This window comes from Legionella nigrisilvae (assembly GCF_977063395.2).
Genome location: NZ_CDRUGZ020000038.1, coordinates 461,374 through 576,716 on the forward strand (window position 1 = coordinate 461,374; position 115,343 = coordinate 576,716).

Here is a 115,343-nt window from a genome sequence, read left to right on the forward strand (position 1 = left end):
AACAGGTCTATTCCATACCAGGACTGTTTAGATTATTACGAAGCAGATAATCTAGTTGTCTTGTGGTGGTGCTGGGTTATCTTTCAGAATTTTACAGTGTAATAATTTCCAATAACCAAATAAATTAGTTTTTCGGGTGGATAGAAGCTTTAGGGCTTGGTAATCAAGAATTGAGTGCATCGAAAAATCCGACTTAAACCCTATAAGCTCATTAACTCGAGCAAATATCTTCTCAAAAAAGCGCATTATCGGGTGCTCCGATGCGAAATGATTCACGAATATAATTTCTGCCGTAGGTTTAGCAACACGGGTTAATTCTTGAAGAAAGGCCTTCACATCTGGAACCACTGAGGCCACATACATGGCAACAATAAAATCAAACCGATTATCAGGAAATTCTAAATGAGCCGCATCCATAATCTTTAACTGTACCCGTTCCTCCAAGTGATTTTTGACCACTTGTTCCTCAGCTTTTTCCAACATTTTTTCGGAAATATCAATCCCCGTAATCATCAAATCAGAACGATAAAGCGGTAGCGACAAACCGGTACCAATGCCAATTTCAAGTACTGTAGCATTTTGTTTTGCCGCTTTATTAACAATTTCAGCACACAAGGAACGGCCTGGGTTAAAAATGGAACCAAACAAAAAATCATAGAAGGAAGCATAAATGTTATAAACTTTTCTAATTGAAGCTACAGACATAAAGCACTCCAGCAAATACCAATAATTTAAAATAACGGTTGGTTTCTTTACTTATCCAATAGTTATAGAGTTTCTATTTCCAATAATTAAATAATAGTCCATGCGTACCGAATATAGGATCACTTTGAGGTACTCCGACATGTTTAATTTGCTCAATCACTCGGGGATGTTCTTCGGCCTTACCATAATTCATATCAAAATCAACATTCCCTGGGTAAGCACCGATACATTGAAAGTCGCTGGATAAGTGCAAACTTTTATGCGCAACACCGGCAGGAATAATAACCACATCACCATGACTTACTGAATAAATCGTACCGTTATCCCCTCCAAATTGAACTGTTCCTTCCCCCGCAAGCATCACTAATACCTCATGGGTCCTACTGTGATAATGATGATAGTCATAAATCGAATCTACCCATGAATTTCCCCAATGGTTTTGTTGTAAAAGCTCTTGGAGTTTCTGAGGGGATTGGTTTTTAACTACTTCCATTTGCTTGTATATTAATAAAGGGTAGCGAGGGTTATTTGGGAACAAACCATTTGCTTTGATAAGCTCATGAAATACTTCTTGGGGCGTTACTGATTTAGTCATATCATTTACTTCCTTGTTACTTCAGATGAAAACCATGCTACGAGACAGAGTTATTCCCATATCTCCATTGTAGTTTACTCAATCACGGAGGAGTAGGGACTGAAGGCTCATTTTCCGATTCTTCTTTTTTTGCAATTGAAAAAAATTGAGTTTTATTGCGCTGTTTTCTTTCTTTTAAAATTCCATCGGCATAACCTGTCCTTGGGTGTTGGCTAAGTAGCGCCTCTTGATAAGCAACCCGCTCTTGTCCTTTGTAGGAGTCAGGATCATCGGAAGTAATACGGCCATCCGGGCCTCTGTAGAATATGGATAATTGGCGTTTTATTCGGGTTGAAGGCAGTTCATTGCGCGGTTTTTGTGGATTATTTCTTAGCATTATATCTCCTTTATTCTATTCCAAATAGAAGTCCATAGTTCTTCCCAAACTTTATATCAAATCTAGAGCGATGAAACAATACAATTCAATTTGATCAATAATAAAATTACTGACAAAATAGCATTCACTTTGGTCCCTAATCTAGATTATTTTTTATTACATGTCATTAAAAGTTGACTTAAACCACCCTATATTTTTATTAAAAAGCAAAGTCTATGAAGCAAGTAAAAATTTATTAGATGGATTTGGATTTAATTACTTTCAATATTTACGTTGTTTTGCAGACGGCTCCATTAATTGCTTAACAAACAATACCGGGCTTTTTGAATACTTCCAACATATTGATAATGCTCCAGTAGTATTCTCTTCATTTGACGATGAGCATGAAAATAATCATTCATACTGGTTTTTTTGGGATCAAGAGTTGCCCCGTACCCCCGTGCAAATTGCTCGCGAAAAATTTAATTTGCACAACGGACTCACTTTAGTTCGTCGGAGTAAAAATTATTACGATATGATTGCGGTAGCCTTACCCTATGAACATGCGAATCCCGGTTCGTTTTATCTCAATAAACTCAAGGCAATTGAGCAATTTATTTTTGACTTTGACCTGCAAAATAAAGATTTAATTCAGATACTGAATAAAAATCCGATTGCATTACCCGAAACCTATCGCGATGTAAATTATAAAGAGCTTTGTTTGAAGCAAGGCAGAATTCCTGTGGTTGGAAAGAACGAGAAAACGTACATTACCGCTCAAGAATTAATGTGCCTTAGATTATTACTGCAAGGTGCAACACACAAACAAATCGCTCAGCTACTTGGGCTTTCTCCTCGTACTGTGGATACCTATTTACTGCGTATTAAACAACGCACAGGATTTTCTTCCAGACTAGAAATGGAACGAATGGTTTATTTAAGCTCGGTACTATAGAGTTCATTCATTTTTGTCCGTATTCAGCACGGACAGACAATTTTTTCTTATCTTTTATACTCCGCCAAGATTTTATTATTCAGGAGAAAAGTCTCATGAACATTTTAGAAAAAAAACCAGCCGAAAAACTATTTAAACAATTCTGTGAGGGATATGAGCAAAGAAATGCATCCTTATTGCTTAGTCTTTTTAGTCAAAATACCAATGTTTGGGGATCAGGAGTCGATGAATATCGGGTGGGTTTAAAAGAAATAGAAGAACAGTTAAGAAGAGACTGGAGCCAATCAGAGCAAGGTAAAATAGAAATAATTCACTTTGTTCCCACTCCAGATGAGGCTTTGTGGGCTGCTGCCATATGCCGTGCACGAATGATCATTGATGGAAAAGAATATTTATTTGAGCATTTACGCGGCACTTTAACTATTGAAAAGGAAGATGGAGTTTGGAAGATCGCCCACATGCATTGTTCTTTTCCTGATTATAGAAACCCTGCAAACGGTTCGTTCCCAGTTGGTAATGAATAACCCAAAGTAAACATATAACGTAAGCCTGGGATTTATCAAGCTTAAATCTCAGCTTCTACTCCCTCTAACTAATAAAAAAAGTCCATCTAAACCATCTAACCAGCAAAAAAAAAAAGAAGACCTATACTTAAAATAAAATTCATTATGAGGTGGGGTATGCCAATTTCATTTGAATCTTGTATAGATAAATTAAATTCTTTTTGTTTAGCCCAGGAGAAGAGTTTAGGCTTTTTTGGTTTTTTTGGTTTCCAAGGAAAAAAACCGGTTCTATCAATAATTAACCTATTGAGTGATACTCAGTTATCCCCTCTGCAAAGAAACCACCAAGCTATAAAAAAAATAAGCACGCTCCTTGCTGATCCCCAATATTCTTCTGCTCCCAAACTCAAAACTCTATTGAATAATGTGAAAGAAGATTTAATACGATTTCTTTATAATGAACGAATTTTTATTTACAAGGGCGATACGGAAAGTTGGGCTAATTGTAAAAATATAAATGCTCTACACATAGGTTCTACTATAAAGGCGGGGAATTATTATTGTCAAAGAACACTTCAACAATGGTTAGAGTTTGCTTCCTACCAACAAACTCCCTACCAATTGAATGAGAGCGATTGTGGATGGAAACTTCATTTTTCTTTTGATCGTGATACACCCGGAAATTTTGAAAAAGGCATAAATATTGTGATGAAGCACTTAGTAGAAAAAAATATTCCTTTATTCAAGATTATTCCAGAAGACAAACCCATATCCCCCAATACAACAGGAAAAGATGTAACCGTTTATCTTTCCGACAATCGACCGATAAGCGAATGGGAACATTTAATCCAGGAAATCGAACATTCTCTAGCATCAGAAGATGTGATACCTGGTAAACAAGCAAATCATACCCATATGATTCAAGGAGGAAAATTTACTTCCTACCGAAATGATAAAGATCCTCAGGGAAATTACACGCAACAAGGATTCAATCCAGCGAACGAACCTGATGAGTTGGAGAACATTCGTGTGCCCACTTTATCTTCTTCTGTTCCTACCATGTAGTTCAGGGCCCAATCCGTAGGGGGTGGAATAGAGTTGATTTTTCAGTTATGAATGGGAAAATTCTGATATGTTGAAAGGTGATTTTAGCTAAGAAGTTATTATATTTTGGTTAGATATAATAACTTCTTTCTCAAAATTGTTTCGATCTATATTGTTAGTAATTGCATCCATCAAGAATCTTGTCTTTTCGGTCTGCTGTACATAATCCAAAGAACTTATCAGCATCTCCATCCGTTGGTTGCTTATCAAATAAGGCAAAATAATAGGAATCGAAATCATCAGATCGAGTCTTCCACCAATTATAATAAGTCCCTTCATTGGCTAAAGATGCATCTGGATTTTGTTGTGCAGATCCCTGACTTGGCCACCCCTCTTCGGTTACAATAATTTCTTTTCCGGGAAATTTATTTTTGATGGCTTCATAGCGATTCATAAATTCAGTTGCCGCACCGGATATTGGGGTATACGGTTTACTACTCCAATAAGGGTAAATATTAGCGCCAATGAAATCGAGTTTCCCAATAATTCCATAAGGATCACTTGCAGCTAACTTCAATAAAGCCCCATCTTGTTGTGCAGTTCCAATCACTGTTTTATTCCCTATTGCACTTTTAAGACGGCTAATATCTTCAGAGATATGTTTTTGTACTAAGGTATTGGGTTGGGTAAAATTCCAGTTGGTAATATCCTCATTTCCTACTGCAATTCCAATAATGCATTTTTTATTATCTTTGTTGTATTTATTCACACTCGCAATAGCATCATCTACCTGTTTTTTTCGGGCAATATCACACCAGTTATCACAATGATCTTTTCCTGGATCAAACTCATACACTCCTAACATTAATTTTAGCCCTAAAGGACATGCTATATCAGCCATAGTTGCTGTACTTTTGCCATCTACCGTAGAAATTCCGGCATAAAATGTCTTAATGATCGTAAATCCATTTTGTTGTGCGATACGAAGATCTTTTATAATTTCGTTTTTCATGCCCTGTAAATTGTTCTTTATCTGGGCATCGGTGAACGCTTTGCTGTGGGCAGGATCATAATTAATCCCACGATCTATTGCCCAACAAGAAAACGCAACCAAGGAGAGCATGCCACCAATTAATGATTTCATTGTGAACTCCAAAAGAGCATTTAACTAATTTTAGGCACATAACCCACGCTCTTCAAGTAACACCCCTTGAAAATCTCTTCCCCAACGATCCCGCCCCCAACCATCATAAAGCAATTAATTAGTTCATTTTTTTCGTTTTTTTACCGCGTAAAACAAAAAACCTACAAATTGTCTATAATTATTTTGTCCCGATAATAAAAGTGACAGCTTTGGCTTAATCTTATTTTTAAAAAATAGTGAATTATATTTTGAACTTTAACCATGAGGACAAGTAAAATGGATCTAAGTAAACGTATAGAACCAAAAACCTGGGCTTTCATTGAAAAAATCAAGAAAGCTGGGGGTAAACCGCTTTATGATCTTCCGGTGCAAGAAGGAAGGGCTATTTTTGATAAATTGCAAGAATTGCCTTTAGAAAAAGAAAAAACTGAAGTGGACATTGAAGATCGTTTTATTCAACACGCGAATGGTAAATTAGACCTTCGCATTGTTCGTCCTAAAGGCTCAAAAGAAAAACTTCCAGTAGTTATGTTCTATCATGGAGCAGGTTGGGTTTTTGGTGACTGGCAAACTCATGGTCGTCTTGTCCGTGAACTCTCAGTGGGTGCACATGCTGCCATTGTATTTGTCAATTATTCTTTAGCACCTGAAGCACAATATCCAACGCAAATTGAAGAGGATTACACCGCATTAAAGTATGTTGCAGAGCATGGTAAGGAATTAAATCTAGATACCTCTCGTTTAGCGGTCGCCGGCGATAGTGTTGGTGGAAATATGGCAGCAGTAATGACGCTACTTGCAAAACAGCGTGGTGGGCCAAAAATTGATTACCAAGTGCTTATTTATCCTGTAACTGATGCAAATTTTGAAAATGATTCCTACAAAGAATTTGCGGATGGTCCATGGTTAACCAAAAAAGCAATGGAATGGTTCTGGGATAATTATTTACCGGATAAATCAAAAAGAAATGAAATAACAGCTTGTCCCTTACGAGCGACTACTGAGCAACTTAAAGGATTACCTCCTGCACTTGTAATCAACGGTGAATGCGATGTATTGCGGGATGAAGGTGAGGCTTATGAGCATAAGCTTAATGAAGCAGGTGTCCCCGTTACTGGGATTCGTCATCATGGCACCATTCATGATTTCCTTATGATCAATGAACTTGCTGATACTCCAGCATGTCGCAATGCCATTGAAACGATTAATAGTCATTTGCGTATGGTCTTTGCCAAAAAGCACTAATTCATACGTGTTGCGGATACTGCATTAATGCAGTATCCCTCTTTATTTTTGACTAAGACAATTCAAGATCTGAGATTGTTTTTTTTTCAGAATCTCTTTTTTTAACTCCGGTGAATAAGGGTTCTTGATATCCCCCTGGAACTCCATTTTTGGAAAAAACAATTTGCCATAACTGGTTCGTGCGTGCTCGAAATGTACCTGCGCAGGCCAATAAATAATAGCGCCACATCCGATAAAAACGCTGGTCATAGTGCTCTTTTAAGTAGTCCCAATTTCGTTCAAAATGTTCATGCCATGCCATTAGAGTGTGATCATAATAAGCACCGAAATTTGCCCAGTTTTCCATGGTAAATACCTCCTCCGAAGCAACACTAATTTGTGCCATAGAGGGAATCATACCGTTTGGAAAAATATATTTGTTAATCCAAGGGTCTGTAGTGGTGGTAGTCGAATTACCGCCAATAGTATGTAACAAAAATAAACCATTATCCTTGAGACAATCACGGGCTTTTTGCATATAGGTACGGTAATTCCGATAACCGACATGCTCAAACATTCCTAAAGAGACTACCCGATCAAATTGTTCATGAACATCGCGATAATCCTGAAAACGGATCTCAATGGGTAGCCCGGAACAGTTCTGTTTTGCATATTCAAATTGTTCTTTGGATATGGTGATACCGACGACATTGACTCCGTAATTTTCAGCAGCATATTTTGCAAGAGCCCCAAAGCCACAGCCTATATCAAGTACCCGCATCCCTGGCTCAAGTTTTAATTTTTGGCAGCTTAATTCCAATTTATTTAATTGTGCGGTTTCTAGATCATTCGCATTTTTCCAGTACCCACACGTATAATTCATGCGACTGTCTAACATGGATTTAAATAAATCATTTCCCAAATCATAATGTCTTCGACCCACTTCCAGGGCACGCTTTCTTGATTGATGGTTAATTAACTTTAACCAAATTAATTTCGGCCATAACCATTTGTCGGATTTAATTTTTTGATCCAACTGAGCCAGGAGAATGCGTGTAAAAAATTGATCGAGACTTTTACAATCCCACCATTCATCCATATAGGACTCACCAAGTGCCAATGAGCCGCCGTTAAAAATACGGGCATATAATGCTTCATTGTTAATTTGAATATCCCAGGGTTCACTCCCATTGGGAGTGATTCCTGCTGAATGCAAAAGGTCCGTTACAATTTCTTTAATTTGTTGGTTCATTAGTAGACTCATCCCTTTGTACTACACACCTTAAAAAAATCTAGTAAGTAATTTCTTAGCAAATAATAGTACTTACTTATCCTATGTCCCTAGATAGCAAAAGTCTTCATACACTACGCATCTTATGCATTCAATACAAACAATCATAAGCAAAAAATATCATCTATCAATCTATCTTAATGCAATGAGATATTTAATTAAACTCATCTTCCTCAATAAAATAATATACTGATTTCCCAATCAAGGCATTATGTATTACCTTATCATCATGAATGTAGTATAGATGCTATAAGAACTCATCAAATTTTATTAATCACTACCCGCAACGCTTGCAACTTTAAAGCAGTACTGTGAATAAATTCCTCACTATCAATAAGTTGTTTTTTGTAAAAAGCAATCTCTTCCTCTCGTATCGAGGGATTAATCTTTTTTAAAGCATCCAGTCGATTTACTTCATGAGAGATATTTTGTTTCATTTGTACTGTTGCTTTCTCCAAAAGCTCTTGTAGTTGCGCTTCTGCTACTTTTTTACTTTGTACCAATATATTCTCTAGATCCGCACGAATCTGCTGAATGATTGGGTATCCTAAATGACGTTTTACAGGCTCACACAATTGATTCAATTGCGTATAATCCAAGATCTTGGAAAGATCCTTTCCTGAGACATCCATAAGCACACGAATTGGTGTAAGTGGTAAAAAACGATCTAATTGCAAATATTTTGGCGCTGCGCAATTCGCTGTAAAAAAGGATTCTAAAAATAATGTTCCAGGTTTTATGCTTTTAATTGAGATTGTCGCTAAAGTTGCATTACCTACCTCAGAATCCAGGATCATTTCCATAGATTCACAGACCATTGGATGTTCCCAACTTAGGAATTCAACATCCTCACGCACCAAAGCTTTGGAACGCGAATAAGTTATCGTCACCCCATCCTCTTTTAGCCCTGGGAAATGACTGGATTTCATATGATCTGTGGGACGCAATATCTCTGAAGCTTCAGAATGGTATTCATGATCGATGCCATATTCCTGAAACACTTGAGCCATATAGTTTTCCAAACCCAAACAGTTTTCTTCTGCTTCAATAGCTGCAATCAATTCTTCTGCTTCTGGTGCGTTGCATGAGTTTAACTCCAACAGCCGATCACGTCCTTCATGAAGTGCTTGATTAATTTGTTCCGCTCGCTTTTTAGTCTCGACAATCAGTTGTTCCAATGCTTCATTATTTGCATCTACCGTATCCAGAATAGGCAGTAACTGATCTTCAAATTCTTCATAAAGAGTAAAACCAACAGAGCAACTTTTGGTAAATAAATTAATCCCTTCGTGATACCAGCGAAATAATTTTTCTTGTACCGTATTCAACAGATAAGGAACATAAATTTCTATAGTATGCCGCTGACCTATCCGATCAAGTCGGCCAATACGTTGTTCCAGTAAATCAGGATTTAATGGTAAATCAAACAAGACTAAATGATGAGCAAATTGAAAGTTTCGACCTTCACTTCCTATTTCAGAACAGATAAGGGCCTGCGCGCCATTTTCTTGTTCGGCAAAATAAGCTGCAGCCCGATCGCGTTCAATGATCGATAAGCCTTCATGAAAAGAAGTAGAGCGAAGCCCTACCTTTACTTTTAAATACTGATCCAATGAAATGGCGGTATTTGCTTTGGCACAAATGACCAGCACTTTTTGGGGAAAAACCGCATTGATTTTGTCTGCTAACCATCTCACTCTAGGATCATGTTCAAGCCACAATTCCTTCGCTACAAGTTGTTCGGGATAAAGCTTTCTCTGTCCTTTTTGTTCCTCAAGAGAAGTATAAATAGCAGGACACTCCAAAGGATTCGCATGCACTCGACGCTCAGGAAAACCCTGAATCGCTGCACGTGTATTACGAAATAGGACACGACCCGTGCCATGTCGGTCGAGTAAATCTTTAATGATTTGGCTCACATCCAACCCAGTTATTTCCCCTAAATAGGCTTCTAATTGAGACTTATGTTCTGGTTTTAAGGCATCCGTGGATGTGTGTTCGCCATAAGTTAGCAATTCTTGTACTAACTTATTGATGTGCTGGTACCCTTCTTCTTCTTTTTTAAATTTAGAAAAATCATAAAAGCGTGAAGGATCGAGCAGCCTTAAACGAGCAAAATGACTGGCAATTCCCGCTTGTTCTGGTGTCGCAGTCAGCAGCAACAAACCTTTACTTTGTCCCGCTAGTTCTTCAATACATTCATACTCAGGACTTTTTTCTTTCTCGGACCAATGCAAGTGATGCGCTTCATCGACAATTAACAAATCCCACTCACTGCTTAGCGCATGTTGGCGTGCTTTTTCATGTTCCATTAAAAAATCTAAACTGCATAAAACCAATTGTTCATTTTCAAAAAGATTCTCTTGCGTTGTACCGATCTGCATCCCTTCTTCTTCATCTAATTCGTATACAAGTTCATAGCGCTCCGCATCAATAATGGAGAAATACAAATTAAAACGACGAATCATCTCCACAAGCCATTGATGAATCAAAGTTTGCGGTACCACAATCAAAACTCGATTAGCACGGCCGGTACATAACTGATAATGGAGAACCATACCTGCTTCTATGGTCTTACCAAGTCCTACCTCATCGGCAAGCAAAACTCTAGGGGCATAACGTTGTGCTACTTCCCGGGCGATATAAACCTGATGCTTCAGATGGCTGGTTCGTGAACCCAATAATCCCCTCACTGGAGATTGCTGAAGTCTGCTGACATGATTGAGTGTATCAATTCTCAATTTAAATGTATTTAACTTATCAAGCAATCCACTAAAAAGTCTTTGTTCTGGAGTGTTGAGCTGGATAAAACAATCCAGAGATAGCTCACTAATGCGATGCTCCTTCCCTTCTTCATCTACTCCTGTATAAAACATCAATCCTTGACGTTCTTCAACCTGGGTTATATACATTTTTTGTTGGTCAGATGTAATTACTTCTTCACCAGCTTTATAAATAATACGACTTAGTGGCGCACTATCTGTAGAATAAATTCGTTCCTCACCAGCAGCGGGAAAACTCAAGCTCACTTGCCTGCCATTTAACTCAATAATGATCCCTAAGCCCAGTTGTGTTTCGGTGTTGCTAATCCAGCGTTGCCCAATATTAAATGTCATAAAAAATCATCTTTAGTTGTTAAGTGCGGATAAAGTAATCAAAAATTTAAATAAACTCAACTTGACTTGTATCCTTTTTTTGAATAGCATGACTCGGTTTTAAACAACTTGAGGGGCATACAATGGATGCAAAATTAGATGACAATGTGGATGGACAATTTTACTCTACACGAAGAACATCAAATACAACTTATACAAGAAAAGCTGCACCAGTTAAGATTGAGGCCGAAAGCTCAATTTTTGATCTTTGCTTAGGATCTAAAGAAGTAAGGGAACAAACCCAAGAAAATTATAAAAATAAAGCATCCGAATTCTTTTCCAATGTCAGAAGAGCAGCCCCTGGTTTCTTTGAACCTTATAGAAACAAAACCGAATTCGGTATTTTCGCAGCAGCCCCACTTGCTGCTCCCGTCATTTTATCCCTTGTGAGTGCTGCAACTGCAATCACTGCCGCAGGAGCCGCACTAACTGCTTTAGGAAGTTTAGTTTTTGCCGCAGGTTCAGGATTACATGGTTTACGCAAACCTGAAGCCAAAGAAACGGCACATGGAGCGCTAATTGTTGCAGCTCAGGCTGGTATTGTTGCGGCTGCTTGTGCTGCAATTTCAATTGCTGCTGCTATAGTGGCTGCTCTTATAGCTCCAGTAGCCTTGGCTTATTTTGTTACTCGTTCGGGTGCGACTATTGTTGATGCGATGTCTCATTGCCTTCCTTGTTGTTCTTCGGAAGAAAATGAAAGATCCTATACAATTAGTATGAGTAATTAAGCAAGATGATTTAAAGTTGGGCTGCAAAGCCCAACTCCTCATGCAATATATTTTTAACTCGTTAAATAATTCCTATTTAGTGAGTAAACCTCTTATTCATTCTAAAAAACAAATTTTCCTTGTTTTTTTAAGTTATCCTGGTTAAAAATAGTAGGCACAGGAAGATTATTCAACAGAAAGGAAATCGTATGGCTACCAACGTAGAAGAGCTTCAACATCTTATCGAAATTGATACCCCCCAAACTAAACCAATAGACTCAGAACAAGTCCCGATAGAAGAAAGAGTAAAAGCTCAATTAAAAATTCTCAATGAAGATACAGGACAAGATAAGCTCCAAAAAATTACCATTACCAAAGAGCTATTTGATGAAATTAAGAAAAGCCTCCAAAATACAATCAAAAGCATGGAAAAGAATCCGAGTATTTTCTCACGTGCTGCAGAATACTGGGGTGAGTTGCCACTTTGGCAAAAAATTGTTGGCGGTGTCGTATTAACTGTTCCTACTTTAATCATTGGAATCATGGCACATGTGGGTTTCCTTTTGGCACTTTGTGGCGTCACCGCGGTTACTTATACCGCAGGAGGAGTCATTCTGGATGATCATCATAAATGTAGTACTAGTGCTGTAGAAAGTTTACAAAAAGGAATTTTAGGGCTGGCGGATCTTTTAGAACTTACTATTAGTGCATTAGAGATTATTCGTAAACAATTAGTAGTGGAAATTCAAAAATTTGCCAAAGAAAATGCAACCCTAGTAGAAAATATCGAACATTTAAGCAAACAGATTGATGAGATAGACAAACAAATTTTAGCTACCTCCGGAATCAATAAGGCCTTAGGTGAAACCAAAGATGGATTAGAAGCAGTCTCTAGTCAGCTCAAAGACGACGTCAGTCTAAATGCTGAATTTTTACAACAAAACCAAGTGAAGTTAGATCGCATAACTGAGGCATACAGTAATAGTAAAAAAGAATTAGCAGAAAAAATCGAGGAAATTAAAAAAGTTAAGTTAGAGCTTGAAGCAGAACTTAGTAGAGCGAGAATGATGGTAGAGACTCTGAGTAGCACCGTAAAAGAATTATCCAACACGGTCATTGGAGAGGATCAACGGAATGCGTTTAAAGAAAAAATAGATGCCTTTATACAACAGAAAGAAGGAACTTTTTTAGGAATAGCGACTGATTTCGAACGATCTGGACAGAAGTTTAAACAGGTGCAACAAGAGCTTGAGACTACAAATGGCAAATATGAAGAACTCCTGAAAAAGCAAGAGGAACATATTACTGTACTCGCAACGCTTAGAAATCAGGCTCCTACAGAACAAATGCCCAGAACTTCGTTTGGTGAGTTACTGGGCAAGAATGGAATTTATGCCACAAAGCAAGAAACACCCACCCAGGATGGAACACCCTCTTCCTCACTTGAACTAAACTAGAATTACCCAGGGTTAAAATAAACAGGGTAGTCTAGTGGAGTGAAATGAAAGCCGGTTTTCTGGTAGAAAGTTCTGGGGTTAGGGCTGACGCCCTTCCCAGACTAAACCTTTAAGTTGACGACAGTACCCTCACTTATTCTTTCCTACCCTCTAAATTCAAACCATATGCTTCTAAGGCTGCTATAACGGAGGGGCGTTGGCTAATTCGATGATACCATTTGATTAAATGAGGAAATTGTTTCTCATCGATGTTTTGTTGGTAAAAAATTTGAAAACAATAAATCCAGGGCCAAATAGCCATATCCGCAATAGTATAGTCAGAGCCGCCTACGTAGATGGCATACGTTAACTGTTTTTCCATAATACCAAGCAAACGCTCACTTTCATCCGCATAACGTTTGATTGCATAGGGAATCTTTTCCTCTGCACGGTGAAAATGACCTAATTGACCAAACATAGGTCCTATATGTGCGGCTTGAAAAAAACACCATTGTAAAATTCTATATTTGTCTTGGGGTGATTCCGGTAGAAATTGGTGGTGCTTTTCGGCAAGATATTGCAAAATCGCTACACTTTCAGACAAATAAAAGTCTTTTTCCGAATCATACAACACGGGAATTTTATTATTCGGTGAAATTTTTAAAAATTCCGGATTAAATTGTTCTCCTTTGGAAATATCTATTAATTCAATCGTATACGATTGACCCAACTCATGGAGCATAATGGTTGGTTTAATCCCATTAGGTGTACCAAATGAATATAAGGTGTACATAAGACCTCCCTGTTTTAATCCTAAACTGAAGCGAGTGTAATTTTATTCAATTATGCAGTCTGGCTCTGCTGCAAAAAGATAGAAGCTTAAAAAATCTTAAATTTTGGGCAGATATTACTGTAAATCCCAAATTGTTGATTAATAAAGGATCCTTCTGTACGCGCTCCATACATCCAAATATTAACTGTCCTTTATTAAACATCCGCATGATTTCAAACTCTTAATCGTAGCATAGGACTGATAACCTCGCACTAGATTAACAAGCCCCTTTAGCATGCCATACCTGCTTCCAATCGATTAAGACGATATTTGCTTAACGTGTGCGGCAAGCGTATTAGAACCCTGACCACATTAAGGTCTATGAGCTTCCTGTTCTGTAGATTTGTCATAAATCTTGTTTTCTTTAGTAAGAACTTGTAATCTGTGACGCTCACGAACTGCATCATACTCGGTTAAACACATTTTTCCTGGGCTTGTAAACACAGTTTTAAATAAACCGTTTAATCTTAAACAGTTACCGAGTTTAGGTAATACAGCAATCTTTCTGAAAACAACATAACTTTCACGATCACTTGGAATTTGCTCTGCCTCGAGCTCTTGAAACCGAGAATCTTTCTTTATTTTTCTGTTAAGCATGGAGCTGTCAGAGTATTGTTGAATAATTGAACCTTGAAATTCCAAAGGATAAGCCAAAGTATCTTTGGTGTCGGAAGCATCAGGAAAAATATTTATCATGTTATATAGTCTTATCTTCTCCTCTCTTGCAACTAATTCCAAGGGAAGCCTATCTTCTAACTTTGTGAGAGCTTCATTTACTACATCACCAGTTAAAAAATAACATTTTCTGAGATGTATCATATTGGCAAGATTCAAAGCAATTAAACCTCCATCAACAACATACAATGATAACACCCACATACAATGAGCCATAAAGTTTTGCCATTTAGCATCATCAATATATTCTTGTTCTTCGTAGCCTCCATTTGATTTTTTATTATATTGCTCAAGATTTCTATATGGAGGAGAAGTAATTGCTAAGTTAAATTTCCCAATATTATCAGGGTCAATTGTAACTTCCTCAATTTTTTTAGGAATATGTTGTGATATAAATCGATCTTTACCCGATAATGGTTTTAATAGATGAGTCATTTGCTCATAAGGTTCAATTAAAGCCGGGTTAGGATCAATACTTAGGTAGGAATCTATTGAGGGATGTGCTAATGCAGCTATTCTACGAGCTCCCCATCCTCCACACAGATCAAGAAAATGAATTCGTTCCGCTTTGAATTGATAATGCTTTTTTAATACTTCAATCACCTTCAGCAATATAATTGGAGAATACTGGGAGACTGCTAACTGCCGAGTAAGTACTTGGTTAATCTCTTTAATTCCAATTGATTTTGGCGAATTACCAATTGAAGAAACCTTTTTAGCATGTTGACGAAACAATTCCCGCAATTTATATGTTATAGCTGAATTATTTTCCTGCCACATGTCATAGACAGAAACTTTTCTTGAATCAGCAGTTGCTTTAAACCGTTCAATTTGGGTAAAGAATTCAACGGCGGTTTTACCTGCTTTATCACCTTTTTGCGATACAACGGTATGATAAAGGGGATAGGAGCCGTTTTGAGTATACCCATTACTTAGTAAATATTCACTTTGTTTAACCAGCTCTTTAAAATCCAGAATCGCTTCTTCCTCACTTATTGGACGTTGAGGAAAAGGCATTGGCTTAAGGGGATTAGCATAAATTTCTTTAATACATCGAAGGGCCATTATTTGAGAATACAAATTATGAATAATTTCTGTAACATTTTTATTTATTTCAACATCATCGGCCTTTTCCTCATCTAAACTTTTATCCTCTTGCATTATAAATAAAGGAATTAATTCCTCAGATATATTGTGTAAACCTACCAGAAAAAAGTCATAATTGATATTAAGCATCTCATCAACAACGAATCGCTCTCGATCTGCAGCAAAAATATAAAATTGAGCACACTTCGAAATTATATCTTTCAATTTAGTTCTATTTTTTTCCGAATCGACAAGTAATTTCCAAGTGTTTTGAAGGGCTTTTATTTTTGAATTATAACTCTCGAGTGCAGGTATCCCATCGAGTAAGTTAAGAATGTTCTCATTTAGAAAAGAGCTTAATGCTAGTCCTGGCCGCCCATCTTGTTTTTGTCTTTTTTTGGCTGGTAATAAAGATGTAGAATCAATTGGGCTATTTCTTTGTTGTTTTGAATTTATTATTTGAGTGATGGACTCTTGTCTTTTTCTCTTCCTGGTTAATAAGGGATAAACTTCTTGAGAAATCCTAGTAGTAGTTTGACTCTCGCTGGGGATACTCGTTGCTGCTTTCTCTTTTCCTTTTTCTAGTGGGGGAACATAGGGTTCTATAATTGGCAAATAGGGTGCTGGTGTTTGTAATGAGCGACTGGCTAAATTTGTTGGCGCCGCAGGTATACTATTAAAGGGCTGAGCAGTCCTGTCTTGTTCTTCACCTCTTTTAATAAAAGTTGGTTCATATTTACGTTTCATAATTTAATTTTCTCAAGCAAAAGCAATAAAGGAAGACACTCAAAACAATGTGACATTAATTTATTCTATATGAGCATTTATATGAATGTGTGATTTTGGAAATAATCAATTTATAAAATGGAAATTATTGGTAAGCTAGTAAGACATCGTCAAGTTAACTTTTGAATACACAAGAAAAAAGGAGTAAATTATAAACTATATTCAGTTTTTGCAATGGAGCCTGCAGTCTTACTAGTGAACAAGATAATCTGCAATCTTGTCCTATTGATCATTTAAAATCTTAATCAACCTCTAACATGTACGCACGTTTAGATGCAAGGTGCTTAGTTATTTTTTTTAGGCTATTCTTAGAAATCATAAGCAGTGAAAAGGATTAACATGAGCTTTAAAGATAAAGTGGCCATTCTTGGCAGTTCTCGCACGCCCTTTGTGAAATCGCAAACCTACTATTTAGGGAAATCCAATCAGGATTTGTTAGGTGCTGCATTGGCAGATCTGATCAATAAAACTAAAATTCAGGGTGAAATATTGGGTGATTTTATTGCCGGAGCCATTATGAATCATCCTTTTGATTGGAATCTGGCGCGCGAAACGGTTTTAGGGAGCTCCCTATCACCAGAAACCCCAGGATTAACCATCCAACGTGCCTGCGGTACTGGTTTAGAATCTATCAATTTGATTGCACTCAAAATTGCCAGTGGACAAATTACTGCGGGAATAGGTGGCGGGACGGATACCAATTCAGATACCCCATTAATTGGTCAAAGAAAATTAACCCATTTTTTAATTAAATTTCAACAAGCAAAAAGCTTTAAAGAAAAACTTGGTATGCTCAAAGAGTTCCGCTTAGGCATGTTAAAACCTCAATTACCCGAGGTTCGCGAACCCCGAACAGGTCTATCCATGGGAGATCATTGTGAATTGATGGTTAAAGAATGGCAAATTTCCCGCTTAGCTCAAGATCAATTGGCTTTTCACTCACATCAACATGCAGCACAAGCCTATGATGAAGGATTTTATGATGATCTGATTACACCGGTTGATTCCTTAAAACGTGATACGATTACTCGCAAAGATACTTCTTTGGAAAAATTAGCCGCCTTAAAACCCGCTTTTGATAAATCTGATAAAGGCAGCCTAACCGCAGGAAATTCAACCCCACTCACCGATGGAGCTTCTGTGGTACTATTAGGCTCTCCTCAATGGGCTGATAGTCATCAGCTAAAACCGCTCGCTTATTTTGTTGATTGTGAATTGGCCGCGGTAGATTTTGTACATGGTGCGGGCTTATTAATGGCACCGACGATTGCAGTTTCTCGTTTATTGGCCAGAAATCGACTCACCTTACACGATTTTGATTATTATGAAATTCATGAAGCCTTTGCCGGTCAAGTACTGTGTACTTTAAAAGCCTGGGAATCCCCTGAATATTGTCAAAAGGTTTTGAACCTCAAAAAACCTTTAGGGAGTATTGATCCGCAAAAAATGAATATTAAAGGCGGGAGCCTTGCTTTAGGTCATCCATTTGCAGCTACAGGTGGACGATTAGTCGGTGCTGCAGCCAAAATACTTGCCGATAGAGGGCAAGGGCGTATTCTTTTAAGCGTTTGTACAGCCGGAGGGATGGGTGTTGCAGCTATTATTGAACGTTAGCTCAGCGTACCAATCCTTACGATCCAGAGACCCAAAACCTGGGTTTGATTTTAAAACCCAGGTGCCTTGGTAATTCAAACAATTGTAAAAGATCTTACCTCTGGATGAACTCTTTCGCTATGAAGCTCTTTGGTTTTACGGGCAAAAAAATTACTTGCCAGATAGGCACTAACACCCACCGTTGAAGAAACTGCCTCCGTAACAGCCAAAGGTGGTTTTTGTTCTTCATTATTTCGTTTGAAGAAAAAACCGCCCCCATAAGTCGCGTTTGCTGCTACATTAATGGTTTTTGTAAGCAACACATTTAAATCACCAAAATACAGTGGGACTGTGAAATTACTGTTCCCTAAATTAATTCCTATTTTAAAAGGTTCTGCGATTACCGGTCCATTATAATGTGCACCCCTCACATGCTCTTCGCTATGAGGTGGGTAAGTAATACTAGGGATGCTTTTTTCTGAAAAATGGAGAAATGCTGCGGTAACGGTATGGCTTAACATGGCATTGGCTATAGCTCCCGTAAACGCTTCCGCACCTACAAATGCATATTCTTTGTAACTAGGCTTAGCAATTTGTATGCCTTTCGTGCATGCATAGGAACGCCGCTCTTCCCTATTTTGTTGCCAATGATTAATACTGGCACCTAAAGTTTTTAAAGCGACACCTGAGGCGACACAAATAGTACTGGCAGTTTGCAACGTTCCGGCATTAATATAATCAGTAAGATTGTACGTGGTGCCATTATTTATATCTTTACCGTAAGACAAAGGAAACGATTCAGTAAAGCGATAGTTGTCCAAATTTATAAGGTCTACGCCTAGGGTAAAGTTACCCTTGGCTTCTACAGAGCCATAATAGGATGCGCTCACATCGTGTAAAGAAAGCGCATTAGAAACTGCAAATGCGGCACCGCCAAGAGTACATGCTAATGTAGCGCAGAGATTCACAGTATCTGCTACTGAATGAACTGCGGTATCCAACACCCAATTTGTTGCCGTCCAAAATTTATCCATCCACCGCATAAACATACCTTTTATTGATCGAAAAAAAACTCGCTCTGTTACTTAGCGAGTCGAATATGACGAATTTTTGTCTGAATAATCAGAACATAACTATTTCAACTGGTCAATATTATTTACAAGCTGAGCTATGATATTGCTTGGAGAATGTAAAAAAATTGCTCGTCGTATGTTCGGCTAGAAGTGACGCAAATAGGAATTTACCTCATTGGCACGATTTGTAAACAACCAATTGATCCCTCGATTGAGTTCTCTGTATAAACTATATTTAGAATCAACCATCCCCACCCCAATGATTTGTTGAGCGGCCTTTAACCTGTTAAGGGTTTTGTTATTAATCATAAAATAATGACCTAATACCCCGCCATAATTCTCTTTTAAACTCACATTACAAAATTGATGTACATTGTCATGAACTGCAACCAACAACAGGGCATTTTTTGGAAATTGCGACAAAGAAGAAAAAATCTGCGAATCCAAGGTAAGCAGATGATAATCCTCAACGGCAGATAGTCCCTGTAACGATTGGCTTAAGGCTTCCCCGTCCTCAAACGGCTCTTTTAATTCGATAAGTAAATGCATACTGCCCCCATAAGCAGCGATAACTTCATCCAGGGTAGGTACCTCGGGAACGAGAGCACGTAGTTCATTGAACTTTAGATGGGAAATCATTTGATCATGCCCCCATAGTCGCTTTAATGTGGCATCATGATTTACCACCAACACTTTATCTGCTGTAGCGCGTACATCAAATTCAATACCCCAACATCCCAATTCTTTTGCCAAATTAAATGCCGCAAGCGTATTTTCCATGATGCCTTGAGCATGATTGTGCGCTCCTCGGTGAGCAATCAACCGCGCGCTCTTTATGGTTTCTAAAGAGGGCTTGTTTCTGGGCATAAGAGCAAAATAACTATCCACTGTTTTTTGCAAAAAATTAAGTAACACGATGATATCCTAATGTTTTTATCCTTTTATTCTAAACAGGGAACATTGAAAACGCAAAAATAGCTGATTTCTCTTGCAACTTGTGTAAAAATAATAGACTTTTTAAGTTGATGAACAGTCTATGCCATTAATCACCACCGATATTAATCGGGCGATTTACGATTTAAAAGCAGGGAAACCTGTAGCCATCCCTACCGAAACGGTCTATGGATTAGCTGCACCTATTAATAATGAACAGGCAATTAGAGCAGTTTTTGCAATGAAGGAGCGCCCATTAAATCATCCTTTGATTGTTCATGTGGCTCCCAACTGGGATCTCAACAAGCTAGTTCAAGATATACCTCCTTATGCCCAGCAGCTCATTAAAGCATTTTGGCCAGGCCCTCTAACCCTGGTATTGCATTACAAGCCGGATCAAATTAATCCATTAATTACGGGTGGCCAAAATACCGTAGCCATTAGATGCCCGGCCCACCCCGTAGCCCAGGAATTATTAACCAAATTAGACATCCCTTTAGTTGCTCCCTCTGCCAACCCTTTTGGGAAAGTCAGCCCCACAACGGCACAGCATGTCAGTGAATCATTCCCTGACAAAGAATTAACCATTTTAGATGGAGGCCGCTGTACCGTAGGTATTGAATCGACTATTATTGATGCGACGCATGTGGAAAATTATCAAATTTTACGGCATGGACTACTCGATGAAAAAGCCATCGCAAAAGTGATTGCAACTCCGTCATTTCACCATGAAAATACACTCCGAGTTCCAGGTAAATTAGAAAGTCATTACCAACCCCATAAAACCCTATATTATTTTTCTTGCTACGATACACTTGCAGCTTTTTGCACAAAAAATTCTGAGAAAGTCTATGTCATGGCTAGTAATCGGCCCATAGGGATCCGCGAAGATCATTTTCATCTCTTAGAAAGCCATCCTAAAAAGGTAGCCTTTGATTTGTATTATCAATTAAGAAAAGCCGACGCATCCGATGCGGAGATTATTGCAATCGAACTCCCGCCTCCTACAGGAGAATGGCAAGGAGTAAGAGAGCGTATTTTAAAAGCAGGAACTTCTTATTCCAATTAATCTGAATATGATGACTTCAATAATTAGAAAAAGCATTGACAGATCAGCAAAATATGAGTAACTTAGCGCCACAATGCCGAGGTGGTGGAATTGGTAGACACGCTAGCTTCAGGTGCTAGTGGGGGCAACTCCGTGGAGGTTCGAGTCCTCTTCTCGGTACCATTGTTCACTTAGAACACTCCAAATTATACTTACTTTTGTTCCAGATTACGCACTCATTCTCCTTAAATACTACTCCTATCTCCTGGTTTTGCTGTTGTAGGCGATGTGGTTGATGGTGTGGGTGTTGGTTTAGTGGGTTTATTAGGAGGGTCTAAAAGATTATTCGTGTAAAAATCAAGGCCAATGCAATTCCCCATTTTTTTGCTCCATAAGGATACATTTTTTTCGTTTATATTTTGGGGGAGCTCTGAATAAAACTCAGTTTGACATTTATCAAAACTTGCAGGAATTAATGTCACACATTTATCATAGTTTATATTTGCATTTTGCAACAAGGTATTGGTCTTTGGATCATCAACTAAGCGACGACACATCTTTGATGGGGCGAGTTCTTTAAAAGCAGTAAGCCATTCATCCTTAGACAAGCTCTTATTCGGTGTTGCCAGCGCAATGGCCGAAAAAAATATACTGCTCATACCCATTATGCTGACTAAACCTTTTTGAGACATGATAGTTATTCCCTTAATAGTATTCATTAAAGGATAGACTTAAATAATTTGTTTTTCATAAATTTGGTACAGGATATTTTTATTACTTTATAAATTGCTATGGAATTCCACTGGGAAACATACCTCGCGAAAGCGTATAATAGATCGACCCTAAAAGGAGGAGCTCATGGACATCATTATTGGCGGCGGAACGGGATTAGTAGGTCAAATATTAGTACCAGCATTACTGCAGTCCGAACATAATATTTATGTGATTGGACGAGATAAAGAAAAAATTAAACATATCTTCCCAAATACCATCCATGCTGTCACTTGGGATGAGCTTCATACATTAGATCCGAATGAATTTGATGTGATTATTAATTTGACTGGCGAAAACATTGCAGAGCATCGATGGAGTATGAAAACCAAAGAAAAATTACTTTCCAGTCGTATTGAAACAACCAACCAATTGGTACTTTGGGGTAGCAAAGCTACAACCAAGAAACCGCATTTGTATAATGCCAGTGCGGTGAGCATTTATGGTTTACAGAAAAAACTAGCTCAAGACAATATTACATTTTCTGAAACAACGCCCGCACTTAGCACGGCTAAAACCAGCTTTGCAACGCAACTGGTTACTCAGTGGGAAGATGCGGCGAGAAGAGGCTTTGATGCGGGTATGCCTGTTACGTTAATGCGTTTTGGCGTCGTATTAAAACGTGGGGAAGGTATGTTAAAAAAATTGGAATTACCTGCTCAATATGGGATGGGAGCAGTGATTGGTTCTGGTGAACAACCCCTCGCATGGATTGATAGCACTGACCTGGTTGAGGCGATACAGTTTTTGTTATCAAATCCAAAAATAACAGGGCCAATTAACCTGGTCGCACCACAGCAGGTGTCACAAAAAACGTTTACCAAGACGCTCGCACAGGTACTTGGAAAACCGGCGTTCCTATGGATGCCTGCATGGGCAACAAAGCTTTTATTTGGTCAAATGAGTGAGGAATTATTACTATCAGGACAGACTGTAAACCCGCAGCGACTGGCAGAATATCAATTTAATTTCAAATATCCCACTTTATTATCCGCTTTAACTAAAGAATTTAGAGGTGAAGAATTACCATGAGTCTACGCATATTATCCTTAGATGAAGTCAAGCAAAGCATCACCATGAGCCAAGCAATAAAGGCGATGGAAAATGCATTTATTCAATTGGCTAAGCAGCAAGTTAAATTACCATTAAGAACAGGTATCCCAATTGAGGAAGAAGAGGCGCTCACTTTAACTATGCCTGCATATCTAGCCCAAGATAAAACATTAGGTTTAAAAGTGGTTTCTATTTTTCCCAAAAATAGCACGCGCAACAAACCCGCTATTACCGGTTTTATTATGTTACTGGATTCAACTACTGGCGAACCGCAGGCGCTCATGGATGCCAGTTATCTCACTGCGTTAAGAACAGGAGCAGTTTCTGGATTAGCAACCCAATATTTTGCCACAGATGATGCAAGCCATGTTGCACTCATCGGTTCAGGAGTTCAAGCGGAGACTCAACTGCAAGCTGTCGCCACTGTGCGTGATATAAAGCAAGTATCTGTCTGGTCAAGGAATATTAAGAATGCAGAACAATTTGCAGCTCAATTCGCCAACCAATATCACATCAATGTATATGATCATATTTCTTCAGCGGTTAAAGATGCAGACATTATCTGTACGGCCACTGCCAGCACCGAGCCATTAATTCACTTGCGCGACCTGAAGCCCCATGTCCATATTAATGCCATAGGCTCACATACCGCTATGATGAAAGAAATCAGTAGTGAAGTATTAAACCATGCTGTTGTGGTTGTTGATCAATTAAGTGCGGTTATGGCTGAAGCAGGGGAAATCATTAGTGCAATACAGCAAAATCAATTAAAACAAGAGGATATTATTGAGATAGGTAATTGGCTACTCAGTAAGGATGTAGAATATAAAAAACAAATCAGCGTGTTCAAATCAGTAGGGCTCTCAATACAAGACCTAGGTGTTGCTTCGGTTGTGTATCAGAATGCTATAAACAACCATCTAGGAACGTTGTTTAACTTAAACTAACGAAAGTAAAGGAACCGTATCAATTTTAGCTTCGTCTCACCAGGCTACAGTTTAATCGCTCTAAACAGGTCATCATAAGTGTTTAAGACGAGGCGCCCCCTATTTTTAGCGGGCTATTTTAGTTCTCCTAACGCTTCACCTAAGCGTATAGGACTTCCTGCTTGCAAAGCGTCACTCCAATGCACTTGCGCACCGTTTGCAAACATCAAGACTACCGTGGAGCCTAATTTAAAGTAGCCCATTTCATCACCTTGAACCATTTTCTTTTGTTTCTTATCCTTGTTGTATTCGAAATCAACACGATTTTTACTCCGTTTGATGTCCCCATGCCAACTGGTTCCTATCGCTCCAACTATAGTGGCTCCCACCATCACCATCACCATAGGACCTACCTTGGTAGAAAAAAAGATTGCCAGCCGTGCATTTCGCGCAAATAATTTTGGCACAACCCGAACGGTTGAAGGTTGTACTGAAAATAAAGCTCCGGGGATATAGGTCATCGATACGATTTCAGCATCCATTGGCATATGCACCCGATGATAATCTTTCGGTGATAAATAAATTGTTGCAAAACGTCCATTTACAAATTCGGCTGCCCTATCTGTATCACATGCTAAAAGATCTGCGACTGAATAATAACGACCTTTTGCCTGAATTAATTGACCTTGCTCTATAGTTCCTAGTTCGCTTATGCAACCATCTACCGGTGAGATAATGTCTGCCTTAGCCAATGGCCTACATTCTGGTTTTAAATGGCGGATAAAAAAATCATTAAAACATGTGTATGCAGTGGGATCTTCAATTAAAGCCTCACTCATGTTAACCTGATATTTTCGTATAAATCTCTGAATAATATAGTTTTTTACTTTGACATTTTTTACTTCAGCCAAACAACCTGCGAGAGTTGTAAGGCCATGTTGAGGGATCAGATATTGAGGTAATGTTTTTATTAAGTCAAAAGACATGTGAAACTCGCACCGCGTTTTTAGAAAAGGGGATAATAACCTATACTTCCCGTGGTCACAAATACAGCGGTGTTGTATCCTTACTATGATTCGATTCGCCAGAGGTAATTTGTAACTGACGATGCGAAGCAGAAATCGTTTCACGATGATATTTCAGATTGGCAAGATAAAACGCTTTATGCGTATCAGTCATTTGAAATCGATCAACTACTTGATATTTTTGCTCCTGCAACATCATCGGATATTTAGAAACTTCTCTTTTAATTGTTTCTACTATTTTGACAAATAAACACTCATTTAATGTTGAGCTCTCACCTCCATTCATAAAAATCATGGCAAGTGCTTTCGAATTACAATTTCCTTCTATATACCCTTCTACTTCCGATCTCCTGGATACCCCTATAAGGTTGCCCCATGTTTTTGATTCATATTTTGTTAAAGTAGAATTGATTAAGCTCTTAAATGATTTAGAAGTTAGGGTATCTACCCAATCATAAATCGCCTTATACATCATGTTCATGCCTCCATCGCTATAAGGGTGAGTAAATCGCTTGTTTTCCTTCGCAAATGAAACCACATCTCTCGTAAAATCGGCGATTCCCTTTTCAAAACTCTTATCTTTATCCCTAATTGCCAAGTCTATACTGGGTATAGGATGTTTTTGCAACATAAGAGGAGTAAGCCCCAGGATTAGTTGAGTATTCAATGCGCCGTTATCTAGAGGTCCTGAGCTTAAAACATAAGCCAAGCGATTATCACCACTTTCATTTCCGCTTGTCTTTAAATATTGCCTAACCGGTTCGGCTCGTTGCCGAAATGATATTAAAGGTAATAAAGGTGCATATTTTTTATCGATAATTTCGTTAATATAACGTTCTAATTCCTCAGGCTTAAGGCTTTTTGCCCAAACAAATAACGAATCATGATATTGTTTTTTCACATCTTCATGGGTAAAAGGCAATACATCCCTTTTTACGGAAAGCAAAGCTTTTTCCATAAGCTCATCGGTAGTAGTCAAATGCAATTGGAAACTAACCTGTTCCGCTAGCAACTTAAGACTTGAAGCAATACCATTAAATTCAGCAGCATGAGTTGTCGTATTGGCTAAAGCTTGGCGAATTTTTAAGTTATACGTTTGATAAAGTAAGCTGAGCTTATTGGAAAATTCAAGATTGTCTTCTTCGGTAAGATCTTTACGTTCTTTTTCATAATACGCTTTGGTGACCGCACGAAATTCATTAACAAATGCGACCATTGATAATACTGCATCTCGTAATTTACTGTCTTTATCCACACTAATTTTTGATTCAATGGTTTCAGCAGACAGTAAAGGGAGGTTGCCAAATAACTCCCATGCATTGGTTAAGGTTTCATCGGTGGCGTTTTTACTTACCAACTCGGAAATTTGTACATAAGGGGGATTAGTAGCTTCTTTAAGTAAAGCGTTTGTTAGTCGGTAGGAGCTGTAGATCAACTCTTTCATTATAGGGGCAAATGCATCACGCCAAACTTGATGATAACGGTTTTGCAATTCACCAAGATCATACTTAAGCGTCTCTTCTTTTGCAAAGTTGGTTGCATTTTCTTTTTTGGTCCATTCTTCTACCTTGCGGTAAAAAGAGGGTTTTTGATAGAGCGCCAAATACGTAGGCGGTAACGGTAAACCATAGCCGTTATCCATACATCCCATATAAAAAACTACAACTCGGTACAAATTATCATAATGTTCCTGATATAAACTCATCATAAAATCAACAAATGATTCTGTATTTGTTTTTTCATTACAAAAACGAGGATACATCTCTTCATATTTTGCCCTTAAACTGGGATCAGTTTCATCTAATGAAGTGTAGTTTAAAGGTAAATCCCCGAAGAGTTCCGTTAAGCGCTTGCGTTGTACCTCGGGCTGAAAGGTTAATAGAGCCTTCAAAGCTGCAGCCAGCTTTTGTTCTTGGGCAACCGAATTTTGCGCCAAACGTGCGAACTCAACTGGGTCTGCATAAGCTTTAGGCAATCGTTTAAGCGCGAGTTCTTGTACCCCAGGTATAATCACCGGAATAGTCTCTTGCCCCGGATGGGTATAATGTGGCCAATGATAAGGCATAGAGTCTTGAACATTAGGAAAAGTCTCATAATCACGAACAGTTAGGGTAATGTGCTTTTTGGGAACACCGATTACTGATCTTGGTTCTTTCATATAGATAGTGAACCAATAGAAAAACATGTCAAAATCGATATCACCGTTTAAACTCAGGTTATGCGGATGCGCATCATCATCATCAAGAAACCATCTGCCGAGCAAAAGTTCCATGATGTTTTTCTCAATAAGTGTTTTTACACTAGGAGCAACTTGTTCCTTTAAAGTACTATTTATAGGAATCCCTTCTTTAGCAAAATGAAAGGGCTTGAAGTCTTCAACACCAATGGAGAGCGTTCCGATTAATTTATCTTGGGTGTGGCCTCTTTTTGCGGTAATTTCTAGAATATGACTCTTTACCGTTTGAAGCTGCTCTAGAGTGAACGGTTGTTCCGGCTTAAAATCGGGAATATCTTTGATTAAAATGGTATCTTCTTTTACCAATCCCTCTGGAGTTTTAACCACGTATTTCAGAGAATCATCGTGATCTAATTTAATATAAAGGGTGTTTTCTTTTTGGGGGCTATTCGATTCAAGGTTATCAGATAATAATTCTATATCATATTGCTCAAATACTAAGCGTTCTTCGGCAGATCTTTTTCCTTGAAACAACCTCTTGAATGAGGAAGTCGCTACACTTATTTTGGCTAATAATTCGGGGTAGTGATTTTTTGGTTCTAATCTTTTAAAAAAAGCTTTCTTGGTAACGCCATCTTCTTCAAAAGTAACGTGAAATGTTTGATGCGAGCTATCGGAGATAGGGTTTTTTTCAGAATAAGTGAGTTGACTATGTCTTAGCGCCTTTTTTGGAATTCCCATATGTTTAATCCATTAAATCACAGTAGTCCTTTAGAATAGTTCATATTAAGCAGAAATATTCAATAAGTTCAAGAATAATTTTCAAACAGATAACTAGGAAACTAAACAATACGCTTCAAGCTCTAGCCACATCACCAAAAAATGATCTTTAATATGATAGGCAGCTTTTTTTATTATAACTCAGCAAGTTACAGTAGAGGTCTGGAATTATAAGAATGCCCTAGCCCGGAGGGAGATAAGTTCTCGGGGCTAAGGCTGTAGCCTATAACGGCTACACTTGTTTAACTCATTTCACAACATGGATTGAATGACCACCATTCATTCTCATCCTTTGTTTCCGGCTCTATAAGCGACAGGACTTCTTTATCAAGAGCTCGGATCTCTTCTCCTGAGCTGGTTTGATTAAAAAACCAAAAATTTCCAGTCTTGTGGTATTTATATCCATTGGCCCCTAATAAGGAACAAGCGGCGATCACTATATTAGCAAGGACAATGATCGCTTTGTAGATATACGAGTCACTTTCAGGATCAACAATATCAAGTATTTTCTTTTCAGCTTTCTTTAATTCGGTACGCATGTCTTTGGCAATACTCGGATTCAAAAGCATTTTATAAGCAATAGTATATAATGAAATTCTATAGTCTGCTTCTGCTTGTTGCCATTTTTCATACGTTGCTCTATTTGAGGAATCCCCCGACAACCGCCCATGAATTATTTTACATTGTGCTTCCACACGTAAAATTACTTGGCGAAACCGTTGGGCTTTTTCATTCTCTTCCTCTGCCGCGAATTCCACCATTTCAGTTTTGAGCTTTAAATCTTGCATTTGGCTAACGCAAATAAATCGCTCCCTTAAATGTGTAGCTAAAGCCAATTGCACAGGATCGGTTATTGCAAGTACTGCATTTCCTTGGGTCTGGATCCCATTTTGTACGCCAGCATAAAGAACCTTTATTAATACCTTTCGAGTATTTTCCTCAATATGTTTCAACTGGGGTAAAAAAAGACGTAAAGCTTGCCCCTGAGAGTTTTTACCCAACACCAAGTGATATGCTTTGGGCACGATTGCGGGTCCTATCCCTCGGTCTTTTACTTCTACTTTCCCCACTCCTGATTCCCTTAATAGAAGTAGTGCTTTACTGGCTGCTTCAAGTTCTTGAGGCTTTAACTCACGTAGACGTGCGGGAACATCATGCAGACCTGAAAGCTCATTACTAAAATGCTTGAGAATTGATTCTTGCAAATGGCGGCGAGGAACTAAGGCCACTCGTTCCAGTTCTTCAATATTGTGCGTTTTTCTTTGATCCAAAGCAACCAAGGTCGAAGCCATTAAGGGATAATCCTTGGTGGCATCAATTATTCGTTGATAGCCATCCGCAGATAAAGATCCTTTGACCCAAAAAATCAAGCAAAGTCTCTTACAGTCTTCATCGGGTAGCGAATGGATAAATCTTAATTCCTCCAGTTTTTTAGGATCTTTAAAAAATTGGGGAACATCTTCCGTGAGAGCCGGTTCTAATGTTACTAAAGTATCTATTGCCTGGTAATAGGCATCATCAGATAAGATAAGACGGATTAAATCTTCAGGATAATTTTGTTGTATTAAAAAAGGAAGTAATTTAATTTGCGTCTCATTCCACATAAAACCACTGAATTTTTTTATGAACTCAAAATTCTTCAGCAGCTCCCGATTTTGTTCGAGGAGCCCTTTTTCATAAAATATGATTGTGATTTTTAACAAACTCTTATTTATCCGCTCATCATCAGTGAATTTAATTTTTAAAATTTCCTTACACAATGGGCTGGAGGGCTTCAAAAGTTGTTGAATTAAGGGAACAGGCAAAGAAAATTCATTTAGTATTTTGTAGTGAAAAAGCAAATCTATAGCTGGATTTTCTGCAAATAAATCGCGTAAATTGAAATCGCGAAAAGGAATAGACGTGCGAACTGTCGCAGCATCCTGTTCTACATGTAACTTTTTCATCAATAATGCAATACGTTGAAAACGTAAATTGATTCCATTATCTTTATTGAATGCTTTTTGTATTAAATATTTGGGCAGAGCAGAGCCAATTTGATTTAATAGTGGATCCAAAGAGGAGCCAGAAGAAATGCTGATCCCAGAGCCAGGTACTGTAATAAACGGCTGTAAATCAAAACTCGCTGCACAGATAATTTCTCGATCCTGTGGTACTGCATGTCCTTTTTTCATTAAGCCGATTATCCATTGTTTTGGATCATCCTTTCGATACAAAACCACAAGACCACAGTCTTCTTCTGCATCGTTAATGTAGGCGAAATCCTGACGAATCAACTGAGCATGATAGACTTCCAAAGTTTCATCTTTTTTCTTTAGAGGCTGGGGACCAAATAAATAGGCTAAATTACCTGCAGTCATATTACCCTGCAGAAAATGACTTCCTGATGCCTTCTTTTGCCAAATATTTAAATGTTTTATTGCTTGCGGTACAGAGCCAAGGAAATTAATGACTTCCCTATAAATTATTTTGATGCCATTTTTTTGTTCTGCAATTGCCCAGTCCTGTCCAAATGCTTGGAACATTTGTTGTGCATTTCCCTGTACGATAAAAGGCATAATTCATTTCTCAATATGACAAATTGAGAGTATTATAACCAATAATTGGCGTAAATGGTGATGATTTTTTGCTAAAATTGCATTTTTAATACCTCGTTATCCGTTTGTGAAGGCAAAGAAAACCCCCTCGTTCTCCGGCTTGTCCGCAAATCCGTCATTTCGCTCCATTTTAGAGCCTAAGGAAAGCCGCAGAAGAGTACACTTGGCAGGTCTATTTAGAAGTTACTTTATTAAATGGAACATTTACTTGGAAAAGAAAAGAACATGAAATGTAATATTATAGGTGCTGGCCGGTTGGGTAAAAATATAGCCTTATCCTTGTTTAAAGCGCAGCTCTTTTCATCCATTTCAATTTGTAACCGAAGTTTGGATAATGCCCAAAAAGCATGTCGTGAGATAGGTTTCGGCCAAGCTTTCGACAAAATAGAACGCTTACCTGCAGCAGAGGTAACCTTTATCTGTTGTAATGATGATGTTATTGAAGACGTTGTAAGAACTTTAGCTCATAGCGACACTTTAAAGCCCGGAAATTTCGTGATTCACTGTAGCGGCGTACTCAGTTCCGCTTCACTTGCCCCATTAAGAAAAAAAGACTGCTTTGTGGCGAGTTTTCATCCTTTAAAAGCATTTAAGACAAACTATCTCGAGCCCTCCGCGTTTAATCGTGTCGACTGTGTTGTGGAGGGAGACAATGAAGTATGTGAATGGTTAAAAATCCTATGTAAGCAATTGAACGCGCAACTAATTACTATTAAACCTGAAGCAAAAGCCGCATATCATGCCGCAGCCTGTATGGCTTCGAATTATTTAATTACCTTAGCAGCTTGCAGTGAAGAATTATTTCTAAAAGCGGGAATTAATAACCAACAAAGTCGGCAGATGATGGTTAATTTAATGCAAGGAAATCTAAATAATTTACTGCAAACAGAACAGATTGCAGAATCCCTAACCGGGCCCTTGGCCCGAGGCGATGCCCAAACCATCGCCTTACATTTGGACGCCATTGATAATGCAGAAATAAAGCGTTTATATCAAAGCGCCGCTTTAGCTACATTGCCGATGACGCAATTGTCTATGGAAATAAAGCAGAATATTAGCGACCTTTGTAATCTAGAGTAGCCAGAATTTTAGCCAGAGTGCTGAGGGAAACTTGGGGAATTTCGCACCAACCCTCTGGTTTAGGTCTTCGTTTCCACCAGGCTAAAATTTCACTACCACTCAGTCCTAAAATTAAATGTTATTTTAATACCATACTCCCATTGCCTACTGATGGGATTTCCTCTGGGGAAGCGTAGGGTAACTCACCAGAACGTTTTTTGGGCTCAAGAATCTTTTCTTCAACTTCCTCTTTATCTGCTTGTGCTAAACCTAACCCTGAAAGAGCTTTTATACCAGCATTGTAATCAGTGCTAACTGAGGAAGGGACAGAACTCTGTATTTCTTGTTTCTTTTCTTCATTTTCTTCATTTTCTAGCTTTTCCATACTTCCTTTCTTGAATAAATCCTTTTCCTCACTGGTTAATGTTTTTCCTTTGCCAGTAAATAAATTGTCTTCACTTAAAACCTCAAGCACCACATCTCGTGTTCGCTTATCCTGACCTTTATGTGCTTGAGTTTTGCTCGCACCGGTTGCGTCAAGCTTCATTTCCCTATCCGCCGCATTGTTGGTGTCGAATAAACCTGAATAGAATTTTCTCACACCCGAAAATGCGAATAACACTAAAGGCACTACAAGAAGCATGGGTGATATCAAAGCAATACGAGCAGTCCATTGCAAAAAGGGACTTCTAATATCTTGCACCGCTGAAAAACTGCTTACCTTTGCAGCACCACCTTGGTCCTCGCGGGAAATCGCAGCAGCACCACCATGCATGTTACATTTGCTCACTGATTTAGCTATTGCAACCCGTAATTTCTCGGGATCGGCTGTATTACCTTGTGTATAAGCTATCATTTGCTTATACACTGCGCGTTCATGATCTCTCAACCCATTTTGATTTCCTGCATGCTCCACACGCTCATGAATACTTTTTAATAACGCAAAACGTAACATAACATCCTGATTTCGTTCATTACCGCTTTTACAACCGCCAGTGGAGGCCCATTCGATATACATACTGAGAGCTTGACTGAGTTGGCCAAAGCGACTGTCCCAATGCTGATTGGTTGCAATCATGCGAGCTAGAGAATTGGAAGCTAGGGTAGGTAAGTGATTAGGTCCGATTTCATTTTTATTAGCTTCTAATTGAGTTTCGTTGTCCAACTGCGCTTTGAACCCTTCTTTAAAAGCTCTAATTTCCTTAATTAATTTTTCACCTTGCTGGGATTCAGCAAAATATAGGGGTCTGGACTTATCGTTTAGAAATTCACGATACCCCTTAAGTACTTTCGTATTTATTCCAGATAATTGTTCTTTTATTTTGTCACTAAGAAAAGCACTATTTTCTTGTAGGGTATGCAGCATTGCCATTTCGGCACTTAAGGTAATATCATCCAATTCCAAAGACCCGGTGAAATCTAAAAATCCCCGGTCCTCTCGATAACCTAAATCTCGAGTTTGACGATTGGTACCTATATTTTGTATGTATATGAAATTATTCTTTGGGGGTTGTTCTTGTTGTTGAATTTCGGCCAATTTTTCCATCTTTACTAGCTCATCTTTTAATCCCTTCAAATGACGGTCCTTGGCCAATATTGGTTCGTGTTTTGCTCTTAACCTTGAAAGCGCTGACTTCTTCTGTGCTATTTCTGAATCTTGTTGGTTTGAAATGCCCTCCTTTAAACCCCTTAACTCCTCCTCTGCTTCTCTTATAATTCCATTCGCTATCCCCACTTCAACCGTTAAATTGGGATTTTCCTTCTCAAATCTAGCGATTTGATCTCGGAGCTTTTCCACGCGTACAATCCATGGGGTATTAAAATCATGCATGGCTTGCATGATATATAGGGCACTTGCTCTTTGTCGGTTACTCTTATCTAAATATTGATCAAAAAACTCGGAGTGAAACGAAGTGAATAAGCTCTCCACAGCAGGTCCATCTTTTTCACCACGCATAGCGCGCATTTCATCATGGAGAAAACCAAATTTCTGTACTAAGTCTTTTTTTATTAACTCATCCGACATACCATGAAAAATCAGTGCTGGGGAGGGAATACGAGAGCTAACAGCAGAAGTCGGTTGCAAAACACCATCTTGATCACGATAAGTATATGTAACCCGTCTAAAGGCGGCTTGATCTTGTCGGCCTTCCTTGAAGTGAGGCTTATCATGGGCGGTATTTTCAGTACCTGTTATCAACATACCCTGTTGTAAATAGTTCGAGGTGTGAAAATAATCGAATCCTGTCGCAGTTTGATGCGTAAATGAATCTTTATTTAAGCGGCTGCTTAGATTTTGCATGTACTTTAAAATTTCATCTCGACCCAAATCTTGGGTTTTCAAATGTGTCACGACACCTTCTATGAGGATTTTTTTTGAAAAGTCAGCTAACTTAACTCGTTCTTTAGCCAAATTTTTATTAAGTTTATAAAGATCCACAATACCTTCGTTATTGGTAGCTTTGGAAACCGCATTCTTATAAGATTCAGCCACTTTATCCTGAAGAGTTAAAGCTGCTTGATGACGTATATTTTGCCAATCCTCTTTACCAATCTTAGATGGCTCTTTATCAAAATGTTCGGAGACACCCTCATAAGTTTTAACCATTAAGCACATATGAGCATAGCTTTCTTCAAAAGAGGCGACCATGCTCCCTCTTTGATGGGCCACTAGGTTTTGCCAACCATACTTCGCCACAAACATAGCACGGAGCTTTTTGAATAACTCTTCATTATTCTTAGGAGCCTTATCAATACAGCCTAAATCAATGGAACATAAGGTAGTTGATGTGGGGGTACGGCCGCCAAGTAATTTTGTGAGATCAGAGTCGATCTTGCCTTCTAGTACTTCCCTCCTGACCTTTGATTCTTGCTTATAGCGAATGCTTTCTAGTGCTTGCTTATTGAGGAGGGGTAACGCCTCTGTTATTTTATCAAGAACTTCATTTCGCTCTTCTAGGGTAAGCGTTAACTCGTAAACTAAACGTCCTTGAGGATCAAACAATAAATCTGTTTCATCCTTAACACGCTCGAAAGTTTTTTGATATAGATAATCTTGATATATGGCATTGGCTTTGGCTACCGCATATCGTTTGTTCTCAATATCTATTCCTAATTTGAGTGCATTAAAATCTTCAAGTGCGGCCTTATATTTTTTATGTCCGTCAATAACTTCTTTAATTGTTATAAATTCTTTGAGTTCGGGAGACAAATTTTGGAAGTCTGCATTTATTGCATATATCGCTTGTTGGGCAGCGCTGTTCTCACCTTTTTGTGCCGCCAGAGCGAGTAATTTCTGATATACAGCGATTTGGATTTTCGGGTCGTCTTTTGCTAGGTTTTCGAACGCTTTTAAATAATCTTCTTTACGTGCCCTAGTAATTTTGCCTACATCCTTGGCGGGGGGGGTATTGTCGACAATCGCATTGATGCTATCTAACGCCTTTTGGGCATTACTTTCCTTGCCATCTTGAGCAGCTTTATTGAGTAATTTTTCATAAATTGCGACTTGGGTAGCCGAGTCTAATTTTTTAAATACATCTAGATATTTATCATTAGCAGCACTAATAACATTATTGAAATCATGCGTTACATCCACTTCTTGAAACCAATTTGGGAGAGCATCGTTTATGCTTTTTAAGGCTTCTTTGGCAGCAGCTTGGTCGTTATTACCTTCTTCACCGGCTTTATAGAGTAATTTTTGGTAAATTGCGATTTGTACATCTACACGCCGTATTTCTTTGAACTGCTCCAGATATTGTCCATTACCCGCATTAAGAACCTTATTGAAATGTTCTAAGAATGACATCCCGACTCCTAAAATAGTCTTTATGATCATATTTTAGCATAGGAAACATTATCTAAACCTTATGTAAAGCAAAAGTGGTCAACAGAGCAGAGTGTGCCTCATGATGCATTAGTGTAGTTTTGTGAATATAGTAAATTCTAGAGTTATTTAAAAATGCCGATCAATATCCAAAAAATATACATTGTGCTCATATTTTATCATACAAATATTATGCGATCCTTAAGTTATTTAATGAAAGGATTTTGAGAAAATCAGCCGACTTCCCTTCCTCCGTCACGCGACTTGTTCGCGGATCCAGAGAATAAATTCGTACGAGGAGTAGAATTGAATGGCCAATACTCCTAATACTTAGGATGGCTAAAGTTCAACTTCTTTTTCCAAACCTTGCGGGTGAACATTTTTCTTCGCTTTTCTTTTCTCGTGCCAGGTTTGCAGCATCACAAAAAAGGCAGGGACAAAAACTACAGCGAGGCAAGTCGATGCCAACATCCCACTGCATACCGCAATGCCAATGGACTTCCGTGCATTAGCCCCAGCACCTGTTGCAAATACTAAAGGCATCACTCCCAGAATAAAGGCAAAAGAAGTCATTAAAATAGGGCGAAAACGGGTTTTAGCACCAATTACAGCAGCTTCCATAATCGATTTATTATGAAGCTCATGCTGTTCTCTTGCTACTTCAACAATTAAAATGGCGTTCTTTGCAGCCAAAGCGATCAGCAGCAATATCCCAATTTGGGTATACATATTATTAGAAAGACCCAAAGCGGACAAAGCGAGAACCGTTCCAATTAGGGCTAAGGGAACGCTTAATAGAATTGCAGCAGGAGCGATCCAGTCTTCGTATTGACCGGCAAGAATCAGATAGACTAAAACCAGTGACAAAATAAAGATATAATAACTCATATTTCCGGCAATTTTTTCCTGATAGGCAGTACTCGTCCACTCATAAGAAACACCTGCTGGCAAAACTTGCTTCGCTAAGCGCTCCATCACTTGCATGGCTTGGCCCGAACTATATCCTTGTGCCGCAGCCCCATAAATATTACTGGAAGGGTATAAATTATAAAGAGAAATGATGGACGGTCCCACGGTAGGTGACATATCAGTCAGGGTTCCCAATGGCACCATTTCACCGGATTTATTTCTAACGTAATAATTACGAACATCGCCAACCGTCATGCGAGAATCTGCATCTGCCTGAACATAAACCTGAAACACCTGTCCGAATTTTGAGAATAAATTCACATAAGAGGAGCCAAGATAGGTTTGTAAGGTATCCGATGCATCGCCCACAGAAACGCCCAAAGCTTCTGCTTTGATACGATTGATTGGCGCAGCAAGCTGAGGGACTGAAGCACGGAAAGAGGTCATCATCCTTTGTAACTCAGGTTGCTGACTTGCGTAGCGAATCAACTGATCGGTAGCCGTTTGCAATTTTTGATAATCGAATGATCCATCTTGCAACTCCACTTGCATCTGAAAACCACCCGAAGTTCCTAAACCTTGAATGGGTGGAGGAATCATAACTAAAATTTTAGCGCCAAGGGTCTTTTCCGCGATGGCATTAAGCGCTTTATACATCGACAGCAAATCCTCTTTTTTACCTCGAACACTCCAATCCTTGAACATCACATACAAAACTCCACCATTGGCAAGGCTCGAGCTGCTATCTAATAGCGAGATCCCATCAATGGTGATCACATTGGCAATTCCATCGATTTTAGATACTTGGTCGCTCAAATCACGCAATAAGGCTTCCGTGCGACCTAAACTGGCACCATCTGGAAGCTGCACGTTCATCATGGCATAACCCTGGTCTTCAAGGGGAATAAACCCAGTGGGTATACGGCTAAGGCCTAGAATTGCCAATAGCACCAAAGCAAGGCCAATGAGACAAACTGATTTATTATTATGGACCAGTCTGTCAATGAATCTGAGATAGGTATTTTCAATAGGGTAGTAATACTTATCAAATAAACGAAAAACAATATTTTTCTTTCTTTGCGGATCAATGGGCCTGAGCCATAAAGCACACTGTGTGGGCTTTAAGGTCATAGCGTTAATCGCACTAATGAACGCGGTTGCGGCGATAACCAAAGCGAACTGGGCGTACATCGCTCCAGTCAAGCCAGGCATAAAACCTGCCGGAACGAATACCGCCATTAATACCAGCGTAATACCAATAATGGGACCCATTAATTCGGCCATCGCATTAATTGCTGATTGTTTGGGTGGCGTCCCTCTTTCAATATGTTGGGTTACGCCTTCAACAATTACAATCGCATCGTCAACCACAATCCCAATTGCTAAGACCAACGCAAATAATGTCAATAAGTTAACGGAATAACCTAAGGCCAACATCGCGAAAAACGCGCCAATGATGGTTACCGGTACCGTAGTTGTAGGAACTAAAGTGGCACGTGCATTTTGTAAGAAAAGCAGAATAACAACCAGAACCAAAATGCCCGCTTCGAACAAGGTTTTATATACTTCGTCTACGGAAGCCTTCACGAAAACGGTTGTATCAAACGGGATTGAATATTCCATCCCTGGTGGAAATTTTTTTGCCATTTTCTCAACGGCTTTACGTACTTCTGTTGCCACTTGCAGTGCATTGGCTCCAGGAAGCTGGTAAATACCAATTGCCGCCGCCGGCTTGTTGTTCAGTTTCGCGATCTGATTGTAGCTGTTAGACCCAAGCTCTACACGACCCACATCGCGAATACGTACAATTTGAGCGCTACTACTTTGATTAGCCGTTTGATTGGACTGTTGTGCGATTGTTTTCACAATAATATTGGCAAATTGATCGACATCAGCAAGTTGTCCCGGAACATTCACTGTAAATTGATATGAGGCTTTACTGCTGGTAGGTGGCGCACCAATTTGCCCGGAAGAAACTTCCTGGTTTTGATGACTAATGGCTTGCAGAACATCACTTGGATTTAGGGAGTAAGCCAACATTTTTTTGGGATCAAGCCAAACACGCATCGCATATGTCCCGGTTCCAAAAATAAGCACATTTCCTACCCCAGGCAAACGCGACAACTCATCTTGCATATTAATTGCAGCATAATTATCCAGAAATAGTCCATCGTATTCATTATTTTTGGAGGTTAGGGTAATAAATTGCAGAATTGCCGTTGATTTTTGTTGGACCAAAACCCCTTGTTTTTGCACTGATTCAGGCAGCTGAGCCATGGCAGATTGGACCCGGTTTTGCACCAATACTTGGGCAAAATTAAGGTCCGTGCCGATTGCAAAAGTAACAATCAAAGTATAGGTACCATTATTCGTGCTGTTGGATTGCATATACAACATGTTTTCCACACCATTCACTTGTTGTTCAATAGGCAGAGCTACTGTTTTGATGAGTGTTTTCGCATCCGCTCCAGGGTAGGTGGTGGTTACCTGTATGGTGGGTGGGACTATGGCAGGATATTGAGATACGGGTAATATAAATACAGCTACCGCGCCCAATAGCACTATGAGTAGTGCGATAACGTTTGCCAATATAGGCCGCTCAATAAAAAATTTAGAAATCATTCTGCCGTTTTCTCACTTGTTGTAACAATTCCTTCGAACAACGCATGCCTGACACAATTAATGCTTGGCTTCCCCATTATTTTTTGGTGGTGTTGTCTTCTCACGTGGCTCAACCTTATTACCAGGAGTCGCATTTTGCAGGCCTTCAATAATTACTCTGTCTTGAGCGGTAAGTCCCGTTGCAACCGCCCGCATTCCCTCTTCTACACTACCTAATTTGACCCTTTTCGTGACCACAACATTGTTCTCATCCACAGTCAATATATAAGAGCCGATTTGGTCATAAAGGATTGCAGTGTCCGGCACAGTTAATTGTTTTTTAGGTCTGGAGATTGCAACTCGCACTTGCACAAAAAGGCCAGGAACAAAAATGTACTCTTTATTTTGTAAAACAGCGCGAAGCTCCATAGTTCCTGTAGACGCGTTAAGACCGGTATTAACAAAATCGAGCGTTGCCTTATACTTCGTTTTAGGATCATTTTGTAAGCTTACTTCTACTGGAATTTTATTAATATCTTCCGGTTTAAACCCACGTGCGCGAGCCGCCGCGCGTAAGTTGATTAAATCAATCTCATTCAGATTAAAGTAAACATAGATGGGATTTATCTGCTCAATGGTGGCTAAATTAGTGGCTTCTCCATGTCCCACAAGGTTACCTATATCCACCAAATGCCGACCAATACGTCCATCAAATGGAGCCGAAATATGAGTATAACTATAATTAATGGCCGCATTTACTTCATCAGCTTCTGATTTATCCAATTCTGCAGCAATCTCGAGAGTTTTGGCGTACCATTTTTCAACTTCATTTAGCGAAGTGGCATGCTCTTTGTACATACGCTGTTGGCGTGCATATTCGGATTTGTTGTATATAAGTGATGCTTTTGCTGCAGCAACAGTCGCTTTCGCAGCCCTAAGTTTTTCAAAATAAGGCTCGGGCTGAATGACAAAGAGCTCTTTGCCTTTTTTTACAAACGTACCATCTACAAACTCGATTGAATCAAGATAACCTTCGACACGTGCAACCAAATTGACCGAGTTATAAGCTACGGTACTCCCTGTTTGGGTCACATATTCTGCCATTTCAGCAATGATGGGTTTTTGCACGACAACGGCAGGTACCGGGATGGTCGGCGCATTGGTTTTGCCAAAAAAATGTGAAATCAAATAAATAAGAAGTAAAATAGCAACAACTATCCCGGCAATTTTGACTGACTTTGAATCTCTGTTAAAGTTCATACCCGATACCATTTTATTTAATTTCCTAATGTTCCCTTAAAATACCCTCACCCCAACATCCCTCTGCCGATATGAGGAGAGAGACTTTTTGTTTGCTGCGTTTCGGTACATCGTTTAATCCTTTACCATTTAGGTAAATAAAGTTGTTTTATTTCATCTTTCTTCGACCGCGGCGGCTCATGATTTTGCTGTTTAAGCAAAGTACCCCAGTTCGTGCGTGCTGCCATTTCAGCTTTTATTTGTTGGGGCACCACATCATTCGCACCGCGAATTTGCCAACCCCCACCCAGCGCACGATAAAGAGAAACCAACGCCAGTGGAATATTTGCCTGGGCATTAACAAGCGAGGTCTGTACGCTTAATTGTTGTTGCTCAGCATTTAAAACCGGGGTGAAGTCTACTTCACCATCAACATAGCGTATTATTGCCAGTCGTAATGTTTTAATCGCAGCATTATTTGCTTTGATTAACGCATGTTCTGCTTTTTTAGCTTCAATATAGGAAATAATACTATTTTGAACTTCTTGCTGTGCTTTCAGCACCAAATTGACGTAGCTTAATAAAGACTGCTGGAACACAGCATCTTGGGCGCGAACTGCGTTAGTAATTTGTCCGTAATTGAGTATTGGCCAGCTAAAAGTCGGGCCCGCTGTAACGGAATGATTCGCCCATTGAAATATATCTGACAATGAATTTTGACCAATATTATTAGAAGAAAAAACAAATGTTCCATTTAAGGCAAAGGATGGAAAAAGATTTGCTTTTGTAGCGCCTATTTTAGCCGATTGTGCAATGGCATCCATACGCGCTTGATAAATGTCTGGGCGTCGTGCCAAGGTTTCGATAGGAATTCCAACAGCTACAGTTGAAGGCGCTTTGGGAATTCCTTTACTTTTTCTCAGTGCCCCATCAACACCGTTAGGCACCGTACCTAATAAAAGGGCCAAGGCATTTTTTTGTTGTTCTAAATTATTTACCAGAGACGGCAGAGAGGCTTCAGTTTGTGAAAGCTCGGTCTGTGCTTGTTCCACATCAATGAGGTTGGTTTGGCCTGCATTATATCGAGCACGAGCTATCTTTAATCCTTCTCTTTGGACCCTGATGTTCGCTTTCGTTACCTGGATTTGTTTCTCATAAGTACGAATTTGGATGTAGGTACTGGCAATATCTGCAGTAAGCGTGACCAAGGCGTTATCATAGGCAGCAACCGAAGATAAAAATGTAGCATCATTGGCTTGAATTGCTCTTCGATATTTACCCCAAAAATCAATTTCCCAATTCGCAGAAAAACCTAATGATAGGGTTTCAAAAGATGAGGGCAAAACCGTTTGCAGCTCACCCCCACCAATTTCATAATAGGTGAAGTTACCAATAGCTGCCTGTTGCTGCGGATATAGCTGACCTACCGATTGGGCTAATAGTGCTCGGGTTTGTAAAACTCTTACTCCAGCGCTTTGGAGGGTCAAATTGTTATGATACCCTTGACAAATTAAGGAGGTCAGCACGGGATCATTAAAAACTTGCCACCATTTCGTGGTGGTAAAAGGGGCCTCTCTTACCGTTGCATCCTTTTTTGGCCAATGAGCAGCAACTGGTTTTATCGGCTCCTTATAATTAGGGCCAACCATAAAACAAGAGCTTAGTAACAGGCATGCAACAAAGGTAAAAATTTTTAACATGGGTACTCAGATTTCCCTATCTAAACTATTTTCCATTATTGGAAATGACTTGAGCTTATTACTTCAAGCACTTTATCACTCCTATGAATTATTTAATAGATCATTGGAGTAAATCCTGGGTTAAACGATGGGGTCCCTGTCATTAGGAATTCATAGCTTGGTGCAGCCCGCTGAATTCGGGATATTTTTTGGCGCTTATAACCTGGGTTTTGGCCCAGGTTATAATTCAATTCAGAATTATTCTGAAGTATTGACTTGCAGGTGAGTCACATTTTGCAAACCACGTGGCAAGCGATTACCTCGTCGTCCGCGCTCTCCTTTATAATGTTCCAGATCGGCACCTTTCAATGTAAAATGACGCTTACCCGCATGCACGGTGAGTGAGTCCGCTGCAGAGAGCACTTGCAAATCAATAACATACTCTTCCCGTGATAATGCTTTAGCAGTAGGAATACTAATTAATTTATTTCCTTTTCCTCGAGATAACTCAGGTACCTCTTTTGCAGAAAAAATTAGTAAGCGGCCAACACTTGTGGCACAGGCAACAAACAACTCATCATGTTTAGGTAAGACGCGCGGTGGCAAAATATGGCTGGATGCCGGTAATTTAATACAGGCTTTGCCGTTGCGATTTTTCACATAGAGATCGCCTATCTTAGCAATAAACCCGTATCCCGCATCACAAGCTAATAACACCAACTGTTCCGCTTCGCCACCAACTACCGCTTCAAACAGGGCACCTTCAGCAGGATTAAGCTTCCCGGTCAAAGGCTCACCCTGCCCTCGAGCCGAGGGCAAAACATGACCCGGCAAAGAATAAACTTTGCCCTCGCTATCGAAAAAGAGGATTTGTTGATTTGAGCGCCCCATGGCTTGAGCCTTAAACTCATCCCCCGCTTTATAACTCAGCTCACTTCCGATTACATCATAACCTTTAGCTGCTCTTATCCAACCTTTTTTAGAGAGCACTACTGTAATGGGCTCATTAGGTAAGATGTCCTCTTCTTTTAATGCTTGTGATTCTTGGCGTACTATAATTGGTGAACGCCGCGCATCACCAAACTCATCTCTGTCTCTAATAATCTCTTCTTTAATCAAGGTTTTTAATCGTTGCTCTGAGGCTAGGATGTTTTGCAGATAATCGCGTTCAGCACAAAGTTCATTCAGCTCACCGCGTATTTTTATCTCTTCCAGCTTTGCTAAATGACGCAACTTCATCTCTAAAATCGCTTCAGCCTGACGATCACTAAGATTAAAACGAGCCATTAATCCTTGTTTAGGCTGCTCATGTTCACGAATGATGGCAATAACTTCATCGATATTTAGATAAGCAATTAGTAAGCCTTCAAGCACATGTATGCGATCGAGCACTTTTGCCAAACGATACTCCAAACGTCGTCTCACTACGGTTAATCGATATGCCAACCATTCGCTCAGGATATCTAGTAAATTTTTTACCCTGGGTCTGCCATCGAGTCCTATCATATTAAAATTAACTCGATAACTGCGTTCCAAATCTGTGGTTGCAAATAAATGAGACATCAATCCTTCGGCATCGACTCGATTTGAACGCGGGATAATAACTAGTCGCGTAGGATGTTCATGATCGGACTCATCACGTAAATCCTCAACCATAGGAAGTTTTTTCTGTTGCATCTGTAACGCAATTTGCTCGATTACTTTCGCACCCGATACCTGATAGGGTAACGCAGTGATGACAATATTTTGCTTTTCCTGACTATAAACAGCCCGCATTTTAATTGAACCATTACCTGTCTCATACATGTTCGCTATGGCTTCGGGCGGAGTTATTATTTCAGCTTCTGTTGGAAAATCTGGACCCTTGATATATTGACTGATTGCGTTTAAATCGGCTTGAGGATTATCCAAAAGATGGATGCAGGCATTAGCCACTTCGGTCAAGTTATGGGGCAGAATATCTGAAGCCATCCCCACAGCAATTCCGGTTGCACCATTCAATAATATATTAGGTAAGCGTGCTGGTAATAATGAGGGTTCTTGTAAAGTTCCATCAAAATTATCAGTCCAATCCACAGTACCTTGTAATAACTCTGAAAGTAAAATTTCCGCATAAGGCGATAAGCGAGCTTCCGTATAACGCATGGCGGCAAATGATTTTGGATCATCAGGGGATCCCCAGTTGCCTTGACCATCCACAAAGGGGTAACGGTACGAAAAGGGTTGGGCCATGAGTACCATGGCTTCATAACAGGCACTATCACCATGAGGATGAAACTTACCTAGCACATCCCCGACCGTACGCGCTGATTTTTTATATTTGGCAGTTGCCTTCAAACCCAGTTCAGACATCGCATAAATAATACGTCGTTGAACAGGCTTTAATCCGTCTGCAATATGGGGTAAGGCCCTATCCAATATGACATACATTGAATAGTCTAGGTAAGCCTTTTCTGTAAATTCAGTTAATGCTTTGCGTTCTGTTACTTCATTCATTGTTTTTTTATTCATGGGATTAATAATTACTATTTAACCATCGTGATGCTCTATTGGAAAGTAATTTTATCAAACTCTGGTTAGTGCATATATAGAAAGAGCTTATAAATTGTGAATAACTTTGTGTGTACGTTCATAATTATGGGGAGCAAATTTATAAGTCATTGAAATTTAATGCATTTTAAAATATGCTTTTTTTCATATCATTTTTATCCTGTGGATAACTTTGTGTATTACAAATAAATATAAGATCAAGTGGTTGTAAATTAAAAGAAATCATAATCTTTTTTTATTCACAATTTTCTCTGCCCGGTCAATTTAATTGATAATGATATATAATTGAATAAAGGGGAAAATGGAATTGACCTATATGAATAACAGCAAAAAGCAAAGTCAGAACTCGCTATTTGCCAATACGGATTCTCAATTTAGCAAAGTCTTGCTTTATTTTATTTTTATACCGGCCCTTATACTCGTAATAATGGATGGCATTTTTGCCTATCGTCAATCCAACAAACTGGTCGAAGCGAACCGTTGGGTAACCCATACTTATGAAGTGATTCATACTACAGATGAAATACTCTATGCCATAGTCAGCATTAATTCGCAGCAAAGAGGCTATCTTATCTCAGGTGATAATCAGTTTATAATGAATATGGATAAGATAAAAACCAGCTTCAAATCAAATTTCGATAACTTGCTTGAATTAACCAAGGATAACCCCTCCCAAGCAGAACGCGTCACGCGTTTTAGAGATTTAACCAACCAACGACTTAGTCAATTAAATCAAACCATTCAATTAAAGATGAATAATCAGTTAAATACACAAGAGGGTATCGATTTTTTCCGACAAGAAGTTGATCTTTCCAATCAAATTAAGGGCTTAGGTCAAGAAATTAAATCGGTTGAATTAGTCCTGCTCAAGGGAAGAAATGATATGGTGTTGACCGATACCCAACTGGCAAACCTAATCAATATAGTTGGTGGTATTGTTAGCATATTCGGGTTAATTTTAGTATTCATCCTGGCCAACAAAGAGCTTGACCGAAGCCTCAAGGCAGAACGCGACCGAAAAAATGTGGAAACGCGCTTAAGGAGTATTCTAGAAAGCGCCACAGACATGATAGCAGCCGTGGATAACAATTGCCGCTACATTATTTTTAATGAAGCTTATCAGCGCGAATTCAAACGTTTATTTGGTAAGTCTATTTCTGTAGGGATGAGTTTGGAGGAGGCATTTGCCGAGAGTCCGAGCTCAAAAAATAAATTAATCGAGGCATGGAAGGAGTCACTAAAAGGAGAAGAAGTTGTTAAAAATATTGAGGTGGAACTTCAAAAAAAGCGGGTGATCTATGAAATTACATCCAGTTTAATTAGCGATGAAAAAAACGTAATTAGTGGCACAATGCATATTATCCGCAACATTACCAAGCAACTTGAAGAACAACTTGCTCTTAAAGACTCTTATGAAAAACTCAACGCCGGAATGCAAGCTCTACAAGATAAAAACGAACAAATTACGCTGCTTGTCGAGATGAGCGATATCATGCTCGCGTGCAACTCTCAAAATGAATTAAGTAATGTTATGACCAAATATTGCCAGCGAATGTTGCATTTTGCCAGTGGTTATTTGTATGTGATGCATCCCTCAAAAAACTATCTTGAACTAGCAACAACTTGGGGCGAGCCAAATACTCAAGAAGCTACTTTCACTCCCGAACAATGTTGGGCACTTCGTTTGGGGAGAATTCATCATGTTCGGTCAAACCACCATGAATTAATTTGCAATCACGTAAACATTACCAAAGAACAAAACTCAACATACATCTGTGTGCCATTAATGGCGCAAAATGATATTTATGGTTTGTTATACTTAGAAATTGTAGAAGAAACCCCAATTGCATTTTCTGAAAGTCAGCGTCTTTTAATTACTGCGTTTGCCGAGTTAACTGCACTAGCCTTTGCTAATGTTCGTTTAAGGGAGAATCTCCGATATCAATCCATGCGTGATCCTTTGACCGGTTTATATAACCGACGTTATTTAGAGGATTTTCTTTTAAAACAAATTCACCAATCAGAGCGCACTAAAGTGCCACTCGCTGTATTGATGTTAGATTTAGATCACTTCAAAAAAATTAATGACACTTATGGGCATGATGCGGGTGATGCCGCCCTAAAAGAACTAGGAAAAGTGTTACAAGATGATATTCGTATAGGGGATATTGCTGCACGTTATGGTGGGGAAGAGTTTATAATTGTCTTTTATGACACCAATGCCGATATGATTAAAACCCGTGCTGAGAGCATAAGGCATTCCGTTTCGCGAATACAAATAAAATATGGAGCGCAACACGTAGGTCCAATAACAATTTCTATCGGTATATCTGTATTTCCTAATAATGGGCGTACCCCAGAGGAATTAATCGAGTCAGCTGACAAAGCTTTATATTTTGCAAAAGCAAACGGCAGAAATCAGGTTATTTTATATTCAGAAATTGGCAATAAAAAATTTCCAACGCCTGAAAAAAAGAATGGGGAGAACAAAACAGATAATCGAAGATTAATGTAATTTGGTTAAATTCCCAATTTATGAATATGAAGAAGAAAAACCATGGTGAATTGGAGCCTCTTTAATAAAAAGTATAAAACAAAAGAGGCTACAAAATTGGAACTACATAACTATTTAACTATTTTTCTAACTTTTTGAATAGCTCGAATTTGTGCAACAGCACGAGCTAATTCTGCAGCAGCTACGGAATAATCCATTTCACCGCCTTTGCTTGACATTGCAGCTTCGGCTTGCGCTTTAGCAGCAAGAACAGCAGCTTCATCAAGATGATCAGCACGCTCAACCACATCGGCAAGAACAGTCACACAGTTGGGTTGTATTTCCAGCATTCCACCTTGAACATAGTAAATTTCTTGGTGACCACCAGGCAAGGTAACTCGTACCTCACCTGGCTTTAGAACTGTAAGCAAAGGTGCATGACCGGCTGTAATACCTATTTCGCCTAATTCTCCGGTGGCAACTACCATTTCTACTACACCAGAGAATATTTCATGTTCAGCACTAACAATGTCTAAGTGCGTTGTTCTAGTCATATTTGCCTACCTCACAAGGTCTTAGCTTTAGCAACCGCTTCCTCAATGCTACCAACCATATAAAAGGCTTGCTCAGGTAAATCATCATATTCACCCGCGAGAATACCTTGGAAGCCTTTGATCGTATCTTTCAAAGAAACGTACTTTCCTGGAGAACCAGTAAATACTTCAGCAACGAAGAATGGTTGTGACAAGAATCTTTGGATTTTACGCGCACGAGTAACAACACGTTTATCTTCTTCAGATAATTCGTCCATACCCAGAATAGCAATAATATCTTTTAATTCTTTATAGCGTTGTAATGTTTGTTGTACACGACGAGCTGTATCGTAATGTTCTTGTCCTACAATTAATGGATCTAATTGTCGAGAAGTAGAGTCCAAAGGATCTACTGCAGGATAAATACCTAACTCAGCAATTTGACGTGACAATACAACTGTAGCATCCAAGTGAGCAAACGTAGTTGCTGGGGATGGGTCAGTTAAATCGTCCGCAGGTACATATACCGCTTGAATTGAGGTGATAGAACCAGTCTTGGTAGAAGTGATACGCTCTTGCAGCATACCCATTTCTTCAGCAAGTGTTGGTTGGTAACCCACTGCGGAAGGCATACGGCCTAAAAGTGCTGATACTTCAACACCTGCCAAAGTATAACGATAAATGTTGTCAATAAATAACAACACGTCACGGCCTTCGTCACGGAATTTTTCAGCCATAGTCAAGCCAGTTAGTGCCACGCGTAAACGGTTACCTGGGGGCTCATTCATCTGGCCGTAAACCAAGGATACTTTGTCTAATACATTAGAGTCTTTCATTTCATGATAGAAGTCATTTCCTTCACGAGTACGCTCACCTACACCCGCAAATACTGAGTATCCACTGTGCTCAATCGCGATGTTTCGGATTAATTCCATCATGTTAACGGTTTTACCCACACCGGCACCACCGAATAGACCCACTTTACCTCCTTTCGCAAAAGGACAAAGCAAGTCAATAACTTTAATACCTGTTTCAAGCAATTCCTGACTTCCAGCTTGCTCTTCATAACTTGGCGGTTTGCGGTGAATTGACCAATGCTCTTCAGCACCAATTGGACCTGCGTCATCAACTGGACGACCCAAAACGTCCATGATGCGGCCCAGAGTTTTTTTGCCAACAGGCACTTGAATAGGATTCGCTGTATTTTCAGCTTTTAAACCGCGCTTAAGTCCTTCGGTTGTTCCCATTGCAATAGTACGAACTACACCATCACCCAGCTGTTGCTGTACTTCAAAAACCAAATCACCATCAACAAGTTTCAATGCATCATTGATTTTAGGGACATTCTCACGGGGGAATTCCACATCCACAACCGCGCCAATAATTTCTACTACAGTTCCTAAGCTCATTTTATACCCTCTTATAAAGCGGCTGCGCCACCGACAATCTCTGCTAACTCTTGAGTAATAGCAGCTTGTCGAGCTTTGTTATAAGCCAATTGAAATTCTTTAATCAAATCACCGGCATTATCCGTTGCGTTTTTCATTGCAATCATTTTAGCCGCTTGTTCACAAGCAATATTTTCAACTACTGCCTGATAAATCTGTAATTCGATATAACGTTCTAAAAGATTATCGAGCAATTCCTTAGCATCAGGTTCATAAATATAGTCCCAATGATGCCCCATTACATTGCTGTCTTCTTCTGATTTTGGCAATGGTAGTAATTGTTTCACCACTGGCTTTTGAGTCATGGTGTTAACAAACTCGTTGTATACAACATGCAATGCGTCAATGGTGCCATTACTAAACGCATCAAGCATCACTTTAACGACACCAATTAGGTCGTTAATGCCCGGTGTATCACCTAGATGATCTTTTGAGCCTAGAACATTGCTTCCTACTCGTTTAAAGAATGCTTGTCCCTTACGGCCAATTACAGCAATGTCAACCTCTTTGCCTTGCTCTTTCCAGCTACGCATCGTACGTACGGTTTCACGCAATAAGTTTACGTTGAGACCACCGCACAGACCGCGGTCTGTGGTAACCACAATTAGCCCAACACGATTAATCTCGCGGTGGGTCATAAAAGGATGTCTGTACTCTGAATGTGCACGAGCAATATGCTTAACTACACTGTAGATTTTACTGGCATAGGGTTTGGATGCGCGCATTCGTTCCTGAGTTTTACGCATTTTGCTTGCCGCCACCATTTCCATCGCACGAGTAATTTTTCGAGTCTTATTAATACTCGAAATTTTCGAACGGATTTCTTTTGCTCCAGCCATAATATCACTTCGCCTTAAATTGACTTACCAACTTGCTGTACGTTTAAAGTCCTCTACAGCTTTTTTCAATTTTGCTTCAATGTCATTATCGTAAGCACCCGCTTCACTGATCAGCTGTAGTAGATCGGGATGCGAGGAACGCATATAGTCATGTAATGACGCTTCAAACGCAGCAACTTCACTTACAGGTACATCATCCAAGTAACCTTTTTCAACAACAAACAATGCAGTTCCCATTTCTGCAACAGATAATGGCGAATATTGTTTTTGTTTCATCAACTCAGTAATTCGCTGACCGCGCTCTAACTGCTTACGCGTTGCATCGTCTAGATCTGAAGCAAATTGAGAGAACGCTTCCAATTCACGGAATTGAGCTAGTGCTAAACGTGTTCCACCGCCCAGCTTTTTCATAATTTTGGTTTGAGCAGCACCACCAACACGTGATACAGAAAGACCGGAGTTAATTGCGGGTCTTACGCCTGAGTTAAATAAATCAACATCAAGGAAGATCTGACCGTCGGTAATTGAAATAACGTTTGTAGGAACGAATGCAGATACGTCACCGGCTTGCGTCTCAATAATTGGCAATGCAGTCAATGATCCTGTTTTTCCTTTAACTTCACCATTTGTTAATTTTTCTACTTCATCAGCATTAATTCGTGCAGCTCGCTCTAACAAACGTGAGTGCAAATAGAAAATATCACCAGGATATGCTTCACGACCAGGTGGTCTTCTTAACAACAAGGAAATTTGTCGATAAGCCCATGCCTGTTTGGTTAAGTCATCGTATACAATTAATGCATCTTCACCGCGCTCCATGAAGTACTCGCCCATGGTGCATCCAGCATAAGGTGCGATGAATTGTAATGCAGCTGAATCAGACGCACCCGCAACGACTACAATGGTGTGCTCTAATGCGCCGTGCTCTTCAAGTTTACGTACTATTGCTGCCACAGATGAAGCTTTTTGGCCTACTGCTACATAAACACACTTAACGCCAGTGCCTTTCTGATTAATGATTGCATCAATTGCGATTGCAGTTTTCCCTGTTTGGCGGTCACCAATAATGAGCTCTCGTTGTCCACGACCAACGGGGATCATAGCGTCAATCGCTTTTAATCCGGTTTGTACGGGTTGGTCTACAGATTTACGTGCAATAACGCCAGGAGCAACTTTTTCAATAGGAGCCATTCCTGATGCATCGATAGGACCTTTACCATCAATTGGATTTCCTAATGCATCAACAACACGACCTAAAAGCCCTTTACCCACTGGAACTTCAAGAATACGTCCAGTACATTTGCCTTTCTGGCCTTCAGCTAAAGTAGAATAATCACCAAGAACAACCGCGCCTACCGAGTCTCTTTCAAGGTTGAGAGCCAGACCAAAAATTCCGCCTTGGAATTCAATCATTTCCCCAGCCATTGCATCCTCAAGGCCATGCAAGCTCACAACACCGTCTTTCAAACTGACAATAGTACCTTCATTACGTGACTCAGATACTACACTAAAGTGTTCTATTTTCTTTCTGATTAATTCACTGATTTCAGAAGGATTTAACGCTACTTGTTCTGACATGGAAACTATCCTCTAAATTATGCGGCCAATTCTGTACTGAGCTTATTAAGCTTGCCACGAACTGAACCATCTATAACTAAATCGCCCGCTCGAATTATTGCTCCACCAAGCAAGGAAGGATCAATACTGATTTTTAACGAGACCTTGCGCTGTAAGCGCTGACTTAATGATTCGATTAAGCGCTGTTGTTGCGCATTTGATAAATCAGAATAACTGCTAACATCAACACACAGAGTTTTTTCTTGCTCTGCACGATGTGCTTCATAGAGTGCACAGATATCTGGAAGCAATAACAATCTTTTATTTGTAGCCAATAAAGTAATTAAATTGTTTAATGGCGTATTTTCATTTGATTTTACATTGATTGCTGAACACAACAACTCGATATGCTGCGCTACCGTTGTTCCTGGATTAGCAATAAACTTCTCCGCTTCAGGCATCAGCACAGCTTGTGCAAGATTTCCCAAATGTGCTGACCACTCAGCTAATTTTTTTTCCCCTAAAGCATATTCAAATATGGCTTTAGCATAGGGTCTGGCTATGGTGGTACTATCAGACATTTTAAATCTCTTCTATCAAGTTATCTAACAAAGCAGTATTTGCTTTAGCATCAATTTCGCGCTTCAAAATTTTCTCAGCACCACTTATTGCTAAGTTTGCAACCTGTTTACGGAGTTCATCTTTAGCATGATTGACTTGTTGCAGTAATTGCTCTTGTGCCAATTTCACTTGCATTTGCGCTTCATGTTTTGCAGCTTCTTTTGCTTCTTCGATGATTTGCGCAGCACGTTTATTAGCTTTTTCAATGATGTCTGCTGATTGAACTTTAGCTTGTTTCAATTCATCTTTTACACGATGTTGTGCCAGTTCCAATTCTTTTCGACCACGCTCAGCAGCTGCTAAACCATCGGCAATTTTGTCTTGTCGCTCTTCCATTGCTTTTGCTAATGGAGGCCATACTAACTTCATGGTAAACAAAACAAACGCTGCAAAAACGAGCATTTGTACTATTAATGTTAAATTAATTTCCACCGTTTAATCTCCTGTAACAATTAGGGCGCCTGGCGCCCTGATCATGTGTTATCAAGAACCCAGGTTGCTTAGGAAAGGGTTTGCGAAAGTAAAGAACAATGCGATACCCACTCCAATCATGGTTACGGCGTCTAACAGACCTGCAACGATGAACATTTTTACTTGTAACATTGGAACCATTTCTGGTTGACGAGCTGAGCCTTCAAGGAATTTGCCACCAAGCAAACCAAATCCTATCGCTGTGCCCAATGCACCTAAACCAATTAACAAGGCAACCGCAACAACGGTCATACTCTGAATTTGTGCTATTAAACTAGCGGCTTGCATATTTATCCCCTTTACAATGGATGAAAATTAAATCGGTTAATGATCTTCGTGTGCCAAACTAAGGTAAACAATCGTTAGCACCATGAAAATAAATGCTTGCAATGTTATCACCAATATGTGGAATATTGACCATGCCAGCGCCAAAATAAATTGTGCTGAGCCTAAAGTCGCAGTACCCAGTGTTGATGAAGTTGCAGCATTTAAGGTTAACAGCGCGATCAATATGAATATTAATTCGCCTGCATATAAGTTACCAAATAAACGAAGTGCTAGTGAAATTGGCTTAGCAACCAGACCAACCACTTCGAGCAGCAGGTTAAAAGGTATGAATCCAGGGTGATTAAAAGGTTGTAAGGTTAATTCTTTGAGGAACTTTTTGGGACCTTTTATTTTAATACTGTAAAAAATAATTAGAATAAATACTGAAAGGGATAATCCAAAAGTTAAGTTTAAATCGTTGGTTGGCACTACTTTAAGATAATGGATTCCACCAGTTTGAGCCAGTGCCGGTAATATATCTACAGGCAAAATGTCCATGAAATTCATCAGGAAAACCCAGAGGAATATGGTTAATGCCAAGGGACCTATTAAGTTATTCTTGCCATGGAAGCAATCTTTAACCTGATTATCTGCAAATTGCAGCATAATTTCCGCAAAGTTCTGTAATTTACCGGGTATGCCCGTAGTCACTTTGCGTGCACCAAAATACATTAGCCCACAAGCCAAAATTCCTAAAACAATAGAGAAAAATAATGTGTCAAGATTCAATGTCCAGAAACCACCCGAACCCAATTTCATATCACTAACGTTATAAGTAAGATACGTTAAATGATGCTTAATGTAGTTTGTGCTAGATACCATTTCAGTCACTTTCAGGCCTATTCTGTTTATTTACAATAATCAACGGGGCAAACCAATGCGTCATCTGTATCATAATGTATGCCGCAAAAAACGCTAACGGTGTGATTTTAAAAAGCAAAAACACCGCAGTGAATAGGAATATGGATATAACTATCTTTAATGCTTCGCCTTTATAAAAACTATTTACAATCTGTCTGGCTGAACGTGCACCTTGATACTTAAATAGTTTGCTTGCAAAATACGCATTAGGAACAATACACACCATACCACCAAGCAATGCTGAACTCGCTGCATTAGTACTATATACTAGTGCACATAAAGCTGCAAAGACCAATGTAACGCCTAACTGTATAAGCCATAATCGTACAATTCCGCGTTTACTTAGTTGTTTGTTCACATATTCACCTAAGTTTCACCGCGCGAATTATAAAGCAACCCACAGGAATAATCAATGCCATATTTTATACATATGCGATTGTTTATTGATTATTGGCCCAATATTATCAAGCGATACGATTGACCTCTGGGATGGGTAGAGGCTGTTCTTATGTGCTAACTCGTCTTTGATGGGGTCTCAAGAGTAAAAAACCCATATTGCAGAACAAATCAAAAGACGTTCATTTCTCCATATACTTATTGGGTTTTCTTCTGTCGAAGTCCCCTTAAACTCGATTTTAGCGTCTATAATTAAAGTGTGGAACTTATTATCGCAACTTGGGTAATAAGTAGTGTTTATTAACCTCGCAAAAGGAAAGAACATGCCTGATAAGATCCAACGTACTGCAGCCAGTCTGCAACAAAAAATGCTCGCTCGTTATAGCGATGGGTTACATCATAAACATAACAAACATCATCTAGAATATCGACAACACTATAGATCCCACCCTTGTAATCAAACCAATGGCTTTAATGAGGAAGAAGAAGAGTTAAATGGCTCTACGGGATTAGTACGTCAATCTAATTTAAGGAAAATGCGTAAACGACCTGATAAGGGAAATTTCCATTAATATACATTCATCCTAAAAAAAGCGGTTGGATGTATGTGCTGCTTGAATCAATCGTTTTTTTTAGGATTATCCTACAGAATTATCTTGATAAGTAAAATATTTTAGCATTTTTACCACGCGTACAACGTCGCTGGTCTCTCGTGCCATATTAACTACTTTTTCAGCTTGTTCTTTATGAACATCTCCCATCAAATAGACCACTTGATCGGAAGTAACAATTTTAAATGCATTAGGATCAATCGAATCATCTGCAAACATTTGGCCGCGAATTTTCGCGGTTATCCAACTATCTAGCATCAAATTAGATTCTTCAGTACGAACTTGTACTTGATTAAATAAACGTCTATAACCTTTTACCTTAGCTAACCGGCGACTCAATTTGTTTTTCATTTCTACTGATGGTACGTGGCCAGACACTAAAATATCACCATTGAACACGGCAATATCAATCACGCATTCATTATTTTTGAAGGCGTTATCCACGGTTATCGCATTATTCACCTTAATATTTAAACTGTAATCATCCAGTTTTTTATATACATTATGTCTGTCGTAAACCATAGTAGCGCCAGTCCATAAGCCGCCTACACAGCTAGATAAACCAAATAGAAGACCTGCAAGTAATACGGCAAAACATCCTTGTTTTAACATTTTATTTAATGAATATATTGGAAAATTTTAACGACTTTATCCACACCATTAACGCGTCGCGCTGCATCAACTGCAAGAGCAGCTTGCTGCTGGTTAACGATACCCATGAGATAAACTACTTTATTTTCGGTCACAATACGAATCGATCCAGACTCAAGTCCCTTTTTGGCTAACATTCGGCTACGGACTTGACTGGTGATCAAACTGTCTTTGGATCGTTCTGTAAGCGGTAAAGGATATCCAACTGAGATTTCATTATAAACTCTATGGGTACCAGGAGCACCTCGGGCTATTTTTTCTGCTAAATCGCGTAAAGATGGAGTAGGCGTTTGTCCTACAAGTAAAACCGAACGATTAAAACTCGTCACAACAACTCGTGAATCACTAAACTGTCGATTTGTAACTATTGCCTTATGAATAACATGAAATAAGCGCGCATCAGCCTCCATAGTGATGACACCACGGCGATCATAAACCATTCCAGCCACTGCTCCAGTTACTACAGCCGCAACACAACCTGTGAGTAAGGTTGTTGCTAAAAGAAAAGCGATTGATTTTAATTTGAAACTCATTTTTTTTTACCCCAACACCTGACCAAATAAGGACTGGTCAATTAAATCACAAAAGCAGTGCAAGATGAACAAGTGCATTTCTCTAATTCGTGCTGAATTATCTGAAGCAACGCGAAGCTCAATATCTTCTGGGCCTAAATGATTTGCAAGTACACCTCCATCCCTTCCACTTAAAGCTACGGTGTCCATTCCTCGTTCATTCGCAGCATGCAGTGCATGCAACATACTGTCCGAGTTACCCGAGGTAGTTAGTAAAAGTAATACATCATTTTCTTGCCCTAACGCCTGAATTTGTCGCGCAAAAACCTGGTTATAATGATTATCATTTGCAGAATAGCTTAAACTGCTCGCATCTGTACTTAAATTAATTACCGGAAGAGAGGGTCTTTCCACTTCAAATTGGTTCAACATAGCGCTTGCAAAATGCATGCAATTGGCACTCGAGCCCCCATTTCCACACAATAATATTTTTCCATCCGCAAGCAAGCAATTTACTAAACGTTGTCCCGCTCTGGCGATTGAATCAGATAACGAGTCAGCAAGTGCTATTTTGGTTTCTATATTGACCCCAAACAGATGTCTTACTCGATCTTCCATTTGTCCCATCATGTTAAACCTCTACTTCATAATTTTTTGTAGCCTGAGTGGACACTTCCATCACCCTGAACTCTTCGCTTACCCAAGCTATGTTTAATTAATAATCTGCACCAAACGCATCCTTTATCCAATTAATGGAAGCTGTTGCTCCATCAATACTTACCACATCAAAACGAAGAGCGAATTGATCATACATTCGATGCTTCAGTAGATAATGGGTCGCTGCTTTAAGTATCTTTTGTTTTTTTGTATAAGTAACACTTGCGATCCCACCACCAAATTGGGTAGAAACCCGCGAACGTACTTCTATAAAAACTAATTGTTCTTTATCACGCATAATTAAATCAACTTCACCCAAGCGGCAGGTGTAATTTTGCATAATTAAAGTAAGACCTTGTTTTTTCAAATAAGCTAATGCTTTTTCTTCCGCAATACGGCCTTTTTCATAAGTCATCACTTACACGGTCTCACCTAAGGAATGGACAAGGCCTTGTTTGAACTGCCCCCATTCCAACACACGTGCAACGTGTTGAGACGGCTGCATGTATAAAATTCCTTCCCCATTACGTGACTTATCCGCAGGGAATAGCATTAATTGATTTAATTGGGTGGCCAAAGTATAACTGTCTATTCCTAAAGCATACAATCGGTTATAACTGTTAAATTGTTCAGGCCAATTGCGTGTACCTGCCTGATGCGCAAACACCCAAGGAATGTCACAAAAAATAATCCCATCCAAATCTTTATCTTTCAGTGGATTAGCACTCCCGCTATAAACACTTGCCGTAGCATACACAGGAACGTCTCCTGCATAATAATAATTCAGTAAAGGCATAATTTGACGCGCTTTTGAGGGATAGGCCAACAGAAATACCATATCAAAATCTTGCCTGCGACTAATAATTGGCTGAATCCTTTGTCCTAATAATTCCCTTAATTTTTGTTCACGTTGCTGACTATCACTGATTTGTAAAAAATCTTTCATTTTTTTATTCAAATCATCGCTAGCACCATAGCGTAACGTACCAACAATTCGACCACCACCTTTTTGCCATTGTTGCTCAAACGCTTTGGTGATCTCTTTTCCCCAATCATTTCCTGGGGCAATAATTAACGCCCGATTATATCCTTTATTTTTTGCTCTAATGGCTACCTGGGTTGCTTCATTTGCGGGTGAAAGCCCAAATGAATAGGAATTTTCCTGAATATTAGTATCCGCATCATTTAATAAGAGGGTAGGAACAGGGTGTGGTAAGGCCGCAACGGTAGCTACTTGAGATTTTGTTAAAGGCCCTACAATGTAATCGGCACCCTCATCAATTGCATTTTGATACAAAGAGGCAATATCACCTTTATTGGTATCATAAGATTTCACTTGCATGGAGGATTCACTGTTATTATTTTTATATGCAGCCATAAACCCATCACGTACAGCGGTTCCTGGTCCTTGCAATGCACCACTCATAGGTAACAAAAGTGCTACTTTTTTGGGTTGAGGACGCATTTTATTTGCCATCGAGTCCAGAGGATTAGGTAAAATAGTACCTGCTGGGTGATTATTGTACTGAGATTGCCATTGATTTAAAGCAACCAGCAGAGACTTTGGATTATCACGATACTTGCGTGAAATCAAAGCAAGTTGAATCCAACCTTGAAACACAGGTTGGGTTGATGCTTGAGTAGCCAAATTGCTTAATTCGGTTTGTGGCATCCGGGTCAGGGTTAACCAAAGGGTGCGACGATTATTATCCAGGCTTTCTTGATCTGCCAACAAAGTTTCAAGTTTTATCCGCTCATTAATTGCCTCTAATTGTTTTCCTTCTCTGGAGTAGGCTTGAGCCAAGAGTTCATGAAGCTGAATTTTTTGATATGCAGAAAATGAATTCATTTCGCTAATATTGGCTAATTTATTTAAAGCCGTTTTAGGTCGATCACGGATTAGGTCAATTTGGGCCAATAAAAGATTTTTTTCATCTCGAAGTTCCGGTGTTAACTCAGAAGTCTGTGCTAAAATAGCAGCACCTTGCCGCCATTGGCCCTCTGAGATCAAACGCCCTGCAGCCAAGAGTAACGATTCTTGCTTTTCAATTCCTTCTTGATTTTTAGCCTGAGTCAGATAATTTGCAGTAGGTTTAGAATAAGGATTCGCTATTTTTTTCTCTACCTTTGGTGCAGGCACTGGCGCTGCCATTTCGGGAGGATTCACGGCGGTAGTACACTGACAAAGAAAAAAAGTAGATGTCAGTAAAAAAAAAGCGCGAATTTTTATTAACATGTTTTTCAAGAATTGAATGAGCAATAATGCAAGAGGATAAACTATGACTAACTCACTAGCAACAGGGACAGGAACGCTTTATATCGTTGCAACTCCCATAGGAAATCGTGAGGACATTACCTTTAGAGCCATAGAGGTACTTAAGTCTGTTGATTTTATTTTAGCTGAAGATACCCGTCATTCCATACAATTACTTAGCTCTTTAGGAATAAAAAATAATCTGGAATCACTCCATGCGCATAATGAAAATGATAAAAGCAAACACATTATTGAACAACTTTTATCAGGAAAGTCCATAGCCTTAATCAGTGATGCGGGGACTCCATTAATTAGCGACCCCGGTTATCTATTAGTAAAATTAGCTCGTCAACATCAAGTTCCGGTTATTCCTATCCCAGGAGCGTGCGCCTTAGTCACTGCTCTTTGTGCGGCGGGCATTCCTACAGATTCTTTTTTGTTTCTAGGTTTTCTTCCCGCGAAACAGCAAGCAAGGAAGAGCAAATTAGAATCCTTAAGATCAGAGCCTCATACTTTAATTTTTTATGAGTCAACCCATCGCATATTAAACTGTATTGAAGATATAGGTACCATTTTTGGGATTGAGTGCGAGTTAGTTTTAGCCAAGGAACTTACGAAAACATTTGAGCGTTTTATTTCAGGAACTACCGAGGAGGTTAAGAATTGGCTTTTATCCGCTTCAGCCCACGTTAAAGGTGAGTTTGTCTTACTTATCCCTCCTCGTCCTATTACTCCACTGGAAAACGACAATGAAAAACTGCTGCAGGTATTACTAAGTGAATTACCTCTAAAACAAGCAGTAAGCCTTGCGTGTAAAATAACTGATGGCAATAAAAATGAGTTGTATGAACAAGCTTTGACAATAAAAAACAAAGAATAAGGAAGCGCTTTTTTGGCGTCGCTTCCTTTCAAACATCACTACATACAGTAACAGCTCTCTTCTGAATCATCGACGGTAAGCAAAGGAAGTTTGTCGTATTCTTGTTCCCATACCGAATTGGGTTTCTCTAAGGCATCTGGATCTTCTTTTTTACTGCAGTGTTGATTATACGCATGAGACAACTCGCACCCTAAGTATAAAACAGTGAAAGCCAGTCCTACAGGCCAACAAGTTGCCCAGGCGGTAATTAGAAAAATAGGCACAACCGTATTTTTTATCAATGTGAAATAAAAGTCCATACGTGCCGCTTCAAATTCTCTTTCTGCTAAAGCACGTTCAGTTCCTACCGCATGGTCCAGTCTCAAGCTCTTTTCCTGATATTTATTAAAAGCGCCACTGGATCGATACATAGCTACCGCGATAGTGCATATGAAGAAACAGACAACAGGTGCTGCAGGTCCAGACAAGGCCAATGATGCTGTAAAGCCAATCATCAATAATGCAGCAGCTGAAGCATTAAAATAAAAAGTGCGCTCCTTTATTTGCCATTTGATCTCTTCCTCTATAATTTGCTTTTTGAGAACATTAACTCGGGCTTGCTGCTGAATGGTTAATTGGGATTCGCTCTTTACTCCGCAAATAGTCCTAATTTCCGTTTCATATTGTGATGTTTTAAGTACATATTCTTGTCTTGCCAAATAACATTTATACAACGTCATACAGACATCAAAGCCTAAAAAGATACCTGTAATAATACCTGCTGTAGGATCGGGTATGTGGGTGATGTGGTTGAGATTGGTCATAAAGTTAACTACGGACCAAACCAAATCATTTGCATTACTTCCGTGCCGTTTAAAAATCTCATATTTAAAACGGGCCCAAATTTCTTCAGGAGTATTCTTACCTTCTCCCTTTGCGGGGAAAAAGGTATGTTTAATCAACGTTGCGGTATCGATTAAAAGGGTTCCTATAAACAAACCAACACTAAAATAACTTAGTATCCCATTCGCGGCGTTAAGTGTTCCAATGACTTGATCTACATTTGTGTTTGGACCCAATATTGAATAATCGAGGTTATCAAGCCAATGGAGCTCTTTTGCAAGTGAAAAACCAGATACTAGGGTAAGGCGGGTAAACACCCATTGCAAACGGCACAAATTAATAAATGCCAAATACTCACGCATTCTAGAGCTGTGAGCTGGAGCACTCAATAAATTATAAAGACTATTTTTAAAACCGTTTATTAATGATTCCAAAAATGTTTCTTCTTCTTCAGCAGAATCTTTAATTCCCAATAAATAATTTCTTATTTGTTCTTTAAATTTCTTATATTCTTCTTCTTTATTTTGTTGTGAATAGGCTTTATGGAATTGTTCTAACAGAGTAGCGCAATAGTAACAATATAACCAAAAAACTTTATTTTTTTCATCACTCTCATTTCTTTGCTTCTGCAATACTGCAAATAAATCCAGAAATTCAGCTTCAATGATTTTTTGATTTTCCAAAATAAATTTATAGTTTAGCTCAGCTGCGCGGTTTTGGGTTTCTTCAATGGCAGCTTCAATATTTATACTAAGAGGGGTTTTAAAGAATTTAGCTTTGTCATTGCGCCATCTCTTATGCAATTTTGGGTCTGCCATAATAATCCCCCTAACTTTACAAAAAATTTACAGAGTGTTTTTTTTAGTACATTATCATCTGCTTGAGATTTTGACAAGATTTTTTTGTTTGTTTTTTTAACATAATGTTTCAAAACAGTAAAGAAAGAATTTTCGATGCAAAGAAAAACTTAAAGGATTTATTTACCAATGCAAAAACTAGAAAAGATTCGCCCTAATAAATCATCGGAACTGAACTGACCTGTTATTTCGCACAGGCTTTGATGGGCAAGACGCAAATCTTCGGCCAATAACTCTCCAGCGCGATGATCGGTCAATTGTTGCTGTCCAATAGAAAGTAAATTCTTGGCCTCATCCAATGCCTGCAAATGTCGTCTTCTGGCAAGAAAGTGACCTTCATTAGGTTGGTAACCTACAACCTGTTTTATTACTTGTTTTAAGCCATCAATTCCTTCACCTGATTTTGCGGAAAGGTAAATATCATGATGGTTAATTTGAGCACTGTGGCCTAAGGTATCAATTTTATTGAATACCGTAATAATTGGCACTTCCGCAGGTAAGGCAGCCTTAATTTCCTTAGTTAGATATTGATGGTGTTCCAGGTCATTTACATCTACAACATGTAAAACACAATCTGCTTTTTTTAATTCTTGCCAGGCTCGTTTGATCCCTTCTTTCTCGACAATATCATTAGAATCTCGTAAGCCGGCGGTATCAATAATGTGTAAAGGGATGTCATCCAATAAAATATGCTCACGCATAATGTCACGTGTAGTGCCTGCAATTTCGGTCACTATGGCCACATCACGTCCCGCTAAACAATTAATTAAGGTGGATTTACCCGCATTGGGTCTTCCGGCAATCACCACAGATAACCCTTCTCGCAACATCACTCCCTGATTGGCCTGGGAACGTATGAGATCTAATTCAGTTAAGATATCGTGGAGCAAATTAGCGACCTTACCATCATTAAGAAAATCAATTTCTTCTTCTGGAAAATCTATTGCAGCCTCCACATACAAACGTAAGTAAATGAGCTTCTCATTTAATTTATTGATTTTATTTGAAAACTCCCCCTGTAGAGACTTTAATGCCATTCGCGCTGCAGTCTGTGAGCTGGCTTGAATTAAATCTGCGATTGCCTCTGCTTGGGTTAAATCAATTTTGTCATTTAAAAATGCACGTTCAGAAAACTCTCCGGGCCGAGCCAGTCGAGCTCCTAGATGGATACATGTTTTGGTCAGCATATCAAGAACTACAGGAGATCCGTGTGCTTGAATCTCAACCACATCCTCACCCGTAAATGAGTGAGGAGCTTTAAAATAAAGCATAATTCCTTGATCTATTAACTCATTAAGTTGTTGCGCTGCCTCATTCTCAGCAAATGAATAAAACGAACAAAAAGTTGCTTTGCGGGGTAGTAATGATTTGTTGCCATTAAGGGAAACGGCAATGGAGTATGAATTTGGACCGGATAAGCGGATGATTCCTACCCCACCTCGACCTGGTGGGGTAGCTACAGCTACGATAGTTTCTCTAGACATTTATTTAGCTGGGACCAGTTTTTTTGCTGGCTTTTCATCGGAATATTTACGTGTAATGTACCATTGTTGCAATATAGACAAGGTATTATTCACAATCCAATACAGAACCAAACCTGCTGGAAAATTCCAAAATAAACCAGTAAACAACACCGGCAAAAACATCATAATTTTTGCTTGCATAGGATCGGGTGGTGCTGGATTCAATTTTTGTTGAATCAGCATGGTAGCTCCCATGATTAACGGCAATACATGATAAGGATCAGGTGAAGCCAAATCTTTAATCCACAAGATAAATGGAGCTTGTCTAAGCTCAACACTTTCTAAAAGAACCCAATACAGTGCAATAAATACAGGAATTTGAATAACTATTGGCAAACAACCACCCAAAGGATTTACCTTTTCTTGTCGATACAATTCCATGGTTGCTTGGCTGATTTTCGCTTTATCATCACCATAACGTTCGCGTAAGGCTTGCAGTTTGGGTTGTAATTTACGCATACCTGCCATTGATTTATAGCTGGCAGCCGATAAACGGTAAAAAGCAAGTTTAATCAACACGGTTACCAAGACAATTGACCAACCCCAGTTGCCAATGAAATTATATATTGCTTTCATCACCGAAAATAATAACGAAGATAAAAACCATAAAATTCCATAATCAACGGTTAGGTCGAGTGATGGGGCAATCCCTTTTAACACGCTTGTGATTTCTGGTCCTATATACAATCTGGAGCCAATTGTGGCTTGCTCTTCGGGTTTAAGAGTAATCGGTTTGCTTACAGCGCCAATAGTGTAATCATTATTCACCGCGCGTGTATAAAACTTGTTCTCCGCATTAGACGCAGGAACCCACGCACTTAAAAAGTAATGTTGTTGCATAGCAACCCAACCACCTTTACTATCCACATCAAGATTTGCTTTGTTCATATCGCTAAAGCTTACTTTTTGATAGCGGTGTTTTCCTGGTTCTGAATAAGAAGCCCCAGTATATGAACCCACATGAAATACACTTGACTTATCTTCTTTAGGTGAGCTTCTTAACAGCTGGGTATTCAAGTATCCAGTCCATACCTCGTTGCCCCGATTAACAATTTTATAATTTACCTCAATAAGATAGCTGCCTTTAGTAAAAATAAATTCTTTTTTTACCTCGAGTCCTTCGCTATTTTTTCCATTAAGCGTCACCGTTAATTGCTGCTGATCAGGTGACATTTCGTAATGTTGTTGCGGTGATGTAAAGTTAAAATCTTGCGCTTGGACGTTTTGTCCTGAAGCTACAAAAAGATTGCTGTTTGCAACATAACGCTCATTGCCTTGATTTTGTAAGAGAAGAAATGGTTTATTTTTATCATCCACGCTTTGGGGATAATCAAGGAGTTGTCCTGAGACAACATCACCGTGTTCGGGATCAATAGCCACATCTAAAACATCAGTTTTAACCTGGATAAGCGGGGTATTACTACTTTTAGGTTGTTCCGCAATTGGATTGATAGGGTTAGATGTAGACGTATCGGATGGGGTGACTTGCGGTAGCAAAGGTTGCCCACTTTTTTGTTGCGTACTCACATTTTCTGTTGGTAGAGACTGAGGTGGATAGTCTATTTGCCAGGCATTCCAAAGTGATAAACTAACTAGCGCAAGCGCCATATATAAAACAATACGTCGTATATCCATCAATGATTCTCGTTGTTGGGGAGTACAGGATCATAGCCGCCACGTGACCAAGGGTGACAACGCAATACTCTTTTTAAAGCCATCCATAAACCTTTGGTTATGCCACAGTGTTGGATAGCGCTTTCAGCATATTGTGAACAACTTGGGTAGTATCGGCAACTAGGCTTTAACAAGGGGCTAATCAAATATTTATATAATTTGATTGGGAAACAAACTATTTTTCGTAACATGAGATTAATTTTTTCCATGTTTTGCTCATTCTAGCATTTATGATTGCATTTGTTTGTTTTGCTACGCCTTGTCTTGCTAAAAAAACCACATCGAATGCAGGCAATTCTTTTTGTCGAAAGCTTTCTCTTAACAGCCGTTTAACACGATTTCGATCATGAGCTTTTGCTATCACTTTCTTTGATAACGCCAGCCCAAGTCGAGCATAACCTAAATTATTCTCTCTAAAGAGAACGATAAATTCGGATGTTACAATTTTTTCTGCTTGCTCAAACACATGATTATAATCATATTTTGTTAATAATCGTTGTGTTTTTTTAAAAGCAAACACTTAGGCAGTCAAACGTTTACGGCCTTTAGCACGACGACGCTTAATTACTAATCTTCCTGCACGAGTAGCCATACGCTCACGAAAACCATGGTCACGTTTACGTTTTAAATTACTAGGTTGAAAGGTACGTTTCATGATGAACCTGTTAATAAAATTATGAGGCTGGCAATAATAGAGAACTTTTTTTCTACTGTCAATTTGGATAATTGATTATTTTTTGTATCTTTCCTTTTTTTCACTTTTGTCTGTTAATAACTACATTATTTTATTTTTTTAAAATATTTTATTGTTATTATGTTTCTATCTCTTGTTAGTAACTTTGTAATTGTCATTTAAAACAATAAGTTAAGTTGCAACAAACTCTGTTTGTAAGCTCTTTTTAAGCCTGTGATCTATTTGTATGTATTTTTAAATTCGGATTTATTCAATACTTTATTAGCATCTTATACCCGTCATTCGATCCCATCTATTCATAGCTAACTTGATTCAATCTGCTTTATATTTAATCTTATTTTTAACATCACCTTGGCAAATCTCATTAAAATTAAAAATGGTACATCCCTCACATAGTTCTTTGTAACCTTTGAATTTGAATTGCCTGCGCCCCTTTTTTCCTCTTACTTCTGAAATACGTGCACTTTTTTTGTGGATAACTTTTCTTTATCCCCAAGGCTGAGTATAATTTGCTTGCAGCGGCATCTTAGTAAACCGAAGAAATTCTATTTCTCGATTTTATACGTAATAATTTCATACTTAATTATCTTGCTGTCCAGGTACTTTCAGTGGCATATTTAAATGCTGTGGATAATTAGTTTTATATTCTTTTTACCACCCTTATTTAATGAGGAGTTATGTTGTGTCAGCATCTGTTTGGCAAAAATGTTTAGGTCTCTTGCAAGATGAGTATTCTGCTCAACAATTTAATACCTGGTTGCGTCCTTTACAGGCTCACACAGATGAGCAACGTTTCGTTTTATTTGCACCTAATCGATTTGTTGTAGATTGGGTAAAAAAGCATTTTTTTGCACGAATTGAAGAGCTAATAAAACAATTTTGTGGTGATGAGATTAAATCGATTTCTATTGAAATTGGCACCAAAACTTCGAGTACTGAGTCAGATTCAGGATCCTCTAGTTCTGTTGGATCTTTTTCATCCGATGCCAATGTATCTACTTCAGTCAGTTCCCCCTCACTTAAGACGGTACCTAAGAAAGCTGTCGATTATAAGAGTAGTCATTTAAACAAAAAATTTGTCTTTGAAAGTTTTGTTGAGGGTAATTCCAACCAACTTGCTCGTGCAGCATCAATGCAGGTCGCTGAACGACCCGGCGATGCCTATAATCCACTATTTATTTATGGCGGTGTGGGTTTAGGGAAAACCCATCTGATGCATGCTATTGGTAATGCCATATTAAAAAATAATCCGGATGCAAAAATCCTTTATTTACATTCTGAACGTTTTGTTGCGGATATGGTTAAGGCTATCCAGACCAATTCTATCAATGAATTTAAACGTTTTTATCGCTCTCTTAATGCTTTACTTATTGATGATATACAGTTTTTTGCCGGTAAAGATCGATCTCAAGAAGAATTTTTTCATACCTTCAATGCGTTATTGGAAGGACAACAACAAATTATTTTAACCAGTGACCGATATCCTAAAGAAATTGAAGGAATGGAAGAACGTTTGAAGTCACGTTTTGGCTGGGGGTTAACGGTTGCGGTTGAGCCACCTGAGCTCGAAACACGTGTTGCTATTTTAATTAGCAAAGCGGAACAGTCGAACATCGAATTACCCTATGAAGTTGCTTTTTTTATTGCAAAGCGTATTCGTTCCAATGTTAGGGAGCTCGAGGGAGCATTACGTAGAGTTATTGCCAATGCTCACTTTACTGGGAAGCCTATTACTATTGAGTTTGTTCATGAAGCGTTGCGTGATCTTTTGGCTCTACAGGATAAGCTCGTTACCATCGAAAATATCCAAAAAACGGTCGCTGAGTATTATAAGGTCAAAGTGGCTGATATTTTATCAAAACGCCGCAGTCGTTCCATTGCTCGCCCTAGACAAATGGCGATGGCTTTAAGTAAAGAATTAACCAATCATAGCCTGCCTGAAATTGGCGATCATTTTGGTGGCCGTGATCATACAACAGTTATCCATGCGTGCAGGAAAGTTAAGGAATTGGTTCAGGATGACAGTGATTTTGCAGAAGATTATAAAAATTTAATGCGTATTTTGTCTTCTTAGTCAATTAGGAAAACTGCTCAAACATCACGGTGTTTTGCGAAAATCTAGTAGAACGCTTGATTAAAAAATTCATCCAGGTCTTTTAAAATACCTGGTTCCGCTTCTCCTGAGAATCTTTATTCAGATTTTTATTAGGAGCGATGAAGCAATTATTTTATTATTATTAAGTGTTAAATGGAGTTCTATCTTGTTTGAATTCGCTATTAAAAAAGAGGATTTACTTTCTCCGTTACTTACCGTTGCTGGCGCTGTTGATAAAAAGCAGTCTTTAGCTATTTTATCGAATTTTTATCTTAAATTATCCGAAGATACGTTACATATAACTGCTACGGATCTTGAAATTGAAATTGCTGCCCAAGTACCTTGTGAATCGGGTCAACAGGTAGGGACTATCACGGTACCTGCGAAAAAATTTATCGACATCATTCGCTCTTTAGATGATGAGCCCAGCCCTAAGGTAATTGTTGATAATGCTCTTTTAACCATCAAACAAGGTCGGAGTTCATTTAAATTAACTACGTTACCGGCTGATGGTTATCCTTTAAGCGAAGATGAATGTAACGAGGTTGAATTAACTATTCCCCGTTTGGTTTTATTAAAGTTATTGCAATCCACGCATTTTGCTATGGCCCAACAAGATGTTCGTGTCTTTCTTAATGGCTTATTTCTTGATTTTGAACCGAATCTAATTTCTGCTGTTGCTACAGATGGGCATCGGATGGCGATTTGTCGTCATCAATGTTCTAATACCAATGAAAAGAAACTTTTATTACCTAAAAAGGGAATCCAGGAGTTGCTCCGTCTTCTCAATAGTATTGACGATGATGAGATATTACTGGCTGCCGGAAAATCACATTTTAAATTAGTATCACGTCAATTTATATTCTTATCTAAACTGATTGAAGCGCGTTTCCCTCCGTATACAAAAGCGATTCCTAAAAATCAGGATAAGCAGATTATTATCGACTGTTCTATTTTTAAACGTTCTTTGTCACGTATTGTTATTTTGGCTCATGAAAAATCAAAAGCAGTTATGCTTCATTTGCAACCTGGCATGTTAACTTTAATTGCTAATAATAATGAACAAGAGGAAGCGGTTGAATCTTTAATCGCGGAAACACAGGGTGATGAATTAAAAATTGGTTTGAATGCTACTTATTTGCTCGATGTGCTCTCACATTTTGGGGATGGACAAATCCGTCTGTCTTTATCAAATACTGACAGCAGCATTTTAATTGAGTCATTAGATGATGATGATTACCAATATATTATAATGCCCATGAAAATATGATCCTTTCTGAATTAAAAATTCACCATTTACGAAATCTTTTATCAATAAATCTGGGCTTAAGTCCCAGATTTAATTTTATATATGGGCCAAATGGAAGTGGAAAATCTTCTATCCTGGAAGGACTTTACCTCCTAAGCTGTGGCCATTCATTTCGCTCACGGGAAATCTCACCCATTATTTCATATGAACAATCCTCTTTAACTGTTTTCGCTCGAGGACAAGAGCAACAAACTATTAGTATTCAAAAATCCTATTCTGAACCCACTCAAATTAAGTTAAATAACCAATTTTGCTCTACTACCAGCCAATTGGCCTACGCTTTACCTTGTCAGATTTTTTATTCTGATCTTTTTCAAATTATCGATGCTGGTCCTTCAATACGACGAAGTTTGTTGGATTGGGGTTTGTTTCACGTGAAACATAACTATCTATCTTTATGGAAAGAATACAAAAGAGTATTAAAGCAACGCAATGCCCTGTTGAAACAACATGCCCCTGTAGCGCATTTTATCCCCTGGGATAAACAACTTAGTCAAATAGCCACACAATTACATGCTCTACGTGAGGAGTATTTTACGCAATGGAAACAGGAGTTTGTCACGGTGCTAAATAGGCTATGTCAATTTGACTGCACGATAAGCTACTATAAAGGTTGGGACAAGAAAAACTCTGGCAAAGAATTGGAACAAATATTATTAGAGAGTTTTGCTGCTGATAAGCTAAAGACCTACACCCAATTTGGTGCACATCAAGCGGATATATTTATTGAAGTTAATCAAAATAAGGCTAAGCAAGTTTTATCTCGCGGACAACAAAAAATTATTCTTATTGCTTTACGATTAGCGCAAGCCAATCTTTTGCACCAAAATTGCTTGTATTTAATTGATGACCTCCCCGCTGAATTGGATGAAACCCATCAAAAGAAACTTATGGAATATCTAGCTCAACGCGCGGGTCAATATGTAATAACTTCTACTATATTTCCAGCAGAACTTATTTCTGAAGTTTCGGATCAAGAACATTTAACCTATCAAATCAATGAAGGCGTATTAAAAAATCCAAAATAAATGTTTCACGTGAAACAAAGCAAAAGTCTTAATGCATTAGTGAAATAATCTAATCAAAAATCGAATTTTATCGATTATTGCCTACTAATTCACCTCATCTAGATTATATGTAAAGTTCCTGAATGACATATAAACGAAGCGTAAAATATGCTATGATAAGGGATTCAGAACACCACCAAATAGGGTAAGAGGACCACCTAATGAGCGTTGATGCCAGTTACGATTCAAATAATATTAAAGTCCTAAAGGGTTTAGATGCAGTTCGAAAACGCCCCGGGATGTATATCGGTGACACGGATGATGGTACCGGTCTGCACCACATGGTTTTTGAAGTTGTTGATAATTCAATAGATGAAGCACTGGCAGGATACTGCAAGGAAATCTTCGTTACGATTCATTCGGATGAATCAATTAGTGTCAAAGATGATGGGCGAGGAATCCCCGTTGACATTCATAAAGAAGAAGGCCGCTCTGCTGCGGAAGTCATCATGACTGTACTTCACGCCGGAGGGAAGTTTGATGATAACTCCTATAAAGTATCAGGGGGGTTGCATGGTGTTGGGGTTTCAGTAGTTAATGCCTTATCGGAAGAGTTGCATTTGACAGTGCGTCGTCATGGTAAAATTCATGAACAACATTACCGCCATGGGGTTCCAGAAGCGGCAATGGCAGAAACAGGTGATGCAACCAGTACCGGAACGCAAATTTGGTTTAAACCAAGCGCAGAAACGTTCTCCAATATTGAATTCCACTATGATATTTTAGCCAAACGATTAAGAGAATTATCCTATTTAAACTCCGGTGTGTGCATTCATTTGTTTGATGAACGATCTCAACGACAAGATACCTTCCATTATGAAGGGGGAATAAAGGCATTCGTAGAGCATCTAAATAAAAATAAAAATGTCATTATACCCACCGTGTTTTCCATGTGCGCTGAAAAAGATAATATTGTCGTTGAACTCTCTATGCAGTGGAATGACTCATATCAAGAAACTCTTTATTGTTTTACAAACAATATTCCCCAGCGTGATGGTGGAACTCATATGGCTGGATTCAGGGCTGCATTAACAAGAACCCTAAACAATTATATTGAAACTGAGGGATATGCCAAAAAAGCTAAGGTTTCCCCAACAGGAGATGATGCTCGTGAAGGATTAACTGCAGTACTTTCGGTTAAAGTACCTGATCCTAAATTTTCTTCACAAACAAAAGATAAATTAGTCTCTTCCGAAGTAAAATCTGTGGTTGAGTCCAGTGTCGCTGAGAAGTTCAATGATTTTCTCTTGGAAAATCCCGCATGTGCAAAAGCAATTGTCGCAAAAATAATAGATGCGGCGCGAGCAAGAGAGGCCGCGCGACGTGCTCGGGAAATGACACGCCGTAAAGGTGCGTTGGATATTGCCGGATTGCCTGGAAAACTCGCGGATTGCCAAGAAAAAGATCCAGCATTATCCGAGCTTTATCTAGTAGAGGGAGACTCTGCAGGGGGTTCTGCAAAACAAGGACGAGATAGAAAGTTCCAAGCGATTTTACCGCTCAAAGGTAAAATCTTGAATGTTGAAAAAGCCCGCTTTGATAAAATGCTAGCATCACAAGAGGTTGCTACGCTTATCACTGCCTTAGGGTGTGGTATTGGACCCGATGAATATGATCCCGACAAAGTTCGTTACCATCGTATTATTATCATGACCGACGCCGATGTTGACGGTTCACACATCAGAACCTTATTACTTACCTTTTTCTATAGGCAAACACCGGAATTACTTGAGCGTGGTTACATCTACATTGCTCAACCACCGCTTTATAAAGTTAAGCGTGGAAAACAAGAACAATATGTTAAAGATGATGAAGCTTTGTATGAATATTTAACACAAAGCGCTTTAGATGGAGCAGCATTCTATCCAGGAAAAGACGCTCCGGCAATTGCAGCTATGGCATTGGAAGATTTGGTGCAACAATATCGCCGGACTGAAAAAATTATCAAGCGCTATAAAAGAAGATATCCTACCGATATCTTGAAACGAGTAGCGTATTTGCCCATGCTGCATAGCGAAGATTTCACTCAACAAGAAAAAATAGCCAACTGGTGCAAACAATTGCATTTAAGTTTGCAACAACTTGGAAGTAAAACAGAGCAGTACCAAGTTGAGGTACACCCTATAGCGGATACGAGCCAATTTATACCTCGCATTATTGTTACTCAGCATGGAATGGATAATTATATTCCGATGAATGTCGAGTTTTTCTACTCTAAAGACTATAAAGAATTAGTTAATTTAGGCTCTAAATTGGCAAGTTTGGTAGAGGAAGGAGCGTATGTTAAACGAGGTGAGAAAGAACTGCTCGTAGAAAACTTTGAACACGCCTTAAATTGGCTTATGGAAGAAGCCAAAAAGGGTCAGGCTATTCAACGTTATAAAGGTCTTGGAGAGATGAACCCCAGTCAACTTTGGGAGACTACTATGGATCCTTCCGTACGTAGGATGCTGCAAGTCAGTATTGAAGATGCCGTGGCTGCAGATGCTATTTTCACGACATTAATGGGAGACAATGTTGAGCCAAGACGCGAGTTTATAGAAAATAATGCTTTAGAAGCTGAAAATATAGACGTATAAAATGTCAATGTGCTTATTCTATAGACTGAATGATTACCATTCCCCGGATTAAGGTACAAGCCTTAACCCGGGAAATGAAAACTCAGAGCCGGCTTCGTTCTATCCAAAGGCACCTAAAGTAACGCCAGTAAATCATCATTAGACCGCATCGCCACTAGTATTAACAGCCTACGAAAAACATTCTGGACAAATGATATCTCCTATGACAGGATAACTGCGCATTAATCGCCCGATGTGTAGAGGATACATTGCAAGCGCTCCCAAGTGTATCCTGCCATTAAGTCAATTATTCCCAGTGTTCCTAATGCAAAGTAAGAACATTGCTAGGCTCGCAAGCAATGAAGGATTTAATTATGTTGATATAAGGAGATATTATGAAATTGAAGTTAAACGGTTTGCCGTTTAAATTATTAGTTACATCCACTGTACTCGGTGTATTGAGCCTTCCAGCCTATGCGTTACCCAACGCGACAGGGGTAGTCCATAATCCTATTCATTATAAACCTAATACCCCTCATTTTGTACCCAGTGGATTAACACCGAGTCAGGTACGTGTTGCTTATGGATTTAATTCTGTGAGCTCACAAGGTAAGGGGCAAATTATTGCAATTGTAGATGCTTATGACGATCCAAAAATTGAAGCAGATTTAGGAGTTTTTTCAAAACATTTTGGTTTACCTGCCTGTACAACAGCAAATGGGTGTTTTAAGAAGATCTATGCAGAGGGTAAAAAACCAAAAACAGATGCTGGATGGGCTGGAGAAATTGCTTTAGATGTGGAGTGGGCACATGCTGTGGCACCTGCAGCTAAAATCATTTTAGTGGAGGCAACAGATGATACCATCGGTAATTTATTTAAAGCCGTGCAAGTTGCGGTTAAAAATGGAGCAACTGTGGTATCGATGAGTTGGGGCGGAGATGAATTTCGCGAAGAAACTACCTATGATCCCATATTTAATAATCCCAAGGTGACCTTTGTCGCTTCTTCAGGAGATAGTGGAAAAGGAACCCTTTATCCCGCATCCTCACCTTATGTTCTGGCAGTTGGCGGAACTACATTACTTGTGGATAACTACGGAAACTATCAAGGAGAAGAGGCATGGTCAGGAAGTGGTGGAGGAGTGAGTATTGTAGAACCCTGGCCTGCACATCAAAAAAAATTGCCAATTCCAAAATCCCCTAATAAACGTGGGGTTCCTGATGTAGCTTATAATGCGGATCCAGAAACAGGCTTTTCGGTGTATAACTCGGTTCCAAGTAGCGATGGGGTAGGTTGGGCCGTTGTCGGTGGCACAAGTGCTGGCGCCCCTCAATGGGCAGGTATCGTAGCGATTACTAACTCATTCTATTCTAAAGTATACGGCACCCATTTTATTAGCGTGCTTTATGCTGCAGCAAATCCTGGTAAATATCATTATAACTTTAATGATATTACCACTGGAAGTAATGGAAAATGTGGTTATTATTGTACCGCCCAAAAAGGGTATGACTATGTGACAGGATTAGGAACTCCAGAGTTGGAAAACCTAATTCATGACTTGGTAAATTATAAATAACAAAAACATTTTCTAATTATGTGGAAGCTGGTTCTTCTGACGTTAATTAGCATCACTTGGGTGAGTTTACGGACTAAGGAGAAAAGGTCTCAGGACACAATATAAGTTATGAAGAGATAGAAAATGTGAGCTGACGGTATGATAAAAACAGTCTCTCTTCGAATCATTAATAGATAGAAGAGAGACTTTTTTTCTTACGGAGAAATAAGATATATTAAGCATTAGAGTGTGCTGCGTCCTTGCAGCTGAGTACATCCCATGTACTGGTCCCTGTAGTTTGACTTCCTGTCAGACAATTCCGTGTCGTCCTTTATAGTTACAGTATAGTCTTTTGGTTGTTGTTGTCATTGCGTGGATAGAGCAACAGAACGTAAGAGATATCTCAAAGAGGAGCACGTGTTCTCTTGGGTTCCTGTTGGGTAATGCAATGTATTCCCCCACCACCGGCAAATACATCCAGTGCATCAATTTGGGTAATATGATAACCGGGATACAATCGTGTAAATAATTGATAAGCTGCCTTATCTTGTGACTCATGACCAAAAGCTGGCATGACAATCCCTTTGTTCGCTAAATAAAAATTGATATAGGATAAAGTTAATCGCTCGCCATCCAGATAAGTTGCTGGGGGTTGCTCTACAGTATAAACTTCTAACTTTCGGCCCTTTGCATCAGTTGTGGATTTAAGAATTTCAAGATTTTCGTGTAAAGCAGCATAGTTTGGATCTTCTTTGTCATTAGTAATAAGGCATAAAACTTTTCCCGGAGCAATGAAACAGGCAATTTCATCAACATGTCCATCGGTTTCATCACCTAATAACCCTTTGTTTAACCAAACAATTTTTTGATAACCCAGAAAATCATACAGGTAATTTTCAATCTCTTTTTGGTTAAGCTGGGGATTGCGATTTTCATTCAGCAGGCATTCACGAGTGGTTAAAATCGTTCCTTCGCCATCGACATGGAATGAACCACCTTCCATAACCAGGGGTGCTGAAAAGGATAAAGCATGCGTTTGTTTTAGGATTGCAGCGGCAATTTGATTATCCAGAGCGCAATCTTCATAGTTACCCCCCCAAGCATTGTGTATCCAATTAACCCCCGCTAATTGTTGTTTTTCGTTTAACAAAAAAGTAGGTCCGGTATCCCTTGTCCATGAATCATTGATGGGAAGGGTAAATAATGTGATTCCATCCCCACATAAGCTTTGGGCTGACTCTTCATCTCCAGGGTTAACTAACATAGTCACTGGTTCATATTGAGCAATAGCTTGAGCAACACGAGCATAAGCGGTTCGTGCTTTTTGTAGACCTATCTTAGACCAAGTTTCAAGATGACAAGGCCAGGCCATCCAGCAGCGTTCATGTGGATGCCACTCAGCGGGCATAAAAAATCCACTTTGTTTTGGTGTCATCTTATCTTCTCCGAATGTTTTCATCTAAATAAGTTAATTGAGAAAAAATGCTTCTTAATTCATTTAAATATAATAGCGTTGTTTCTTTAGGTAATTCGGCTTGGATTAACTGTTTCTCATAGGATTGGACCAATTTTTTCGTATCAAAATGAGCCAGATTTAAAACATTGGTTACAGTATCCCCACTAACCAAATCATTTAACTCAAACTGTCCATCATCAAAAAGTTTGACATCCAGTGAGTTAGTATCACCGAATAGATTATGTAAATTACCTAATATTTCCTGGTAAGCTCCCACTAAGAAAAATCCTAGAGAGTAGGGATTGTTACTGTCATAAGGAGGCAACATTAGTGTTGAGTTCACACAAGAGCTGCCAAGATATTCTTTAATAGTGCCATCTGAATCACAGGTTAAATCTTGTAACACACTATGCATGACTGGTGTTTTAGTAAGTTGTGAAATAGGAGCAATTGGAAAAATTTGTCCTATAGCCCAGGCATCTGGAATCGATTGGAAAAACGAAATATTGCAAAAAACCTTAACGGCCATGTCTTCATTGATTTTCGCCAATAAAGCTTCTTCAGTTGGATTTTCCACATTGAGGCGTGTTTTAAGTTCCAAGCATATATTGGTATAAAATGCCTCTACTTTAGCCTTTTCCTGTAAGCTGATAACCCCATGCTTAAACAAAGAATGGGCTTCATTCAATGAGTGCTCGGCATAGTTATAGATTTCAATAGGTGAGCTCGCGGTTATGGAATGATAGGTATCATAAATATCCCGAATCACATGAGAATCATCATTGGTAATTTCGGGTAGCGAGGGAGACTTATTAATTATTTCTATATCACTAATATCAGAAATTAAAACGGCGTGATGGGCTGTTAATGCTCTTCCAGATTCTGAAATAATATTAGGTTCAGGAACATTTGCTTCCTGACATAAATATTGAAGGGCGAGGAGAATATGAGTGGCATATTCCCGCAAGCTGTAGTTCATGGAGCAACCCTGATTTGAATGCGTTCCTTCATAATCCACGCTAAGTCCACCACCCACATCAATAGTATCTATTGGAGCATCCAGCTGTCGTAACTCGACATAGTAGCGGGACACTTCTTGCATGCAGTGACGAATATCATGAATATTGGCAATCTGTGAACCTAAATGACAATGCATCAGTTGCAAACAATCGAGCATGTCGTTGGCTTTTAATTGATTCACTAATTCGAGTACTTGTTTTGCGGTAAGGCCAAATTTGGATTTGACACCGCCCGTGTGTTCCCATTTTCCTGCACTTTTAGTAATTAAGCGGATGCGAACGCCAAGAGAAGGTTTTATTTTCAAGCGGGCGGATTCTTTTAAAATAATATCCAACTCAGAAATCTTTTCAATAACAATAAAAACCTTATGACCCATTTGTTGGGCTATTAACGCGGTACGAATATAATAACTGTCTTTATAACCGTTACAGACTATAGTACTGTTTTGCTGATTGCCCAGCATGCCAATAACCGCCATGAGCTCAGGTTTTGAGCCTGCTTCCAGTCCTATTGAATGATTCGGTGCCTTCAATAATTCGCGAACAACACTTTGCTCTTGGTTTACTTTAATGGGATAAACCAGTTTATAGTGACCCGTATATTCATTTTCTTCTATGGCTTGCGAAAAGGCTTCATAAATACGGTGCACTCGGTCATGTAAGATATCAGAGCAACGAATTAGAAGCGGTAAATGCAATCCTGTTCTACTCGCCGCATTAACAATAGCTTGTAATTCGACACCAGGCTTTCCGGGTGCCTTACTCATTTCAATATTCCCTTTGGCATTAATACTGAAGTATCCCTCACCCCAGTTATTGATGTTATATAAATTTTCTTCAGATGGTGCACTGATGTTCATAATATAGATATTCCAAAGGGATTAACGTGATTTTACCAGCTCATGGTAGGTGGAAGGTTCTCGTTGTTGTGCAAAAGGAAATAGCCTTCCCCACAATGCACGTTGACTAAAGTCTAATTCTGCAACGAGTACTGCTGGTTTGTCGCGAGGGGCTTGCGCCAAGATTTCACCCATAGGGGTGCTAATAAAACTGCTACCATAAAATTCCAATCCATCTTCACAACCAATTCTATTGGCCGCAATGATAAATGTATTACTCATGATCCCTTGCGCAACCATAACTTTTTGCCACATGGGTTGCGTATCAACCTCAGGAGCCGTAGGCTCACCACCTATAGCGGTTGGGTAAACTAAGATTTCGGTGCCTTTTAAACCATAAATCCGAGACAACTCGGGAAACCATTGATCATAACAGGTGGGTAATCCCCAGCTATGCCCTGCGATCTGATGAACAGGGTAATTGGAATCCCCGGGTTTAAAATAGAAGTTTTCATGGTATTTTTCACCGCTGGGGATATGTTGCTTCCGGGTTATTGCACAAAGCTCTCCCTTATTATTGTATGCCACAGCAGTGTTATAACCTGCTTTTTCAAAGAGAGAAGCGGTTATGTAAAGATTATAAGTCTTTGCCATTTTACTGACGAATTGGGCGGTAGGACCTGTATGGATATCTTCCATGAAAGGGGCAGGATCTACATCTGAGCGCGTACAAAAATAAGGACTTAGAGTAAGTTCTTGCAAACAAACGACAACAGCTCCTTGTTGTGCTGCATCATGGATCCCAGATGCCAGTTTGTCTTGATGTTCTTTAGGGTTTTCGTGCCATTTTTCTTGTACTAATGCGACAGTCAGTTTTTCTTGCGTCATTAACTTACCTCTCTTGAAATTAAGGATCAAAAAAAAGCGCCCTTACTTTGTAAGGGCAGATGTAATTAAAGCCAGTTAGGAGAACTATCTTGTGTGCTTTCATATTCTTCCTCTTCATCAAAGAGTTCTTTTTCATCAGCATCACTACTGGATTCAAGTTCTTCCTTAGTTTGTTTTTTTCTATTCTGCGGCGGAGTTAGTGAGTTTCTAAATAAACTATTTGGATGTCCGCCTTGAGATTCATTTTTCTTTTGCTCTATGCTTTCTTTTGTTTTTATAGAATCAGCAATCTGTTTGAATGGATTGGTTTCATCATATACTTCAGTGTGCAACAATTCTAAGTGGCGTTTAATGGATACTTGCGCCTCAGCTTCAAGAGAGCCTAATTTACTTCCAATAGTTGCTGCATGGTCTTTCAATAAAGTGCGACACATATTAATAAACATCTTGCAAGTCTCTTTATTGAAATCGCGACTGGTAAAAAATTTCTCTGGATTGTCTCCTAATAACAATCGTTCAATATTTCGACGCAGCATGAATGCAGTTTGAATTTTTTCGACCAGAATATGCTTGGGAAAGGCAGTGCTTATGTTATGAGCGATATGACTGCGTTCGTTTTCAGGGGTGCATAAAGCCAATCGTTCTGCAATTGCTAATTCATTACCTTCAAGTACGTGCTCGGCGAGGGAGCTAAAACGATGAAAGGAAGCGGGATAAAATTCTTGTCTTGAAAATAACGACTGAGGTGCCTTATTTCGTGGATCAAGTAAGGAAGTGATACGCTGCCTGACTTGATATGCTTCTGAAATTACCGAGTGAAATGATTCTTCGCTTTTAGTTAGGTCACTCAATGATTTTATATGATGCCCATATTGTTTGAATTCTGACTCAGGACACTCAGCAATGATCTTCGTAGCAAGAGCAATTTGTTCCTTAGTGCTTAATGCGTTGAGTTCCTTAGCATTTGTTGCCAATGCGTCACCATTGCTGAGGTGCTCATAGGGATTTTTTAGCGTAGTTAAATCTATACGAGTAAATGCCATTTAATCCTCCTTAATGAAGATGAGAAAGTGTAATGAACAATATACAAAGGAGTTACTCCAGCAAAATAAAAGTTATCTCCTTTGTTCTCTTCCGGCCTAAGTCACCGAAATTCCTTTTTAATCGAATTCAGAGTTAAATTTGCAAACTATAGTAACGGATTAAAATCGAACTGTCATGAAATTAATCTAAAGTTTTGTCAAAAAATGTCGAATAACTGATCAGATGCATGTTTTGCCTTTAAAAAATACAATAACAACAAGGAGTGGGCAATGTCTAAAACTCATTTACTACAAGACCCCTTTTTAAATGAATTACGCAAAGAAAAGGTGCCTGTATCTATTTTTTTGGTCAACGGAATTAAACTACACGGGATTGTGGACTCTTTTGATCAATATGTCGTCATGTTGAAGAATTCAATCACCCAAATGGTTTACAAACACGCAATTTCTACAGTCGTTCCTTCACGTGCAATAAAAATGCCGGCTGAGGATGAAAATTCTGGAAATGAAGGGCCGGAGGAAGGCTAGGGAATTGAATAGGCCATAGTTAAGAATATTCCCCAGGGCCTACGTTCCGCGACCTGTTCGCGGAAACCAAGGAATGTAGGCTTCGTAGCTGGATCCCGCGAACAAGTCGCGGGACGTATGTAGGGAGAATATATTCTTAACTTAGTCCCATTAGAGTATACCAATCTTCATTACCATTATTTGTATCTATATTGTTATTCCCACGAAGGCGGTAATCCATTTCGAGAAAAGACACAGTGCTCTTTTAAGAATAGATTCCCGCCTTCGCGGGAATGACAACGGTTTTACCCCGTAAGCCTCGGGGGTCGATTCGCTGAACTAAGCCTTCTGTATTTCTCTCTCATTGGGCTTGTTTATCTACGCTCCTAAGAGAGAGAAATACACTTTTGAAGTGTACCTACGTGCCTTACATAAATTTTCTTCAGGGCACACTTAATGAAGTGTTAATAAAATATATTCTATAATATGTTATAAATCGATCATATTTGATTACTTTTGATCAGGGAATCCATCTATGTCCATGTCTAAAACTGAGCCTAAATATTATTATCTCGAAGATACAGTTGCGAAAATATTCATTGCCCGCGGCGAGGCGAGTTTTCTGAAAAGAAACAATAGAGAAGATAATCAAGAAATAAAGAGAGATTTATATCAGCGAGCGCCAGTATTTCGCGTACCACAAATTAGGGAAACAATGGAGGCTTGTTACTTACCCACCTGTGAGCTTCATTTATTGGAACAAGTGCTACCTGAGAATCTTGACGAATATAAAGGAAGCTATGTCTATTGTAACAACAATGAAGATAAAAAATTGTATTACATTGACTCAGATGGAAAGTCTAAAGAAGTACCAATTACAGATTTTATAAAATTTGATGATAGGCTCAAAGAGATTAATCAACAGGAAACGAACTTATTACATCTTAGTACAGAGCAAGTTATTGAGTTGATAACATCAAACGGAGGGTTTACTCACGATAAGGATCCGATTAGGAATCGTTATTTTCAAGGTGATATATTTGCAGGAAATTTAAAATTCCTATTGGGAAACATGCCCTTCTATGATTTGAATGATCCCGAAGCGGATGAAAATTCTCCTAAGGTTGTGGACGAAGGTGGTGGTTATCTTGATGCAAAAGGTAGTCCTTCAGGTGTATCAATCTTTGCTCAAATAGGTAAACCTGAAAATTGGATGATTATAGTAACAAAAGATACCCATTTACCCCCAGAGCAGCGTAAAGCATACGTCTTGTCTTCAGTAGATTTAAGAATATTTTTAACAAAGGAATTAAAAACAATTGAAGAGAGTAACCTACCCAAGATGGATGCTTTGCAGCAAGCAGCGGATTCCCCGGCTATAAGTGCGATATTAGGTAACATCTTGGATGAAAATGGAAAGATTAAGGAGCATGCTAATATCCTCTTCAACTTATTTACAGGTGTATTTTATAAAGACCAAAAGTTTGATGATGATCCACAATGGATGGATTTAGTTGAAAAAAGAGCTGCAGATATAATAAAGAATCAGATTTTAATTGCTTTACATGAAATGGGCATGCAATTGAGCCTGAAGCAAGTAAAAGCATGTATCGACGATAGTGATTTATCAAAACTATTAAATTTTATTCTAGAAAATGATAAATCATCGGATAAGATTCAACATATCCAACTTGCACTTAATCTAGAATCATTAAACCAAATAGAGCGATATTCTGACTTTGAACAAGACTCAGGAGAATTTATTGCTTTTTTTAATAATTTAGCAAGTCAAACTGAAAATCATAATTTGTTAAGCTCAATTTTACAAAAACAAAAACTAGATTACTTACGGTCTCTGTATAAATGCAAAAATGCAGATAAATTGATGAAATCTATTCTGCAGGACGACGAGCCTTTCTTAAGACTACAAAAAATACATGAAATTGTTGACGCGGCAAAGAAAGAGGGAGCTAAGAATAAAAATGTTTATTTATTAACTGTTCAGTTTTTACTAGCACATCCAGAACTTGAAGATAAGATTAAGAAATTGGTTGATTTTTTAAATAACGCTCCAGGGATTGAACATATTCAACTAGATAAATGGATTCAATTTTTATCTCAAAATTTGGATGATGCTAAGCTATTAGATTCTGTGACACGTACTCTAACGAAACTCGATGCGTTAAGAATAACAGATTCTAAATCATATGAATTGGTTCTAAACGCAGAATTCCGACAGATAGTTTTGGATTTAGAACCTAAAGAAAGTAAAGAGCCTAAAGACGGTAAAGTTGTTGTTCAAGATGTTAAAGAAGCTAAAAAAGTTAAAGATACAGAAGACATTCAACGCATTCAATTAGCAACAAATCTGGCTGAATTAGGGCATTTGTCAGCTTTTTCTCAATTGTCTCCTAACATTCACTGGGTAAGCTCATTTAATCAACTGGTAAAAAACAAGGCTTCAAGTGATATTTTAAGCAAAAGACTAAAAAGCGAAGATGTTGCTAAAGCATGTAAGCCTCTATTAGAAAACTCCTTATTGAATGGATTAGTTACTGAACAAATTGGACTTAATGAAACGCAGATATATACAATTCTAGAGCCAAAAAAAGCGCTCACCAAGAAACTGCAGACAATTGCTAAAGAAACTAATGAAGAATTGGCAAAGAAACTGCAGACGATTACCAAAGAACCTGGAGATCAGAAGGCCAAAGAAAAGAAAGTTAAAGAAGTTAAAGAGGAAGTAGCTAAGAGAAAAAAAGCTCTCGATCAATTGGCTCTAGATCTTGATAAAATAGGTGTTCTCGGGTGGTTTGATAAGCTTAAAAAGGAGGACAATAAATTTTTGGAATTGTTTCATAATTTTGTTAACGTTTCTAATAGTGAGTCATTGTTACAGATGCTTTTCCAGGATCCTCTGGGGTTAGATAAATTAAGGTTAATAGCTCTTAGTAACACAGCTACTCCTTTTTTTACTAAATTTGTAGCTCTACAGCAGACTGACAATGTAAACTTTAAAAATATCAATGCTAATCTACGATGGCTTGTTGGTGAAAATTTACCGCCCACAACTATGTTGGTGGCAATGGAGCTTTTATTTAAACAACCCAAGATTACGCATGACGAATTCAAAGACGTTGTTTTTGGATTTTTGAAAGATACATATATACCCAATTTTACCTCGTTGAATACCCAAGCACTTTCAGATTTCCTATCTAAACATTATAAAAAAGGTGATGAAGTACGTTTAGAAGTAAGAAATAGCTTTCATAAGCTTGCCGAAAATAATATAAGAAGTGAAGAGCACTATCTTAAGGTTTTAAAGTCTCCTGATTTTAGAAGGAATGTGCTAAGCCTGCCGCAAATAAGTGAGGGGAAGCAGCCCTGCGGCCTTTTTGAAATGCACACTGTTCCCAGCCTGGACCAATTAAGAACTGGTAGCTCACGTTATATCCTTACCGGAAAAGGACTATTCTATTTTAACGCCGAAGCACCAGAAAGCAAGAGCCTTCTGACTATATCGGAAGATCCGGCAACAATAGCTTCATTAAGGAAACAATTTACTAAACTACCTATTGTTAACTTAACCAAGGAAGGGTTTAGACAACTTTCAGAAATTGTTCCTATTAAAGAATATAATGCCCAACGCATTAAACTGATGAGTTCTCTTTATGAGATGGGGCATTTAGAAAAATATAATAGGCTTGCCGCTAATAATGAGTTAGTCTCTTATTTTAATAAATTCCATGTGTTCCTACATCTAAAGTATGCAATGCAAGACAAATTAGATAAACCTTTCACTTCAGACATTATATCTTTATTAGAAAACAAGCGATTAAGAGCATTGATGGATGCAAATATTGAACCTAATACTTTTGCTTCTACTGCTCAGATTCAGCAATTATTAAACTCTAAGCACCCAAAGTCGATGGCTATGGATATATTATTGGCACTTAATTTAAAAAATAAGATTGCCTATAAATTGGCATTTATCGATTCGCCTAAGGCAAAAAACTTCAGGGTAATATTATCTGACTTGAATGACTCTGAAGAAATGGAAACTGCTACAAAATCCAAAATAATTGAAACTCTTTGTTCGATTGAGTTTGGTGATAGATATGGTCGTGGCGGCAAAGATGTTTTTAGTTTGTATTTACGTGACGAGCAAGGTACACAATTTAAAGAAATAGTACGTAACTTACTTCCTGTAAGTGATCAGGAAGAACCTTGTGATTTCTTTAAGAGGGATATCGCTCCTGGGGCCGATGAGTTAGCCACATACCAACGGTCACGTTTTATTCTTACTGACAACGCGCTTTTATATTTTAACAAGGCTGACCAAAGGCTTCTGACATTATCGCAAGATCCGTCAACAATAGCCTCCTTAAAAGCACGTTTTTTTAATCTACCTATTGAAGCATTAACAGATGAACGGTTTAAACAACTCACACAGAGTGTGTCTATTCATAAAATCAACGCACAGCTAACAACGCTTGCTTTCAATCTCTGCGAGTTTGGGCACTTAGACAAATATAATCAATTTACTGACCTGCAGCAGATTTCTAACTTTAATAAATTCTATGATATTCCAGATCTAAAAAAAGTGCTGGAAGAAAAATTAAATATCAGTGTAGAAGAGGCTAAAAAATTATTAGAGAACAAATACTTACTTTCTCTGCTTGATTTAGGTGTTGAACCTACGAAAGAATTGGTTGAGCAGTTACTAAATCCAGAGGAGGCAACCCCCCAATTCCAAGCTACATCATCAAAAAACCAATTTTTAGATATACTTTGGCAACTTGATATAAAAAATAAAAAGGCCTATACATGGGCGATGGACGATTCCTCTGATGATGCAAAAAATTTTAAAAAGGTAGTAATTAAAATTAGTAAAGAGAGCCAACCAGAAGCAACGAAAACTAAATTGATTGAAACTCTTTGTGCGCTTCAAACTACAGGTAAAGATGTTTTTAGCATGTATTTAAATGAGCAGGAACAAGGCAAAAAATTTAGAAGCTCCCTGTTTAAAATTGAGGCAACGTGCGCGAAGATAGCCGATCGATGGAACGAAGAGAGGTCAGAAGCTACTCAGGCAAAAGCTAAATCATTTGCAGCGGCAGGGCAAGAATATCGAGAGGGTTTATATGGGGCAGTCTTCGATAATTTGAGTAAATTGTCTACCGGATGTGAGCTTTATATTGGGTCTGAATTACCCGAAAAAGCTGATCAACTCGCCAAAAACAGTTATATATTTATTAACACGAATGATACTAAGAAACTATATTACATTAAGCCTGATGGAAAATATGAGCAAGTAAAAATTGATAATTTCGGTACATTTGAACAAGAAATAAGCGTCCTTAAAAAAGACAATAAGGATGCGTCCCAAATACACCTGGATGCTGAGCACATTGAGAAGCTTGTAACAGCAAATGGAGGTCACATACCGTTTAAAGAAGAGTTCGGGACGAACATTGCGAAGGCCTCTCAGAATATGCTGTCTGTTGTTGATGTACGTAGGCGAAATTGGCTAATGGCAATTGTGGAAACTTTGGCTGACGCTCTAAATGTTATTTCTTTTACAGGATTTAAGCGTGTTACGGATTACGTTGTTACTAACTCAAAAAAAACAACCTTTTTCTCGCAAACCACATCGGGTCACGAAGTTCGTAATTTAAACGAGTCTCTTAAGGATCCTCAAAAGATCATGAAAGAGTATAAGAGCCAGTTAAAAGGTGGAAATGAAGAAGCGGAACACTCGGATGGTTTTGATGTGAAAGTATAATTACGTTTTCTCTATTCTATGTTGGAAAGAATAGCCCAATGCCACTGGAATCTAGATTCCAGTGGCATTGGGCTAATTAAGGAAGATTTTAACTTAAGATAGAGGCAAATTTAGAAAATAGTGTGAAATATGGATGTTGATCAATTTAATATGAAAAGTTTCGTTACCCACGGCAACCTTCTTAAGTATTTTATTTTTATACAGTAGTTATTCTTTACGCTTTTGAAATTTTTTATCAGTTTTCTTTTTTAAAAATTAGTTCTACCTCAATTGTATTTCTTGGCTTGTTAATCGGTATGTGCAGTTTATTCGGTAGCGATTTTAGTAAACAAAAGTTACACCTTACCACGGTCAAATCTATTTGTATCTCTATTAATGGTTCTTTTTAATTGCTCTAGGTGCTTCTTTTATCCATCCTTGGCTCCATTAGTTGCACAAATTTCACGCATCATTTTAAACTGGAAAATCTCTTTCAGAACAAACCAAGGCCCTTATTTGATTTTAAAAATACATTAACTTCATTTATGAAAATAATGGGCTCACTAAAAACGATTCAGTACTTTTTATAGTGATTTGGGCCAGAGGGCCTTAATCTATGCAGTGACAGTAGTACCTTTAGTTCCTGGGGTTCATTCCATTTCTCGATATTATGGATTTAAGGATTATAGTAAAAAAGCATTATGGACAAATGAATTAGATAACTTAGATGTTATTTGTAAGGATTTCATTGCCAAAAATGTTATATTAGTTAAAAATTTTAAGCAGCCAACTTTTAGTGTCTACCATAGTATGAAGTCTAAGCGCGCACGGTATAAAAGAAATGATGTGCACTTATTTTCGTTACAGTTTAGAAATATTATATGGTTCAGATTCCTCTAGTCATGGTAATAAAAAAATATATTTTCGGAGAACAGCTTAGTGTTTGAACGTCCTCAAGGTGGTGAGCGAGCGATACTGGTGCAACTGGCACTACCGGGAGTTGATGCAGATAAGGCATTGCAGGAATTTGAAGAATTAGCTCTTTCGGCAAAAGCGGAATTATTAGATTGTGTTTTAGGTACTCGCGCAACTCCTGACGCCAAGTATTATATTGGTAAAGGAAAGGCGGAAGAGATTGCTCAGATGGTGAAAGAGCTTGATGCAGAATTGGTTTTAGTAAACCATGAATTATCCCCATCACAAGAGCGAAATCTGGAACGTTTATTTGAATGCCGAGTAGTCGATAGAAGTGGTTTGATCCTTGATATTTTTGCCCAGCGCGCCCGAACCTTTGAAGGAAAGCTGCAAGTTGAGCTGGCTCAATTACAACATTTATCAACTCGACTTATCCGAGGCTGGACCCATTTGGAGCGCCAAAAAGGGGGTATTGGCTTGCGAGGCCCGGGGGAAACCCAATTAGAAACAGACCGCCGATTATTGCGAGAGCGCATTAAATACATTAACAAACGTTTGGAAAAAGTACGTAGCAGCCGCGACCAGAACCGCCAAGCCAGACGTAAAGCCTCTTTGCAGACCGTGTCTTTAGTGGGTTATACCAATGCGGGGAAATCCACTTTATTCAATGCACTGACCGGCGAAAGCATTTATGTGGCTAACCAGTTGTTTGCTACATTAGATCCCACCATGCGTCAGCTCAATTTACCTGGCTCTTCTTCGGTGATTTTAACCGATACAGTGGGTTTTATTCGAGATTTACCGCATCAATTAGTAGAAGCATTTCGTGCTACTTTAGAGGAGACACAACAGGCCGACTTATTATTGCATGTGATTGATATTTCGGATCCGCACTGGCGGGACAATGTGTTTTCGGTGCAACAAGTTCTAGATGAATTGGGAGTTCATGATGTCCCCATAATTCAAGTATTCAATAAAATTGATTTGCAAGAAGGTTGGGAACCTAAAATTGATTATCAAGAAGACAAATGCAAAGTATGGATTTCTGCGGCATCCAATTTGGGCTTAGATTTACTTAAAGAGGCTATAAGCAATCAGTTGCATGGAGCGGTGCTTGTGGAAGATGTGGTACTAAAAGCGACCCAGGCAAAATTGCGGGCGCAATTGTATGAGTTGGGTGCTGTTTTAAGTGAGTCACATAATGAAGACGGGGATTGGTTATTGAAGATTCGTCTTACCAAACCACAAAAACAACGTTTGTTTGCAATGGATAGTCCACCATCTTTGTAACTGCTTGGACCTTACGATGTCATCGTTTATGCTCGATAAATAATTAGCTCAAAATGCTCTGATTTATCTTCTTTTGGGGAGTTTATTAGGAGGAATTGTTGTTTATCCTTAGTACATTCCCACACAGGCGAGTCTCGCACTTAATTAATTCCTTACGGTGTTTGCGAAATGGATTCCCGCCTATGCGGGAATGACCACTGAGCTTTCGACGCAACACTAATCTAGATTTATGTTTTTTTTATCACGGTGTCTAGGGTTTTAAGATCTTGACCACCATAAAGAGTATTAACAAGTTCTCCTTGTGGATTGATAACGAAGGTAACAGGCACGCCAATTATATCCCCTAATCCTAATGCTAGGGCAGGGTCAGTAGCTAATGATGGGTATAAAATATTAAATTTTCGAATCAGTTTTTTTTGCTTATCTACTGGAAGTCCATCATAGTTTACAGCGAACAAGAGGATGGGATCATTTTCGTGTTTTCGATAAAAATGATTCAATTCGGGAATTTCGTCAATACAAGTTTTACACCAGCCTGCCCAATAATTAATAAGAACCCATTTCCCTTTCAAAGAGGAAAAAGAAATTGTATTTCCTTGGGTATCTTTAAGGAGAACATCCGCCTGACCCATGGCTGTTGTGCTTATCAATATCAATGCTGCAAATAAGGTTTTTATTTTTGAGTTCATAGTTATCTCATGCACTATTTAGAAGCTGCTTTGTACTATACCAAAAAACACTCCTAAAATCGCATAATTCGAATGAGTTTGCTTGCCTATAGACCCTTGTCCAATGATTTAGGTATGATGTTTGAATTTTAAAAATAATCGAGATCTCCAATGGCTAAACTTTATTTCTATTTTGCAGCAATGAATGCAGGAAAGAGTACGGTGCTCCTGCAATCAAGTTATAACTATCGTGAACGCGGCATGAATACTTTATTATTTACCCCGGCCATAGATAATCGGTATCAGCAGGGTATGGTTTATTCCCGTATTGGCTTATCCGAACCAGCTTTGATATTTAATTCAAAAGATGATCTATATCAACACGTCGTAGCGCAAGAAAAAAAATACGCATGTATTTTAGTGGACGAAGCCCAATTTTTAACGCGAGCACAAGTACATCAATTAACCGAAATCACGGATCAATTGAGTATTCCGGTGCTTGCCTATGGATTGCGTACGGATTTTCGCGGTGAATTATTTGAAGGGAGTCAATATCTTTTAGCGTGGGCAGATGAATTGATTGAACTCAAAACCATTTGTCACTGCGGACGCAAAGCGACCATGATTTTACGCTTAAATGCTCAAGGAAAGGTCATCACTGAAGGGGAACAAGTTGTTATTGGTGGTAATGATATGTATTCCTCTACGTGTCGTAAGCACTTTAAACAACGAGAACCAGGAATCATTAGCGTTATAAAAGAACAATTGACAGAATCCTAAAATTTTATCAGGGCCCTCCATTGCTGAATCTCAAGGACCCCACGTGCCGGAAAAATCTTCCTCAACACTTAAAGTTTATGATGCAAACTGTCGGTAATTGTAGGAATTTGTTCTTTCACAGGGTTAGCTTCGATTATCTGCTGTGCATATTCAACTAGTTCTTCGGAGGCAATAGGAATTTCTTTGGGAACATCCTGCAAAACCATGGTTTCTCCAGATGTTGTATATTTTTCTAGAATTTCTTGATACCTCGGTGAACCCATCATGCACGCTGCGTCAGCCATAGTTAAAATTCTAAAGCCTTCTTTGGCAATTCCCAATTCTTGTGCTCTTTGATTCATTTTATCGAAATACTTAAAAAATAGGGGACCTTCAGCGGTGGTAGTTGAAGCAATCTCGATGGACATTATTCTTTTACGAAAGAGTGGGTTAACGAAGGTTGTAGTATCTAGGGTATCTGCTTTAATAAAACCGCTTAAAATACGACCAGCTCCTTGCACAAGTACTAAACTATGCAAATCAAAATCAAATTGAGGGCGCCAATCATCTTCTTTAGTGGCGCCCAAAACTACGGTGGTTTCATTATTTCCCTGAGCAAGATCAAATATATTCTCACCTCGTGTATATTCGCCAGGTGCCTGTTGTGCGTTGAGAATACTTTGATAATATTCGAACTGTTCTACATCGATATGTCTTGCAGTTTGTGGACGAATATATACTGCAGGTAGACACATGGATGCAATGGCCCCTTTTGCAGCAATGAGCTGAAATCCTATCATATATTCTTTAACCGTATGTGGATCCGGTGAGGTCGACAGTAACACACAACTTTTAGGGTTATGGATAAATTCAGCAATGTTTAAAGAAAAAGGTCTTCTAGTGTATTTTCCAGCACCGAATCTTCCATCGATTGCAATACTTTCTACTTCATCAAAACCTGCCATCCCTCGGTGAATAATATCTAATCCATGGGGTAAGTTACTGAGCATTTGATGATATTCGACTTTGGCCCTTTTAATAGGCACATGGTGATGCTTACCTTCAGAGGGTAGATCGCGTGCGGGGCTAAAAAGCCTTCCAAGGCTACCGGATTTTGCCAAATGGTTTAAAATTAGACGACGGGATGGACTAACAGGTGCATTTCGCGTGACTCGGCCTAACATAACTTGGCCCTCCGGGCTAGGTGATTAAATTTAAATTCAACTGCTTATTATATAATCATAGCATAGGGTGGGTTTTGTTCAAAAATCAGGCATAAAGAGTGACGGTATATTATTGAACAAAGGTTTTTAAAGAAAGTAAGGAGAAAATTTTAAAATGTGGGTGGACGTGTGGTAGTAAAACTCGCTTAAATTCCAATTTATTGGAATCTAAGCATTTTTGTTGGGAATTAAAACTTATGTTCCATTTGTTGTTGTGATAATGTCTCTGTTTCATATTTTTCGGGATTGGCCTCGATCATCTGGCGCGCATATTCCACGAGATCCTCTGAAGCAATAGAGACTTCTTCGGGAACCGCTTGTAATATCATGGTTTTACCCGAGGTAGAATATTTTTCCAGAACTTCTTGATATTTATGTGAGGCCATTAAAAAAGAGGCATCAGCCAACGTTAAAACTCTAAAGCCCTCTTCAGTAATTCCTACTTCTTGTGAGCGCTTGTTCATTCTATCAAATTGTTTTTTAAAAGCGTCTCCTTCGGAGGTATTTGTTGAAGCGATTTCTATAGACATTATTCTTTTACGAAAGAATGGGTTGAGAATGGTGGTAGTATCTACAGAGTCAGCTTTTGTAAAACTACTCTTAATGCGTCCAGCTCCCTCTACAAGTACTAAACTATAGAGATCGGTATGAAATTGAGGGCGCCAGTCATCCTTTTTAGAAGCGCCCAAGACTACCGTAGTTTCATTATTTCCCTGAGCAAGATCAAAAATATTTTCCGACCGTACACGATTCCCTAACTCCACTGCCCCATCAAGAATTTTTTGATAGTATTGGAACGATTCAACATCGACATGTCTTGCTGTTTGCGGACGTATATATACTGCAGGTAAACACATTGACGCTATGGCCCCTTTTGCATTAATGAGTTGAAATCCTACCATGTACTCTCTAACGGTATAGGGATCCGGTGAGGTAGAAAGCAACAAACAACTCTTAGGATCATGTATAAATTGAGCAATATCTAGACAAACAGGTCTTTTAGTATATTTACCTGCTCCGAATTTTCCTTCTGTCGCAATACTTTCTACTTCAGCAAATCCTGCCATGCCACGATGAACGAAATCTTCTTGTTTTGGCAAACTGTCAAGCATCTGATGATAATTTACTTGGGCTTTTTGAGTCGATATAGGATGTTTTTCATGGCTGTGTTTTCCGAGATGCTCAAGTTCCTGGTAGCGAAGGTTATGGCTAAAAATGGTTCCTAACTTACCACTAAAGGATGAAGACTTTATCTGTTTTAGAACCACAAAACTCAATGGGCTTAACTCGCGTACTTTGCTCCACATAATATCTCCGCATTGTATTTGGCCAATAATGATTATTTTTAGGCACTTTAGCTAAGCATAGCACAGTGAGATTTTTACACACAAAATGGTTTGAGATGTGGTTTCATAAAATCAAGCCTGAGACCCAGCAGCAAGATCGAATTATGTATTTTGAGCTATGCTATATTAGCAAAAGGAAATCAAAGTTGTTGTTAGTAATATGGAGCGTATTTCATGAGCGAAATTAAAGTAGAGCGATTAATCAAAGGTATCCTCGTCCGCGAAGGAGCGGGTGTGAAATTACATCGCTATATTGGGATAGAGAGAAGCAATGATTTTGAACCTCTGCTTTTACTTGATTATTTCAATAGTGCGGAGCCCCTAGATTATATGGCTGGGTTTCCTTCCCATCCTCATCGAGGCTTTGAAACTATTACATATTTACTGGATGGCAGTATTACTCATGAAGATAATAAAGGACATAAAGGAGTTATCGCTGCAGGCGATGTTCAATGGATGACTGCAGGAAAAGGGATTATTCACTCAGAAATGCCCTCCGCTAATGGCAAACTACATGGCTTGCAACTGTGGTTGAATTTGCCTGCTGCAGAAAAAATGCGTGCGCCCTTTTATCAAGAAATGCAAAGCGAACAGCTACCTGTGGAAACGCATGATTCAGGCGCTCGGGTAAAAGTCATTGCAGGTACGACTGATAAAGGAACTCATTCGCCAATTACAGGTATTGCTACTCAACCTTTGTTATTTGATATTATTTTACCTCCTGGTGCCAGCATGCAACAGCATATTCCCCATGATTATCAGACAATCTTGTTGGTAATTTCTGGAGCGGTTCGTATCGGTGAGCAATTAGTCCAACACGATACTTTGGCAAAACTTGGTGCCGGAGATAATTTGCTTTTGAACGCTGAGACTGCAAGCCAATGTATTCTAATTGCCGCGGCAAGACTCCATGAACCTATAACGCGACATGGGCCATTTGTAATGAATACTCAGGAAGAAATTATACAAGCGCTGGACGATTATCGTAATGGTAGATTCTAAGCGTTTGTGATGTACGGGCTTATGTTCACTAAATTTGGTCTAAAATAAAATTAATGGAATTGAAACTAAACAAGTGAATAGGAGTAAAACCTGTGCATCCACGAAAGGAGCAATCTGCCAAAGAAATCTATAGGATAGTCGATCAATACTGTGCAGAAAATCGTCACGGTAAATACAGGACAAGCTCGGCTATTCCTCTAGTTTTGGGCATTTCAGATACGGATGCTCAAAAATTGATTAATAAAATTATGATTGCATTACCTGATTGTTTTTTTTATTTGGCAAAGCCCGAACGTATCAGGGAAATGATTCATTTTATTGCGCAACAGTATTTGCTTTTCCAAGCACAAGAAAACATTCATGATGAATTTTTTCCGAATTTACTTATTAATTTTGTTAACCATTTAGTCGAAGAGATTATGCTTCGTTATTACTCATATGCATGAGCAGGTGATTTTATGACTAGAGAAGAGATAATTCAGGGCACGGGTTTGAGAAGCCAAGATCTGAATGTACTCCTTTTGTTGGAGAAAATAATCCAAGCAGATACCCAAAAGCTTCACGTTGCCTTAACCGTTGCAGAAGAAAACCAGATTATTACTTTTTTAGAGAACGCTATTGGTAATCTGGAGTTAAATAATCAACTCCTGGAGTTAGGAAAGTTGTCGAAACATGATACAGGAGTCAGTTTTGCTGTGGTAAATATGATGAGAAATGTAACCTTTAAATCAAGGCATTGGCCTGAATTTAATTTGGATGGATCACATCAGTTAACTTTACCTCATTTAGGTGCCTTATCTGATTTAGCCTCTCTCACTCGTGATTTAGCCGTCTTCGATTGTTTGGGTTTAATAGTTGAAAACTCCCCATTGGCTGAGCTTTATCATGATGCTCAAAAGGCGATAAAAGAAGGTTTTTCCAAAGATCTCGATGTTTCTTCCAAAGCTATGGATTTTGAAATTAAAGCAACCAAAGGTGCGCCCATGTTTCTCCACCCAAATCGTCAAAAAGATGAATTTGTCTTGTCTGAATTTCTCTATAATGAGGAATATAAAATTAAATTGGATAAGTTAATTGAACATGATGAAACAAAAGAATTATTAAAGAAGCACTTAGGTGATGATTGGTTAATGCAGTTAGAACATAAATTCGGAATAATTCAACGTGAAACTCATGATAGACAATTAATAGGTCCTCTTCATCAGGGACTTATTTCTCAAGATTCTACGGCGCTGGAACAATACCTAGCGGAAGATAAAAGCCCGGCAACACTTATTTGTTCTCCATTTGTAGGTATTTGTACGATAGCGGTTATTAAAGAATTAAACCTACAGATAATACAAGAGTTGCAAAATAAGGGGGTAGAGAATATTCCATCTCCTGTACTGCAATTACCCCTGAGTGAAAAGCTTGAAGCATTATCCCCTGCTTCTTTTATCGATTCCTTGGATAAGTGTAGGGCTTTAGAGCGTTTACCTGGCCAAGCAACACTTATGATGAAAGAACGTTTGAGTGGGGCTAAAAACGAAGAGGAAGATAAGCCGACCAATCGACCTAAATAAGGTGGGGACAATAAATTCTCGCCTCTACTCCTTCTCCCGCAACCAAAGGAGTAGTTTATCTATCGAGATAAAAAGGATTTTTAAAAAATAGACTCCCTTCTCCCATTTGGTAGAAGAAGGGCTAGGAATAAGCTTAATTTAGCCACGTAGCCAACAACGATTCCATTGTTTTCCTTGCCTCTTTTAATGCATCAGAATCAAATGTAGAGGGGCTATGTAAGTCATCGCAATGAGCGGCTCCTTGGATCAATTGGTAGGTCAATTTAGGATTAATTGCATTTCCATTTTTTTCTGCTAAGGATAAAGTGGACCAAGGATCGTTTTCTCCATTGGTAAAATAAATATTTGAGCTTAAGATGTCCATTAAAGGAACGTATAAAGTGTTATTAAGTTCTATGGTGTTAGCAGGTTGAGTTAAACCAAACAAACGTTGGCATACCTGATGATGGTAATCCATATTAATTAACGAAGATCGAGTGGAAAGCGAAGCGTTAGGATGAGCATTTTGCCAATAACCGTATTCTTTGCAGGATTGATAGTACCACTGGCGCATGCCTAAGCCATCCTTATAATCACTAGGATTTTCGCTCATGGCGCCCTGCGCTGTCATTTCTACGGCACTAACATGCATGTCCTTGTATAATTTTTTGGCAAACTCAGCATAGCCTTGAAGTGGGGTTGGACTTGCAGATAAGCTGGTGCAAAATTCATCGCGCATTCCGTATTGTACTGCGGCAGCTCCGGTGTCAGCGATCAAGTATAAAAAATCAACAGGATCTTCAACCGCAGATGCATCAAATAACGCTTTCATTTGGTTCCATTTCGTGGCATCACTTAAACTGGCTTCCACGGTACTGACTGCCGCTCGCATTTGATTGGCACACTGAGAACCTGCCACTTGAGTCACATGGGCATCATATTCTACAAAGTCTTCTTTAGCCATTACTGGCGCGGATGATGCTAAAGCCCCGACAACTAAATAAGGAAATTTTAAACGATAATAAGCGGATAACGAACCAGGGTAAGAGCCTCCAAAAGCGACCCACTTCCCAGTCCAGTTTTTTTCATTGGTTATGCGGCGTTGAAAGTAAGCCAAATCATCCAATGCAGCTTCTGTAGTTAAAAAACGTAAGTTTTGGGTTGATAATGAATTGAAGGGCAAACTTTCCCCATAGTACCGATGTTCCAGAGCAATCAGTTTGGCATGGAACTTTTGTGCATAATTTCTGATTGCGCCATTTAGGGCACGTTTAGTACAAGCCGCTTCCCCGCAAATATAAAAAAATACCGGAGAGTCATTTGTTGGACCATAAGTTTCATCAATGTAGTAGCGTTGAGAAAAAGTCCCTACTGAAGCTTCATTATGATCGATTAATTGTTTAAAGAAGTGGAGTTGAATGGTTTTTTCAGCAACTAAAGGAATTTTTTCTGTTTGTTTTATCTGCAGATATCGCTCCACCACTCCTGCTTGAGCTGCAGAAAAAATAGTGCAGAGACTAAGGGATAGTACGGTCCATTTTTTGGTTAACATCATATGCATTATCCTTAATGTGATATAAAGCCTGTTCCTAGTACTGATGGTTTTTTTACGGTCCTATAATACCAATGCCCCACCATATACAGAGCTTATATTTTTTGCAAGAGCAATAGAAATGTTTTGTGCTTTGAAAAAAGAGTTATTTTTCTGAGGTAAATAGAATAAAAATAATATTTGTACAATTTACTTGGATATTGGCTATTTTCATGCCATGATGATGTCATTGTGAATTTTTTGAGTGATTTTTATGTTAAAAAAAATTCTAAGCTTTGCTCTTGTTTTTATCACTTATGATGCCTTTGCAGTCACGGAACTTGATTTATATAGGGCTCCCCTAAGCAGTTTGCATCAATTTTCCCTGAAACCACCCGCAAAAGTAAGTGCACGCACAGCAGCCCCAATTTTAGAAAAAAATACCCTACAACCTGTAAGTCAAACTCAGGAGCACTCAAAAACGATATTGCGGTATCAACAAATATATCGCGGGATCCCTGTTGTGGGTGCACAAGTCATGATTACTAAAGAGGATGCACAAGTAAATGGTCATTTACTTAACGACATTCAGCTGAATATTCAACCTACTCTAACTTCGAAACAAGCTATTGAATTGGCCAAAAAATCTTGGTTTAGTTTTAATTCTGAAGCGCCTATTAATGATGAGTTGAGTGAGTTACAAATTAGGGCGAACCAAGATAATGAATTGAAGCTGGTTTATCAGGTTTCATTTAAAACAACGCAAACGGATAACAAACCTGCCTGGCCATTTTTCATTATAGATGCACAAAATGGGGCAATCACCAAACAGTGGAATAACATAAAAAATTACATGGATACCGGTCCCGGGGGCAATGAAAAAGTTCATGAGTATTGGTATGGACGAGATGGACTGCCTTTCTTGGAGGTAACCCAAAGTGGCAGCCAATGTGTGATGAATACTGCAAAAGTAAAATTAGTTAATCTAGCATCTGCTTGGGACTGGAATGATCTTGTGATTACTCCATTTCAATATCCGTGTAGCAAGAATACAGAAGAAAATATCAATGGTGCATTTTCGCCAACCAACGATGCGTATTATTTTGGCCAGACTATAGTAGATATGTATAAAGAATGGTATGGAATTAATGCACTACAAGATTCTAATGGGGCCCCCATGCAACTTGTTATGCGCGTCCATTTTGGACAACATTATGACAATGCATTTTGGGATGGACAATTTATGTCTTTTGGAGATGGTGAGGATTTTTACCCCCTAGTTTCTCTTGATGTCGCAGGCCATGAGGTCACACATGGTTTTACCGAGCAACATTCAGGTCTTGAATACCATGATCAATCCGGTGCTCTTAATGAATCCTTGTCTGATATGGCAGGACAAGCATCACGTGCTTATCTTTTAGAAAAATTCCCGCAACTTTATAATAAATTGTACCTGGAACCCAATACGGTAACCTGGGGTATTGGTGAGACTATAGTTCGAGATTCATTTGGAAAAGCTTTACGCTTTATGGATTTTCCTTCTTCTGATGGCAGTTCAGCAGATTGTTTGGATAAAAATTTAGCGCAAAGTCAGGGAGCCTATTGCGCCATTAGTTATCCTGACTTAGTGGCATATGCAAAGTCACATATATCCAATCCTCAAGAAAGACAAAGTTTTATTGTGCATACAGCAAGCGGAGTGTTTAATAAGGCCTTTTATTTATTGGCTAAGAATGTGGGAATTAAAAAAGCATACCAGGCGATGATTATTGCCAACAGTAAATACTGGACTCCTACGACGAACTTTACTCAAGGTGCTTGTGGGGTTCTTTATGCTGCTAAAGATTTGCAAATTGAATCACAAATTGTTAAATCGGTGTTTAGCCAAGTAGGTGTGAGTACCACCAGTTGTAAGGCCAATTAAAGCACTATCTTTTTCCTGCCTCGGACGAGAACTCTCTTGTTGGGGTGGGAGAAGTTTGTTCATTTTGCTGCATGCATTTAAGAATCGATCATTTTTTAGGATAATCGAGCAAATTCTTTTCATTTGTGTGCTGGGGTAATTCATAAAGCTTTTTTTTTGCTCTACATGTTATTTCCCGATCAACATAATTAGTATATAATTATTAAGTTTTTAATTTTAAGTTTAAAATTTTAATGGTCATCTTTTTTATTACTTTAAGCATCCTGATATTAAGCTTGCTTTGCGTTGTCGTGATGGTGTACAAACTTTCTCGCCAACCTGCTGAGCCTATATCATTGATGCAATATTTAAAATTAAGTATAAGCGGAGTCATCGCTTTTATCGCAGACACTTTAGGCGTGGGCAGCTTTGCTGTGAATGTGGCCTTGGCAAAATTGACGGGCACGTTTCGTGATGATGAAATGCCTGCTGTAAATAATGGCGCCCAAGTTATTCCCGGGACAATCGAATCATTGTTTTTTATGGGTTTGATTGATGTTGACTTAACTACCCTTCTAACTTTAGTTATGGGTACCTGTGTGGGTGGCTTACTTGGTGGTTTTGTAGTCAGTCACTTAAGCAAGCAAGCGATTCGTTTGGCGATGGTTTGTTGTTTTGCTTTAATTATCCTACTGTTAATCTCTCATCAATTCCGTTTATTACCTGTGGGTGGTGAATTAACTGAATTGCATTCATGGAAATTGGTTATAGGCTTTCTGGCAATGGTGGTTTGTGGTGCATTAACTTCGGTGGGAATTGGTTTGTTTGTAATGGTACAAGGTGTACTGTTTTTAATGAATATTTCGCCTGTAGTTGCATTCCCAATTATGACTACAGCGGGAGCCATGCAGCAACCATTAACTACTTTAGTGTTCTTAAAACACGATAAAATTCCTTTAAAGAAAACCCTGATTTTAAGTCTTTCAGGTTGTCTAGGCGTCTTTATTACGATCCCTATTTTTATGCAGTTAACTATTACCTGGTTGCATCTCCTTTTATTGTTCATTTTGATTTATAATTTCTTTGCTGTAGGACGTTCGTTTTTACGTTCCAGACCCAGCAAAAATTACGTACAAACCTCAACACCAGCTTCCCTTGTAACAGCAGAATAATAGTTATACTTCACACGCTCATTTTGTGGGCGTGTGAAGTATAGTATGATTAGCTAATTTTTAAAAAGAAAAGAATGCCCTATGGATGAACCAGTCAGTAAATCACAGAAAAAACGAGACGCCGATTTTTTGCAGAAAATGGGTGTACAACTAATCGACTTGAGTTTATCCAAACTTGAGTTGCTTCCCCTTCCTGAAAATTTGTACAAAGCAATTATCGACGCCAAAGCAATTAAAAGTCATGGGGCCAAACGAAGACAAGCCCAACTAATCGGAAAATTAATGAGAGCTGCCGATCATGAAGAAATTTTAGCCGCTTATGAGCGTTTACTTGAAGAAGAAAGTGCGGTAACTGCCTCCTTTCATGAAGTTGAGCATTGGCGTGAGCGTTTGATCAATGAAGGTAAAGAAGCATTAACCGCGTTCATTGAAGCCTACCATCCAGAAGATGTTCAACATTTAAGGCAATTAATTAAGAAAGCAGTTGATGATCAGCAAAAAGAAAAAAATACAGGCGCTGCCAAAGCACTTTTCCGCTATTTGAGGTCTATCATAGAATGAAATATTCTTTATTCGTAAGCTGTCCGCGGGGACTTGAATATCTATTAGAAGAAGAATTAAAGTCATTAGGTCTAGCGGTTACGCGAGTCAGCCCACAGGGCGTTTACGGAGAGGCCAATTTATTGACGGTATATAAGTTATGTCTCTGGTCAAGAATAGCTAATCGTGTGCAATTAATTCTTTTTAGTGGGTACGCAAGTAATGAGCAGGCAATACATCAACTGTGTACCGAGTTTCATTGGCAGACCGTTTTTTCGCATGATAAAACAATTGCGATAGAATTCCACGGAGCATCCGAACGCATTCGCAATACTATGTTTGGGGCCCAAGTAGTTAAAGATGGGATCGTAGATCATTTCCGTAGATTAGACCATTCACGACCTACAGTAGACAAAGAAAAGCCACAAATTCTTATTCATGCCTATTTGAAAAACGATGTGGTCACTGTGAGCTTTGATCTCACAGGATATAGTTTACATCAGAGAGGATATCGTCATAAGGCAGGCGCAGCCCCTATAAAGGAAAATGTCGCCGCCGCATTGCTAATGCGGGCTAAATGGCCAGAATTAGCGGCTAAAGGTTATGCTTTGCATGATCCTTTTTGTGGTGCAGGAACCCTAGTGATTGAGGCGGCGATGATGGCCGCGCACATTGCTCCAGGTTTATTACGTCAGGATCAGTCGTTACAATATTGGGCGCAACATCAATCCTCACTATGGGAAAAATTGCGGGTAGAGGCCTTACAACAAGTTAAACCGCTGCCTGTAACTTTATTAGGAACGGATGCAGATCACAAAATAATTGCTGTAGCTCGTGCAAATGCGGAACACGCAGGTGTTGCTCCCTTGGTTAATTTTAAACACCAAGCATTGAAAGAAATGGATGCTCCCACAACAAAAGGATTGGTCATATGCAATCCTCCCTATGGTGAAAGGCTTAGTGATGCGACCCATTTAGTTCCTCTCTACCAGCAGCTTGGTAAGATTTTGCATGCGCATTATCAAGGTTGGAAGGCAGCAGTTTTGACCTCTAACCCTGTTTTAGGTAAAGCATTAGGATTACGGGCGAGCAAACAATACACCATATATAACGGCGCTTTGGAGTGTAAGCTTTATTGCTTGGATATTCATGTGACTAATGAGCTTAAAGGCATGATGAGTAATAACCTATCTGAAAGCGCACAGATGTTATTTAATCGCCTGGAAAAGAATTATCGTCATTTACAAAAATGGGCCAAGAAACACCAAATTTCGTGTTATCGAGTATATGATGCGGATTTACCTGAATATGCCTATGCCATCGATATTTATAACGATTATGCAGTTCTTCAGGAATATGCTGCTCCGGCAAGTGTTCCGCCCCATAAAGCAGAAAAGCGAAGTTTAGAAGTATTGCAGGTTACTCCAAAAGTATTAGAAATTGAACCCGATAAAATCGTTGTAAAACAACGTAAACCACAAAAAGGCAGCGAACAATATCAAAAACTGGGACAAAGTAGAACCACCATGGTGGTCACAGAAGGTCCGGCAAAATTTAAAGTTAATTTGTATGATTACCTGGACACGGGTTTATTTTTGGACCATCGCTTAATGCGCTTGAGTTTTGGGAAATTAAAACCAGGAACACGCTTTCTTAACTGTTTTTGTTATACGGCCACTGCCAGTGTTCATGCGGCCTTAGCTGGAGCCCAGACTATTAATGTTGATCTGTCCAATACTTATTTGCGTTGGGCTGAAGAAAATTTCAAATTAAATCATCTTGATTTATCGAGACATCAGTTTGTGCAAGATGATTGTCGAGAATGGTTGAGAGGTACTCGCGATCGATTTGATGTGATTTTTTTAGATCCGCCAAGTTTTTCTAACTCCAAGCGGATGACGGACACCTTGGATATTCAACGGGATCATGTTTCTTTAATAAATTCTGCTATGCGTTTACTCAATCCCGATGGTATTTTATATTTTTCTACCAATTTGCGGCAATTTAAATTGGACGCCCAACTTAAAGAAAAATATTCAGTACAGGATATTAGTGCGCAGACTATTGATCAAGATTTTAAGCGAAACCAAAAAATTCATCATTGTTATAAGCTAATGATGCCGCAATTTGCGAGTATTTGACACCGATTCATTTACAGAGAGTAAAAATGGAAAAGCAAAAGGGAAGAAGGAGAAGATTATTAGCCCCTGCTAATGTCTACCAACATATGGTTCGTAATGCTTTTTTTGGGCTTTTAATCACTTTACTGGCGCTTTTTATAGGAATGTGGGGATATCATTATTTGGAGAATATGTCTTGGATTGATGCATTCATGAACGCGTCCATGATTCTTTCCGGGATGGGACCAGCATCCAATTTGGTAACGGACCCTGGAAAAATCTTCGCAGGGTGTTATGCATTATTTAGCGGACTGGCATTTATTGCAATTATGGTAATCATCCTTTCACCTTTGATTCATCAGTTTTTTCGTAAAATTCATTTGGAAAGCAAAACAATCTATGCTGATGAGTAGGAGTAATAGCGAACGAATTACAGGGTATTCCTTTCCATACCATATATTTGCTCCCTCAAAGACTGCATGAATCCAGCCATGAAAAAGAGCTCTGCAACCAGAAATAAGGGCGCGATGAGTGATTGACTCAAATTATCCATGAATGCTGGTCTTTTGCCTTCGAGATAATGACCATAGAATTGTAATCCCCAGCCTACGATAAAAAAGATGACAAAGGACCAAAGACCTAATGGGGTCGGACCATCTTGACTGAACCAATTTGCAATCAATAATAAGATAAGCATAATTGGAGTAAGTGCTAACGCGAGTTGCCAATTTAAACGATAGTAATAAATTAAGCTGATTAAGGTCATTAAACAGGCAAAATTAGTTGCAAAGATCCCGGGGACGATAATTTTTACGAAACCAAACAGAATCATCACCGATAAAATAATGAGCGGTACACCCGCCATATGCGTATAACGTGTTTGAATATTTTGATGATAGCCGGCATAAAATTGTGCTTGTTCAATAAAAGATTTCATTTTAAAAACATAGACTAATAGAGTTTTATAAAACATAACACATTCTCTTAAGAAAAACAGTTATTCCCGCTAATCTGTGTTTCTCAAGATGTTTGACTAGGGACTATGAAGACTTCAACCAATTTAGCTACCTACTTATCAAAGGTGTATGCTCCTACAAGATAGAGCACATTTCCATTAGTTGAGGAACCCGGTATATAAGCGGCTTTTAAAGAGAGTTTTTTATAAAATAAACCCGCCCATGGGACTGCTCCAGGGAAAGGAATGCTGTGTAAAATATCAGGACGTGAGGTAACTAATACGGAAACTCCCAATCCGGCTTTAAAATTTTGGGTCAATTGAGCAACTTTCAAATAGGCATACCCTACAGTAGGTTCAATCTTACGATGAGACTCAAGGAAAGCAATTGCATAAAGACCGTGCCAATTTCCTTTTTCATCAAAAAAACCTTTACCCAATCCCCCGCCCCAAGCTAATTCGTTGTATTTTTTTTCTTGCAATAGTTCAGCAGGATAGGTAAAGCGGTTATGCCACGCATAACCTGAGAAATAAAGTTCTGTGTTGCCTTCAGTCCATGTTTGGTGAAGCCGATAACAAAGAGGCTTAAATATAGGAAGCCAATATTTACAACCCTTGGGTTCTTCGGTGCTAAACGTTAAGAGGTCTTTTTTCTTTCCATTATTCTGCACGGTTCCATTACTGCTTGATACTTGCGTTTGGTTAGCTTTTGGGGTAGATGAAATTACAGAGGATCTGTTACTGTAAGTATTTAAAGAAAATAATATCAATAGACCAGTAGCGATCTTTCGTAAGGTTGTTTTTTTCATTTAATTTAAAACCTATGCGGGATCTAAACAACAAACATAATTTATATGCTAACTTTTCCCATTTTGGCAGCGTTCTTGCTTATAAATAAATAGAACTATGACGTTTCAAAATCGTGAGCATACCATGGACTTGTTTCGTAAAAAAGAAATTAATGAATCCTTTGATGGTGAATCCCATCTTGTTAAATGTCTTACTGCTTTTGATCTGACTTTCTTAGGTATTGGGGCCATTATAGGTGCAGGTATTTTTATTTTGACAGGGGTGGTAGCGGCATCCGACGCGGGTCCTGCAGTGATATTTTCTTATATATTGGCTGGATTTGCTTGTGTCTTTGCTGCTTTATCTTATGCGGAATTGGCGGCCTCAATTGGCGGATGTGGCAGTGCTTATGGCTATGCTTATGCGGGTTTTGGAGAGTTAATTGCATGGATTGTAGGTTGGGACTTGCTATTGGAGTATGCCATTTCTGTTTCGGCAGTGTCGGTAGGATGGAGCGGTTATGCCAATGATTTTCTCATGGTACTAAAAATAAATCTTCCTAAAATGCTTTTGCATGGGCCCATAGAGGGGGGGAGCTTTAATTTATTGGCGTTTGTCATTATTGCATTTTTAACCGGATTATTAATTTGGGGGGTCAAATCAAGTTCCCGAGTTAATAATATTATGGTGATGATCAAACTTGTCGTGATTTTACTTTTTATTGTGATTGCTTCAAGGGAGGTTTATCCGCCTAATTGGTCCCCCTTTTTGCCTTTTGGATGGGGAGGAGTAATTAAAGGGGCTTCATTAATATTTTTTGCTTATATTGGATTTGATGCCGTATCTACAGCGGCAGAAGAGGCGATAAATCCACAACGCGATTTACCTATCGGTATCATAGGGTCACTATTTATTTGTACGATTTTATATATTATTGTTGCAGGGTTATTGACGGGTATAGCTCACTACAGCACCCTCAATGTTGCATCGCCCATTAGCCATGCTTTATTGGTTTTAGGTTATAAAACAGTAGCTAGCTTTATCAGTGTGGGTGCAATAGCGGGATTGACTACCGTAATGTTAGTATTATTTTATGGTCTAACCCGGGTTATGCTAGCCATGACTCGCGATGGTCTATTACCCAAGATTTTTTCACAAACAAACAAATACACTCATACACCCATACGCGTTATTTTTCTCTGCGGAGTGTTAATGTCTTTACTTGCCGCCTTTTCCCCAATACATGTTTTGGCCGAGTTGGTTAATGTCGGCACCCTGTTTGCTTTTTTTATTGTTTGCGCCGGTGTTCTCTATTTACATTATAAACAACCCAGCATGCCTAGACCGTTTAAAACTCCTGGGATGCCCTACGTTCCTATTTTGGGGATGCTTAGTTGTTTTTATTTAATTATTCATTTACCTCTGATGACGATAATCCGTTTTATTATTTGGATGGCTATTGGGCTAGTGGTTTATTTTGTCTTTAGTTATTCAAATAGTGCTTTAGCAAAAAAATAATTTAAAAGCATGTTTTGCGAGTTGGGGTCTGCTTTTTGCTCAATTTCTAATAGGAGCAACAATATTTTTCTTCTATGTTATAAATAAATTTAATTCCTTACCGTAAGAGACTAAAAAATAATACAAATTACTTTATAATGGCCCCGCAGATCATTAAATAAACAGAAATGGGGGTGTTATGGAATCATCTATAGAAATAAAAGACCGAATAAAGACAAATAAAAACACAAATGGATCAATTATAAGATTAGAACCTGAATATGCATCTTATTTGCACGGTTATCCGGGTGCTTATGGTTTCAATGTAAATGCATTACAAGAACTTGCTCGTGGTGACTCGCTCCCTATTAATAACCTGGAACATGCCTTATACAACACAAAAGCAATTGTTACAGAACTTGTTAATGATGGGGTTGAAATTGCTTTTGTTGCAGAAGAAGATTGCAGAGAGTTAAAAAAAATATTAGAAGAAGTTCCTCAGAGTTTGTGGAGTTTGACTTTTGAACCCCAATTAATCATGCAACAAATAGAGAATTCATTAAGCCAAGGTCCTAACTTTTTTGAAGAGCAAAGGAAAAAATATGATGTCCAACAAGAGCGTCATGATGAGGTAGAAGAAGTTCAATCGAAGCCGAATTAATTGATTAGAAATGGATCTTGCAAGATAGTTAACGGTGATTACTATGATGAGATGTTTATGACTCCTCTTAGATATGACTTAATACCAATGCAGCTGAAATTATTGCAGCTGCTGGTAGGGTAATGAGCCAAGAAAAGAAAATTCTTTTAATAACACGCCAATGTGCTCCACCAACTCCGTTAATTAACCCAACACCAGTAATTGCCCCTGTTACGGTATAGGTAGTGGATACTGGAATGCCACATTGAGTCGCAATAAAAAGTGAAACAGCTGCTCCGGTTTCAGCAGCACAACCCTTCATGGGATCCAACTTTGTGATTTGAGTTCCCATTGTCCGCACAATCCGCCACCCTCCAGCCAAAGTTCCAAGACTAATTGCAGCCTGACATGAAATAACTACCCAAAATGGGACATAAAAAGGACCTTCAATCCATGCCGAGGAAAACAGTATTATGGAAATAATGCCCATCGTCTTCTGTCCATCATTGCTCCCATGGGTAAGACTTAGTAATGCGGAGGAGCACAATTGGAACCCTTTAAATAATTTAAATTTAGTATCTTTTTTATTGTGCAGAAATTTAGCAAAAAAATAAGTAATAACCAATGCAATAATTAAACCAAGCGCGGGTGATATAAAAATCCCTCCAATCACTTTAGCAAACCCTGACATTTTAAGTGAGGAAAATCCTCCCTTAGCAATAGCGGCGCCCGCCAGCCCCCCAATAAGCGCATGGGATGAGCTGGATGGAAGTCCATAAAACCAAGTAACCAAATTCCAGAAGATGGCGCCAATCAATGCGGCTAAAATAAAATGAGTATCAACAAAATCAGACTCAATCAAGCCACTGCCTATAGTTTTTGCTACCGTGAGATTAAAAACTAAAAATGAGATGAAATTAAAAAAAGCGGCCCATATGACTGCTTGCTTGGGGGAGAGAACCTTCGTGGTCACAATAGTAGCTATAGAGTTTGCGGCATCATGAAACCCGTTGATAAAGTCAAAGATATAAGCAACTAAAATAACAAAAAGTGTAAATAAAATAGCTGTGTCCATAGCAATAGCTCCTTGTGCCATAGCTTGATAACCTAACGAAAACACAGCCTACCTAGAATAGTTTATCTTGGGTGAGCAATGCGAAATCTCTACGCTCTGCTTTGGATGAAACTCAGGTTTTGCAATCTTATTCTACTCCATTCAATCCTTAGGTTCGTATTTGCTCTGTTTCCTCAGGCTGCTAAACATAGTAACTACTTTTAGTCATTAATTTAGATACTACACGCATTAATTGTTTAACCATGTAAGGGAGTTCAATTGCTCCAGCGTTCAACGCTGTAGCTGCATGTTGTTCTTCGTCTTCTTTCATTTTAACGAGAATCGCATGTGATTTTTTATCTTTTGGGGGTAATTTTTGTAAATGACATCTTAAATGATCTGAAACTTGGCGCTCCGTTTCGGCAACAAAACCTAAACTTACTTTATCTCCAGCAAAACCAGCAAATGCTCCTAATAAAATTGAGCCAGCATACCAGAAAGGATTTAATAAACTTGGTTTTGAACCGAGCTCAGCCAATCGTTCTTCACACCAAGCTAGATGATCTATTTCTTCAGCGGCTGCATCACTCATTTGTTTTTTAATATGGGTTAAATGTGCTGTTAAGGCTTGGCCTTGATACAGGGCCTGGGCACAGACCTCCCCTGCATGATTGACACGCATAAGACCAGCTACATGTTTCTTTTCTTTAATAGAAAGATCGATGTCAGTAAATGATTCTGCTGGGGATGGACGAGTATTTATCCGCTGCGCTGGGGGAAATAAAGTACGTAGCGCATTGTCTACTTCGGCGATTAGGGTTTCCAGTATACTCATAAGTAAATGGTTTCTTATTGACAATTGACCACTATAGTAGCTTGAATATCATCAGGATTGAAGTCATTGTTAGTTTTTGCCGATCCTGTCGTTATAGACCCCTCTATTTATTAGAAAGTGTTTGACCTACATCAACCCATTCATTCTCCACGGAAGGGTTATTTTTTTGTACCGCTCTTGTTGTATTTCTCGGGTTAAAAGAATTGTTTGGATCTACATCAACCCATTCATCCTTCACAGAAGGGGTTCCTGTGCGTTTTAGGTGCGTGCTTACATTGCTACCAACGGGGGGAACCACGCTAATCGTGATTTCATTGTGTTTCGCAGGTTGACTTTCTTCAGGGTAAATAGTTTGCCTTCCTAACCGATGCAAAATACCTACAGAAGAGATGAGGGTCATTAATGAAAGCATCGCCCCTGATGCAGTGGGAAGGGAGACACTGATTAAAGAAAAAAGTTGAACAAAAGGATAAGCTAGATTACTCAATAGGGTAAGTGCTCCTGGCCCCATAGAGGGCATTAGTGCTGCCGAAATAGGTGGAGCAAAAAACGAGAGAGCAACTACCGCAGCACCGATAAAACATACCGAAGCTAATGCGCTGAGAAATCCTAAAACGGGATGGACTCTTTGAGCTTCCTTAAAACTCGTTATGGGCGAGGTTATGGTGCGCGTTAGATAATAAGCCCCTTTAAATAAACCTTCCAGCCCCATCGTAACAAGCAATAAAGCACTACGGATGCTCTGTGTGAACCAATTAGTAGGAGCCCAAGAAAGTGTTATGTTTTTTAAGAATGAAAATGTTTCACTCAGAAAATTAAGTGGGAACTCCGTAAAAAACGAGAGTAAATTGGTTAACGGAGCAGTAATGAATTTTAAGGTGATAAAATAAGCGAGTTTGGATCCTTTAGGATCAGATGGCCAGCCTAAAAAGTAGTGACCAAAATGATAATTATCCCTTACTTGTGTATCAATAAGAGGCAAGAAGGTATCTTGCCAGGCCTTTTTCCAAAAGGAAAAAATTGACATATCTAAAGTTTTGGGGGCGTTTTGAGTCTGGAGTTTTGCTGCTGCATCGGTTACTGGATTTTTTAGAGCGTCTAATAGGTTTTGGGGAGAAGGATCAAAATTGCTGTTTAACCTATCTGCTAAAATCTCGATGAGACTGCCTGTATGGTAACCGCAAGTAATCCCATCAAAAAAAGATTGGGTCCCCAAAGAGTAATAAGTTGCAGAAGGGATTCGTTTAGAACTTATATGGTTTAAATCGACATTAAGCTCTTTGCTTGCCCATGGGTTTAAAGAATGAAATGCAGCTCCGAGGATCCCGATGACAGTATTTTTTGAGCGATTACTCGCAAAAAAACGTTTGGGATTGCTGTACTTGGAATCATAGATTTTAGGTACTCCATTGGGTGGAAGATGCATGGTAACAATATGCTGTTCAGTGGCTCCCTGACCTTCAACTCCAAAGAGAACATGCTTGTTGGTTAAATTGTTTTCTTCAAGATAATTCAAGAAATGGTTAAGTGATTTCACTGGTATCGAGTTATGCACAATAACCACGTCACCGCGCTTTTCAAAGCTGTATCCTAAGCGAGAGGGTTTATTAGTGAATAAATACGGATAGATCAAGTTACCAAGTGGGAAATAGCCTGTCATCAATATTCTTTGGATTATTTCTGATTCATTTAAGTATACATTGATCAGTATTAAGGCATCCTTAAGTTAGGTTAATTCACTTCGAATGGATGCTTTATCCGAATACCCTCTTCGTTATTGGTTAAGCCAATTTTGTAAAGCGTTCACCGTTTCTTGGTGAACTTTAAGAAGTTGCTCATAGAGTGTCGGAGGGTAGAGTTTCGGATTCTTTTGAAAGTGTTCTTCTAATATCTCACAGGTATGGCGCATGCGGAGGGTACCACAATAAAGTGCACTACTTTTCATTTTATGCGTTAACTTGTTGATTTCAACAAGATCTTGATTGTTCCAAGCTTGAGCAGTTTTAATTAAATCTTTGGTATTTTCTTCGATAAGAAGGTGCAGTATTTTTTTGAGTGCTTCTTCTGAACCTAGATTGTTAATACCCTCAGTACGATCAAATAAAGGATACTCATCAAATTGCAAACTAGATTCTGGCGGTGTGATCGTCCCATTAGCTGGTGAAAATTTGGAATTGCTATATCGAACTAATAGCTCCTGTAGCAAATGAGTGCGAAGTGGTTTCGTGATTACTTGGTTCATCCCAACATTTAGGCATTCACTTTCAATATCAGCTATTGCATGGGCCGTCAAACCAATGATGGGGGTGGGAGGATGGTTATGGCTTTGTTCATACTGACGCAGCTTTTTAGTTAATTCTATTCCGTTAGTGTCAGGTAAACCAATATCACTTAATACCCAATCAAAAGTATGAGATTGAAATAGCTCTAATGCTTGGGTACCTGTTGAGGCCGAGAAAAATCGGATGCCAGCTTGTTGTAAAAGATTTTCTATCAAAGTTAAAGCAATAGCATTATCTTCAATAATTAGCACTAGAGGAGAATGATTTATTTCTTTAGAAGCTGTCCGATTTACAAAGGAGGTGAACGAAGTGGGCTCCTGAGCATCGACCGGTTTATTCGCGCTTTGAGCAGGAACCGTTAATGTGAAGGTGGTTCCAACGTGAAGCGTAGAGTCGACCCTTATCTTGCCTTTTAGAAGTTGGGTATAACGTTTCACGATATGTAAGCCTACTCCATGCCCTGAATAAATGCCCTGCGATGAAGGGGTTGCGCGATAAAAGCGTTTGAAAATTTTGTCCTTATCTTTAGGTCTAATTCCCGGACCCGTATCTTTGACAAAAAATTCAAGAAATGCTTTTCCATGATGTAATTTCGGCCTCACTCCAATTTCAATAAAACCCTTTTCCGTGAATTTAACGGCATTTCCTAAAAGATTTAATAAAATTCGATGCAGTTTTACCGTATCGGTAGTTATCCATTCGGGCGTATTGCAGTCAATACTAATTAATAAATCCAATTTTTTCAAAGCGATGGTTGGACGTTCAAGATCTGCAATACTGTGGATTAAATCCTGCACATTACAAACGGATTCCTTAATGATATTTTCTTGCTGGCTACCTGCAGCAATTATATCCAGTACCCCATTAAGTAACGCTAAGAGCTGTTCTCCGCTAATGTTGATCATACGCGCATGTTCTTTTTCGCGGGTATTTTGAGCTTCTTGTTCCAGAATGCTCGAGATCCCAATAATTCCACTTAAAGGTGTACGAATATCATGACTCATATTGCGAATGAATTCGTCTTTGGCATAATTCGCGGCTTCTGCTTTTTCTTTCGCTCTTTTGAGCTCTGATTCAATTTTTTTTAGGTGAGTAATGTCAATGGTATTGCCAAGAATGCCGATAATGTTCCCTGATTTATTCAACAAAGGTCTTTTAGTCGAAAGTAAAATCACCTCTTCGCCTGATGGCAAAAGAGTTTTCTCTTCTCGTGACAACTCAACATTTTTTTCAATCACTTCCAGATCATTTGCTCGATAGATGTTGGCGGTTTGTTTACCAAAAATTTCATAATCGGTTTTGCCGAGAATTTCATTTTCATCGCATTTATGGATAAATTTCATATGATAAAGACTTTGGACACAGCGTTGATTCATACCCGACCAGACACCGTTTAAGTCTTTCCAGTAGACATCTCCAGGTACCGCATCAAGCAGATTTTTCAATTGGGTATATTGTACTTCCAGATGTTCAATTTTATTTTGTAAGGTATGAACTGTTTTTTTTAAATCAGCGATTAAGTGAGCAGTGTTGGAAGTTTCTTTTTTTGCCATTTTGTTCCGTGATAAATATAAATTTAATTCAGCGTAATTTTGAGTGCCCAAACCTAACAAACATGAATTATCCTGTATTTTAAGGCTTGGTCAATCGCCTCTATTGACACAAAAATTAAATAAGTGTCCACTTATTTTTAAGCATAGCATAGATAAAGATCTCTAACTTTTTATTAATATAGGTTTTTTATTGAATTGATTGTTCTTAAAATCGATATCATGTTTTATTTGCATTCTGTTATAATGTGCAAAACTGAATATCCGGTAATCTCATGCTCACTCCTGATGGACATTGTGCAAATAAGATCGAAAAAGTAATGCTGTTGGCATTGTGGGCTAATACTTTAAGAGACGAAATTCAGACACAAGGCTTATCCGAAACAAAAAAATTAATCTTTGCAGGTCTTGGAAAACCTACCTATCCTATTAATACACATACGATTGCATCGTATCTTTCATATTGGCAAAAACTAGACCATTTAACCAATAAATGGAAAATAGACCCTCACCAGGTTGAAGAAGATATTGCTATCGATTATGGGGATCCTCGTGGTGATTACGGACCACGAGAATTAATGGCAGACATTATGTCCCGCTGGTATGAGACTGAAATTAAACCGCACAACGTATTATTTACTGTAGGAGGTATTGGTGCCTTACGAGTATTATTTGAAACCTTTAATACTCATTATGAAGACGTTCCGGGATATCGAATTATCACCCCTTTCCCTTATTACAGTGCCTATTCCAACAATCCATTGCATTGCTTGCATCCTATTCATGTAATGGATGCGCCGGGATATAAACTTACCGCACGAGCAACAGAAGAAAGCATTAAGGAAGCTTATTCCCTTGCTGAAATGGATCACGGCTGGCCCAAAGCCATCCTAATTTGTAATCCATCCAATCCTCTCGGAAACATTATTGATGCAATTGAGTTAAAAAAAATTGCGGAGGTTTTACGAAAGTATCCTGATTTGTACATCATTTTCGATGAAGCTTATACTGAAATGAGTTTTTCAGAGATGCCTTCCTTCTTAAAAATTGCCCCCGATCTTAAAGAACGAGTGATAATCTTACGTTCGGCAACAAAGGCCTTGTCTGCAGCTGGGGAACGCATGGCGGTTCTTTTAGTATTCGAATCCAGTTTGATGAATGAAATGCTCAATAAAAACATAAGCTACTTTATCCATGCGCCGCGTTCAGCCCAAGCAGCTTACGCACAAACTATGGCTAATTTTGGGGCTGAGGAAAAAAATAATATTGCTGCATTTTATAAGAAAAAGGTCGATTATGTGGTTGAACGGTTAAAAGCCATGGGAGCGGCAATGCCCGATCCTTTATATCAGATAGAAGCTACTTTTTATGTTCTTGCTGACTTTAGCGATATGTTCGGTCTGCCTTTGCCAAAAGATGTTGCTCGCGTTTTACAAAGATCGGGTGTAGTAAAGACGGATGAAGAGCTAGCCTATTATCTATTATTTGAAGACAATCTTATGATTACCCCTTTATCCTATTTTGGGTTGTCAAAACATGATGGCTTCATGCGCATTACATGTAGCGGTCGTGAAAATGAACTCCATGATTTGATGGATCGATTGGAGAACAGGTTATTTGGATCACGAAAAAATAAGAAGGATGTTCTATTAGAACGCATCAATCACATGCTTCCTGAATTAGAGAAAATGGATGCCCATATGTTTGACTTGATTTGTCAAAAACTGCAGGCAACGAATATGGAAGAAGATACGTGTCTGAATTTAAAATCAAAGAATCAAATTATAAGAAAAATTTATGATACGGTAGTTGATTTTTTTGAACTTATGAAACAAGAGGCCTAATCAATCTGGAATAACCCCGCCTGCATTGTTCTGCAATCCTATTACTAATTATACCGAAGCTCAGCCCGTATACCTGAAACAATCATTTCGTAGGATACAGGCTAAACAAAAATGAAGAGTAGTTAATTCTGAATAAATTGTTTGATTGTTAGAGTTAATCGATTCACTAACTCATCTATCTCATCTTCATTAATGATCAGTGGGGGTAGAAGTCGTACTACAGTATCCGCAGTAATGTTAAAAAGTATGCCATTTTCTAGACCGAGTAAACGCATGTCAGCGGCCGGACGGTCCAGTTCAATTCCTATCATATATCCCTTACCACGAATTCCTTTAACGCCGGGATGTTCACCAAGATTTTTAATTAATTTTTCCATTAACAGCGGACTGTTTTTGGTAACTTTCTCACAAATTTTGTCACGTTCTATAACTTCTAACACCGTTAAAGCAGTAGCACATGCAAGAGGATTGCCTCCAAAAGTTGAGCCATGATTTCCTGGTTTAAATAGATCTTTTGCTTTTTTACTCATCAGACAAGCACTTATAGGAAGGCCATTACCTAAACCTTTTGCTGTAGTCAGAATATCAGGTTGAATGTCATAGTGCATGCAGGTAAAAAGTTTGCCGGTGCGACCATTCCCGGTTTGAATTTCATCCAATATAAGCATCCAATCATGTTGTTCGCAAAGTTTGGCCAAAGAGCGAAGATAACTTTCCTCTGCTGCATGAATCCCTCCTTCTCCCTGAATGGGTTCAAGCATAACCGCAACCACATCCTCTCTATTGGCTGCAATAGTATGGACGGCATCCAAATCATTAAAAGGAGCGCGAATGAAACCGGGGACCAAGGGTTCAAAACCTGCTTGTACTTTTCGGCTTCCTGATGCGGTTAAAGTTGCCATTGTACGGCCATGGAACGCGCGTTCCATCACAATTATGGAGGGTGTTTCTATTCCTTTTTTATGGCCAAAAAGACGGGTTAACTTAATGGCCGCCTCATTGGCTTCAGCACCGGAATTAGCAAAAAAAACCTGATCCATGCCTGCCATAGTTGTTAGTTTTTCGGCAAGTAATTCTTGTTGTTTGATGTGAAAGGTGTTCGATGTATGGAGTAGTTTAGCTGCTTGCTGCTGTATGGTTTTTGTGACATCAGGATGAGCATGGCCTAATCCACAAACCGCGATACCACTTAAAGCGTCAAGGTAGGCCTTGCCTTGCTCATCATACAACCAAATCCCTTCTCCATGGGTGAAAGTTATTGGCATAGGATTGTAACTCGTAATTAAAGCCATAATGTTTTCCTTAAAAACTGAAGGATCTCCACTCAAAATTATCTCCCCCAGAAGGGAGAGATAGGTTGCGGTCACATTATAGACATAACTTTCTTCCCTATGCTATATGAGGGAAGGGATCCATGGTAAAAAGAATGATTTTTATTTAAAATTACTGGCTACAAAATCCCAATTAACTAAAGACCAGAATGCAGTGACATAGTCAGGGCGTGCATTTCGGTAATCAATATAATAGGCGTGTTCCCATACATCACAGGTCAATAGAGCGGTTAAACCTTCAGTCATTGGGGTTCCTGCATTGCTTGTACTAATTATTTTTAAAGCACCGGCATTATCTTGAACAAGCCACGCCCAGCCTGAACCAAAAGTAGCTATGGCGGTTTTTGTAAATTCTTCTTTAAATGCGCTGAAGGAGCCAAAATGTTTGTTAATTGCTTCGGCTATTTTGCCTTTAGGCTCACCGCCACCATTAGGGCTTAGGCAATGCCAGTAAAAGGTATGATTCCAAACTTGGGCAGCATTATTGAATACTCCCCCTTTTGCTTTTTTGATGATCTCTTCCAGATCCATGGATTCAAATTCGGTACCTGGGATTAATTTATTTAAATTGGTCACGTAAGTTTGGTGATGTTTGCCGTAATGATACTCTAAGGTTTCACTGGAAATGTGAGGTTCTAACGCATTCTTGGCGTATGGTAACTCAGGCAATGTAAATGTCATCCTAATCTCCTATTATTTTTATTCAGTGCGAGTAAGTGTAGCAGGAAGGGTATGATATTCAATGAAGATTATCCACAATATATAAAAAAAGTAGTTCAGTTTTGAACAGTAGAAGTGCTTATAAGCAGAGTATACTGTGGGCTTGTTGCTTACTATTAGAGCAAATGGAGCATTAGTTGGCATTTAAATTAAGATCTGTTAATCTATTAAGCTAAAAATTTATTGGTTGCGGGTTTTATAGGTTTTCGCGATAATGAGCAATAATTAACTTATTATAAGGTGTGTGCGTGGATACTTTAGAAAAAATTAAAAAGCAAATAGCGGAAAATGCCATTCTGCTTTATATGAAAGGCACGCCGAAGATGCCACAATGTGGATTTTCTGCTCGTGCAGTACAATGTATCGAATCTTGCGGTGTAGATTTTGCCTATGTAGATGTTCTTGCTAATCCTGATATTCGCCAAACATTGCCACAATATGCTGATTGGCCTACTTTCCCCCAACTTTATGTGAAGGGTGAGTTAATCGGTGGTTCTGATATCATTGCTGAATTATTTCAACAAGGTGAATTAGAGCCCATGCTGCGTGATGCAATTGCTGCATAATATAATTAGTTAATACCATAATAATAACGACAATGATGGAGATCATAGAATGAGTGTATTAGTGGGACGAAAAGCTCCTGATTTTACCGTAGCGGCTGTTATGCCTAACGGTGAGATTATGGATAAATTTAATTTGCACGAGCATTTAAAAGGTAA

Annotated in this window: 91 protein-coding genes and 1 tRNA gene (1 of these 92 running past the window's edge); 37 read left to right on the plus strand and 55 right to left on the minus strand. The window is 38.8% G+C overall.

Annotated elements, in window-relative coordinates; translation table 11 throughout:
* Positions 1 to 51 precede the first annotated feature (51 nt).
* The 3 genes from pmtA to ACWTE2_RS24425 form a co-directional block, all read right to left on the minus strand.
* Entirely contained in the window at positions 52 to 705 is a 654-nt protein-coding gene (pmtA, locus tag ACWTE2_RS24415) for a phospholipid N-methyltransferase PmtA (RefSeq protein ID WP_454784795.1), read from the minus strand.
* 73 nt (positions 706 to 778) lie between these two features.
* Entirely contained in the window at positions 779 to 1,300 is a 522-nt protein-coding gene (locus tag ACWTE2_RS24420; RefSeq protein WP_454784796.1) for a cupin domain-containing protein, read from the minus strand.
* Between the two features lie 82 nt (positions 1,301 to 1,382).
* A complete protein-coding gene (locus tag ACWTE2_RS24425) occupies positions 1,383 to 1,676 on the minus strand; it encodes a hypothetical protein (protein ID WP_454784797.1) in 294 nt (97 codons plus the stop codon).
* A 160-nt stretch (positions 1,677 to 1,836) separates the two neighbouring features.
* Between ACWTE2_RS24425 and ACWTE2_RS24430 the strand changes: the two genes are divergently transcribed.
* The 3 genes from ACWTE2_RS24430 to ACWTE2_RS24440 all read left to right on the plus strand — a co-directional run bounded on the left by ACWTE2_RS24430 (position 1,837) and on the right by ACWTE2_RS24440 (position 4,178).
* Positions 1,837 to 2,610, plus strand: a complete 774-nt coding sequence (locus tag ACWTE2_RS24430) for a helix-turn-helix transcriptional regulator (protein ID WP_454784798.1) — start codon at positions 1,837 to 1,839, stop codon at positions 2,608 to 2,610.
* A 95-nt stretch (positions 2,611 to 2,705) separates the two neighbouring features.
* The gene (locus ACWTE2_RS24435; protein WP_454784799.1) at positions 2,706 to 3,134 is read left to right on the plus strand and encodes a nuclear transport factor 2 family protein; all 429 of its coding nucleotides are present in this window, start codon (positions 2,706 to 2,708) and stop codon (positions 3,132 to 3,134) included.
* A 156-nt stretch (positions 3,135 to 3,290) separates the two neighbouring features.
* On the plus strand, positions 3,291 to 4,178 hold the full coding sequence (locus ACWTE2_RS24440; protein ID WP_454784800.1) for a hypothetical protein: 888 nt from the start codon (positions 3,291 to 3,293) through the stop codon (positions 4,176 to 4,178).
* A gap of 154 nt (positions 4,179 to 4,332) precedes the next feature.
* On the opposite strand, the gene ACWTE2_RS24445 is transcribed toward ACWTE2_RS24440, so the two are convergent.
* The gene (locus tag ACWTE2_RS24445; RefSeq protein ID WP_454784801.1) at positions 4,333 to 5,301 is read right to left on the minus strand and encodes a glycoside hydrolase family 17 protein; all 969 of its coding nucleotides are present in this window, start codon (positions 5,299 to 5,301) and stop codon (positions 4,333 to 4,335) included.
* A 276-nt stretch (positions 5,302 to 5,577) separates the two neighbouring features.
* Here ACWTE2_RS24445 and ACWTE2_RS24450 point away from each other — a divergent pair, with 276 nt between their 5' ends.
* Positions 5,578 to 6,546, plus strand: coding sequence for an alpha/beta hydrolase (locus ACWTE2_RS24450; protein ID WP_182392080.1), 969 nt, complete (start codon positions 5,578 to 5,580; stop codon positions 6,544 to 6,546).
* Positions 6,547 to 6,598: 52 nt separating this feature from the next.
* On the opposite strand, the gene cfa is transcribed toward ACWTE2_RS24450, so the two are convergent.
* Together cfa and rapA are read right to left on the minus strand one after the other, a co-directional pair.
* A complete protein-coding gene (gene cfa / locus ACWTE2_RS24455) occupies positions 6,599 to 7,777 on the minus strand; it encodes a cyclopropane fatty acyl phospholipid synthase (protein WP_454784802.1) in 1,179 nt (392 codons plus the stop codon).
* 299 nt (positions 7,778 to 8,076) lie between these two features.
* Positions 8,077 to 10,932, minus strand: coding sequence for an RNA polymerase-associated protein RapA (rapA, locus tag ACWTE2_RS24460; protein ID WP_454784803.1), 2,856 nt, complete (start codon positions 10,930 to 10,932; stop codon positions 8,077 to 8,079).
* A 122-nt stretch (positions 10,933 to 11,054) separates the two neighbouring features.
* Between rapA and ACWTE2_RS24465 the strand changes: the two genes are divergently transcribed.
* Complete coding sequence (locus ACWTE2_RS24465; protein WP_454784804.1) at positions 11,055 to 11,699, plus strand: hypothetical protein; 645 nt, start codon at positions 11,055 to 11,057, stop codon at positions 11,697 to 11,699.
* A gap of 188 nt (positions 11,700 to 11,887) precedes the next feature.
* Positions 11,888 to 13,135 carry a LegC2/C7 family Dot/Icm T4SS effector gene (locus ACWTE2_RS24470; protein ID WP_454784805.1) on the plus strand — a complete coding sequence of 416 codons (1,248 nt, stop codon included), beginning with the start codon at positions 11,888 to 11,890 and terminating at the stop codon, positions 13,133 to 13,135.
* Between the two features lie 133 nt (positions 13,136 to 13,268).
* Here ACWTE2_RS24470 and ACWTE2_RS24475 read toward each other — a convergent pair whose 3' ends face one another.
* Together ACWTE2_RS24475 and ACWTE2_RS24480 are read right to left on the minus strand one after the other, a co-directional pair.
* A complete protein-coding gene (locus ACWTE2_RS24475) occupies positions 13,269 to 13,907 on the minus strand; it encodes a glutathione S-transferase family protein (RefSeq protein WP_454784806.1) in 639 nt (212 codons plus the stop codon).
* Positions 13,908 to 14,258: 351 nt separating this feature from the next.
* On the minus strand, positions 14,259 to 16,454 hold the full coding sequence (locus tag ACWTE2_RS24480; protein WP_454784807.1) for a hypothetical protein: 2,196 nt from the start codon (positions 16,452 to 16,454) through the stop codon (positions 14,259 to 14,261).
* A 378-nt stretch (positions 16,455 to 16,832) separates the two neighbouring features.
* On the opposite strand from ACWTE2_RS24480, the gene ACWTE2_RS24485 reads away from it, so the two are divergent.
* Positions 16,833 to 18,107 carry an acetyl-CoA C-acetyltransferase gene (locus ACWTE2_RS24485; protein ID WP_454784808.1) on the plus strand — a complete coding sequence of 425 codons (1,275 nt, stop codon included), beginning with the start codon at positions 16,833 to 16,835 and terminating at the stop codon, positions 18,105 to 18,107.
* Positions 18,108 to 18,181: 74 nt separating this feature from the next.
* Here ACWTE2_RS24485 and ACWTE2_RS24490 read toward each other — a convergent pair whose 3' ends face one another.
* Both ACWTE2_RS24490 and ACWTE2_RS24495 read right to left on the minus strand, forming a co-directional pair.
* Positions 18,182 to 19,129, minus strand: coding sequence for a hypothetical protein (locus tag ACWTE2_RS24490; RefSeq protein ID WP_454784809.1), 948 nt, complete (start codon positions 19,127 to 19,129; stop codon positions 18,182 to 18,184).
* Positions 19,130 to 19,303: 174 nt separating this feature from the next.
* Positions 19,304 to 20,074 (minus strand): glycerophosphodiester phosphodiesterase, encoded by a 771-nt coding sequence (locus ACWTE2_RS24495; protein ID WP_454784810.1) that lies wholly within the window; start codon positions 20,072 to 20,074, stop codon positions 19,304 to 19,306.
* 121 nt (positions 20,075 to 20,195) lie between these two features.
* On the opposite strand from ACWTE2_RS24495, the gene ACWTE2_RS24500 reads away from it, so the two are divergent.
* Both ACWTE2_RS24500 and ACWTE2_RS24505 read left to right on the plus strand, forming a co-directional pair.
* Positions 20,196 to 21,161, plus strand: coding sequence for an L-threonylcarbamoyladenylate synthase (locus ACWTE2_RS24500; protein ID WP_454784811.1), 966 nt, complete (start codon positions 20,196 to 20,198; stop codon positions 21,159 to 21,161).
* A gap of 75 nt (positions 21,162 to 21,236) precedes the next feature.
* A tRNA-Leu gene (locus ACWTE2_RS24505) sits at positions 21,237 to 21,323 on the plus strand.
* Between the two features lie 62 nt (positions 21,324 to 21,385).
* On the opposite strand, the gene ACWTE2_RS24510 is transcribed toward ACWTE2_RS24505, so the two are convergent.
* Positions 21,386 to 21,832, minus strand: coding sequence for a hypothetical protein (locus ACWTE2_RS24510; RefSeq protein ID WP_454784812.1), 447 nt, complete (start codon positions 21,830 to 21,832; stop codon positions 21,386 to 21,388).
* A gap of 166 nt (positions 21,833 to 21,998) precedes the next feature.
* On the opposite strand from ACWTE2_RS24510, the gene ACWTE2_RS24515 reads away from it, so the two are divergent.
* Entirely contained in the window at positions 21,999 to 22,943 is a 945-nt protein-coding gene (locus tag ACWTE2_RS24515; RefSeq protein WP_454784813.1) for a TIGR01777 family oxidoreductase, read from the plus strand.
* Entirely contained in the window at positions 22,940 to 23,911 is a 972-nt protein-coding gene (locus ACWTE2_RS24520) for an ornithine cyclodeaminase family protein (RefSeq protein WP_454784814.1), read from the plus strand. Before ACWTE2_RS24515 ends, ACWTE2_RS24520 begins: the two co-directional genes overlap by 4 nt.
* A 113-nt stretch (positions 23,912 to 24,024) precedes the next feature.
* Here the strand turns inward: ACWTE2_RS24520 and asd are convergent, their stop codons facing one another.
* From asd to ACWTE2_RS24535, 3 genes are all read right to left on the minus strand, one after another.
* Positions 24,025 to 24,876 carry an archaetidylserine decarboxylase gene (gene asd, locus ACWTE2_RS24525; RefSeq protein ID WP_454784815.1) on the minus strand — a complete coding sequence of 284 codons (852 nt, stop codon included), beginning with the start codon at positions 24,874 to 24,876 and terminating at the stop codon, positions 24,025 to 24,027.
* A gap of 55 nt (positions 24,877 to 24,931) precedes the next feature.
* Positions 24,932 to 27,832: a hypothetical protein gene (locus tag ACWTE2_RS24530; protein ID WP_454784816.1), complete on the minus strand. Its 2,901-nt coding sequence runs from the start codon at positions 27,830 to 27,832 to the stop codon at positions 24,932 to 24,934.
* Between the two features lie 281 nt (positions 27,833 to 28,113).
* Entirely contained in the window at positions 28,114 to 30,429 is a 2,316-nt protein-coding gene (locus ACWTE2_RS24535) for a hypothetical protein (RefSeq protein WP_454784817.1), read from the minus strand.
* Positions 30,430 to 30,663: 234 nt separating this feature from the next.
* Between ACWTE2_RS24535 and ACWTE2_RS24540 the strand changes: the two genes are divergently transcribed.
* On the plus strand, positions 30,664 to 31,548 hold the full coding sequence (locus tag ACWTE2_RS24540) for a Rossmann-like and DUF2520 domain-containing protein (RefSeq protein ID WP_454784818.1): 885 nt from the start codon (positions 30,664 to 30,666) through the stop codon (positions 31,546 to 31,548).
* A 118-nt stretch (positions 31,549 to 31,666) separates the two neighbouring features.
* On the opposite strand, the gene ACWTE2_RS24545 is transcribed toward ACWTE2_RS24540, so the two are convergent.
* From ACWTE2_RS24545 to parC, 5 genes are all read right to left on the minus strand, one after another.
* The gene (locus ACWTE2_RS24545; protein ID WP_454784819.1) at positions 31,667 to 35,335 is read right to left on the minus strand and encodes a hypothetical protein; all 3,669 of its coding nucleotides are present in this window, start codon (positions 35,333 to 35,335) and stop codon (positions 31,667 to 31,669) included.
* Between the two features lie 357 nt (positions 35,336 to 35,692).
* On the minus strand, positions 35,693 to 38,884 hold the full coding sequence (locus ACWTE2_RS24550) for an efflux RND transporter permease subunit (RefSeq protein WP_454784820.1): 3,192 nt from the start codon (positions 38,882 to 38,884) through the stop codon (positions 35,693 to 35,695).
* A gap of 57 nt (positions 38,885 to 38,941) precedes the next feature.
* Positions 38,942 to 40,123, minus strand: a complete 1,182-nt coding sequence (locus ACWTE2_RS24555; protein WP_255464274.1) for an efflux RND transporter periplasmic adaptor subunit — start codon at positions 40,121 to 40,123, stop codon at positions 38,942 to 38,944.
* Between the two features lie 122 nt (positions 40,124 to 40,245).
* Positions 40,246 to 41,802 carry an efflux transporter outer membrane subunit gene (locus ACWTE2_RS24560; protein WP_454784821.1) on the minus strand — a complete coding sequence of 519 codons (1,557 nt, stop codon included), beginning with the start codon at positions 41,800 to 41,802 and terminating at the stop codon, positions 40,246 to 40,248.
* A 237-nt stretch (positions 41,803 to 42,039) separates the two neighbouring features.
* Positions 42,040 to 44,292, minus strand: coding sequence for a DNA topoisomerase IV subunit A (gene parC / locus ACWTE2_RS24565; RefSeq protein ID WP_454784822.1), 2,253 nt, complete (start codon positions 44,290 to 44,292; stop codon positions 42,040 to 42,042).
* A gap of 355 nt (positions 44,293 to 44,647) precedes the next feature.
* Here parC and ACWTE2_RS24570 point away from each other — a divergent pair, with 355 nt between their 5' ends.
* Positions 44,648 to 46,846 (plus strand): sensor domain-containing diguanylate cyclase, encoded by a 2,199-nt coding sequence (locus ACWTE2_RS24570; protein WP_454784823.1) that lies wholly within the window; start codon positions 44,648 to 44,650, stop codon positions 46,844 to 46,846.
* A gap of 110 nt (positions 46,847 to 46,956) precedes the next feature.
* On the opposite strand, the gene ACWTE2_RS24575 is transcribed toward ACWTE2_RS24570, so the two are convergent.
* From ACWTE2_RS24575 to ACWTE2_RS24615, 9 genes are read right to left on the minus strand one after another with little or no spacing between them, the layout of a single operon-like run.
* Entirely contained in the window at positions 46,957 to 47,379 is a 423-nt protein-coding gene (locus tag ACWTE2_RS24575; RefSeq protein WP_182392105.1) for a F0F1 ATP synthase subunit epsilon, read from the minus strand.
* An 11-nt stretch (positions 47,380 to 47,390) separates the two neighbouring features.
* A complete protein-coding gene (gene atpD, locus ACWTE2_RS24580) occupies positions 47,391 to 48,767 on the minus strand; it encodes a F0F1 ATP synthase subunit beta (RefSeq protein WP_182392106.1) in 1,377 nt (458 codons plus the stop codon).
* Between the two features lie 11 nt (positions 48,768 to 48,778).
* Positions 48,779 to 49,645, minus strand: coding sequence for a F0F1 ATP synthase subunit gamma (gene atpG / locus ACWTE2_RS24585; RefSeq protein WP_182392107.1), 867 nt, complete (start codon positions 49,643 to 49,645; stop codon positions 48,779 to 48,781).
* Positions 49,646 to 49,669: 24 nt separating this feature from the next.
* Positions 49,670 to 51,223 (minus strand): F0F1 ATP synthase subunit alpha, encoded by a 1,554-nt coding sequence (atpA, locus tag ACWTE2_RS24590; protein WP_182392108.1) that lies wholly within the window; start codon positions 51,221 to 51,223, stop codon positions 49,670 to 49,672.
* A 17-nt stretch (positions 51,224 to 51,240) separates the two neighbouring features.
* The gene (locus ACWTE2_RS24595; protein ID WP_454784824.1) at positions 51,241 to 51,783 is read right to left on the minus strand and encodes a F0F1 ATP synthase subunit delta; all 543 of its coding nucleotides are present in this window, start codon (positions 51,781 to 51,783) and stop codon (positions 51,241 to 51,243) included.
* A 1-nt stretch (position 51,784) separates the two neighbouring features.
* Positions 51,785 to 52,255 carry a F0F1 ATP synthase subunit B gene (locus ACWTE2_RS24600; protein ID WP_182392110.1) on the minus strand — a complete coding sequence of 157 codons (471 nt, stop codon included), beginning with the start codon at positions 52,253 to 52,255 and terminating at the stop codon, positions 51,785 to 51,787.
* Between the two features lie 51 nt (positions 52,256 to 52,306).
* Positions 52,307 to 52,582, minus strand: a complete 276-nt coding sequence (atpE, locus tag ACWTE2_RS24605) for a F0F1 ATP synthase subunit C (protein ID WP_010655291.1) — start codon at positions 52,580 to 52,582, stop codon at positions 52,307 to 52,309.
* Between the two features lie 36 nt (positions 52,583 to 52,618).
* On the minus strand, positions 52,619 to 53,443 hold the full coding sequence (gene atpB / locus ACWTE2_RS24610; RefSeq protein ID WP_454784825.1) for a F0F1 ATP synthase subunit A: 825 nt from the start codon (positions 53,441 to 53,443) through the stop codon (positions 52,619 to 52,621).
* 1 nt (position 53,444) lies between these two features.
* Positions 53,445 to 53,840, minus strand: coding sequence for an ATP synthase subunit I (locus ACWTE2_RS24615; protein WP_454784826.1), 396 nt, complete (start codon positions 53,838 to 53,840; stop codon positions 53,445 to 53,447).
* Positions 53,841 to 54,201: 361 nt separating this feature from the next.
* Here ACWTE2_RS24615 and ACWTE2_RS24620 point away from each other — a divergent pair, with 361 nt between their 5' ends.
* A complete protein-coding gene (locus ACWTE2_RS24620; RefSeq protein WP_182392113.1) occupies positions 54,202 to 54,450 on the plus strand; it encodes a hypothetical protein in 249 nt (82 codons plus the stop codon).
* A 66-nt stretch (positions 54,451 to 54,516) separates the two neighbouring features.
* Here the strand turns inward: ACWTE2_RS24620 and ACWTE2_RS24625 are convergent, their stop codons facing one another.
* From ACWTE2_RS24625 to ACWTE2_RS24645, 5 genes are all read right to left on the minus strand, one after another.
* The gene (locus ACWTE2_RS24625) at positions 54,517 to 55,101 is read right to left on the minus strand and encodes a BON domain-containing protein (RefSeq protein WP_454784827.1); all 585 of its coding nucleotides are present in this window, start codon (positions 55,099 to 55,101) and stop codon (positions 54,517 to 54,519) included.
* 5 nt (positions 55,102 to 55,106) lie between these two features.
* A complete protein-coding gene (locus tag ACWTE2_RS24630; RefSeq protein WP_454784828.1) occupies positions 55,107 to 55,673 on the minus strand; it encodes a BON domain-containing protein in 567 nt (188 codons plus the stop codon).
* A 6-nt stretch (positions 55,674 to 55,679) separates the two neighbouring features.
* Positions 55,680 to 56,279 (minus strand): D-sedoheptulose-7-phosphate isomerase, encoded by a 600-nt coding sequence (locus ACWTE2_RS24635; protein ID WP_454785023.1) that lies wholly within the window; start codon positions 56,277 to 56,279, stop codon positions 55,680 to 55,682.
* Positions 56,280 to 56,367: 88 nt separating this feature from the next.
* Positions 56,368 to 56,724 (minus strand): YraN family protein, encoded by a 357-nt coding sequence (locus ACWTE2_RS24640; protein WP_454784829.1) that lies wholly within the window; start codon positions 56,722 to 56,724, stop codon positions 56,368 to 56,370.
* 3 nt (positions 56,725 to 56,727) lie between these two features.
* The gene (locus ACWTE2_RS24645; protein ID WP_454784830.1) at positions 56,728 to 58,545 is read right to left on the minus strand and encodes a penicillin-binding protein activator; all 1,818 of its coding nucleotides are present in this window, start codon (positions 58,543 to 58,545) and stop codon (positions 56,728 to 56,730) included.
* 43 nt (positions 58,546 to 58,588) lie between these two features.
* On the opposite strand from ACWTE2_RS24645, the gene rsmI reads away from it, so the two are divergent.
* Positions 58,589 to 59,443 (plus strand): 16S rRNA (cytidine(1402)-2'-O)-methyltransferase, encoded by an 855-nt coding sequence (gene rsmI / locus ACWTE2_RS24650; RefSeq protein WP_454784831.1) that lies wholly within the window; start codon positions 58,589 to 58,591, stop codon positions 59,441 to 59,443.
* A 38-nt stretch (positions 59,444 to 59,481) separates the two neighbouring features.
* Here rsmI and ACWTE2_RS24655 read toward each other — a convergent pair whose 3' ends face one another.
* From ACWTE2_RS24655 to rpmH, 6 genes are all read right to left on the minus strand, one after another.
* Complete coding sequence (locus ACWTE2_RS24655) at positions 59,482 to 61,083, minus strand: hypothetical protein (protein ID WP_454784832.1); 1,602 nt, start codon at positions 61,081 to 61,083, stop codon at positions 59,482 to 59,484.
* A 158-nt stretch (positions 61,084 to 61,241) separates the two neighbouring features.
* Positions 61,242 to 62,606 (minus strand): tRNA uridine-5-carboxymethylaminomethyl(34) synthesis GTPase MnmE, encoded by a 1,365-nt coding sequence (gene mnmE, locus ACWTE2_RS24660; RefSeq protein WP_454784833.1) that lies wholly within the window; start codon positions 62,604 to 62,606, stop codon positions 61,242 to 61,244.
* Positions 62,607 to 64,280, minus strand: coding sequence for a membrane protein insertase YidC (gene yidC, locus ACWTE2_RS24665; protein ID WP_454784834.1), 1,674 nt, complete (start codon positions 64,278 to 64,280; stop codon positions 62,607 to 62,609).
* Positions 64,280 to 64,528, minus strand: a complete 249-nt coding sequence (yidD, locus tag ACWTE2_RS24670) for a membrane protein insertion efficiency factor YidD (RefSeq protein WP_182392122.1) — start codon at positions 64,526 to 64,528, stop codon at positions 64,280 to 64,282. The genes yidC and yidD overlap by 1 nt, the downstream gene beginning before the upstream one ends.
* Positions 64,495 to 64,839 (minus strand): ribonuclease P protein component, encoded by a 345-nt coding sequence (gene rnpA, locus ACWTE2_RS24675; protein WP_454784835.1) that lies wholly within the window; start codon positions 64,837 to 64,839, stop codon positions 64,495 to 64,497. The genes yidD and rnpA overlap by 34 nt, the downstream gene beginning before the upstream one ends.
* A complete protein-coding gene (gene rpmH / locus ACWTE2_RS24680; protein WP_019232681.1) occupies positions 64,840 to 64,974 on the minus strand; it encodes a 50S ribosomal protein L34 in 135 nt (44 codons plus the stop codon).
* A gap of 721 nt (positions 64,975 to 65,695) precedes the next feature.
* Here rpmH and dnaA point away from each other — a divergent pair.
* The 5 genes from dnaA (at position 65,696) to ACWTE2_RS24705 (ending at position 73,619) form a co-directional block, all read left to right on the plus strand.
* Positions 65,696 to 67,087, plus strand: a complete 1,392-nt coding sequence (gene dnaA / locus ACWTE2_RS24685; RefSeq protein WP_182392124.1) for a chromosomal replication initiator protein DnaA — start codon at positions 65,696 to 65,698, stop codon at positions 67,085 to 67,087.
* Between the two features lie 187 nt (positions 67,088 to 67,274).
* Positions 67,275 to 68,378 (plus strand): DNA polymerase III subunit beta, encoded by a 1,104-nt coding sequence (gene dnaN / locus ACWTE2_RS24690; protein WP_454784836.1) that lies wholly within the window; start codon positions 67,275 to 67,277, stop codon positions 68,376 to 68,378.
* On the plus strand, positions 68,375 to 69,445 hold the full coding sequence (recF, locus tag ACWTE2_RS24695; protein ID WP_454784837.1) for a DNA replication/repair protein RecF: 1,071 nt from the start codon (positions 68,375 to 68,377) through the stop codon (positions 69,443 to 69,445). Before dnaN ends, recF begins: the two co-directional genes overlap by 4 nt.
* Before the next feature lie 200 nt (positions 69,446 to 69,645).
* Complete coding sequence (gene gyrB / locus ACWTE2_RS24700) at positions 69,646 to 72,063, plus strand: DNA topoisomerase (ATP-hydrolyzing) subunit B (protein ID WP_182392127.1); 2,418 nt, start codon at positions 69,646 to 69,648, stop codon at positions 72,061 to 72,063.
* A 374-nt stretch (positions 72,064 to 72,437) separates the two neighbouring features.
* On the plus strand, positions 72,438 to 73,619 hold the full coding sequence (locus ACWTE2_RS24705) for a S53 family peptidase (protein WP_454784838.1): 1,182 nt from the start codon (positions 72,438 to 72,440) through the stop codon (positions 73,617 to 73,619).
* 382 nt (positions 73,620 to 74,001) lie between these two features.
* On the opposite strand, the gene ACWTE2_RS24710 is transcribed toward ACWTE2_RS24705, so the two are convergent.
* From ACWTE2_RS24710 to ACWTE2_RS24725, 4 genes are all read right to left on the minus strand, one after another.
* The gene (locus ACWTE2_RS24710; RefSeq protein ID WP_454784839.1) at positions 74,002 to 75,033 is read right to left on the minus strand and encodes an agmatine deiminase family protein; all 1,032 of its coding nucleotides are present in this window, start codon (positions 75,031 to 75,033) and stop codon (positions 74,002 to 74,004) included.
* Position 75,034: 1 nt separating this feature from the next.
* Positions 75,035 to 76,933, minus strand: coding sequence for a biosynthetic arginine decarboxylase (gene speA / locus ACWTE2_RS24715; protein ID WP_454784840.1), 1,899 nt, complete (start codon positions 76,931 to 76,933; stop codon positions 75,035 to 75,037).
* A gap of 21 nt (positions 76,934 to 76,954) precedes the next feature.
* Positions 76,955 to 77,800 carry a carbon-nitrogen hydrolase gene (locus ACWTE2_RS24720; RefSeq protein WP_182392131.1) on the minus strand — a complete coding sequence of 282 codons (846 nt, stop codon included), beginning with the start codon at positions 77,798 to 77,800 and terminating at the stop codon, positions 76,955 to 76,957.
* Between the two features lie 65 nt (positions 77,801 to 77,865).
* On the minus strand, positions 77,866 to 78,843 hold the full coding sequence (locus tag ACWTE2_RS24725) for a lpg0008 family Dot/Icm T4SS effector (RefSeq protein WP_454784841.1): 978 nt from the start codon (positions 78,841 to 78,843) through the stop codon (positions 77,866 to 77,868).
* 270 nt (positions 78,844 to 79,113) lie between these two features.
* Between ACWTE2_RS24725 and hfq the strand changes: the two genes are divergently transcribed.
* The 3 genes from hfq (at position 79,114) to hflX (ending at position 87,319) form a co-directional block, all read left to right on the plus strand.
* The gene (gene hfq, locus ACWTE2_RS24730) at positions 79,114 to 79,371 is read left to right on the plus strand and encodes an RNA chaperone Hfq (RefSeq protein ID WP_454781520.1); all 258 of its coding nucleotides are present in this window, start codon (positions 79,114 to 79,116) and stop codon (positions 79,369 to 79,371) included.
* A 514-nt stretch (positions 79,372 to 79,885) separates the two neighbouring features.
* Positions 79,886 to 85,135: a hypothetical protein gene (locus ACWTE2_RS24735; protein ID WP_454784842.1), complete on the plus strand. Its 5,250-nt coding sequence runs from the start codon at positions 79,886 to 79,888 to the stop codon at positions 85,133 to 85,135.
* Positions 85,136 to 86,053: 918 nt separating this feature from the next.
* The gene (gene hflX, locus ACWTE2_RS24740) at positions 86,054 to 87,319 is read left to right on the plus strand and encodes a ribosome rescue GTPase HflX (protein ID WP_182392136.1); all 1,266 of its coding nucleotides are present in this window, start codon (positions 86,054 to 86,056) and stop codon (positions 87,317 to 87,319) included.
* A 227-nt stretch (positions 87,320 to 87,546) separates the two neighbouring features.
* On the opposite strand, the gene ACWTE2_RS24745 is transcribed toward hflX, so the two are convergent.
* Positions 87,547 to 88,008: a TlpA disulfide reductase family protein gene (locus ACWTE2_RS24745; RefSeq protein WP_182392137.1), complete on the minus strand. Its 462-nt coding sequence runs from the start codon at positions 88,006 to 88,008 to the stop codon at positions 87,547 to 87,549.
* 150 nt (positions 88,009 to 88,158) lie between these two features.
* Between ACWTE2_RS24745 and ACWTE2_RS24750 the strand changes: the two genes are divergently transcribed.
* A complete protein-coding gene (locus ACWTE2_RS24750) occupies positions 88,159 to 88,767 on the plus strand; it encodes a thymidine kinase (protein WP_454784843.1) in 609 nt (202 codons plus the stop codon).
* 68 nt (positions 88,768 to 88,835) lie between these two features.
* On the opposite strand, the gene ACWTE2_RS24755 is transcribed toward ACWTE2_RS24750, so the two are convergent.
* Positions 88,836 to 89,930, minus strand: a complete 1,095-nt coding sequence (locus ACWTE2_RS24755) for a hypothetical protein (RefSeq protein WP_182392139.1) — start codon at positions 89,928 to 89,930, stop codon at positions 88,836 to 88,838.
* A gap of 227 nt (positions 89,931 to 90,157) precedes the next feature.
* Positions 90,158 to 91,276 carry a hypothetical protein gene (locus ACWTE2_RS24760; RefSeq protein ID WP_454784844.1) on the minus strand — a complete coding sequence of 373 codons (1,119 nt, stop codon included), beginning with the start codon at positions 91,274 to 91,276 and terminating at the stop codon, positions 90,158 to 90,160.
* A gap of 213 nt (positions 91,277 to 91,489) precedes the next feature.
* Here ACWTE2_RS24760 and ACWTE2_RS24765 point away from each other — a divergent pair, with 213 nt between their 5' ends.
* From ACWTE2_RS24765 to ACWTE2_RS24775, 3 genes are all read left to right on the plus strand, one after another.
* Positions 91,490 to 92,317 carry a pirin family protein gene (locus ACWTE2_RS24765; RefSeq protein ID WP_454784845.1) on the plus strand — a complete coding sequence of 276 codons (828 nt, stop codon included), beginning with the start codon at positions 91,490 to 91,492 and terminating at the stop codon, positions 92,315 to 92,317.
* A gap of 92 nt (positions 92,318 to 92,409) precedes the next feature.
* Positions 92,410 to 92,763, plus strand: a complete 354-nt coding sequence (locus ACWTE2_RS24770) for a hypothetical protein (protein ID WP_182392142.1) — start codon at positions 92,410 to 92,412, stop codon at positions 92,761 to 92,763.
* Between the two features lie 12 nt (positions 92,764 to 92,775).
* Positions 92,776 to 93,879 carry a hypothetical protein gene (locus ACWTE2_RS24775; RefSeq protein WP_454784846.1) on the plus strand — a complete coding sequence of 368 codons (1,104 nt, stop codon included), beginning with the start codon at positions 92,776 to 92,778 and terminating at the stop codon, positions 93,877 to 93,879.
* A gap of 133 nt (positions 93,880 to 94,012) precedes the next feature.
* On the opposite strand, the gene ACWTE2_RS24780 is transcribed toward ACWTE2_RS24775, so the two are convergent.
* Positions 94,013 to 95,413 (minus strand): S28 family serine protease, encoded by a 1,401-nt coding sequence (locus ACWTE2_RS24780; protein WP_454784847.1) that lies wholly within the window; start codon positions 95,411 to 95,413, stop codon positions 94,013 to 94,015.
* Positions 95,414 to 95,663: 250 nt separating this feature from the next.
* Here ACWTE2_RS24780 and ACWTE2_RS24785 point away from each other — a divergent pair, with 250 nt between their 5' ends.
* The 5 genes from ACWTE2_RS24785 (at position 95,664) to ACWTE2_RS24805 (ending at position 101,537) form a co-directional block, all read left to right on the plus strand.
* On the plus strand, positions 95,664 to 97,313 hold the full coding sequence (locus ACWTE2_RS24785) for a M4 family metallopeptidase (RefSeq protein ID WP_454784848.1): 1,650 nt from the start codon (positions 95,664 to 95,666) through the stop codon (positions 97,311 to 97,313).
* A 233-nt stretch (positions 97,314 to 97,546) separates the two neighbouring features.
* A complete protein-coding gene (locus tag ACWTE2_RS24790) occupies positions 97,547 to 98,464 on the plus strand; it encodes a sulfite exporter TauE/SafE family protein (protein ID WP_454784849.1) in 918 nt (305 codons plus the stop codon).
* Between the two features lie 81 nt (positions 98,465 to 98,545).
* Positions 98,546 to 99,025, plus strand: coding sequence for a ribosome biogenesis factor YjgA (gene yjgA, locus ACWTE2_RS24795; protein ID WP_182392146.1), 480 nt, complete (start codon positions 98,546 to 98,548; stop codon positions 99,023 to 99,025).
* Complete coding sequence (gene rlmKL / locus ACWTE2_RS24800) at positions 99,022 to 101,145, plus strand: bifunctional 23S rRNA (guanine(2069)-N(7))-methyltransferase RlmK/23S rRNA (guanine(2445)-N(2))-methyltransferase RlmL (RefSeq protein ID WP_454784850.1); 2,124 nt, start codon at positions 99,022 to 99,024, stop codon at positions 101,143 to 101,145. Before yjgA ends, rlmKL begins: the two co-directional genes overlap by 4 nt.
* Positions 101,146 to 101,171: 26 nt before the next feature.
* Positions 101,172 to 101,537, plus strand: coding sequence for a hypothetical protein (locus tag ACWTE2_RS24805; protein WP_454784851.1), 366 nt, complete (start codon positions 101,172 to 101,174; stop codon positions 101,535 to 101,537).
* Positions 101,538 to 101,554: 17 nt separating this feature from the next.
* Here the strand turns inward: ACWTE2_RS24805 and ACWTE2_RS24810 are convergent, their stop codons facing one another.
* Both ACWTE2_RS24810 and pagP read right to left on the minus strand, forming a co-directional pair.
* A complete protein-coding gene (locus tag ACWTE2_RS24810) occupies positions 101,555 to 102,061 on the minus strand; it encodes an Mpo1 family 2-hydroxy fatty acid dioxygenase (RefSeq protein ID WP_454785024.1) in 507 nt (168 codons plus the stop codon).
* A 131-nt stretch (positions 102,062 to 102,192) separates the two neighbouring features.
* A complete protein-coding gene (gene pagP, locus ACWTE2_RS24815; RefSeq protein ID WP_454784852.1) occupies positions 102,193 to 102,888 on the minus strand; it encodes a lipid IV(A) palmitoyltransferase PagP in 696 nt (231 codons plus the stop codon).
* Positions 102,889 to 103,012: 124 nt separating this feature from the next.
* Here pagP and ACWTE2_RS24820 point away from each other — a divergent pair, with 124 nt between their 5' ends.
* The gene (locus ACWTE2_RS24820; protein ID WP_454784853.1) at positions 103,013 to 104,386 is read left to right on the plus strand and encodes an amino acid permease; all 1,374 of its coding nucleotides are present in this window, start codon (positions 103,013 to 103,015) and stop codon (positions 104,384 to 104,386) included.
* A gap of 178 nt (positions 104,387 to 104,564) precedes the next feature.
* Complete coding sequence (locus ACWTE2_RS24825; protein WP_454784854.1) at positions 104,565 to 105,026, plus strand: hypothetical protein; 462 nt, start codon at positions 104,565 to 104,567, stop codon at positions 105,024 to 105,026.
* Positions 105,027 to 105,093: 67 nt separating this feature from the next.
* On the opposite strand, the gene ACWTE2_RS24830 is transcribed toward ACWTE2_RS24825, so the two are convergent.
* The 4 genes from ACWTE2_RS24830 to ACWTE2_RS24845 all read right to left on the minus strand — a co-directional run bounded on the left by ACWTE2_RS24830 (position 105,094) and on the right by ACWTE2_RS24845 (position 110,729).
* The gene (locus tag ACWTE2_RS24830) at positions 105,094 to 106,080 is read right to left on the minus strand and encodes an inorganic phosphate transporter (RefSeq protein ID WP_454784855.1); all 987 of its coding nucleotides are present in this window, start codon (positions 106,078 to 106,080) and stop codon (positions 105,094 to 105,096) included.
* 181 nt (positions 106,081 to 106,261) lie between these two features.
* Complete coding sequence (gene coq7 / locus ACWTE2_RS24835) at positions 106,262 to 106,894, minus strand: 2-polyprenyl-3-methyl-6-methoxy-1,4-benzoquinone monooxygenase (protein ID WP_454784856.1); 633 nt, start codon at positions 106,892 to 106,894, stop codon at positions 106,262 to 106,264.
* Between the two features lie 103 nt (positions 106,895 to 106,997).
* Entirely contained in the window at positions 106,998 to 108,554 is a 1,557-nt protein-coding gene (locus tag ACWTE2_RS24840; protein WP_454784857.1) for a hypothetical protein, read from the minus strand.
* Between the two features lie 114 nt (positions 108,555 to 108,668).
* Positions 108,669 to 110,729, minus strand: a complete 2,061-nt coding sequence (locus tag ACWTE2_RS24845; RefSeq protein WP_454784858.1) for an ATP-binding protein — start codon at positions 110,727 to 110,729, stop codon at positions 108,669 to 108,671.
* A 272-nt stretch (positions 110,730 to 111,001) separates the two neighbouring features.
* On the opposite strand from ACWTE2_RS24845, the gene ACWTE2_RS24850 reads away from it, so the two are divergent.
* The gene (locus tag ACWTE2_RS24850) at positions 111,002 to 112,570 is read left to right on the plus strand and encodes a pyridoxal phosphate-dependent aminotransferase (RefSeq protein ID WP_454784859.1); all 1,569 of its coding nucleotides are present in this window, start codon (positions 111,002 to 111,004) and stop codon (positions 112,568 to 112,570) included.
* Positions 112,571 to 112,692: 122 nt separating this feature from the next.
* Here ACWTE2_RS24850 and ACWTE2_RS24855 read toward each other — a convergent pair whose 3' ends face one another.
* Positions 112,693 to 113,862, minus strand: a complete 1,170-nt coding sequence (locus ACWTE2_RS24855) for an aspartate aminotransferase family protein (RefSeq protein WP_182392158.1) — start codon at positions 113,860 to 113,862, stop codon at positions 112,693 to 112,695.
* Positions 113,863 to 114,003: 141 nt separating this feature from the next.
* Positions 114,004 to 114,582 carry a superoxide dismutase [Fe] gene (sodB, locus tag ACWTE2_RS24860; protein ID WP_454784860.1) on the minus strand — a complete coding sequence of 193 codons (579 nt, stop codon included), beginning with the start codon at positions 114,580 to 114,582 and terminating at the stop codon, positions 114,004 to 114,006.
* A gap of 287 nt (positions 114,583 to 114,869) precedes the next feature.
* On the opposite strand from sodB, the gene grxD reads away from it, so the two are divergent.
* Complete coding sequence (grxD, locus tag ACWTE2_RS24865; protein ID WP_182392160.1) at positions 114,870 to 115,187, plus strand: Grx4 family monothiol glutaredoxin; 318 nt, start codon at positions 114,870 to 114,872, stop codon at positions 115,185 to 115,187.
* 49 nt (positions 115,188 to 115,236) lie between these two features.
* Positions 115,237 to 115,343 carry the start of a peroxiredoxin gene (locus ACWTE2_RS24870; RefSeq protein ID WP_454784861.1) on the plus strand. It continues 499 nt past the right edge of the window, so the window shows 107 of its 606 coding nt (coding positions 1–107); its start codon is at positions 115,237 to 115,239; the stop codon falls past the right edge of the window.

Coding starts and splice junctions, on each gene's coding strand:
- ACWTE2_RS24845 (WP_454784858.1), bottom strand. CDS start 110,729: ATGGCAAAAAAAGAAACTTCCAACACTGCTCACTTAATCGCTGATTTA.
- ACWTE2_RS24855 (WP_182392158.1), bottom strand. CDS start 113,862: ATGGCTTTAATTACGAGTTACAATCCTATGCCAATAACTTTCACCCAT.
- ACWTE2_RS24710 (WP_454784839.1), bottom strand. CDS start 75,033: ATGACACCAAAACAAAGTGGATTTTTTATGCCCGCTGAGTGGCATCCA.
- ACWTE2_RS24810 (WP_454785024.1), bottom strand. CDS start 102,061: ATGAAATCTTTTATTGAACAAGCACAATTTTATGCCGGCTATCATCAA.
- ACWTE2_RS24545 (WP_454784819.1), bottom strand. CDS start 35,335: ATGTCATTCTTAGAACATTTCAATAAGGTTCTTAATGCGGGTAATGGA.
- ACWTE2_RS24630 (WP_454784828.1), bottom strand. CDS start 55,673: ATGAGTTTCAAATTAAAATCAATCGCTTTTCTTTTAGCAACAACCTTA.
- ACWTE2_RS24520 (WP_454784814.1), top strand. CDS start 22,940: ATGAGTCTACGCATATTATCCTTAGATGAAGTCAAGCAAAGCATCACC.
- ACWTE2_RS24490 (WP_454784809.1), bottom strand. CDS start 19,129: ATGCGGTGGATGGATAAATTTTGGACGGCAACAAATTGGGTGTTGGAT.
- ACWTE2_RS24765 (WP_454784845.1), top strand. CDS start 91,490: ATGAGCGAAATTAAAGTAGAGCGATTAATCAAAGGTATCCTCGTCCGC.
- ACWTE2_RS24510 (WP_454784812.1), bottom strand. CDS start 21,832: ATGTCTCAAAAAGGTTTAGTCAGCATAATGGGTATGAGCAGTATATTT.
- pmtA (WP_454784795.1), bottom strand. CDS start 705: ATGTCTGTAGCTTCAATTAGAAAAGTTTATAACATTTATGCTTCCTTC.
- ACWTE2_RS24825 (WP_454784854.1), top strand. CDS start 104,565: ATGGAATCATCTATAGAAATAAAAGACCGAATAAAGACAAATAAAAAC.
- ACWTE2_RS24620 (WP_182392113.1), top strand. CDS start 54,202: ATGCCTGATAAGATCCAACGTACTGCAGCCAGTCTGCAACAAAAAATG.
- ACWTE2_RS24550 (WP_454784820.1), bottom strand. CDS start 38,884: ATGATTTCTAAATTTTTTATTGAGCGGCCTATATTGGCAAACGTTATC.
- ACWTE2_RS24430 (WP_454784798.1), top strand. CDS start 1,837: ATGTCATTAAAAGTTGACTTAAACCACCCTATATTTTTATTAAAAAGC.
- ACWTE2_RS24575 (WP_182392105.1), bottom strand. CDS start 47,379: ATGACTAGAACAACGCACTTAGACATTGTTAGTGCTGAACATGAAATA.
- ACWTE2_RS24785 (WP_454784848.1), top strand. CDS start 95,664: ATGTTAAAAAAAATTCTAAGCTTTGCTCTTGTTTTTATCACTTATGAT.
- atpB (WP_454784825.1), bottom strand. CDS start 53,443: ATGGTATCTAGCACAAACTACATTAAGCATCATTTAACGTATCTTACT.
- ACWTE2_RS24515 (WP_454784813.1), top strand. CDS start 21,999: ATGGACATCATTATTGGCGGCGGAACGGGATTAGTAGGTCAAATATTA.
- ACWTE2_RS24625 (WP_454784827.1), bottom strand. CDS start 55,101: ATGTTAAAACAAGGATGTTTTGCCGTATTACTTGCAGGTCTTCTATTT.
- sodB (WP_454784860.1), bottom strand. CDS start 114,582: ATGACATTTACATTGCCTGAGTTACCATACGCCAAGAATGCGTTAGAA.
- ACWTE2_RS24425 (WP_454784797.1), bottom strand. CDS start 1,676: ATGCTAAGAAATAATCCACAAAAACCGCGCAATGAACTGCCTTCAACC.
- ACWTE2_RS24470 (WP_454784805.1), top strand. CDS start 11,888: ATGGCTACCAACGTAGAAGAGCTTCAACATCTTATCGAAATTGATACC.
- rapA (WP_454784803.1), bottom strand. CDS start 10,932: ATGACATTTAATATTGGGCAACGCTGGATTAGCAACACCGAAACACAA.
- ACWTE2_RS24440 (WP_454784800.1), top strand. CDS start 3,291: ATGCCAATTTCATTTGAATCTTGTATAGATAAATTAAATTCTTTTTGT.
- ACWTE2_RS24595 (WP_454784824.1), bottom strand. CDS start 51,783: ATGTCTGATAGTACCACCATAGCCAGACCCTATGCTAAAGCCATATTT.
- cfa (WP_454784802.1), bottom strand. CDS start 7,777: ATGAACCAACAAATTAAAGAAATTGTAACGGACCTTTTGCATTCAGCA.
- ACWTE2_RS24790 (WP_454784849.1), top strand. CDS start 97,547: ATGGTCATCTTTTTTATTACTTTAAGCATCCTGATATTAAGCTTGCTT.
- ACWTE2_RS24475 (WP_454784806.1), bottom strand. CDS start 13,907: ATGTACACCTTATATTCATTTGGTACACCTAATGGGATTAAACCAACC.
- ACWTE2_RS24840 (WP_454784857.1), bottom strand. CDS start 108,554: ATGACAGGCTATTTCCCACTTGGTAACTTGATCTATCCGTATTTATTC.
- ACWTE2_RS24570 (WP_454784823.1), top strand. CDS start 44,648: ATGAATAACAGCAAAAAGCAAAGTCAGAACTCGCTATTTGCCAATACG.
- ACWTE2_RS24750 (WP_454784843.1), top strand. CDS start 88,159: ATGGCTAAACTTTATTTCTATTTTGCAGCAATGAATGCAGGAAAGAGT.
- ACWTE2_RS24485 (WP_454784808.1), top strand. CDS start 16,833: ATGAGCTTTAAAGATAAAGTGGCCATTCTTGGCAGTTCTCGCACGCCC.
- ACWTE2_RS24540 (WP_454784818.1), top strand. CDS start 30,664: ATGGAACATTTACTTGGAAAAGAAAAGAACATGAAATGTAATATTATA.
- atpD (WP_182392106.1), bottom strand. CDS start 48,767: ATGAGCTTAGGAACTGTAGTAGAAATTATTGGCGCGGTTGTGGATGTG.
- ACWTE2_RS24435 (WP_454784799.1), top strand. CDS start 2,706: ATGAACATTTTAGAAAAAAAACCAGCCGAAAAACTATTTAAACAATTC.
- ACWTE2_RS24635 (WP_454785023.1), bottom strand. CDS start 56,279: ATGGGACAAATGGAAGATCGAGTAAGACATCTGTTTGGGGTCAATATA.
- ACWTE2_RS24465 (WP_454784804.1), top strand. CDS start 11,055: ATGGATGCAAAATTAGATGACAATGTGGATGGACAATTTTACTCTACA.
- recF (WP_454784837.1), top strand. CDS start 68,375: ATGATCCTTTCTGAATTAAAAATTCACCATTTACGAAATCTTTTATCA.
- ACWTE2_RS24830 (WP_454784855.1), bottom strand. CDS start 106,080: ATGGACACAGCTATTTTATTTACACTTTTTGTTATTTTAGTTGCTTAT.
- ACWTE2_RS24850 (WP_454784859.1), top strand. CDS start 111,002: ATGCTCACTCCTGATGGACATTGTGCAAATAAGATCGAAAAAGTAATG.
- ACWTE2_RS24530 (WP_454784816.1), bottom strand. CDS start 27,832: ATGGGAATTCCAAAAAAGGCGCTAAGACATAGTCAACTCACTTATTCT.
- ACWTE2_RS24655 (WP_454784832.1), bottom strand. CDS start 61,083: ATGGCAGACCCAAAATTGCATAAGAGATGGCGCAATGACAAAGCTAAA.
- ACWTE2_RS24780 (WP_454784847.1), bottom strand. CDS start 95,413: ATGATGTTAACCAAAAAATGGACCGTACTATCCCTTAGTCTCTGCACT.
- ACWTE2_RS24480 (WP_454784807.1), bottom strand. CDS start 16,454: ATGAAACGTAAATATGAACCAACTTTTATTAAAAGAGGTGAAGAACAA.
- yjgA (WP_182392146.1), top strand. CDS start 98,546: ATGGATGAACCAGTCAGTAAATCACAGAAAAAACGAGACGCCGATTTT.
- ACWTE2_RS24560 (WP_454784821.1), bottom strand. CDS start 41,802: ATGTTAAAAATTTTTACCTTTGTTGCATGCCTGTTACTAAGCTCTTGT.
- ACWTE2_RS24755 (WP_182392139.1), bottom strand. CDS start 89,930: ATGTTAGGCCGAGTCACGCGAAATGCACCTGTTAGTCCATCCCGTCGT.
- ACWTE2_RS24645 (WP_454784830.1), bottom strand. CDS start 58,545: ATGTTAATAAAAATTCGCGCTTTTTTTTTACTGACATCTACTTTTTTT.
- ACWTE2_RS24720 (WP_182392131.1), bottom strand. CDS start 77,800: ATGACGCAAGAAAAACTGACTGTCGCATTAGTACAAGAAAAATGGCAC.
- asd (WP_454784815.1), bottom strand. CDS start 24,876: ATGTCTTTTGACTTAATAAAAACATTACCTCAATATCTGATCCCTCAA.
- mnmE (WP_454784833.1), bottom strand. CDS start 62,606: ATGTCTAGAGAAACTATCGTAGCTGTAGCTACCCCACCAGGTCGAGGT.
- ACWTE2_RS24450 (WP_182392080.1), top strand. CDS start 5,578: ATGGATCTAAGTAAACGTATAGAACCAAAAACCTGGGCTTTCATTGAA.
- rlmKL (WP_454784850.1), top strand. CDS start 99,022: ATGAAATATTCTTTATTCGTAAGCTGTCCGCGGGGACTTGAATATCTA.
- ACWTE2_RS24420 (WP_454784796.1), bottom strand. CDS start 1,300: ATGACTAAATCAGTAACGCCCCAAGAAGTATTTCATGAGCTTATCAAA.
- atpE (WP_010655291.1), bottom strand. CDS start 52,582: ATGCAAGCCGCTAGTTTAATAGCACAAATTCAGAGTATGACCGTTGTT.
- ACWTE2_RS24760 (WP_454784844.1), bottom strand. CDS start 91,276: ATGTGGAGCAAAGTACGCGAGTTAAGCCCATTGAGTTTTGTGGTTCTA.
- ACWTE2_RS24535 (WP_454784817.1), bottom strand. CDS start 30,429: ATGCCTTTTATCGTACAGGGAAATGCACAACAAATGTTCCAAGCATTT.
- ACWTE2_RS24775 (WP_454784846.1), top strand. CDS start 92,776: ATGACTAGAGAAGAGATAATTCAGGGCACGGGTTTGAGAAGCCAAGAT.
- rpmH (WP_019232681.1), bottom strand. CDS start 64,974: ATGAAACGTACCTTTCAACCTAGTAATTTAAAACGTAAACGTGACCAT.
- ACWTE2_RS24820 (WP_454784853.1), top strand. CDS start 103,013: ATGGACTTGTTTCGTAAAAAAGAAATTAATGAATCCTTTGATGGTGAA.
- atpA (WP_182392108.1), bottom strand. CDS start 51,223: ATGTCAGAACAAGTAGCGTTAAATCCTTCTGAAATCAGTGAATTAATC.
- ACWTE2_RS24745 (WP_182392137.1), bottom strand. CDS start 88,008: ATGAACTCAAAAATAAAAACCTTATTTGCAGCATTGATATTGATAAGC.
- hfq (WP_454781520.1), top strand. CDS start 79,114: ATGTCTAAAACTCATTTACTACAAGACCCCTTTTTAAATGAATTACGC.
- ACWTE2_RS24805 (WP_454784851.1), top strand. CDS start 101,172: ATGGAAAAGCAAAAGGGAAGAAGGAGAAGATTATTAGCCCCTGCTAAT.
- ACWTE2_RS24555 (WP_255464274.1), bottom strand. CDS start 40,123: ATGAACTTTAACAGAGATTCAAAGTCAGTCAAAATTGCCGGGATAGTT.
- ACWTE2_RS24500 (WP_454784811.1), top strand. CDS start 20,196: ATGCCATTAATCACCACCGATATTAATCGGGCGATTTACGATTTAAAA.
- ACWTE2_RS24725 (WP_454784841.1), bottom strand. CDS start 78,843: ATGGCATTTACTCGTATAGATTTAACTACGCTAAAAAATCCCTATGAG.
- speA (WP_454784840.1), bottom strand. CDS start 76,933: ATGAACATCAGTGCACCATCTGAAGAAAATTTATATAACATCAATAAC.
- ACWTE2_RS24705 (WP_454784838.1), top strand. CDS start 72,438: ATGAAATTGAAGTTAAACGGTTTGCCGTTTAAATTATTAGTTACATCC.
- rsmI (WP_454784831.1), top strand. CDS start 58,589: ATGACTAACTCACTAGCAACAGGGACAGGAACGCTTTATATCGTTGCA.
- coq7 (WP_454784856.1), bottom strand. CDS start 106,894: ATGAGTATACTGGAAACCCTAATCGCCGAAGTAGACAATGCGCTACGT.
- atpG (WP_182392107.1), bottom strand. CDS start 49,645: ATGGCTGGAGCAAAAGAAATCCGTTCGAAAATTTCGAGTATTAATAAG.
- ACWTE2_RS24445 (WP_454784801.1), bottom strand. CDS start 5,301: ATGAAATCATTAATTGGTGGCATGCTCTCCTTGGTTGCGTTTTCTTGT.
- yidC (WP_454784834.1), bottom strand. CDS start 64,280: ATGGATATACGACGTATTGTTTTATATATGGCGCTTGCGCTAGTTAGT.
- yidD (WP_182392122.1), bottom strand. CDS start 64,528: ATGGAAAAAATTAATCTCATGTTACGAAAAATAGTTTGTTTCCCAATC.
- pagP (WP_454784852.1), bottom strand. CDS start 102,888: ATGAAAAAAACAACCTTACGAAAGATCGCTACTGGTCTATTGATATTA.
- gyrB (WP_182392127.1), top strand. CDS start 69,646: ATGAGCGTTGATGCCAGTTACGATTCAAATAATATTAAAGTCCTAAAG.
- parC (WP_454784822.1), bottom strand. CDS start 44,292: ATGAATAAAAAAACAATGAATGAAGTAACAGAACGCAAAGCATTAACT.
- ACWTE2_RS24640 (WP_454784829.1), bottom strand. CDS start 56,724: ATGACTTATGAAAAAGGCCGTATTGCGGAAGAAAAAGCATTAGCTTAT.
- ACWTE2_RS24735 (WP_454784842.1), top strand. CDS start 79,886: ATGTCCATGTCTAAAACTGAGCCTAAATATTATTATCTCGAAGATACA.